This is a genomic window from Kosakonia sp. CCTCC M2018092, assembly GCF_003864115.1.
Classification (GTDB): Bacteria; Pseudomonadota; Gammaproteobacteria; order Enterobacterales; family Enterobacteriaceae; genus Kosakonia; species Kosakonia cowanii.
The window spans coordinates 2,233,964-2,347,174 of record NZ_CP034225.1; the positions used below are offsets into that span (position 1 = coordinate 2,233,964).

General features: G+C 55.8%; 120 protein-coding genes, 2 pseudogenes and 1 other annotated feature (2 of these 123 only partly in view). Of the genes and pseudogenes, 70 read left to right on the forward strand and 52 right to left on the reverse strand.

The window, feature by feature from the left end:
- A protein-coding gene (locus EH164_RS10660) for a LysE family translocator (RefSeq protein ID WP_124968194.1) crosses the window boundary here: on the forward strand, positions 1–253 show its final stretch. Its footprint begins 368 nt before the window's first position; the window shows 253 of its 621 coding nt (coding positions 369–621); its start codon lies beyond the left edge, outside the window; it ends in the stop codon at positions 251–253.
- A 39-nt stretch (positions 254–292) separates the two neighbouring features.
- On the opposite strand, the gene EH164_RS10665 is transcribed toward EH164_RS10660, so the two are convergent.
- Complete coding sequence (locus tag EH164_RS10665) at positions 293–589, reverse strand: YciI family protein (RefSeq protein ID WP_023478925.1); 297 nt, start codon at positions 587–589, stop codon at positions 293–295.
- Positions 590–809: 220 nt separating this feature from the next.
- Between EH164_RS10665 and tonB the strand changes: the two genes are divergently transcribed.
- Positions 810–1,541, forward strand: a complete 732-nt coding sequence (gene tonB, locus EH164_RS10670; RefSeq protein ID WP_023478823.1) for a TonB system transport protein TonB — start codon at positions 810–812, stop codon at positions 1,539–1,541.
- 28 nt (positions 1,542–1,569) lie between these two features.
- On the opposite strand, the gene yciA is transcribed toward tonB, so the two are convergent.
- The 4 genes from yciA to EH164_RS10690 all read right to left on the reverse strand — a co-directional run bounded on the left by yciA (position 1,570) and on the right by EH164_RS10690 (position 3,832).
- On the reverse strand, positions 1,570–1,971 hold the full coding sequence (gene yciA, locus EH164_RS10675; protein ID WP_023478754.1) for an acyl-CoA thioester hydrolase YciA: 402 nt from the start codon (positions 1,969–1,971) through the stop codon (positions 1,570–1,572).
- 99 nt (positions 1,972–2,070) lie between these two features.
- Positions 2,071–2,613 carry a septation protein A gene (locus tag EH164_RS10680; RefSeq protein WP_124968195.1) on the reverse strand — a complete coding sequence of 181 codons (543 nt, stop codon included), beginning with the start codon at positions 2,611–2,613 and terminating at the stop codon, positions 2,071–2,073.
- Between the two features lie 46 nt (positions 2,614–2,659).
- A complete protein-coding gene (locus EH164_RS10685; protein WP_094419777.1) occupies positions 2,660–3,403 on the reverse strand; it encodes a YciC family protein in 744 nt (247 codons plus the stop codon).
- A gap of 24 nt (positions 3,404–3,427) precedes the next feature.
- Complete coding sequence (locus EH164_RS10690; protein WP_124968196.1) at positions 3,428–3,832, reverse strand: YkgJ family cysteine cluster protein; 405 nt, start codon at positions 3,830–3,832, stop codon at positions 3,428–3,430.
- Positions 3,833–4,111: 279 nt separating this feature from the next.
- On the opposite strand from EH164_RS10690, the gene ompW reads away from it, so the two are divergent.
- Entirely contained in the window at positions 4,112–4,747 is a 636-nt protein-coding gene (gene ompW, locus EH164_RS10695; RefSeq protein ID WP_124968197.1) for an outer membrane protein OmpW, read from the forward strand.
- A 52-nt stretch (positions 4,748–4,799) separates the two neighbouring features.
- On the opposite strand, the gene trpA is transcribed toward ompW, so the two are convergent.
- Genes trpA through EH164_RS10720 form a run of 5 tightly spaced genes read right to left on the reverse strand, consistent with a single transcriptional unit; the run spans position 4,800 to position 11,331 of the window.
- Positions 4,800–5,609 (reverse strand): tryptophan synthase subunit alpha, encoded by an 810-nt coding sequence (gene trpA / locus EH164_RS10700; RefSeq protein ID WP_124968198.1) that lies wholly within the window; start codon positions 5,607–5,609, stop codon positions 4,800–4,802.
- Complete coding sequence (gene trpB, locus EH164_RS10705; protein ID WP_023478707.1) at positions 5,609–6,802, reverse strand: tryptophan synthase subunit beta; 1,194 nt, start codon at positions 6,800–6,802, stop codon at positions 5,609–5,611. The genes trpA and trpB overlap by 1 nt, the downstream gene beginning before the upstream one ends.
- Positions 6,803–6,811: 9 nt before the next feature.
- Positions 6,812–8,170, reverse strand: coding sequence for a bifunctional indole-3-glycerol-phosphate synthase TrpC/phosphoribosylanthranilate isomerase TrpF (gene trpCF / locus EH164_RS10710; protein ID WP_124968199.1), 1,359 nt, complete (start codon positions 8,168–8,170; stop codon positions 6,812–6,814).
- 3 nt (positions 8,171–8,173) lie between these two features.
- Positions 8,174–9,769, reverse strand: a complete 1,596-nt coding sequence (gene trpD / locus EH164_RS10715) for a bifunctional anthranilate synthase glutamate amidotransferase component TrpG/anthranilate phosphoribosyltransferase TrpD (RefSeq protein WP_124968200.1) — start codon at positions 9,767–9,769, stop codon at positions 8,174–8,176.
- Entirely contained in the window at positions 9,769–11,331 is a 1,563-nt protein-coding gene (locus EH164_RS10720; RefSeq protein ID WP_124968201.1) for an anthranilate synthase component 1, read from the reverse strand. The genes trpD and EH164_RS10720 overlap by 1 nt, the downstream gene beginning before the upstream one ends.
- Positions 11,332–11,350: 19 nt before the next feature.
- Positions 11,351–11,446 (reverse strand) — a sequence feature (Trp leader region).
- 160 nt (positions 11,447–11,606) lie between these two features.
- Between EH164_RS10720 and rnm the strand changes: the two genes are divergently transcribed.
- From rnm to rluB, 3 genes are all read left to right on the forward strand, one after another.
- A complete protein-coding gene (gene rnm / locus EH164_RS10725; RefSeq protein WP_124968202.1) occupies positions 11,607–12,488 on the forward strand; it encodes an RNase AM in 882 nt (293 codons plus the stop codon).
- Entirely contained in the window at positions 12,485–13,105 is a 621-nt protein-coding gene (locus EH164_RS10730; RefSeq protein ID WP_124968203.1) for an L-threonylcarbamoyladenylate synthase, read from the forward strand. Before rnm ends, EH164_RS10730 begins: the two co-directional genes overlap by 4 nt.
- 98 nt (positions 13,106–13,203) lie before the next feature.
- Positions 13,204–14,100: a 23S rRNA pseudouridine(2605) synthase RluB gene (rluB, locus tag EH164_RS10735; protein WP_124968204.1), complete on the forward strand. Its 897-nt coding sequence runs from the start codon at positions 13,204–13,206 to the stop codon at positions 14,098–14,100.
- Between the two features lie 32 nt (positions 14,101–14,132).
- On the opposite strand, the gene cobO is transcribed toward rluB, so the two are convergent.
- Entirely contained in the window at positions 14,133–14,723 is a 591-nt protein-coding gene (gene cobO / locus EH164_RS10740; RefSeq protein ID WP_124968205.1) for a cob(I)yrinic acid a,c-diamide adenosyltransferase, read from the reverse strand.
- A complete protein-coding gene (locus tag EH164_RS10745; RefSeq protein ID WP_124968206.1) occupies positions 14,720–15,475 on the reverse strand; it encodes a YciK family oxidoreductase in 756 nt (251 codons plus the stop codon). The genes cobO and EH164_RS10745 overlap by 4 nt, the downstream gene beginning before the upstream one ends.
- Before the next feature lie 226 nt (positions 15,476–15,701).
- On the opposite strand from EH164_RS10745, the gene sohB reads away from it, so the two are divergent.
- The gene (gene sohB, locus EH164_RS10750) at positions 15,702–16,748 is read left to right on the forward strand and encodes a protease SohB (RefSeq protein ID WP_124968207.1); all 1,047 of its coding nucleotides are present in this window, start codon (positions 15,702–15,704) and stop codon (positions 16,746–16,748) included.
- A 34-nt stretch (positions 16,749–16,782) separates the two neighbouring features.
- Here sohB and EH164_RS10755 read toward each other — a convergent pair whose 3' ends face one another.
- Positions 16,783–17,034, reverse strand: a complete 252-nt coding sequence (locus EH164_RS10755; RefSeq protein ID WP_124968208.1) for a YciN family protein — start codon at positions 17,032–17,034, stop codon at positions 16,783–16,785.
- A 393-nt stretch (positions 17,035–17,427) separates the two neighbouring features.
- Here EH164_RS10755 and topA point away from each other — a divergent pair, with 393 nt between their 5' ends.
- From topA to acnA, 5 genes are all read left to right on the forward strand, one after another.
- A complete protein-coding gene (topA, locus tag EH164_RS10760; RefSeq protein ID WP_124968209.1) occupies positions 17,428–20,025 on the forward strand; it encodes a type I DNA topoisomerase in 2,598 nt (865 codons plus the stop codon).
- Between the two features lie 180 nt (positions 20,026–20,205).
- Positions 20,206–21,180, forward strand: coding sequence for an HTH-type transcriptional regulator CysB (gene cysB, locus EH164_RS10765; protein WP_023478728.1), 975 nt, complete (start codon positions 20,206–20,208; stop codon positions 21,178–21,180).
- 315 nt (positions 21,181–21,495) lie between these two features.
- Entirely contained in the window at positions 21,496–21,657 is a 162-nt protein-coding gene (locus EH164_RS10770) for a YmiA family putative membrane protein (protein ID WP_076769923.1), read from the forward strand.
- A 309-nt stretch (positions 21,658–21,966) separates the two neighbouring features.
- Positions 21,967–22,065 carry a small membrane protein YmiC gene (gene ymiC, locus EH164_RS22765; RefSeq protein ID WP_241175026.1) on the forward strand — a complete coding sequence of 33 codons (99 nt, stop codon included), beginning with the start codon at positions 21,967–21,969 and terminating at the stop codon, positions 22,063–22,065.
- 183 nt (positions 22,066–22,248) lie between these two features.
- On the forward strand, positions 22,249–24,924 hold the full coding sequence (gene acnA / locus EH164_RS10775; protein WP_124968210.1) for an aconitate hydratase AcnA: 2,676 nt from the start codon (positions 22,249–22,251) through the stop codon (positions 24,922–24,924).
- 32 nt (positions 24,925–24,956) lie between these two features.
- On the opposite strand, the gene ribA is transcribed toward acnA, so the two are convergent.
- Entirely contained in the window at positions 24,957–25,544 is a 588-nt protein-coding gene (gene ribA, locus EH164_RS10780) for a GTP cyclohydrolase II (RefSeq protein ID WP_023478838.1), read from the reverse strand.
- Positions 25,545–25,738: 194 nt separating this feature from the next.
- Between ribA and pgpB the strand changes: the two genes are divergently transcribed.
- The 5 genes from pgpB (at position 25,739) to yciH (ending at position 29,379) form a co-directional block, all read left to right on the forward strand.
- Complete coding sequence (gene pgpB, locus EH164_RS10785; RefSeq protein WP_124968211.1) at positions 25,739–26,503, forward strand: phosphatidylglycerophosphatase B; 765 nt, start codon at positions 25,739–25,741, stop codon at positions 26,501–26,503.
- A gap of 140 nt (positions 26,504–26,643) precedes the next feature.
- Complete coding sequence (locus EH164_RS10790) at positions 26,644–26,952, forward strand: LapA family protein (protein WP_023478720.1); 309 nt, start codon at positions 26,644–26,646, stop codon at positions 26,950–26,952.
- A 6-nt stretch (positions 26,953–26,958) separates the two neighbouring features.
- A complete protein-coding gene (gene lapB, locus EH164_RS10795; RefSeq protein ID WP_124968212.1) occupies positions 26,959–28,128 on the forward strand; it encodes a lipopolysaccharide assembly protein LapB in 1,170 nt (389 codons plus the stop codon).
- A gap of 187 nt (positions 28,129–28,315) precedes the next feature.
- On the forward strand, positions 28,316–29,056 hold the full coding sequence (gene pyrF, locus EH164_RS10800; RefSeq protein WP_124968213.1) for an orotidine-5'-phosphate decarboxylase: 741 nt from the start codon (positions 28,316–28,318) through the stop codon (positions 29,054–29,056).
- Entirely contained in the window at positions 29,053–29,379 is a 327-nt protein-coding gene (yciH, locus tag EH164_RS10805) for a stress response translation initiation inhibitor YciH (RefSeq protein ID WP_124968214.1), read from the forward strand. The genes pyrF and yciH overlap by 4 nt, the downstream gene beginning before the upstream one ends.
- A 109-nt stretch (positions 29,380–29,488) precedes the next feature.
- On the opposite strand, the gene osmB is transcribed toward yciH, so the two are convergent.
- The 3 genes from osmB to EH164_RS10820 all read right to left on the reverse strand — a co-directional run bounded on the left by osmB (position 29,489) and on the right by EH164_RS10820 (position 30,993).
- Entirely contained in the window at positions 29,489–29,707 is a 219-nt protein-coding gene (gene osmB / locus EH164_RS10810; RefSeq protein WP_124971389.1) for an osmotically-inducible lipoprotein OsmB, read from the reverse strand.
- Positions 29,708–29,962: 255 nt separating this feature from the next.
- Positions 29,963–30,721: a DNA-binding transcriptional regulator YciT gene (locus EH164_RS10815; protein WP_034812171.1), complete on the reverse strand. Its 759-nt coding sequence runs from the start codon at positions 30,719–30,721 to the stop codon at positions 29,963–29,965.
- Positions 30,722–30,810: 89 nt separating this feature from the next.
- The gene (locus EH164_RS10820; protein WP_023478666.1) at positions 30,811–30,993 is read right to left on the reverse strand and encodes a hypothetical protein; all 183 of its coding nucleotides are present in this window, start codon (positions 30,991–30,993) and stop codon (positions 30,811–30,813) included.
- 189 nt (positions 30,994–31,182) lie between these two features.
- Here EH164_RS10820 and EH164_RS10825 point away from each other — a divergent pair, with 189 nt between their 5' ends.
- Positions 31,183–32,052 carry a crotonase/enoyl-CoA hydratase family protein gene (locus tag EH164_RS10825; RefSeq protein WP_023478610.1) on the forward strand — a complete coding sequence of 290 codons (870 nt, stop codon included), beginning with the start codon at positions 31,183–31,185 and terminating at the stop codon, positions 32,050–32,052.
- Here EH164_RS10825 and pdeR read toward each other — a convergent pair.
- From pdeR to pspF, 10 genes are all read right to left on the reverse strand, one after another.
- Positions 32,049–34,040 (reverse strand): cyclic di-GMP phosphodiesterase, encoded by a 1,992-nt coding sequence (gene pdeR / locus EH164_RS10830; RefSeq protein WP_124968215.1) that lies wholly within the window; start codon positions 34,038–34,040, stop codon positions 32,049–32,051. The genes EH164_RS10825 and pdeR overlap by 4 nt on opposite strands.
- 299 nt (positions 34,041–34,339) lie before the next feature.
- Entirely contained in the window at positions 34,340–36,274 is a 1,935-nt protein-coding gene (locus EH164_RS10835; protein ID WP_124971391.1) for an exoribonuclease II, read from the reverse strand.
- A gap of 111 nt (positions 36,275–36,385) precedes the next feature.
- On the reverse strand, positions 36,386–37,546 hold the full coding sequence (locus EH164_RS10840; protein WP_124968216.1) for a carboxymuconolactone decarboxylase family protein: 1,161 nt from the start codon (positions 37,544–37,546) through the stop codon (positions 36,386–36,388).
- Between the two features lie 177 nt (positions 37,547–37,723).
- Positions 37,724–38,512 (reverse strand): enoyl-ACP reductase FabI, encoded by a 789-nt coding sequence (gene fabI / locus EH164_RS10845; RefSeq protein ID WP_023478625.1) that lies wholly within the window; start codon positions 38,510–38,512, stop codon positions 37,724–37,726.
- Positions 38,513–38,634: 122 nt separating this feature from the next.
- Complete coding sequence (gene sapF, locus EH164_RS10850; RefSeq protein ID WP_023478701.1) at positions 38,635–39,441, reverse strand: peptide ABC transporter ATP-binding protein SapF; 807 nt, start codon at positions 39,439–39,441, stop codon at positions 38,635–38,637.
- A 1-nt stretch (position 39,442) separates the two neighbouring features.
- A complete protein-coding gene (gene sapD, locus EH164_RS10855) occupies positions 39,443–40,435 on the reverse strand; it encodes a putrescine export ABC transporter ATP-binding protein SapD (protein ID WP_023478893.1) in 993 nt (330 codons plus the stop codon).
- Entirely contained in the window at positions 40,435–41,325 is an 891-nt protein-coding gene (sapC, locus tag EH164_RS10860) for a putrescine export ABC transporter permease SapC (protein ID WP_023478710.1), read from the reverse strand. Before sapC ends, sapD begins: the two co-directional genes overlap by 1 nt.
- Complete coding sequence (sapB, locus tag EH164_RS10865) at positions 41,312–42,277, reverse strand: putrescine export ABC transporter permease SapB (protein WP_124968217.1); 966 nt, start codon at positions 42,275–42,277, stop codon at positions 41,312–41,314. The genes sapC and sapB overlap by 14 nt, the downstream gene beginning before the upstream one ends.
- Positions 42,274–43,911 (reverse strand): ABC transporter substrate-binding protein SapA, encoded by a 1,638-nt coding sequence (sapA, locus tag EH164_RS10870; RefSeq protein ID WP_124968218.1) that lies wholly within the window; start codon positions 43,909–43,911, stop codon positions 42,274–42,276. Before sapA ends, sapB begins: the two co-directional genes overlap by 4 nt.
- A 98-nt stretch (positions 43,912–44,009) precedes the next feature.
- Complete coding sequence (gene pspF, locus EH164_RS10875) at positions 44,010–45,014, reverse strand: phage shock protein operon transcriptional activator (RefSeq protein ID WP_164483615.1); 1,005 nt, start codon at positions 45,012–45,014, stop codon at positions 44,010–44,012.
- Between the two features lie 152 nt (positions 45,015–45,166).
- Here pspF and pspA point away from each other — a divergent pair, with 152 nt between their 5' ends.
- The 7 genes from pspA to tyrR all read left to right on the forward strand — a co-directional run bounded on the left by pspA (position 45,167) and on the right by tyrR (position 50,936).
- Positions 45,167–45,835 (forward strand): phage shock protein PspA, encoded by a 669-nt coding sequence (gene pspA / locus EH164_RS10880; protein WP_124968220.1) that lies wholly within the window; start codon positions 45,167–45,169, stop codon positions 45,833–45,835.
- A 52-nt stretch (positions 45,836–45,887) separates the two neighbouring features.
- The gene (gene pspB, locus EH164_RS10885; RefSeq protein WP_023478697.1) at positions 45,888–46,112 is read left to right on the forward strand and encodes an envelope stress response membrane protein PspB; all 225 of its coding nucleotides are present in this window, start codon (positions 45,888–45,890) and stop codon (positions 46,110–46,112) included.
- Positions 46,112–46,471 (forward strand): envelope stress response membrane protein PspC, encoded by a 360-nt coding sequence (gene pspC, locus EH164_RS10890; protein WP_094419804.1) that lies wholly within the window; start codon positions 46,112–46,114, stop codon positions 46,469–46,471. The genes pspB and pspC overlap by 1 nt, the downstream gene beginning before the upstream one ends.
- Positions 46,472–46,480: 9 nt before the next feature.
- Entirely contained in the window at positions 46,481–46,723 is a 243-nt protein-coding gene (pspD, locus tag EH164_RS10895) for a phage shock protein PspD (protein WP_023478580.1), read from the forward strand.
- Between the two features lie 70 nt (positions 46,724–46,793).
- Positions 46,794–48,191, forward strand: a complete 1,398-nt coding sequence (locus EH164_RS10900; protein ID WP_124968221.1) for a YcjX family protein — start codon at positions 46,794–46,796, stop codon at positions 48,189–48,191.
- A complete protein-coding gene (locus tag EH164_RS10905; RefSeq protein ID WP_124968222.1) occupies positions 48,188–49,249 on the forward strand; it encodes a TIGR01620 family protein in 1,062 nt (353 codons plus the stop codon). The genes EH164_RS10900 and EH164_RS10905 overlap by 4 nt, the downstream gene beginning before the upstream one ends.
- Positions 49,250–49,394: 145 nt before the next feature.
- Entirely contained in the window at positions 49,395–50,936 is a 1,542-nt protein-coding gene (gene tyrR / locus EH164_RS10910) for a transcriptional regulator TyrR (RefSeq protein ID WP_124968223.1), read from the forward strand.
- A gap of 68 nt (positions 50,937–51,004) precedes the next feature.
- Here tyrR and tpx read toward each other — a convergent pair whose 3' ends face one another.
- Positions 51,005–51,511, reverse strand: a complete 507-nt coding sequence (tpx, locus tag EH164_RS10915; protein WP_023478815.1) for a thiol peroxidase — start codon at positions 51,509–51,511, stop codon at positions 51,005–51,007.
- A gap of 115 nt (positions 51,512–51,626) precedes the next feature.
- On the opposite strand from tpx, the gene ycjG reads away from it, so the two are divergent.
- A complete protein-coding gene (gene ycjG, locus EH164_RS10920) occupies positions 51,627–52,631 on the forward strand; it encodes an L-Ala-D/L-Glu epimerase (RefSeq protein ID WP_124968224.1) in 1,005 nt (334 codons plus the stop codon).
- On the opposite strand, the gene mpaA is transcribed toward ycjG, so the two are convergent.
- Positions 52,583–53,296 (reverse strand): murein tripeptide amidase MpaA, encoded by a 714-nt coding sequence (gene mpaA, locus EH164_RS10925; RefSeq protein ID WP_124968225.1) that lies wholly within the window; start codon positions 53,294–53,296, stop codon positions 52,583–52,585. The two genes, ycjG and mpaA, sit on opposite strands and share 49 nt — an antisense overlap.
- A 156-nt stretch (positions 53,297–53,452) precedes the next feature.
- Here mpaA and EH164_RS10930 point away from each other — a divergent pair, with 156 nt between their 5' ends.
- Complete coding sequence (locus EH164_RS10930; protein ID WP_124968226.1) at positions 53,453–55,069, forward strand: ABC transporter substrate-binding protein; 1,617 nt, start codon at positions 53,453–53,455, stop codon at positions 55,067–55,069.
- 31 nt (positions 55,070–55,100) lie between these two features.
- Here EH164_RS10930 and EH164_RS10935 read toward each other — a convergent pair.
- The 6 genes and pseudogenes from EH164_RS10935 to EH164_RS10960 form a co-directional block, all read right to left on the reverse strand.
- A pseudogene (locus EH164_RS10935) lies at positions 55,101–56,300 on the reverse strand (tyrosine-type recombinase/integrase).
- A gap of 118 nt (positions 56,301–56,418) precedes the next feature.
- A complete protein-coding gene (locus tag EH164_RS10940) occupies positions 56,419–56,667 on the reverse strand; it encodes an excisionase family protein (RefSeq protein WP_124968227.1) in 249 nt (82 codons plus the stop codon).
- A gap of 61 nt (positions 56,668–56,728) precedes the next feature.
- Positions 56,729–57,226, reverse strand: a complete 498-nt coding sequence (locus EH164_RS10945; RefSeq protein WP_124968228.1) for a hypothetical protein — start codon at positions 57,224–57,226, stop codon at positions 56,729–56,731.
- A 67-nt stretch (positions 57,227–57,293) separates the two neighbouring features.
- A complete protein-coding gene (locus tag EH164_RS10950) occupies positions 57,294–57,512 on the reverse strand; it encodes a TraR/DksA family transcriptional regulator (RefSeq protein ID WP_124968229.1) in 219 nt (72 codons plus the stop codon).
- 91 nt (positions 57,513–57,603) lie between these two features.
- Positions 57,604–58,134 (reverse strand): hypothetical protein, encoded by a 531-nt coding sequence (locus tag EH164_RS10955; RefSeq protein WP_241175027.1) that lies wholly within the window; start codon positions 58,132–58,134, stop codon positions 57,604–57,606.
- 173 nt (positions 58,135–58,307) lie between these two features.
- Positions 58,308–58,526, reverse strand: coding sequence for a (2Fe-2S)-binding protein (locus tag EH164_RS10960; RefSeq protein WP_124968230.1), 219 nt, complete (start codon positions 58,524–58,526; stop codon positions 58,308–58,310).
- Positions 58,527–58,620: 94 nt separating this feature from the next.
- Here EH164_RS10960 and EH164_RS10965 point away from each other — a divergent pair, with 94 nt between their 5' ends.
- From EH164_RS10965 to EH164_RS10980, 4 genes are all read left to right on the forward strand, one after another.
- A complete protein-coding gene (locus EH164_RS10965) occupies positions 58,621–58,731 on the forward strand; it encodes a class II holin family protein (protein ID WP_241175028.1) in 111 nt (36 codons plus the stop codon).
- Entirely contained in the window at positions 58,731–59,234 is a 504-nt protein-coding gene (locus tag EH164_RS10970; RefSeq protein ID WP_124968232.1) for a lysozyme, read from the forward strand. The genes EH164_RS10965 and EH164_RS10970 overlap by 1 nt, the downstream gene beginning before the upstream one ends.
- Positions 59,224–59,688 (forward strand): lysis protein, encoded by a 465-nt coding sequence (locus EH164_RS10975; protein WP_124968233.1) that lies wholly within the window; start codon positions 59,224–59,226, stop codon positions 59,686–59,688. The genes EH164_RS10970 and EH164_RS10975 overlap by 11 nt, the downstream gene beginning before the upstream one ends.
- 75 nt (positions 59,689–59,763) lie before the next feature.
- Positions 59,764–59,973 carry a hypothetical protein gene (locus EH164_RS10980; RefSeq protein ID WP_124968234.1) on the forward strand — a complete coding sequence of 70 codons (210 nt, stop codon included), beginning with the start codon at positions 59,764–59,766 and terminating at the stop codon, positions 59,971–59,973.
- A 72-nt stretch (positions 59,974–60,045) separates the two neighbouring features.
- Here EH164_RS10980 and EH164_RS10985 read toward each other — a convergent pair whose 3' ends face one another.
- Entirely contained in the window at positions 60,046–60,351 is a 306-nt protein-coding gene (locus tag EH164_RS10985) for a hypothetical protein (RefSeq protein WP_124968235.1), read from the reverse strand.
- A 29-nt stretch (positions 60,352–60,380) separates the two neighbouring features.
- Here EH164_RS10985 and EH164_RS10990 point away from each other — a divergent pair, with 29 nt between their 5' ends.
- From EH164_RS10990 to EH164_RS11005, 5 genes are read left to right on the forward strand one after another with little or no spacing between them, the layout of a single operon-like run.
- The gene (locus EH164_RS10990; protein ID WP_124968236.1) at positions 60,381–60,944 is read left to right on the forward strand and encodes a terminase small subunit; all 564 of its coding nucleotides are present in this window, start codon (positions 60,381–60,383) and stop codon (positions 60,942–60,944) included.
- Positions 60,916–61,917, forward strand: coding sequence for a PBSX family phage terminase large subunit (locus tag EH164_RS10995; RefSeq protein ID WP_370277234.1), 1,002 nt, complete (start codon positions 60,916–60,918; stop codon positions 61,915–61,917). Before EH164_RS10990 ends, EH164_RS10995 begins: the two co-directional genes overlap by 29 nt.
- 24 nt (positions 61,918–61,941) lie before the next feature.
- Positions 61,942–62,136: a terminase large subunit gene (locus tag EH164_RS22925; protein WP_370277272.1), complete on the forward strand. Its 195-nt coding sequence runs from the start codon at positions 61,942–61,944 to the stop codon at positions 62,134–62,136.
- A gap of 2 nt (positions 62,137–62,138) precedes the next feature.
- Positions 62,139–63,611, forward strand: a complete 1,473-nt coding sequence (locus tag EH164_RS11000) for a DUF1073 domain-containing protein (protein WP_124968237.1) — start codon at positions 62,139–62,141, stop codon at positions 63,609–63,611.
- Positions 63,571–64,209, forward strand: coding sequence for a phage minor head protein (locus tag EH164_RS11005; RefSeq protein ID WP_124968238.1), 639 nt, complete (start codon positions 63,571–63,573; stop codon positions 64,207–64,209). Before EH164_RS11000 ends, EH164_RS11005 begins: the two co-directional genes overlap by 41 nt.
- Here the strand turns inward: EH164_RS11005 and EH164_RS11010 are convergent.
- On the reverse strand, positions 64,175–64,597 hold the full coding sequence (locus EH164_RS11010) for a hypothetical protein (RefSeq protein ID WP_124968239.1): 423 nt from the start codon (positions 64,595–64,597) through the stop codon (positions 64,175–64,177). The genes EH164_RS11005 and EH164_RS11010 overlap by 35 nt on opposite strands.
- A 57-nt stretch (positions 64,598–64,654) precedes the next feature.
- On the opposite strand from EH164_RS11010, the gene EH164_RS11015 reads away from it, so the two are divergent.
- The 17 genes and pseudogenes from EH164_RS11015 to EH164_RS11095 all read left to right on the forward strand — a co-directional run bounded on the left by EH164_RS11015 (position 64,655) and on the right by EH164_RS11095 (position 75,711).
- Entirely contained in the window at positions 64,655–65,890 is a 1,236-nt protein-coding gene (locus tag EH164_RS11015; protein WP_124968240.1) for a DUF2213 domain-containing protein, read from the forward strand.
- Between the two features lie 10 nt (positions 65,891–65,900).
- Positions 65,901–66,395 (forward strand): hypothetical protein, encoded by a 495-nt coding sequence (locus EH164_RS11020; RefSeq protein ID WP_124968241.1) that lies wholly within the window; start codon positions 65,901–65,903, stop codon positions 66,393–66,395.
- A 14-nt stretch (positions 66,396–66,409) separates the two neighbouring features.
- The gene (locus EH164_RS11025) at positions 66,410–67,348 is read left to right on the forward strand and encodes a DUF2184 domain-containing protein (RefSeq protein ID WP_124968242.1); all 939 of its coding nucleotides are present in this window, start codon (positions 66,410–66,412) and stop codon (positions 67,346–67,348) included.
- A 37-nt stretch (positions 67,349–67,385) separates the two neighbouring features.
- Complete coding sequence (locus EH164_RS11030) at positions 67,386–67,760, forward strand: hypothetical protein (protein WP_124968243.1); 375 nt, start codon at positions 67,386–67,388, stop codon at positions 67,758–67,760.
- Positions 67,726–68,130: a DUF4054 domain-containing protein gene (locus tag EH164_RS11035; protein WP_124968244.1), complete on the forward strand. Its 405-nt coding sequence runs from the start codon at positions 67,726–67,728 to the stop codon at positions 68,128–68,130. The genes EH164_RS11030 and EH164_RS11035 overlap by 35 nt, the downstream gene beginning before the upstream one ends.
- Positions 68,127–68,630: a hypothetical protein gene (locus EH164_RS11040; protein ID WP_124968245.1), complete on the forward strand. Its 504-nt coding sequence runs from the start codon at positions 68,127–68,129 to the stop codon at positions 68,628–68,630. Before EH164_RS11035 ends, EH164_RS11040 begins: the two co-directional genes overlap by 4 nt.
- On the forward strand, positions 68,617–69,000 hold the full coding sequence (locus EH164_RS11045) for a head-tail adaptor (protein WP_124968246.1): 384 nt from the start codon (positions 68,617–68,619) through the stop codon (positions 68,998–69,000). Before EH164_RS11040 ends, EH164_RS11045 begins: the two co-directional genes overlap by 14 nt.
- Entirely contained in the window at positions 68,936–69,535 is a 600-nt protein-coding gene (locus tag EH164_RS11050) for a hypothetical protein (protein ID WP_124968247.1), read from the forward strand. The genes EH164_RS11045 and EH164_RS11050 overlap by 65 nt, the downstream gene beginning before the upstream one ends.
- A 3-nt stretch (positions 69,536–69,538) precedes the next feature.
- Positions 69,539–70,684 carry a DUF3383 family protein gene (locus tag EH164_RS11055; protein ID WP_124968248.1) on the forward strand — a complete coding sequence of 382 codons (1,146 nt, stop codon included), beginning with the start codon at positions 69,539–69,541 and terminating at the stop codon, positions 70,682–70,684.
- Positions 70,685–70,696: 12 nt separating this feature from the next.
- Positions 70,697–71,140, forward strand: a complete 444-nt coding sequence (locus EH164_RS11060; protein ID WP_124968249.1) for a DUF3277 family protein — start codon at positions 70,697–70,699, stop codon at positions 71,138–71,140.
- Between the two features lie 3 nt (positions 71,141–71,143).
- Complete coding sequence (locus EH164_RS11065; protein WP_124968250.1) at positions 71,144–71,575, forward strand: phage tail assembly chaperone; 432 nt, start codon at positions 71,144–71,146, stop codon at positions 71,573–71,575.
- A 35-nt stretch (positions 71,576–71,610) separates the two neighbouring features.
- A complete protein-coding gene (locus EH164_RS11070) occupies positions 71,611–71,760 on the forward strand; it encodes an NTP pyrophosphohydrolase (RefSeq protein ID WP_124968251.1) in 150 nt (49 codons plus the stop codon).
- Positions 71,757–73,754, forward strand: a complete 1,998-nt coding sequence (locus EH164_RS11075) for a lytic transglycosylase domain-containing protein (RefSeq protein WP_124968252.1) — start codon at positions 71,757–71,759, stop codon at positions 73,752–73,754. Before EH164_RS11070 ends, EH164_RS11075 begins: the two co-directional genes overlap by 4 nt.
- Positions 73,754–74,329: pseudogene (locus EH164_RS11080) on the forward strand (phage baseplate protein); the annotation flags it as partial. The gene EH164_RS11075 and the pseudogene EH164_RS11080, both read left to right, overlap by 1 nt.
- A gap of 355 nt (positions 74,330–74,684) precedes the next feature.
- On the forward strand, positions 74,685–75,320 hold the full coding sequence (locus EH164_RS11085; protein WP_124968253.1) for a hypothetical protein: 636 nt from the start codon (positions 74,685–74,687) through the stop codon (positions 75,318–75,320).
- Positions 75,320–75,559, forward strand: a complete 240-nt coding sequence (locus EH164_RS11090; protein WP_124968254.1) for a hypothetical protein — start codon at positions 75,320–75,322, stop codon at positions 75,557–75,559. The genes EH164_RS11085 and EH164_RS11090 overlap by 1 nt, the downstream gene beginning before the upstream one ends.
- Complete coding sequence (locus tag EH164_RS11095; RefSeq protein ID WP_241175047.1) at positions 75,535–75,711, forward strand: tail fiber assembly protein; 177 nt, start codon at positions 75,535–75,537, stop codon at positions 75,709–75,711. The genes EH164_RS11090 and EH164_RS11095 overlap by 25 nt, the downstream gene beginning before the upstream one ends.
- 107 nt (positions 75,712–75,818) lie before the next feature.
- Here the strand turns inward: EH164_RS11095 and EH164_RS11100 are convergent, their stop codons facing one another.
- On the reverse strand, positions 75,819–76,799 hold the full coding sequence (locus tag EH164_RS11100; RefSeq protein WP_124968255.1) for an acyltransferase family protein: 981 nt from the start codon (positions 76,797–76,799) through the stop codon (positions 75,819–75,821).
- An 887-nt stretch (positions 76,800–77,686) separates the two neighbouring features.
- Between EH164_RS11100 and EH164_RS11105 the strand changes: the two genes are divergently transcribed.
- The 5 genes from EH164_RS11105 (at position 77,687) to dbpA (ending at position 82,478) form a co-directional block, all read left to right on the forward strand.
- Positions 77,687–77,875 carry a YdiH family protein gene (locus EH164_RS11105; RefSeq protein WP_023478583.1) on the forward strand — a complete coding sequence of 63 codons (189 nt, stop codon included), beginning with the start codon at positions 77,687–77,689 and terminating at the stop codon, positions 77,873–77,875.
- Positions 77,876–78,302: 427 nt separating this feature from the next.
- Positions 78,303–79,487, forward strand: coding sequence for a methyl-accepting chemotaxis protein (locus EH164_RS11110; RefSeq protein WP_124968256.1), 1,185 nt, complete (start codon positions 78,303–78,305; stop codon positions 79,485–79,487).
- Positions 79,488–79,631: 144 nt separating this feature from the next.
- The gene (gene zntB / locus EH164_RS11115) at positions 79,632–80,615 is read left to right on the forward strand and encodes a zinc transporter ZntB (RefSeq protein ID WP_124968257.1); all 984 of its coding nucleotides are present in this window, start codon (positions 79,632–79,634) and stop codon (positions 80,613–80,615) included.
- A 277-nt stretch (positions 80,616–80,892) separates the two neighbouring features.
- The gene (locus tag EH164_RS22585; RefSeq protein WP_023478653.1) at positions 80,893–81,042 is read left to right on the forward strand and encodes a hypothetical protein; all 150 of its coding nucleotides are present in this window, start codon (positions 80,893–80,895) and stop codon (positions 81,040–81,042) included.
- Between the two features lie 62 nt (positions 81,043–81,104).
- Complete coding sequence (gene dbpA, locus EH164_RS11120; RefSeq protein WP_124968258.1) at positions 81,105–82,478, forward strand: ATP-dependent RNA helicase DbpA; 1,374 nt, start codon at positions 81,105–81,107, stop codon at positions 82,476–82,478.
- A 51-nt stretch (positions 82,479–82,529) separates the two neighbouring features.
- Here dbpA and ttcA read toward each other — a convergent pair whose 3' ends face one another.
- From ttcA to EH164_RS11145, 5 genes are all read right to left on the reverse strand, one after another.
- Positions 82,530–83,465, reverse strand: a complete 936-nt coding sequence (gene ttcA, locus EH164_RS11125; protein ID WP_124968259.1) for a tRNA 2-thiocytidine(32) synthetase TtcA — start codon at positions 83,463–83,465, stop codon at positions 82,530–82,532.
- A 127-nt stretch (positions 83,466–83,592) separates the two neighbouring features.
- The gene (locus EH164_RS11130) at positions 83,593–83,805 is read right to left on the reverse strand and encodes a KTSC domain-containing protein (protein WP_124968260.1); all 213 of its coding nucleotides are present in this window, start codon (positions 83,803–83,805) and stop codon (positions 83,593–83,595) included.
- A gap of 123 nt (positions 83,806–83,928) precedes the next feature.
- A complete protein-coding gene (nifJ, locus tag EH164_RS11135) occupies positions 83,929–87,453 on the reverse strand; it encodes a pyruvate:ferredoxin (flavodoxin) oxidoreductase (RefSeq protein ID WP_124968261.1) in 3,525 nt (1,174 codons plus the stop codon).
- 175 nt (positions 87,454–87,628) lie between these two features.
- On the reverse strand, positions 87,629–88,141 hold the full coding sequence (locus tag EH164_RS11140) for a DUF5384 family protein (RefSeq protein WP_124968262.1): 513 nt from the start codon (positions 88,139–88,141) through the stop codon (positions 87,629–87,631).
- Between the two features lie 10 nt (positions 88,142–88,151).
- Positions 88,152–88,667, reverse strand: coding sequence for a glycine zipper 2TM domain-containing protein (locus EH164_RS11145; protein WP_124968263.1), 516 nt, complete (start codon positions 88,665–88,667; stop codon positions 88,152–88,154).
- A gap of 401 nt (positions 88,668–89,068) precedes the next feature.
- On the opposite strand from EH164_RS11145, the gene EH164_RS11150 reads away from it, so the two are divergent.
- A complete protein-coding gene (locus tag EH164_RS11150; RefSeq protein WP_023478601.1) occupies positions 89,069–89,335 on the forward strand; it encodes a DUF333 domain-containing protein in 267 nt (88 codons plus the stop codon).
- Here EH164_RS11150 and hslJ read toward each other — a convergent pair.
- Positions 89,329–89,751 carry a heat shock protein HslJ gene (gene hslJ / locus EH164_RS11155; protein WP_124968264.1) on the reverse strand — a complete coding sequence of 141 codons (423 nt, stop codon included), beginning with the start codon at positions 89,749–89,751 and terminating at the stop codon, positions 89,329–89,331. The two genes, EH164_RS11150 and hslJ, sit on opposite strands and share 7 nt — an antisense overlap.
- A 107-nt stretch (positions 89,752–89,858) precedes the next feature.
- Positions 89,859–90,848, reverse strand: coding sequence for a 2-hydroxyacid dehydrogenase (locus tag EH164_RS11160; RefSeq protein ID WP_124968265.1), 990 nt, complete (start codon positions 90,846–90,848; stop codon positions 89,859–89,861).
- A gap of 287 nt (positions 90,849–91,135) precedes the next feature.
- Here EH164_RS11160 and EH164_RS11165 point away from each other — a divergent pair, with 287 nt between their 5' ends.
- From EH164_RS11165 to EH164_RS11180, 4 genes are all read left to right on the forward strand, one after another.
- Complete coding sequence (locus EH164_RS11165) at positions 91,136–93,775, forward strand: YdbH family protein (RefSeq protein ID WP_124968266.1); 2,640 nt, start codon at positions 91,136–91,138, stop codon at positions 93,773–93,775.
- A complete protein-coding gene (locus EH164_RS11170; RefSeq protein ID WP_054803764.1) occupies positions 93,772–93,963 on the forward strand; it encodes a YnbE family lipoprotein in 192 nt (63 codons plus the stop codon). The genes EH164_RS11165 and EH164_RS11170 overlap by 4 nt, the downstream gene beginning before the upstream one ends.
- A gap of 7 nt (positions 93,964–93,970) precedes the next feature.
- Positions 93,971–94,312, forward strand: coding sequence for a YdbL family protein (locus EH164_RS11175; protein WP_124971397.1), 342 nt, complete (start codon positions 93,971–93,973; stop codon positions 94,310–94,312).
- Positions 94,313–94,387: 75 nt separating this feature from the next.
- Positions 94,388–95,164: a lipopolysaccharide kinase InaA family protein gene (locus tag EH164_RS11180; protein WP_164483616.1), complete on the forward strand. Its 777-nt coding sequence runs from the start codon at positions 94,388–94,390 to the stop codon at positions 95,162–95,164.
- 3 nt (positions 95,165–95,167) lie between these two features.
- On the opposite strand, the gene azoR is transcribed toward EH164_RS11180, so the two are convergent.
- Entirely contained in the window at positions 95,168–95,773 is a 606-nt protein-coding gene (gene azoR, locus EH164_RS11185; RefSeq protein WP_124968268.1) for an FMN-dependent NADH-azoreductase, read from the reverse strand.
- Between the two features lie 203 nt (positions 95,774–95,976).
- On the opposite strand from azoR, the gene hrpA reads away from it, so the two are divergent.
- Positions 95,977–99,879: an ATP-dependent RNA helicase HrpA gene (hrpA, locus tag EH164_RS11190; RefSeq protein ID WP_124968269.1), complete on the forward strand. Its 3,903-nt coding sequence runs from the start codon at positions 95,977–95,979 to the stop codon at positions 99,877–99,879.
- Positions 99,880–100,313: 434 nt separating this feature from the next.
- On the opposite strand, the gene EH164_RS11195 is transcribed toward hrpA, so the two are convergent.
- Genes EH164_RS11195 through EH164_RS11210 form a run of 4 tightly spaced genes read right to left on the reverse strand, consistent with a single transcriptional unit; the run spans position 100,314 to position 105,139 of the window.
- Complete coding sequence (locus EH164_RS11195; RefSeq protein WP_124968270.1) at positions 100,314–100,973, reverse strand: O-methyltransferase; 660 nt, start codon at positions 100,971–100,973, stop codon at positions 100,314–100,316.
- A gap of 26 nt (positions 100,974–100,999) precedes the next feature.
- Entirely contained in the window at positions 101,000–102,376 is a 1,377-nt protein-coding gene (locus EH164_RS11200; protein ID WP_124968271.1) for an efflux transporter outer membrane subunit, read from the reverse strand.
- Positions 102,373–103,458, reverse strand: coding sequence for an HlyD family secretion protein (locus EH164_RS11205; protein WP_124968272.1), 1,086 nt, complete (start codon positions 103,456–103,458; stop codon positions 102,373–102,375). The genes EH164_RS11200 and EH164_RS11205 overlap by 4 nt, the downstream gene beginning before the upstream one ends.
- Positions 103,459–103,486: 28 nt before the next feature.
- On the reverse strand, positions 103,487–105,139 hold the full coding sequence (locus EH164_RS11210) for an MFS transporter (RefSeq protein WP_124968273.1): 1,653 nt from the start codon (positions 105,137–105,139) through the stop codon (positions 103,487–103,489).
- A 333-nt stretch (positions 105,140–105,472) separates the two neighbouring features.
- Between EH164_RS11210 and EH164_RS11215 the strand changes: the two genes are divergently transcribed.
- Positions 105,473–106,273: a YdcF family protein gene (locus EH164_RS11215; RefSeq protein WP_124968274.1), complete on the forward strand. Its 801-nt coding sequence runs from the start codon at positions 105,473–105,475 to the stop codon at positions 106,271–106,273.
- A 200-nt stretch (positions 106,274–106,473) separates the two neighbouring features.
- Positions 106,474–107,913 carry an aldehyde dehydrogenase gene (gene aldA / locus EH164_RS11220; protein WP_124968275.1) on the forward strand — a complete coding sequence of 480 codons (1,440 nt, stop codon included), beginning with the start codon at positions 106,474–106,476 and terminating at the stop codon, positions 107,911–107,913.
- A gap of 32 nt (positions 107,914–107,945) precedes the next feature.
- Here aldA and EH164_RS11225 read toward each other — a convergent pair whose 3' ends face one another.
- Positions 107,946–108,872, reverse strand: coding sequence for an alpha/beta hydrolase (locus tag EH164_RS11225; protein ID WP_124968276.1), 927 nt, complete (start codon positions 108,870–108,872; stop codon positions 107,946–107,948).
- Positions 108,873–109,043: 171 nt separating this feature from the next.
- On the opposite strand from EH164_RS11225, the gene cybB reads away from it, so the two are divergent.
- Complete coding sequence (gene cybB, locus EH164_RS11230) at positions 109,044–109,577, forward strand: cytochrome b561 (protein WP_023478751.1); 534 nt, start codon at positions 109,044–109,046, stop codon at positions 109,575–109,577.
- A gap of 221 nt (positions 109,578–109,798) precedes the next feature.
- Positions 109,799–111,124, forward strand: coding sequence for an MFS transporter (locus tag EH164_RS11235; protein ID WP_076769880.1), 1,326 nt, complete (start codon positions 109,799–109,801; stop codon positions 111,122–111,124).
- 89 nt (positions 111,125–111,213) lie between these two features.
- Here the strand turns inward: EH164_RS11235 and EH164_RS11240 are convergent, their stop codons facing one another.
- On the reverse strand, positions 111,214–111,555 hold the full coding sequence (locus EH164_RS11240; protein ID WP_023478609.1) for a hypothetical protein: 342 nt from the start codon (positions 111,553–111,555) through the stop codon (positions 111,214–111,216).
- A gap of 427 nt (positions 111,556–111,982) precedes the next feature.
- On the opposite strand from EH164_RS11240, the gene EH164_RS11245 reads away from it, so the two are divergent.
- Positions 111,983–112,258 (forward strand): metal/formaldehyde-sensitive transcriptional repressor, encoded by a 276-nt coding sequence (locus EH164_RS11245; RefSeq protein WP_023478742.1) that lies wholly within the window; start codon positions 111,983–111,985, stop codon positions 112,256–112,258.
- A 31-nt stretch (positions 112,259–112,289) separates the two neighbouring features.
- On the forward strand, positions 112,290–113,211 hold the 5' portion of the coding sequence (locus EH164_RS11250) for an S-(hydroxymethyl)glutathione dehydrogenase/class III alcohol dehydrogenase (RefSeq protein WP_124968277.1). The gene runs 197 nt beyond the window's last position; the window shows 922 of its 1,119 coding nt (coding positions 1–922); it begins with the start codon at positions 112,290–112,292; its stop codon lies off the right edge, out of view.

The following is a 113,211-nucleotide window of genomic DNA, read 5'->3' on the forward strand; positions in this document are numbered from 1 at the left end:
TCCGAAGATAGGGATTTTTTACGTTTCGTTTCTGCCGCAGTTTATCCCTCACGGGCAACCGCTTATTGCCTGGACATTTGGCCTGGTGATGATTCATGTGCTGATTGGCACATGCTGGTCAACGGCACTGATTTCGGCGACCCGGCCGCTGGCAAATTTCCTGCGCAAGCCGCGTGTGATCCGCTGGATGGATCGCTGCACGGGTATCGTATTCCTGCTTTTTGCTACCCGTTTAGCATTAAGCAAGCGTTGATGCCATGCGGGGCAATGGAGTGCATTGCCCCGTACTGACTTAAAAAACTTTCTTGTACGGTTTAACCGTCACAGTCTGATAGACGCCCGCCGCCACGTAGGGATCGGCTTCCGCCCAGGATTTCGCCGCTTCCAGCGATTCAAACTCAGCAATCACCGTGGAGCCGCTAAAACCTGCAACACCGGGATCGTTACTGTCGACTGCCGGCAGGGGACCTGCGGTTAACAGACGGCCTTCATCGCGCAGCAGTTGCAGGCGTGCGAGGTGGGCCGGGCGTACGGAGAGGCGTTTTTCCAGAGAATCGGCAATATCTTCAGCAAAAATAACGTATAACACAGAGCAAGCTCCTGTCTTTTCAGAAAGGCATAACGTAAGTGAAAGGTGGATTGACTGCAATGCAAAGATTGCAACCGGCAGGAGATCCTGCCAATTAACGGGGCTTTTTTATCCGTAGCAGCGATAAATTTGATCTGCACCAGGCTGGCTTGTTGAATATGATTGCTATTTGCATTTAAAATCGAGCCCTGGTTTTTTAACTGACATGATTATGACTTCAATGACCCTGGATTTACCTCGCCGCTTTCCCTGGCCGACGCTGCTTTCCGTCGCCATTCACGGTGCTGTTGTGGCGGGTCTGCTTTATACCTCGGTACATCAGGTTGTTGAACTGCCCGCGCCCGCGCAGCCTATCTCTGTCACCATGGTGTCGCCTGCGGAGCTGGAGCCTGCTCCCGCCCCGGCACCGCCGCAGCCGGTTGTCGAGCCGGAACCAGAACCGGTTGTTGAGCCAGAGCCAATCCCCGAGCCGCCTAAAGAGGCACCGGTGGTGATTGAGAAGCCAAAACCAAAACCCAAGCCGAAGCCTAAACCGAAGCCGGTGAAAAAAGTGGAGCAGCCGAAGCGTGAAAGCAAACCGGTTGAGCCGCAGCAGGCGAATCCGTTTGAGAACAGCGCTCCGTCACGTCCGGCGGCAAGCACCACGACTTCGACCGCGACAAAACCGGCACCATCTGTTCCGGCAGGCCCGCGCGCACTGAGCCGCAACCAGCCGCAATATCCGCCGCGCGCGCAGGCGTTGCGTATAGAAGGCCGCGTAAGAGTGAAATTTGACGTTACGGCCGATGGCCGCGTTGAGAATGTGCAGATCCTCTCGGCGCAGCCAGCGAACATGTTTGAGCGTGAAGTAAAAGCCGCGATGCGCAAATGGCGCTATGAGGCCGGTAAGCCCGGCTCGGGGCTGATCGTCAACGTGGTCTTCCGCCTCGATGGCGGCACCTCGATGGAGTAAGAAAAAAGCCTCCCTGCGGAGGCTTTTTTTATGGCAGTTCGGGCAACGGGCGTGGTTTGCCCTCATTGTCCACCGCGACATAGATAAACAGCGCTTCGGTGGCTTTATAGCGCTGACCAATCGGTTCAGACATCACTTTTTTCACCCACACTTCGACGTTAATCGTGATCGAGGTATTGCCGCGTTTGACGCAGCGGGCGTAGCAGCAGACCACATCACCCACCGCGACCGGGCGCAGGAAGGTCATGCCGTCTACCCGCACGGTGACCACGCGCCCGTGGGCGATCTCTTTCGCCTGAATAGCGCCGCCCATATCCATTTGCGACATTAACCAGCCGCCAAAAATATCGCCGTTAGCGTTAGTATCGGCGGGCATTGCGAGTGTGCGTAGTACAAGTTCGCCCTGAGGCGCAGTTGAAGGCGTTGTCATTATTATCTCTTCTGTGATGAGGGATTTCTGGCGGGATGCTACTACGAATGCGGGAGGTTCGGAAAGAAAAAAGCCAGGCATTGCGCCTGGCTTTCTGCATCAGGATTTCTCATCCTGCGCCGGCATATGCCGGTAGATATAGACGCCGCTCAGCACGGTGAACAGCAGGGTGAGGATAGTCAGGCCAAAGACCTTGAAATTGACCCACACGTCGAACGGCAGCCAGAAAGCGATATAGATATTCGCCAGCCCGCAGACGATAAAGAAGAGCGCCCAGGCGATATTAAGCTTTGACCAGACGGCGTCCGGCAACTCCAACTCTTTGCCGAGCATGCGCTGGATCAGCGTCTTCTTCATTACCCACTGGCTGAAGAGCAGCGCCGTGGCAAACAGACCGTAGATCACCGTCACTTTCCACTTAATAAATTCCACATCATGGAATTTAATCGTCAGCCCGCCAAACACCGCCACCAGCACGAAGGTAATCAGCGCAACTTTTTCTACCTTGCGGTAGCGGATCCAGCAGTAGATCAGCACGATGGCCGAGGCGACAATCAGCACCTTGGTGGCAGTGAAAATGTCGTACATCTTGTAGACCACAAAAAAGAGCGCCAGCGGCAGAAAATCAAGAAACTGCTTCATTCTACGATTCCATCAAAAGGGCCACCCGGAAGGGTGACCGGGATAATTATTTGCGCATCAGCATATAGAGGCGGAAAAGATAAATCAGCAGTGCAGCCGAGAGCAGATTGCTCAGGGTGTTAGCAATCACCGCGCCCACTTCAGGTGTGAACACCGCAAGGTGGTGGGCATAAAGCAGCAGCACGGTTTTTGCCAGCAGCCAGCCGATCACCGCCGGTGCCACCAGACGCATATTTGCCCAGCCAAGACGCACACTGCTGCGCATGGCGGCGAAAACGCCTGTTTTCTCCTGCACCAGCATAATCGGCGCTAAGGCGAGCAGAATCGCCAGAATCACGCCGGGCACAATGATAAACATAATGCCGAATTGCACGATGAAGGTGGTAAGCATGATGAGCAGGAATAACTTCAGCAGCACCGGTGCGCTGGCACCAATCGCCCGTAACGCGCTGACCGGTAGACCGGCAGAAACCATCTGAATCAGCAGTAACATACCACCGGCCAGGATCGCATTGCCGATCAGACCCGAAAAGGTTGCCGCTCCGGACGCGCGTAGCAGCACCATCTGCTGTTCCTGAGTCATATTCTGTACCAGATCGAACAGACCCACGCTGCCCGCCAGGTTATCTCCCTCCGTCAGAATGGAGAGTTCCTCTTCACTGGGTGAAAAGGCATGCCCAATGACAGCGGTGATAAAGGCACACAACAGTGCGATCAGTAAAATCGTAATGAACTGATTACGAAAAAAATTCCCCGTGTCACGGTAAACGGATTTCGCCGTGATAGACATGCACTCTCCTTGAGTATGGCGATATTAATTGACGGGCGATTGTACCCCGAATAGGCCCTCAGTGGCAGCATCACGGCTTGTATGGAAAAGCATATCTTTGTAAAGGGGCGCTAAACCGTAGCGCGCCCGCGCCCGATCGCAGGCTTCATTCACTTCGCCCGCTTCGCCTGACATCTGAAATTCACGGCACGGCGAGGGGCGCTGCGCATAAATGCTGCAGCTGGCGTTTTCGCCCGGCGTACCGACCAGCGCCACACAGCGGCTCTGTTTTTGATTGGTTCCGCTCATACAGCGCAAAAATGGGGTGAGAGGCTCCGTTAACTGAACCGGAACCGGGCCGCCAGCATCATCAGCTTCAGCCCAGTAGAAAGAGACACGAAAATACGCACAACAGGCTCCGCACGACATGCACGGGTTGAGATCACTCATAGCGCACCTGCACTTAACGACGCATCAACAGGGAAAAGTCAGGCAGATAAATTATCGCTGCCGAATCGGGCGCACAAGAGGGGGGGAGAGGAATATTTTTATGCCTTCATAAGGCAAAAATTGATGCAACAACAAAAGTTAAGGAGTGTAACGAAACGCAAAAATTAACCCAGATCAATGAATGTTAAATTACAGGGTTAAGTGTGATCTGCATTGGATCACATCCTACCTAATACCAGGTATAGTGCGCGGCGATAAAATCTCAAACATGGAGTGGATATGAAGAAGTTAGCCGTGGCAGCACTGATCCTCAGCACCCTTTCCGGGGTAGCATACGCGCACGACGCAGGCGAGTTTTTCATCCGGGCCGGTTCGGCCACCGTCCGTCCAACGGAAGGTTCAGATAACGTTTTAGGCGCGCTGGGCAGTTTTAACGTCGATAACAATACGCAGCTTGGCCTGACCATGACATGGATGGCGACCGACAACGTCGGTATTGAACTGCTGGCCGCAACGCCGTTCCGCCACCACGTTGGCACCGCGCCGACCGGCGATCTGGCTACCGTAAGTCATCTGCCGCCTTCACTGATGGCCCAGTGGTACTTTTTTGACTCCCAGAGCAAAGTGCGCCCATACCTGGGTGCCGGTATCAACTACACCACCTTTTTCGATGAGAAATTTAATTCCACCGGCAAAGAGGCAGGCCTCTCTGATTTGAGTCTGAAAGATTCGTGGGGCGTAGCGGGACAGGCGGGCGTGGATTATCTGATTAACCGCGACTGGCTGATCAACATGTCGGTATGGTGGATGGATATCGATACCGATGTGCGCTTCAAACACAACGGCGTACAGCAGAACGTCCATACCCGTCTCGATCCGTGGGTGTTTATGTTCTCTGCTGGTTACCGCTTCTGATGGTAATAACGGAAACAGGCCTTTGCAGACCTGTTTCCGTTTTTTACGTCCTTTAACTCGCCAGCGTGGCGGCTTTCAGGCGCTGCACAAACCCTTTCAGTTCGGCCAGCATGGCGGTCGGGTTATCCAGATTGCTCTCGATAATCTTCACAATCGCCGATCCGGAAATCGCCCCCGCGGCACCGGCTTCAATCGCGGAAGTCACCTGATCCGGCGCCGAGATGCCAAAGCCCTGCAGCGCAGGCGCGGCATGATACTCCGTCAGTTTTTCCACCAGATGATGCAGCGGCAGCGCCGCGCGGTTCTCGGCACCTGTTACCCCTGCGCGCGACAGCAGGTAGGTGTACCCGCGACCGTAAGAGGCAATCTGGCGCAGCAGATCGTCATCAGCATTCGGCGGGCAGATAAAGATAGGCGCGATATTATGGCGCATCGCCGCCTGGCGGAACGGGGCGGACTCCTCAATCGGCACGTCGGCGATCAGCACCGAATCGACGCCGACGCTGGCGCACTGGGCGTAAAACTCATCAACGCCGCGGCTGAAGACCAGGTTGGCATACATCAGCAGGCCAATCGGGATGGTCGGATGCTTCTGGCGGATCGCCGCCAGCATTTCAAAACAGTGACCGACGGTAACGCCCGCAGCGAAGGCGCGCAGCGTGGCGCTCTGAATGGTTGGGCCGTCTGCCAGCGGATCGGAGAAGGGAATGCCCAGCTCCAGCGCATCCGCACCGCCTTCGATCAGTGCGTCGATAATTTGCAGCGACAGGCCCGGTTCCGGATCGCCGAGGGTGACAAACGGGACAAAGGCACCTTCCCGGCGCGCGTTGAGCTGCTTGAAGAGGTTGTCATAGCGTTCCATCAGATTTCGCCTCGCGCTTTCAGAATGTCATGGACGGTGAAGATATCTTTGTCGCCGCGCCCGGAGAGGTTAACCACCAGCAGCTGCTCCTTCTCAGGATTCTCGCGCATCATCTTCAGCGCATGGGCCAGCGCATGGGAGGACTCCAGCGCCGGAATAATTCCTTCATGACGGCAGAGCGTTTTAAATGCTTCCAGCGCTTCATCATCGGTAATCGAGACATACTCAGCGCGACCGGTGCTGTTGAGATGGGCGTGCTGCGGCCCCACTGACGGGAAATCAAGCCCGGCGGAGATGGAGTAGGACTCCTCAATCTGCCCATCTTCGGTCTGCATCATCGGCGATTTCATGCCGAAGTAGATGCCGACGCGGCCATGTTTCAGCGGCGCGCCGTGCTCGCCAGACTCAATGCCGTGACCCGCCGGTTCAACGCCAATCAGACCGACGGCACTCTCTTCGATAAAGTCGGCAAACATCCCGATGGCGTTAGATCCGCCGCCAACGCAGGCGATGACCGCATCCGGCAGACGTCCCTCTCTTTCGAGGATCTGCGCTTTGGTCTCTTCGCCGATCATTCGCTGGAACTCGCGCACAATGGTCGGGAAGGGGTGCGGACCTGCTGCCGTACCGAGCATATAGTGCGCGGTTTCGTAGCTGCCGGACCAGTCGCGCAGCGCTTCGTTACAGGCATCTTTCAGGGTGGCTGAGCCGCTGTGCACCGGGATCACTTCCGCGCCCATCAGTCGCATACGGAAGACGTTCGGCGACTGGCGCTCCACATCTTTTGCGCCCATATAGATGCGGCACTTCAGGCCGAGCAGGGCGCTGGCAAGCGCAGACGCCACGCCATGCTGTCCCGCGCCGGTTTCGGCGATGATTTCGGTTTTGCCCATCCGTTTCGCGAGCAGCGCCTGACCCAGCACCTGGTTAGTTTTGTGCGCGCCGCCGTGGAGCAGATCTTCACGCTTAAGGTAGAGCGTGGTGCGGGTACCGGCGGTCAGGTTCTGACATTTGGTCAGGGCCGTCGGGCGACCAGCATAGTTTTTCAGCAGGTCGTTAAATTGCTGCTGGAACGCCGCATCGCTCTGCGCGCTGACAAACGCCTCTTCCAGCTGGCGCAGCGCGGGCATCAGAATTTGCGGAACGTACATACCGCCAAATTCACCAAAGTAGGGGTTCAGTAGTGTGGTCATCTTGCTTCCTTAATATGCACGCAGCGTACGGAACACCGAGGCCAGTTTGCTGGCGTCTTTAATACCCGGCTCCGACTCTACGCCAGAATTGAAATCTAATCCGACACAGCCAGCTTTCGCCGCCTGTACGCAGTTATCCGCGCCCAGCCCGCCGGCCAGCAGCACATTGTCGAGCGTTTCGCCGGTCAGCAGTGACCAGTCAAAACTTTTGCCCGTGCCGCCCTGGCCGTTATCCAGCACATATTTATCGACGTGCTCAAGGTTGCGCGGTGGCAGTGTGGTACCGACGCTCAGGGCTTTCCAGATTTGCGTCTGCTCGCCAAGCTGCGCGCGCAGGGCGGAGATATAGGCCTGATCTTCATCGCCGTGCAGCTGAACGGCACTCAGCTTAAGTTTAGCCGCGGTTGCCACAACCTCGTCGGCTGGAGCATTACGGAACACGCCAACATAACTCAGGGGGGCGCCCTGCATCACTTTTTCTGCCTGCTCAACGCTTACCGCGCGCGGCGAGGCGGCCACAAAAATCAGCCCGCCGTAAATGGCTCCGGCGTCATACGCCGCCTGCGCATCTTCGGCGCGGGTCAGGCCGCACACTTTGTTTTCACCGAGCAGAACGCGTTTTACCGCCGCATCCAGATCGTCGTGAGACATCAGCGCAGAGCCAATCAGGAAACCGTTGGCAAAGTGGCTCAGTTCACGCACCTGCGCATAAGTGTTGATGCCAGACTCGCTAATTACCGTGACGCCAGCGCCAAGACGCGGGGCCAGTTCGCGGGTGCGGTTAAGATCGATTGAGAGATCGCGCAGATCGCGGTTATTAATGCCGACAACTTTAGCGCCCAGCGCCACCGCGCGCTCCAGCTCCTCTCCATTACTCACTTCTGTCAGCACGCCCATATCAAGGCTGTGCGCCACGGCGGAAAGCGTGCGGTACTGCTCATCATCCAGCACCGAGAGCATTAACAGGCAGGCATCGGCGTGGTAGTAGCGCGCCAGGTAAATCTGATACGCATCGATAATAAAGTCTTTGCACAGCACCGGCTGTGGCGCGATATCGCTGACGATACGCAGGAAGTCGAAGCTCCCCTGGAAATATTTCTCATCGGTCAGCACCGAAATTGCCGAGGCGTGATGCTGATAGATATCCGCAATGCGCGCCGGGTCGAAATCTGCGCGGATCACCCCTTTCGAGGGTGACGCTTTTTTGCACTCGAGGATAAACACGGTATGTGTTCCACGCAGTGCATCATAGAAGTGGCGTGTGCTCGGCTGCACCTCGTTCTGAAAAGAGGCCAGCGGTTGTTGCTCCTTGCGCGCCGCAACCCATACAGCTTTGTCGGCGACGATTTTCGCTAAAACGGTCTGCATTGTTTACCCTCTTGCCGCAAGTGCGGTGACTTTGTCGTAAGCGGCCCCGCTGTGCAGGACGTCCAGTACCTGTTGCGCGTTAGCCTTCAGATCTTCTTTGCCGTGCAGCCGCATCAACATGGCGACGTTAGCGGCGACGGCAGCCTCATGAGCAGGCTCGCCTTTACCTTGTAATAAGCGGGTCAGAATGTCACGGTTTTCTTCCGGCGTGCCGCCCGCCAGCGCCTCCTGATGGTAGGCGGTCAGGCCGAAGTCAGCTGCCGTTAACTGATAGCTCCTGATTTCGCCATCGTGCAGTTCGGCAACCACGGTTGGCGCATGCAGCGAGACCTCATCCATTCCGCCGCTGTGCACTACCGCCGCACGCTGATAACCGAGCACGCGCAGGGTTTCGGCAATTGGCAGCACCAGCTCCGCGCTGTAGACGCCAATCAGCGCCAGCGGTGGGTGCGCCGGGTTAATCAGCGGCCCGAGCACGTTAAACAGCGTGCGGGTTTTTAACTGCTGGCGAACCGGCATCGCGTGGCGAAACCCGGTGTGGTACTTCGGCGCGAAGAGGAAGCAGACGCCAAGCTCATCGAGCGCCGTGCGGGATTTGTCCGCATTCATATCCAGATTGATGCCAAAGGCCGCCAGCAGATCCGACGAACCAGAACGGCTTGAGACGCTGCGGTTACCGTGCTTTGCCACCTTCAGGCCGCAGGCGGCGGCGACAAAGGCGCTGGCAGTGGAAATATTGATACTGTTGCTGCCATCCCCGCCGGTGCCAACGATATCCGCAAAGGCGTACTCCGGGCGCGGGAAGGGCGCGGCATTCTCCAGCAGGGCAGTCGCCGCACCGGCAATCTCCTGCGGCTGTTCGCCGCGGATCTTCATACTGACCAGCGCCGCCGCCAGTTGCTCCGGCTTCAGCTCACCGCGCACCACCGCAGAGAAGAGCTGGTGGCTCTCCTGCTGGCTCAGCGTCTCAGCCTGGTAGAGCTTCTCCAGGATCGGCTGCAGCGTGTTTGCCTGCTCCAGCTTTTGCAACGCCCATGCCAGCGTCTGCTCCAGCAGGCGCGCGCCCTGGGTAGTGAGAATCGATTCCGGGTGGAACTGGAAGCCGCAAACGCGATCGGCGTCATGACGCACCGCCATCACCATGCCATCGAAATGGGCATTAATGGTGAGCCCGGCCGGAATATTACTGCCAACCAGCGAGTGGTAGCGGGCAACCGGCAGCGGGTTGCTGAGGCCCGCAAACATCGCCTGGCCGTCATGTTCAATGCTGGAGGCTTTACCATGCAGGATCTCACCCGCCTGGCCGACATAACCGCCATAGGCTTCGACAATCGCCTGGTGACCGAGGCAGATGCCGATGATCGGCAGTTTGCCGCGCATACGCGTCAGCAGTTCCGGCATGCAACCCGCTTCAGAAGGCGCGCCCGGGCCAGGTGAGAGCATCAGCACCGGGTTTTGCATGGTTGCCAGGCGGTCAATTAAGGTTTGAGCCGGAACATGGTTACGGTAAATCACCACGTTGTGTCCGCTTGCGCGCAGCTGATCCGCCAGGTTGTAAGTAAAGGAGTCGATATTATCGAGCAGCAGAATGTCAGCCATCAGAAAATCTCCTGTGCGTGGTGGGCGGTGGCAATAGCGCGCAGAACCGCGCGAGCTTTGTTACGGGTTTCATCGGCTTCAGACTGCGGAACGGAATCCAGCACCACGCCTGCACCGGCCTGAACGGTGGCAATACCATCCTCAACCCAGGCGGAGCGGATGACGATGCAGGTATCGAGATCGCCGTGGGCGGTGAAGTAACCCACCGCGCCACCGTAGCTGCCGCGACGGGTACCTTCGGCTTCGGCAATCAGCTGCATAGCGCGTACTTTCGGCGCGCCGCTGAGGGTGCCCATATTCATGCAGGCGCGATAGGCGTGCAGCACATCGAGATCGTGACGCAGCTCGCCCACCACGCGGGAGACCAGGTGCATCACATAGGAGTAACGGTCGACTTTCGTCAGATCCGCCACGTAACGGCTGCCCGGTGTACAGATACGTGCCAGGTCGTTACGTGCCAGGTCAACCAGCATCAAGTGTTCAGAGAGCTCTTTGTGGTCGGTACGCATTTCAAGTTCAATGCGGCTGTCGAGATCGCGATCCAGTGAACCATCGGCGCGACGCCCGCGCGGGCGCGTCCCGGCAATCGGGTAGATCTCAATCTGGCGGTTGCTGGCGTCATACTTCAGCGAACTCTCCGGCGAGGCACCGAACAGCGTGAAATCCGCATCCTGCATAAAGAACATGTAGGGGCTGGGGTTGCTCTTTTTCAGCACTTCATACGCGGCGAGCGGCGACGGGCAGGGCAAGGTGAAACGGCGCGACGGCACGACCTGGAAAATTTCACCGGCGCGAATCGCTTTTTGCATTTTGCGCACCACATCACCATACGCCTCATCGCTCTGGTTGCAGTCGCACTGCATATGTTCAACGGTTTCTACCGGCAGCGGCGTAACCGGAGCATCAAGCTGCTGGCGCAGCGTCTCGACGCGTTGCAGCAGGCGATCTTTTTCACTCGCAGACGGGGTGAAGAGGCTCGCCTGAATGCGCGTCTCTTTTTTCTGGTGGTCGATCACCAGTAAGGTTTCCGCGAGATAGAAGCAGTAGTCCGGGCAGTTGCGGTCGTGCTTCAGCTCCGGCAGATCTTCAAAACCCGCGACCAGGTCATAGGCAAACAGGCCACCGAAAAACATCGCTTCCCGCTCATCGACCGGCAGTTCAACCAGCCCCTGTAGCAGACGAAACGCATCAAACACCGAGAGCGAGCAGAGACGGGCATCTTCATCAAGCAGCTGGCTGACCGCCGGGAAGCGCAGTTCGCGGCCATTTTCCAGCACGTGGTTTTCAACGCCTGAAGGCAGCACATTATCAAGCAGTGTCAGCAGGGCGGCACCGTTAGCGGTCAGTGCGGTAAGCGTGACGGTGTCACCTAAGGCGGTAATGCGCAGTGCGCTGTCGACCAGCAGCAGGCTTTTGAGATCGTCTTTGCTGTCGATGTCGGCGGATTCAAGCAGCAGAGTTGCTGGACGGGCGTCGCACAGCTGGTGGAACAGCGCCGTCGGGTTGCTGTGGTAACGCGCCTGGGTGGTCAGAAGGTCGAGTGCTGGTTTTTGCATCTGCATCGCTCTCATTAATTTGTTCAAAAAAAAGCCCGCTGAAAAAAGCGGGCCTGGTATCGGTATGCTGAATGCGCACGTGATCACAAAGCCCTTAACAGGGAGTGCGCCACCAGCGATTGTTAAAGAGATGTGCATTCATTTTTGCGATACCGTTGTCGAGTGAACTTGCGTACTAGTTAACTGGTTCATGAAAAGAAAGTCAACCATGAATTCAGAAAATGTGTGCTACCCGTTATGATAGGTCACAAATTGCAGTTTGATGAATTAGCGGAGCCGCTTTGAGCGACACGAATTACGCCATTATTTATGATCTTCACAGCCACACGCTTGCCTCTGATGGCCTGCTTTCCCCCGAGGCGCTGGTGCACCGCGCGGTCGAGATGCGCATCGGTACGCTGGCGATCACCGATCACGACACCACCGACGCCATTCCTGCTGCCCGTGCTGAAATTGCCCGCGCCGGGCTGGATCTCAATTTAATCAGCGGGGTGGAGATCTCAACGCTTTGGGAAAACCACGAGATCCACATTGTTGGGCTGAATATTGATATCGACCACCCGGCGATGCGGGATTTTCTGGAACAGCAATCCCAGCGTCGCACTGAGCGCGCAAAGCTTATCGCTGAGCGGCTGGAGAAAGCCCATATTCCCGGCGCGCTGGAAGGGGCAATGCGTCTGGCGCAGGGCGCGAATGTGACGCGCGGCCATTTCGCCCGTTTCCTGGTTGAGCAGGGCAAAGCTAGTAATATGGCCGATGTTTTCAAAAAGTACCTTGCCCGTGGCAAAACGGGTTACGTTCCGCCTCAGTGGTGTACAATAGAACAAGCCATTGATGTGATTCATCATTCTGGCGGGACGGCGGTAATGGCCCATCCGGGGCGTTATAATCTTTCTGCCAAATGGCTTAAGAGACTGCTGGCGCATTTTGCTCAATGCGGCGGTGAGGCGATGGAAGTCGCCCAATGCCAGCAGGCTCCCAATGAGCGAACTCAGCTGGCGGAGTATGCCCGCCAGTTCGGTCTGTTAGGGTCGCAGGGGTCTGATTTTCATCAGCCCTGTCCCTGGATTGAACTGGGACGCAAACTTTGGCTTCCGGCGGGCGTCGACGGCGTCTGGTCGGCGTGGGAGCAGCCGCAGAACAACACAGAGAGGGTTGTATGAGTCAGTTTTTTTATATTCATCCAGATAATCCGCAGCCGCGTTTAATCAATCAGGCCGTCGATATCGTGCGCAAAGGCGGCGTTATCGTCTATCCCACCGACTCCGGCTACGCGCTGGGCTGCAAACTTGAAGATAAAGGGGCGATGGAGCGTATTTGCCGCATCCGTCACCTGCCGGACGGCCACAACTTTACGCTGATGTGCCGCGATCTCTCGGAACTCTCCACCTACGCGTTCGTCGATAATGTGGCGTTTCGCCTGATCAAAAACAACACGCCGGGTAACTACACCTTCATCCTGAAAGGGACCAAAGAGGTGCCGCGCCGCCTGTTGCAGGAGAAACGTAAAACCATCGGCCTGCGCGTGCCGTCGAACCCGATTGCGCTGGCGCTGCTGGAGACGCTCAATGAGCCGATGCTCTCGACGTCGCTGATGCTGCCGGGTAGCGAGTTTACCGAGTCGGATCCCGATGAAATTAAAGATCGTCTGGAGAAGCTGGTGGATCTGGTGATTCACGGCGGCTATCTCGGCCAGCAGCCGACGACGGTGGTTGATCTTACCGACGATGCGCCGGTGGTGATCCGTGAAGGCGTCGGTGACGTTAGGCCTTTCTTATAGCGGCGCAAGTCGCTATACTACGCGGCCATTTCAGACGCGGCTTAAGCCGGGCTGATGACCCTATTCGACGCCTGTGAAGGCGACATAAAGGATGCTCGATGAGCGAGAAACTACAGAAAGTGCTGGCGCGGGCCGGCCACGGCTCCCGCCGTGAAATCGAAACTATTATCCAGGCAGGCCGCGTCAGCGTTGATGGCAAAATCGCCACGCTGGGCGACCGCGTCGAGGTCACGCCGGGGCTGAAAATCCGTATCGATGGTCACCTCATTTCGGTGAAAGAGTCCGTCGAACAGATCTGCCGCGTACTGGCTTATTACAAACCGGAAGGCGAGCTCTGCACCCGTAACGATCCGGAAGGGCGCCCGACTGTGTTCGATCGTCTGCCGAAACTGCGCGGTGCGCGCTGGATTGCCGTCGGTCGTCTGGACGTCAACACCTGCGGTCTGCTGCTTTTCACTACCGACGGTGAGCTGGCGAACCGCCTGATGCACCCGAGCCGCGAAGTCGAGCGCGAATACGCCGTGCGCGTGTTTGGCGAAGTGGATGACGCGAAGCTGCGCGATCTGTCGCGCGGTGTGCAGCTGGAGGATGGTCCGGCAGCGTTTAAGACCATCAAGTTCAGCGGCGGTGAAGGCATTAACCAGTGGTACAACGTTACGCTGACCGAAGGGCGCAACCGCGAAGTGCGTCGCCTGTGGGAAGCGGTTGGTGTGCAGGTGAGCCGACTTATCCGCGTACGCTACGGCGATATTCCGTTGCCGAAAGGGCTGCCGCGCGGCGGCTGGACCGAGCTTGATCTGGCGCAGACTAACTACCTGCGTGAGCTGGTCGGTCTGGATGCTGAGACGCAATCAAAAGTCGCGGTGGAGAAAGATCGCCGTCGCATGAAAGCGAATCAGATCCGTCGTGCCGTGAAGCGTCACGCTCAGCCGACCGGCGGTAAGCCTGCCGGCGGCAATCGCCGCCCGGGTGGCGGACGCAATAAAAACGATTAATGAAAAAGGGGCTCAGGCCCCTTTTTTTATCGCTAATAATCGATGCCGATCTGCGCTTTTATTCCCGCCTCAAACGCATGCTTCACCGGCCTTAACTCGCTTACCGTATCCGCCGCCTCGAGAATATCACGATGGCAGCCACGTCCGGTAATGATCACCGTCTGCATCGGCGGCCGGTTTTGCAGGGCAGTTAACACCTTTTCCAGCGGCAAATAGTCATACGCCACCATATAGGTCAATTCATCCAGCAACACCATATCCAGCGCCGGATCGGTCAGCATCCGCTCAGCGTGCTGCCATGCTTCAAGGCAGGCGGCGGTATCGCTTTCGCGGTTTTGTGTGTCCCAGGTAAAGCCGGTGGCCATCACCTGAAATTCGACGCCCAATGGTTCAAGTAAGTTACGCTCACCGTTTGGCCAGGTGCCCTTGATAAACTGAATCACACCCACCTTTTTGCCATGCCCGACGGCGCGCGTGGCGGTGCCGAAAGCCGCCGTGGTTTTGCCTTTGCCGTTACCGGTGAAAACAATAACAATCCCGCGCTCATCCTGGGCGGCGGCAACCCGTGCATCGACGCGCTCTTTTACCTTCTGCTGGCGCTGCTGATAACGTTCATCACTCATTGGGCGATCCCCGGCTTGCGGCCCGGTTGCGCATCGAAGGTCATGCCAGTTTTGCGGCGGCTGTCATCGCCCATCAACCACAAGTAGAGCGGCATAATGTCGGCCGGGGTTTTAAGCTTCTGGGGATCTTCCGTCGGGAAGGCGCTGGCGCGCATGCTGGTGCGCGTTCCGCCGGGGTTGATGCAGTTGACGCGCAGCCGGTTTTGATACTCTTCCGCCAGCACCTGCATCATCCCTTCGGTGGCAAACTTCGAGGTCGCATACGCGCCCCAGTTGGCACGCCCCTGGCGACCGACGCTGGAGGAGGTAAAGACCAGCGAGCCGCAGTCTGATTTGAGTAATAAAGGAAGCAGTGCCTGGGTGAGGTAGAATGTGGCGTTAACGTTGACCTGCATCACTTCGTTCCAGACGGCCGGATCCTGCTCGCTCATCGGGCAGATATCGCCGAGCAGGCCGGCGTTATGCAGCACGCCATCCAGATGGGGTGTGGTGGTTGCGATTTCACTGGCGAGCTGTTGGCAATCTTCGGGGGTGCAGGTTGCCATATCGAGGATAAACCACTGCGCGGCTTGGCCTTCGTCGTTCACCTGCTGCGCGACGCGGCGCAGTTTCTCTTCATTACGACCCAGCAGAATCAGGCTGGCGCCGTGGCGGGCGTAGGTTAATGCCGCCTCTTTTCCAATACCGTCGCTGGCACCGGTGACAAGAATGATGCGACCGTTTAGCAGGTCGCGTTTGGGCTGATAGTGCACTCTGTCTCCTCAGGCCGCAGCCTGTAATCACCTTCACGTGTTGGCTTTATGCCTTAAACGTCCGGCTATTTCAATCGGTGAAGGGGAGAGTTACACACCCTTTACCTTAAGGAGTGCTAAAAAATTCAGCAACATGGCGAAGCGGCCGCACGCCTGGCGCGAGACGCGCCCGCACCGCTCATGTACACTGAGCCGATTATTGAGTGAAGTCACCGAGGTGGTATGCATGGAATTACTCTCTGAATATGGTCTGTTTTTAGCCAAAGTCGCCACCGTGGTGGTGGCAGTGGCGATCGTTATGACGCTTATCATCAATCTGCGCCAGCGCAAACGTCAGCGTGGCGAGCTGAAGATCACCCGACTCAACGAGCACTATAAAGAGATGCAGGAGGAGATGTCCGTCGGCCTGATGGATACTCACCAGCAGAAGCAGTGGCATAAAGCGCAGAAGAAAAAGCTGAAGGCGGATGCAAAAGCGGCAAAAGCCCAGGCGAAGGCGGGCGTGTCAAAAGAGCCGATCAAACCGCGCGTCTACGTACTCGACTTTAAAGGCAGCATGGATGCGGGTGAAGTACACGGTCTGCGCGAAGAGGTAACCGCCGTGCTGAGCGTCGCAACCCCGAACGATCAGGTGCTGCTGCGTCTTGAAAGCCCGGGCGGCGTGGTACACGGGTACGGTCTGGCGGCCTCGCAGCTGCAACGCCTGCGCGATAAGCAGATCCCGCTCACCGTTGCCGTGGATAAAGTCGCCGCCAGCGGCGGATACATGATGGCCTGCGTGGCAGATAAAATTGTCGCCGCACCGTTTTCCATCATTGGCTCGATTGGCGTGGTGGCGCAGGTGCCCAACTTCAACCGCTTCCTGAAAAGCAAAGATATTGATATTGAGCTGCATACCGCCGGGCAGTACAAGCGCACGCTGACGCTGCTGGGTGAGAATACGGAAGAGGGTCGGCAGAAGTTTCGTGAGAACCTTAACGAAACTCACGATCTCTTTAAAGGTTTTGTCAGCCAGATGCGGCCGCAGCTTGATATTGAGCAGGTGGCGACCGGCGAGCACTGGTACGGTAGCCAGGCGCTGGAAAAGGGGCTGGTGGATGAAGTCGGCACCAGCGATGAGCTGTTACTGGGCCTGATTCAGGAGCATGAAGCGATTGGCGTGCGTTACCAACAGCGTAAAAAGTTGCTGGAGCGCTTTACCGGTAGCGCAACAGAAAGCGTTGATCATCTGCTGATGCGCTGGTGGCAGCGCGGGCAAAAACCGATGATGTAAACAAAAACGCGAGGCTCAGGCCTCGCGTTCTTTTTTAATCGATCAGGTGGTACTTTTCAGAAAGTTCATGGGCTAAATATTTGAACATATTGAATACCGCCGTGCTTTTCCCCGTTGGCAACCCTTGCTCATCCAGGTAGTACTCTCCGCTAAACACCAGCACGCCGTTGCGCTGCGTCACACCGGTGGCCTCAATGCCCGCCAGCGTGTCGTCATGATCGCGAATTAGCTGATTCGCCAGCTCAAGCAACGCCTGACGATCGATAGGTTGAGATGTCTCGCTCATTTTCATCCTCCTCAATTTTTGTCGAAGTTTACCGCCAGCAAAGGTGAGGGGCAAATTTTCCCTTGTTTTGTGAGGGGCTTACGGGCTCGTTAACCTGGCGCGATGCGTTTTTGCATGCTAATAAAGTTGCTTAACAAATTTTATCAGGTACAGTGTGACCCTTTCGTCAATCTGGCAACAGAATTGCTTGACATTCGACCGGATTATCGTCTTGCTATACCACGCTGATATGAAAAAGCCTGAAATCTCAGTCACCTGAATGCCTCTGTTCGTGTGACCGGCAACGCCAAAGGGTTGATATCCCTTGACGCCGCCGCAATAGTGACTGTTTATCAGTGGATGTGACGCAATACGCGACGCATTTCCGGAAGAATACAATAGGTAAAGGTGAATATGGGTAAAGCTCTCGTTATCGTTGAGTCCCCGGCAAAAGCCAAAACGATCAATAAATATCTCGGTAATGACTACGTGGTGAAATCCAGCGTAGGGCATATCCGTGATTTGCCGACCAGCGGCTCAGCACCTAAAAAGAGCGCAGATTCCACCGCCACCAAGCCGGCTAAAAAGCCTAAAAAGGATGAGCGGGGCGCGCTTGTAAACCGCATGGGCATTGACCCGTGGCACAACTGGGACGCGCATTATGAAGTGCTGCCCGGTAAAGAGAAGGTGGTTTCCGAGCTGAAATCCCTCGCTGAAAAAGCTGACCACATCTATCTCGCAACCGACCTTGACCGCGAAGGGGAAGCCATTGCATGGCACCTGCGGGAAGTGATCGGTGGCGATGAGACACGCTACAGCCGTGTCGTGTTTAACGAAATTACCAAGAATGCGATTCGTCAGGCCTTTGAAACGCCTGGCGAGCTGAATATCGACCGTGTTAATGCCCAACAGGCGCGCCGCTTTATGGACCGCGTGGTGGGTTATATGGTCTCGCCGCTGCTGTGGAAGAAGATCGCGCGTGGTTTGTCCGCCGGTCGTGTGCAGTCCGTCGCCGTTCGCCTGGTGGTAGAGCGCGAGCGCGAGATCAAAGCGTTTGTTCCGGAAGAGTTCTGGGAAATTGACGCCGCAACGACAACGCCAGGCGGTGATACTCTGCCGTTGCAGGTGACCCACGAAGGGGACAAAGCCTTCCGTCCGGTTAACCGTGAGCAGACGATGGCGGCGGTCAGCCTGCTGGAAAAAGCGCGCTATACCGTTATTGATCGCGAAGATAAGCCAACCAGCAGCAAGCCTGGCGCGCCGTTTATCACTTCCACGCTGCAGCAGGCCGCCAGTACACGTCTCGGTTACGGCGTGAAGAAAACCATGATGATGGCCCAGCGCTTGTATGAAGCGGGTTACATCACCTATATGCGTACCGACTCCACCAACCTGAGCCAGGACGCGGTCAGCATGGTACGCAGCTATATCGGCGATAATTTTGGTAAGAAATACCTGCCAGAAAACGCCAACCAGTACGCCAGCAAAGAGAACTCGCAGGAAGCGCACGAAGCGATCCGTCCTTCCGATGTGAGTGTGCTGGCCGAATCGTTAAAAGATATGGAAGCGGACGCGCAGAAGCTTTATCAGCTGATCTGGCGCCAGTTCGTTGCCTGTCAGATGACACCGGCGAAATATGACTCCACCACGCTCACCGTTGGCGCGGGAGATTTCCGCCTGAAAGCGCGCGGACGTATCCTGCGTTTCGATGGCTGGACGAAAGTGATGCCTGCGCTGCGTAAGGGCGACGAAGATCGCACCCTGCCAGCGGTCAATAAAGGTGATGAGCTGACGCTGATTGAACTGACGCCTGCCCAGCACTTTACTAAACCGCCTGCGCGCTTCAGCGAAGCATCGCTGGTGAAAGAGCTGGAAAAACGCGGTATCGGCCGTCCGTCTACCTATGCCTCGATCATCTCGACTATTCAGGATCGTGGCTATGTGCGCGTGGAAAACCGCCGCTTCTACGCGGAAAAAATGGGTGAAATCGTTACCGATCGTCTGGAAGAGAACTTCCGCGAGCTGATGAACTACGACTTTACCGCGCAGATGGAAGATAGCCTCGACCGCGTCGCCAATCATGAAGCTGAATGGCGCAACGTGCTGGACAGCTTCTTTGGCGATTTCTCGCGTCAGCTGGAGCAGGCTGAGCAGGATCCGGAAGAGGGCGGCATGCGCCCGAACCAGATGGTGCTGACCAGCATCGACTGCCCAACCTGCGGCCGCAAGATGGGTATTCGTACTGCCAGCACCGGCGTCTTCCTGGGCTGTTCCGGTTATGCGCTGCCGCCGAAAGAGCGCTGCAAAACCACCATCAACCTGATCCCGGAAAATGAAGTGCTCAACGTGCTGGAAGGCGACGACGCCGAAACCAACGCGCTGCGTGCCAAACGTCGCTGCCAGAAGTGCGGCACGGCGATGGACAGCTACCTGATCGATCCGAAGCGCAAGCTGCATGTCTGCGGTAATAACCCGACCTGTGACGGCTACGAGATCGAAGAGGGCGAGTTCCGCATCAAGGGCTATGACGGTCCGATCGTTGAGTGTGAAAAGTGTGGTTCTGAAATGCACCTGAAGATGGGACGTTTCGGCAAATACATGGCCTGTACCAACGACGATTGCAAAAATACGCGTAAGATCCTGCGCAATGGCGAAGTCGCGCCGCCGAAAGAAGATCCGGTGCCGCTGCCTGAGCTGCCGTGCGAGAAATCAGACGCCTATTTCGTGCTGCGTGACGGTGCAGCGGGTGTCTTCCTCGCGGCCAACACCTTCCCGAAATCGCGTGAAACCCGTGCGCCGTTGGTGGAAGAGCTCTATCGCTTCCGCGATCGCCTGCCGGAGAAGCTGCGCTATCTGGCTGATGCGCCGCAGGAAGATCCGAACGGGAATAAAACCATCGTGCGTTTTAGCCGTAAAACTAAGCAGCAGTACGTCGCCTCTGAGAAAGAGGGGAAAGCTACCGGCTGGTCCGCTTTCTATATCGACAACAAATGGACTGAAGCGAAAAAGTAATCGCTATCAAGCACCTAGCGAGAAGGGCCGGATAATCCGGCCCTTTTTTATTATCTGTTATTATTCTTAGTTCCTCGCTATACACAGAAGCTATAAATGATATAGTGGTTATAGTTTTTCTCTTTTTTATTATCAAATCGTCTTAAGCGCTCGCCGCTTGCCTCATTCGGATGGTCTGTCATGAAACTACAGCAGCTTCGCTATATTGTTGAGGTGGTCAACCACAACCTCAACGTCTCCTCTACGGCCGAAGGCCTCTATACCTCCCAGCCAGGCATCAGCAAACAGGTGCGGATGCTTGAGGATGAACTCGGTATTCAAATCTTCGCCCGTAGCGGAAAGCATCTTACGCAGGTGACGCCAGCCGGGCAGGAGATTATCCGCATCGCACGGGAAGTGTTGTCCAAAGTGGAGGCCATTAAATCGGTAGCAGGGGAACACACCTGGCCGGACAAAGGCTCGCTCTACGTCGCGACAACGCATACTCAGGCGCGTTATGCGCTGCCTAACGTGATTAAAGGCTTTATTGAGCGTTATCCGCGCGTCTCGTTGCATATGCATCAGGGATCGCCGACACAAATCGCTGAAGCGGTCTCTAAAGGCAATGCTGACTTTGCCATTGCCACCGAAGCACTGCATCTCTATGACGACCTGGTGATGCTGCCTTGCTATCACTGGAACCGCTCGATTGTGGTGACGCCGGATCATCCGCTGGCGGCGAAGCAGTCCGTATCGATTGAGGAGCTGGCGCAGTATCCGCTGGTGACCTATACATTTGGTTTCACTGGCCGCTCAGAGCTCGACACCGCCTTTAATCGCGCCGGGTTAACGCCGCGTATCGTCTTTACCGCGACAGATGCCGACGTGATTAAAACCTATGTCCGCCTCGGTTTAGGGGTAGGGGTGATTGCCAGCATGGCGGTCGATCCCGTATCAGACCCGGATCTGGTGAAACTTGATGCTGATGGTGTTTTCAGCCACAGCACGACCAAGATAGGTTTTCGCCGCAGCACCTTCCTGCGCAGCTATATGTATGATTTTATTCAGCGCTTTGCGCCGCATTTAACGCGCGATGTGGTTGATGCCGCCGTGGCGTTGCGTTCTAACGACGATATCGAAGCGATGTTTAAAGATATTAAGCTGCCGCAGAAATAATACCGACGGGTATCTTATCGCCCGAAAAGATACCCATAATGCCGTCTAAACCTAAATTAGAATTATCATCAACTCTGATAAAATCCTTTCGCAGAGTGATTGACGTCACATTTCAAATCCGCACCGTCTCTATTTTGCGACAAACATAGAAACTAAATAGCAACTCTGCAAATTCATTACTTCAATTATTTCTTTGTTGTCAAAAGATTTAATATTTCTTTGGAAATGGTGAGTAAATTCACTGGATTTTCCGCTAAAGTTCTTTTAGGATTTGTCTCATCCCATGATTACTAATACCGATTGTTGGTGCACAGAATGATAAGCGATGTCGATTGTACGAGGTTAGCAATGCCAACAGGAAGTGAAGAGCCGCAAAGGGACCCTGAGCTGAAGCGTAAAGCCTGGCTGGCGGTATTTCTTGGCTCTGCCTTGTTCTGGGCAGTGGTTGCGTTACTGGTCTGGAAATTTTGGGGGTAAAATGGCGATAGCAGGTCGATACGAACCCGTTAAGCGAGTGTGTCAGCTTCATGACACGCCACCTAAAGTAAAAAGCAAAACAGTGACAGCTCTCCCGGCCTCCTGGAAGCTGACGCCGCAGCAGAAAGCGTTTATTGATGCCTTTGCTGAAGACGACATTAAAAAACAATAAATATACCAGCAAGATCAATGTGGGGAATTATCCCGCTATTCATTGACGTGCTCTTTTGTACTCATTAATTAATACGCAGCATAAATGAATTGAGTAAAAACTCAGTTTCGATGAATAGATTCAAGGGGTAAATTTTTATGATTAATAACCTTGGTATGAAATATTGGTCATGGCTCACAGCGTTCTCGGTTTCCGCCCTCATCTGGGGTGAACTGTTCTGGCTGGCCCTGCAGTAACGAATTGAAAAACCTCGCGTCAGCGGGGTTTTTTATTATCTCCGCCTTATCCCCGCCCGTAAGATTTTCCCTTTTGTAGCAATTTAGGGTGTTATCAAAACGTTACGATATGTTTGTGTTATCTTTAATACAGACCCTGATAAGCATCAGGGTAAAGCTATCCCTGTAATAAAGGAGGAGCACATGTCGTCGACCCTACGCGAAGCCAGTAAGGACACGTTGCAGGCAGAGAACAAAACGTACCACTACTACAGCTTGCCGCTGGCTGCGAAACAACTTGGGGATATTTCGCGCTTACCCAAGTCTCTGAAAGTGTTACTTGAGAACCTGCTGCGCTGGCAGGATGGTGAATCCGTCACCGAAGAGGATATCCAGGCGCTGGCCGGCTGGCTGAAAAATGCCCATGCCGACCGTGAGATCGCCTATCGTCCGGCCAGGGTATTGATGCAGGATTTTACCGGCGTACCGGCCGTTGTTGATCTCGCCGCCATGCGCGAAGCGGTTAAACGCCTCGGCGGCGATACCGCCAAAGTGAACCCGCTCTCACCGGTCGATCTGGTGATTGACCACTCCGTCACCGTGGACCACTTCGGTGATGACGACGCGTTTGAAGAGAACGTGCGTCTGGAGATGGAGCGCAACCACGAGCGTTACGCCTTCTTACGCTGGGGCCAGCAAGCCTTTAGCCGCTTCAGCGTCGTGCCACCGGGCACCGGTATTTGCCACCAGGTCAACCTCGAGTATCTGGGCAAAGCGGTATGGAGCGAGTTACAGGATAAAGAGTGGATCGCCTATCCGGATACGCTGGTAGGTACCGACTCGCACACCACCATGATCAATGGACTCGGCGTGCTGGGCTGGGGCGTCGGCGGGATTGAGGCCGAAGCCGCTATGCTCGGTCAACCTGTATCGATGCTGATCCCCGATGTGGTCGGTTTCAAACTGACCGGCAAACTGAGCGAAGGCATCACCGCGACGGATCTCGTCCTGACCGTAACGCAGATGCTGCGTAAACATGGCGTAGTCGGCAAGTTTGTCGAATTTTACGGCGACGGGCTGGACTCGCTGCCGCTGGCCGACCGCGCAACCATCGCCAACATGGCGCCAGAGTATGGCGCAACCTGCGGCTTCTTCCCGATTGACAGCGTTACGCTCGGCTATATGCAGTTGAGCGGACGTAGCGAAGAGCAGGTCGCGCTGGTTGAAGCCTACGCGAAAGCGCAGGGGATGTGGCGTAATCCGGGCGATGAACCGGTCTTCACCAGCACGCTGGCGCTCGATATGGGCGAGGTCGAGGCGAGCATCGCCGGGCCGAAACGCCCGCAGGATCGCGTTACCCTTAATGAGGTACCAAAAGCCTTTGCCGCCAGCAACGAGCTGGAACTTAACACCGTGCAGAAAGATCGCAAACCGGTGGGCTATGTTCACAAAGGCCATCAGTATGAGCTGCCGGATGGTGCGGTAGTTATTGCAGCGATCACCTCCTGTACCAACACCTCTAACCCGAGCGTATTGATGGCGGCCGGCCTGCTGGCGAAAAAAGCGGTAACCCTTGGGCTGAAACGCCAGCCGTGGGTGAAAGCGTCGCTGGCACCGGGATCGAAAGTGGTCTCCGATTACCTGGCGCAGGCGCGTTTAACGCCATATCTCGATGAGCTGGGCTTTAACCTTGTCGGTTACGGCTGCACAACCTGTATCGGTAACTCCGGCCCGCTGCCGGAACCTATCGAGCAGGCAATTCGCGAAGGCGATCTGACCGTGGGCGCAGTGCTGTCGGGTAACCGTAACTTCGAAGGGCGTATCCACCCGCTGGTGAAAACCAACTGGCTGGCCTCGCCGCCGCTGGTTGTCGCCTATGCGCTGGCCGGTAATATGAATATCAACCTTGCCACCGATCCGCTCGGGGTCGATCGCAAAGGCGACCCGGTCTACCTGAAAGATATCTGGCCATCGAGCGCCGAGATTGCGCGCGCTGTTGAGCAGGTATCAACGGATATGTTCCGCAAAGAGTATGCGGAGGTGTTTGAAGGCACCGACGAGTGGAAATCGATCGAGGTTGAGCGCTCCGATACCTACAGCTGGCAGGATGACTCCACCTATATCCGTCTGTCGCCCTTCTTTGACGAGATGCTGGCGGAGCCGAAACCGGTTGAGGATATCCACGGTGCGCGCATCCTTGCGATGCTGGGTGATTCAGTGACTACTGACCATATCTCTCCGGCGGGCAGTATCAAAGCGGACAGCCCGGCAGGACGTTATCTGCAAAGCCATGGCGTGGAGCGGGGCGATTTCAACTCCTACGGTTCCCGTCGCGGCAACCATGAAGTGATGATGCGCGGTACCTTTGCCAATATCCGTATTCGCAATGAGATGGTTCCGGGCGTGGAGGGCGGCATGACGCGCCATCTGCCGGGTAGTGAAGTGATCTCTATCTATGACGCAGCGATGCGTTATCAGCAAGAGGGCACGCCGCTGGCGGTGATCGCCGGGAAAGAGTATGGCTCCGGTTCAAGCCGCGACTGGGCAGCGAAAGGTCCGCGTCTGCTTGGCATTCGTGTGGTAATTGCCGAATCTTTCGAACGTATTCACCGCTCGAATCTGATTGGCATGGGGATCCTGCCGCTGGAGTTCCCGCAGGGCGTCACGCGTAAGACTCTGGGACTGACCGGGGAGGAGCGGCTGGATGTTGCCAATCTGCAAAATATCAAACCGGGTGGTGAACTGCCGGTGACCTTAACGCGCGCCGACGGCTCGCAAGAGGTGATTCCGTGCCGCTGCCGTATTGATACCTCGACAGAGCTTACGTACTACCGTAACGACGGTATCCTGCACTATGTGATCCGCAATATGCTCAACTAAACAAAAAGGCCTGCTTGTGCAGGCCTTTTTTATTACTTCAGCAGATGTCCCATCTTTTCCGCTTTCGTATCGAGATAGTGCTCGTTTTCCGGATTGCGCCCGACAATCAGCGGCACGCGCTCAACGATATTGATCCCGGCTTCGGTCAGGATCTCGACTTTCTTCGGGTTATTGGTCAGCAGACGCACTTCATCTACCGCCAGCAGTTTGAACATATCGGCGCAGAGGGTGAAGTCACGCTCGTCGGCGGCAAAACCAAGCTGATGGTTGGCTTCGACGGTGTCATAGCCCTGATCCTGCAGCGCATAGGCGCGGATCTTATTCAGCAAGCCAATGTTACGGCCCTCCTGGCGATGATAGAGCAGGACACCGCGGCCCTCTTCGGCAATGTGGTTGAGCGCCGCTTCAAGCTGGAAGCCGCAGTCGCAGCGCAGGCTGAACAACGCATCGCCGGTTAAACACTCGGAGTGTACACGTGCGAGAACGGGCAGCTGCCCGGAAATATCACCATAGACCAGGGCCACATGATCCTGTCCGGTCGCCAGTTCTTCAAAACCCACCATCAGGAAGTCGCCCCATGGGGTTGGCAGTTTGGCTTCTGCCACACGTTTAAGTTGCATGTGAATCTCCGGATTATTTGGGCGCAGCGCGCACCGTTAACCTGTAAGTTTTCTGAATCGCGCCATTTTGCCACAAGCTGCCTGACGACGCCTACATCTGCGCGGTGAATACCGCATAAACGCACAAATGCGCCGTTTCAGCGAAACTGTCATTTTTCGGTTATGATTGTGTCACTTACGCACAAGGAGATGAGATGCTGTCGATAGCTAAGCGAACAACCGCCGGCGCGGCGATTTTATTAATTATGCCGCTGGCTGTCTGGATCTCCGGCTGGCACTGGGAGCCCGGGCAAAACCACTGGTGGCTGCGCGTACTTTTCTGGATGACCGAAACGGTAACGCAACCCTGGGGCATTATTACGCACGTGGTGCTCTGCGCATGGTTCCTGTGGTGCTTACGTTTTCGCCTCAAAGCCGCATTGATGCTCTTTGTCATCCTCGGCTGCGCCATTGTTGCCGGGCAGGGGGTGAAATCCTTCGTCAAAGGGCAGGTGCAGGAGCCGCGTCCCTTCGTCTTATGGCTGGAAAAAGAGCACGCTATCCCAACCGATCAGTTCTATAGCCTGAAGCGCAAAGAGCGCGGTGCGCTGGTAAAAGAGCAGCTCGCCAGCCAGCATGATATTCCTGCTTTTTTACGCCACCACTGGCAAAAAGAGACCGGCTTTGCTTTCCCGTCCGGGCACACGATGTTTGCCGCTAGCTGGGCGTTGCTTGGCGTCGGGCTGCTGTGGCCGCGCAGAAGGACCTGGACTATCGTGATTTTGCTCGCCTGGGCGACGAGTGTGATGGGCAGCCGTTTATTACTCGGCATGCACTGGCCGCGGGATTTAGCGGTCGCGACGCTTATCTCCTGGATTCTGGTTACGCTGGCGACATGGCTGGCGCAGCGCATCTGCGGGCCGCTCACGCCGCCAGCGGAAGAGGTGCCGGAGATCGTCGAGCGTGACAGCGAGACTTGATTTCCATCATTTTGGCCGCAAATCAGAAATTAACATTATGCGTCCCCATTTCGCGGCGGGCGCTAAAATGGTAGTTTATAAGGCTTGTGGCAGTCAGTTGCACATAAATTCATCGCACGAACCACATAACGGGATGTAATGTGAAATATTTACTCATTTTTCTACTGGTGTTAGCGATTTTTGTCGTGTCGATTACGCTTGGTGCGCAAAACGATCAGCAAGTCACGTTTAATTATCTCCTCGCACAGGGTGAATATCGCATCTCTACGCTGCTGGCCGTGCTGTTTGCTACCGGCTTCGCGATCGGCTGGCTGATTTGCGGTCTCTTCTGGTTACGCGTTCGCGTCTCTCTCGCACGTGCAGAACGTAAAATCAAACGCCTCGAGCAGCAGATTGCTCCCGCCGCGGACGTTCCGGTTACGCCCGGCACGCCGGCGGTGAAGGAATAATATTTTATGCTGGAGTTGCTGTTTCTGTTGTTGCCTGTCGCAGCGGCCTATGGCTGGTATATGGGGCGCAGAAATGCTCAACAAACTAAACAGGATGAGGCTAACCGCTTGTCGCGTGAATACGTGGCCGGGGTTAACCTTTTACTGAGCAATCAGCAGGATAAAGCGGTCGATCTCTTTCTCGATATGTTGAAAGAGGATACCGGCACGGTTGAAGCGCACCTGACCCTCGGGAATCTGTTCCGTTCGCGCGGCGAAGTTGACCGCGCTATCCGCATCCATCAAACCCTGATGGAGAGCGCCTCCCTCTCTTACGATCAGCGCCTGTTAGCGGTGCAGCAGCTTGGCCGCGATTATATGGCAGCCGGGATGTACGATCGCGCCGAAGATATGTTTAACCAACTGGTGGATGAGACCGATTTTCGCGTCAGCGCGCTGCAACAGCTGCTGCAAATCTACCAGGCGACCAGCGAATGGCAGAAAGCGATCGACGTCGCCGAGCGGCTGGTGAAGCTCGGTAAAGATAAGCAGCGCGGTGAAATCGCCCACTTCTACTGTGAGCTCGCGCTACAGCAGATGGGCAATGAAGATATGGATCGCGCCATGGCGCTGCTGAAGAAGGGCGCAGCGGCCGATCGCGACAGCGCGCGCGTCTCTATTATGATGGGGCGCGTGTTTATGGCCAGCGGCGATTACGCGAAAGCGGTAGAGAGCCTGCTGAAGGTGATCGATCAGGATAAAGACCTGGTCAGCGAAACGCTGGAGATGCTGCAAACCTGCTATCTGCAATTGGGTAAAACCGATGAGTGGGCGGATTTCCTGCAGCGTTGCGTCGAGGAGAATACCGGTGCTGCCGCCGAGCTGATGCTGGCGGAAATTGTTGAGCGTCGCGAAGGGGTGGATGCCGCGCAAGGGTACGTCACGCGCCAGCTACAGCGTCATCCGACCATGCGTGTGTTCCATAAACTGATGGACTACCACCTCAACGAAGCGGAAGAGGGGCGCGCGAAAGAGAGCCTGATGGTGCTGCGCGAAATGGTTGGTGAGCAGGTACGCAGCAAGCCGCGTTATCGCTGCCATAAGTGCGGTTTTACGGCCTATACCATGTACTGGCACTGCCCATCCTGCCGCGCCTGGTCGACGGTTAAACCGATTCGCGGTCTCGACGGGCAGTGATTTTTTAAAAGCCCTTACTTTAGTTACAACATACTTATTAGGTTTTCTAACACGGTTTCATCAACTCCTGTGCAGTCAGCGCTTTGCAGGTAAGGGAAACTGTTATTTCGCTCGCCGCGCAGGTAGAATGCTGCCCGTTTACCCATTTTGCGCCTGAGCGGGTGCCCTCATTTCAGAAGGTCTGATCATGACGTCCACTACTTTATCGACTTCCCGCGCGGTTACCGACTTTCCGGTCGTTGTCGCCCTCGATTACGCCAACCGCGATAACGCCCTGGCTTTTGTAGACCGCATCGATCCGCGCGATTGCCGCCTGAAAGTGGGCAAAGAGATGTTCACGCTCTTCGGGCCGCAGTTTGTGCGCGAGTTGCAGCAACGCGGGTTCGATATCTTCCTCGATCTGAAATTCCACGATATTCCCAACACTGCTGCCCATGCGGTAAAAGCGGCGGCGGATCTTGGCGTCTGGATGGTCAACGTTCACGCCTCGGGCGGCGCACGGATGATGACCGCAGCCAAAGAGGCGCTGTTGCCATTTGGCGCAGATGCGCCGCTACTGATTGCGGTTACCGTGTTAACCAGCATGGAAGCGAGCGATTTACAGGATATCGGCATTACCGCCACGCCTGCGGAGCATGCCGAACGCCTGGCGCGTCTCACACAGCAGTGCGGGCTTGATGGCGTGGTCTGCTCGGCGCAGGAAGCGGTGCGTTTCAAAAGCGAGCTTGGGCAGGCATTTAAACTGGTCACGCCGGGTATCCGCCCGCAGGGCAGCGACGCAGGCGATCAACGCCGGATTATGACGCCCGAGCAGGCGCTGCAGGCCGGTGTCGATTACATGGTGATTGGTCGTCCGGTTACGCAATCTGCCGATCCGGCGCAAACGCTGAAAGCAATCAACGCCTCATTAGGCAAGGGGAGAGCATGAGCGATAACAACAGCCGTCTGGTCTACTCCACCGAAACCGGCCGCATTGATGAAGAGAAAGCGCCCGTTGAACGCCCAAAAGGCGACGGCGTTGTGCGCATCCAGCGCCAGACCAGCGGACGTAAAGGCAAAGGCGTCTGTTTAATCACCGGCATCGATCTTGATGACGAGGCGCTAAGCAAACTGGCGGCCGAGCTAAAGAAAAAATGCGGCTGCGGCGGGGCGGTGAAAGAGGGCGTTATTGAGATCCAGGGTGATAAACGCGACTTGCTTAAAACCCTGCTGGAAGCCAAAGGCATGAAAGTAAAACTGGCTGGTGGTTAATAAATAAGAAAGGCCGCGTTATTCACGCGGCCTTTTATTTACGTATTTTTTAAATCAGACCTGAAAGAAAGTAGATTTCTTGATATTTATTTGCCGTAGTACCGACTAATTATTTACCGACCTGATGGCCAATAATACCGCCGACTGCTGCGCCGCCCAGCGTGCCGAGCGTGCTGCCGTCTGTTAATACAGCACCGCCAAGCGCACCCGCACCCGCGCCAATCGCGGTGTTACGAGAACGTTTATCCCAGTGACCACAAGCGCTCAGAGACATTGCCAGGGTAACTGCCAGTACTGCTGCGGCCATTTTTTTACTTGTTAAAATCATCATACTTTCTCCTGAATAATCGATTCACGGAATCAGAGGCTCTCTAAGTATAGTCTTAGAAATAATCTGAAAGATCTTCCGTGAAACCTTGCTGCGCAGGGGTAATGCAATCACCTGAGTGATAATTACTCCCTGTTATATCGCTGATAATAATTTTACGCAGCGGCACGCAACAAACCAGGTAAAAACTCTTAATAAAATGCTCAGAATCGTCTCAGAAAAGAGAGAGATAGCCCGCCTTAGCGGGCGAGGGAATCAGGCGTTGGATGGGCTTTGAACAATATCAATAATCAGACCTGCCTCTTTAAGCTGGCGCTGTGCCTCGGCGGAAATAGCGTCATCTGTAATTACCCGCTGAAAGCGGTCAACCGGCCCCAGCGTATAAGGATGAACGACGCCAAATTTTGAGCTGTCGGTTAGCACAATCGCCTCGCTGCCTTTTTCCAGCACCGCGTTCACCACATCGGTGCGCATCATATCGCGCCCGGTAAAACCCGTTTCCGGCTGCCAGCCATCAATGCCGATAAAGGCCTTACTGAAATGCACCTGCGAAATGTACTGGCGCGTCAGCGGCCCCACCATGCTTTCACTCTTCTTCTGGTAAATGCCGCCGAGCAGAATTACTTCGCACTGCGCCGATTTAAGCAGATGCGCGATGTAGCTGCTGACCGTGATAATGGTGATATCCCGCTGCTCGCCAAGCTTGCGGGCGAGGAGGGCGTTGCTGCTGCCGTTCTCAATAAACACCGTTTCACCGGCGCTAACCAGCGAGGCGGCAAAATCAGCCAGTTCGCGCTTTACGGCATAGTTAGTCAGCATCCGCGTTTCGACATCTTCGCTGTCGAGCGGCACGGCAAACCCGTGAGTGCGACGTAGATAGCTCTGCTTCTCCAGCGTGTTCAGATCCTGGCGAATCGTCACTTCAGAAACGCCGGTCATACGGGCAAGATCGGCAACGCTCATCTGACCTTTGTCGATGACCGTTTGCAAAATAAGTTGTTGTCGGGAATTCATAGCCACACTTTTTTATCTTTCGCGCGAATGTAAATCGCCACGACTGCGGTGGCATTCCCGGCTGCCGCGTCATGGCGAAAAGAGATTACTTAAATTTCCCAGGGCGTCTTCTGCGTACCTGAGTGCGGGGGCTGGTCACTGTTATCGAGATCCCGTAACTCCGTCTTCAGAATTTCCAGATTACGGATAGCGGACTGATAATCTCCGGCCACCAGAATATCAAGCACGGTATCGATCCGGCCGGCCAGCTGTTTCACATCGATCTCTGCCATACCTTCACCTTCATATCGAAAAACGAATAAATTCAATGATGCAGAAAAGCGTTTAAAAAGAGAAGGGAAAAAACCACATCTCAGGCGCTTCTCTGCATGAAGTATATATTCATCTCTCCGCCCGTGGTCGGTCAGAGCGTGACGTAGTCTTTGCAGGCGCGCAACGCGCACTATCTGGAGGAATACGCAATGACGATAAGTAATCAACCAACCTGCAAACTCTTTACCGATGAACAACGTTTCACGCAACTCTCAGGTTTTTACGAAGAGGAGCGGCGCACCGTGTGGATGATGCTGCGCGCGAGGCCGCGCCCCTGCTTCAACCACCAACTTATTGAAGAGATCATGAACCTCTCCTGGCTGGTCAGGCAGAGCGGGTTTGCCGTCGACTTCTGGGTCACCGGATCGCTGGTCCCCGGTATGTTCAATACGGGCGGCGATCTGCACTTTTTTGTCGAGTGCATCAAAAACGGACGCCGTGAAGCGTTACGCGCCTATGCCCGTGCCTGCGTGGATTGTGTGCATGCGGCATCGCGCGGTTTTGACACCGGCGCAATTTCGCTGGCAATGATCGAAGGCAGCGCGCTCGGCGGTGGCTTTGAGGCCGCGCTGGCGCACCATTTTGTGCTGGCGCAGCGCGATGCGCGCCTCGGTTTCCCGGAGATCGCCTTTAACCTCTTTCCCGGCATGGGTGCCTATTCATTGGTTTCGCGCCGCTCGGGAATGAAACTGGCGGAAGAGCTTATCTATAAAGGGGAGTCCCATTCGGCGGAGTGGTATGCGTCAAAAGGGCTGGTCGATGTCGCGTTTGAAGAGGGGCAAGGCTTTATGGCCGTGCGTACCTTTATCGATACGCTGCAACCCCGTCTCAATGGCGTGCGTGCCATGCTCAGGGCGCGCCAGCGCGTGCTGCAACTGCCGCGCAGCGAGCTGATGGATATCACGGAGGATTGGGTGGATGCTGCCTTCTGCCTGCAAGCGAAAGATATCGCCTATATGGAGCGCCTGGTGCTGTTGCAAAACCGCCATACGGCGGTTGCGCTCAGTAAAGCCGGTTAACGCGCCTTGCGTTGCTGGTAGCGTGTAAACCAACGTTCAAACGCGGCAGCGGGCATCGGTCTGGCAAACAGAAACCCCTGCCGCTCATGGACGCCGTTGTCGGTCAAAAACGCATCCTCCTGCGCACTCTCCACCCCTTCAGCAATCACCTGCAGATTAAGTGCCGCCGCCACCGCGACAATGGCGCGCACCAGCGATTGCGAAATCGGCTGTTGATGAATATCGCGCACGAAACTCTGGTCGAGTTTGATGGCGTTAAGCGGAAAGCGCGCCAGTTGTGACAGTGAGGAGTAGCCGGTACCAAAGTCATCCAGATGCACCTGCGCCCCCAGCGCGCTGAACTGCTGGATGACGGAGAGCGCCAGCGCTTCGTTCTCAATAATGCAGCTTTCGGTCAGCTCAACGTCAATCGGGCAGTCAGTAAAATGAAGCTCCCTGAGCGCCCGTTTCAGATCGCTGAAGATGGTCTGATCGGCGAGCTGTCGCGCAGAGACATTCACCGCCACGCGCAGGTTAATTCCCTGGTCGCGCCATTTCGCCACTTGCCGTACCACATCAAGCATCACCCATCGGCCGAGCGGCACAATCAGGCCGGACTCTTCGGCGTAGGAGATAAAATCGAGCGGTGGGATCAGCCCGCGCTCGGGCGACTGCCAGCGCACCAGCGCTTCGAGGCTGCGCACTTCGCCATTCCGGTTCACTTTCGGCTGGTAGTGAATCACCAGTTGCTCTTTATCCAGCGCCTTGCGCAGGTTGGTATCGAGCCAAAGGTACTCAAATACCCGCTGGTTCATCTCGGCGCAAAACACGCAAAACTTGCCGCGACCGTTCTCTTTGGCGGTATACATCGCGGTATCGGCATTGCGGATCAGATTTTCGCGATCGTTGCCATGTTCAGGGGCGAGGGCGATACCAATCGAGCAGCCGGAGTAAATCTCAATCAGCCCGATGCGGAACGGCGCACGCAATCGACATAAAATGCGCGAGGCCATCGCCTCCAGCGCCACTTGCGAAGTGTCGGTCGCCAGCACGATAAACTCATCGCCGCCAAGCCGCGCCAGCACCTGGCCCTCATCAAGACAGCCCAATATAGCCAGCGCAACGGCCTGCAATAGCTGGTCGCCAAACATATGCCCATAGGCATCGTTCACTTTTTTAAAGTTATCGAGGTCGAGATAGACCACGCCGACCTGCGAGTCGCCGCGCGCGGCAATCGCATCGCTGATGCGATCCTGGATAGCGTTGCGATTGGGTAAACCGGTAACGGTATCGGTATTCGCCAGCACCCGGAGACGCTCCTGGGCGTGGCGCTCCTCGGTAATATCCGTACCGGAGCAGATGAGGTAAACCTCGTTTTTACCGCTACCGCTGTGCACAAACTTATTGCGGAAGATAAACAGCCGCTGGCCTTTGCGCGTCTTCACCCAGCGCTCCACTTCGTACGAGGAGCCATCGCGGAAAAATTGGGTGATGTTGCGCTTTGAGGCCGCCGCTTCGCTGCGGCTCATAAACAGCTTAAAGACGTTTTGCCCAATCACCTCGTGCTCTTTCAGGCCGGTGTACTCTTCGCTCAGGCGGTTAAAACGCTGAATATTGCCCAGCCGGTCAAGGATCACGATCACCGAATTGGCTTCTGACACCACCTGCTCTGCAAAGGAGAGGCCCTGCACCAGATCGCGTGCGACAGCCTGAGTATCGTCCCATGCCGATGCGCTACCCGCCCAGGCATTACGGGTAATTTTTCGCCCGACAAGGTGAACCGTCACCTCTTCGCCAAACAGGGTGAGGGGCATGGTCAGGCTGGAGGTGATCACCGTCATCGCGCGGATTTGCGCTGCCTGCTCATCCGTCAGCGCGACAACCTGCGTGGTATCGGCATGCTCTTCAGGGGCGAAATGCAGGGCGTTGCTGTCAGCCGTAAGCCGCCAGTAAGGACTGTGTGAACCCAGATAGCGAAACAGCACGCTCTGTTCCTGCGTCTCTCTCATGCGTTCTCCCAACCTACCCGCCACAGGACGGGCACCTGTTGATGACCGACAACCGCCGTTAATGACAAGGCGGTTCTCCGTTAACGTATTGTTTTTATAGGAGTGTTGAGTAAAGCGTTACCTGGTGTGGAAAAGCAGAGACGGCTGCCGCACGCAAATGTGGGCGGTAAACAAACCGCTGCCTGATGAGAAGTGTGGTCGGTTTTCGCTATTTGTGGGAGGGAAAGTGCTTAAAAATGCGCAATATATCGGCAGAAAAGCGCTCCCTCCCGGACGGGAAGGAGCGTATAGCAGAAGCGTTACATAACCGGACGGGCGATCACGCTGCGGGTTTCCATGCGGACTTCAGCGATGGTGACATCAATAACATCCGTCACTTTGAACACCACTTCGCCTTTGATCTGCACGGTACCGCTCTCCTGGCTGCACACCAGCTCATCACGCACGGCATGAATAAACGGGGCAGGGATAAAGGCGACCGCACCGTTATCCACCAGGCGAACGCGCATGCCGCCGCGGCTGACATCGATGATTTCCGCTGCGAAGCGGGTGTCGGTGCCGGCTTTGTTTTGCAGGAAACGGGCATAGAGCCAGTCGCCGACATCGCGCTCGGCCATACGGTTCAGGCGACGGCGCTCGGCCATCTGCAAGGTGGTCTCATCCTGCGGACGCACCGGCGTTTCACCTTTGATGATCGCTTTCAGCAGGCGGTGGTTGACCATATCGCCATACTTACGGATCGGCGAGGTCCAGGTTGCGTAGGCATCCAGCCCCAGACCGAAGTGCGGGCCTGGGTTGATGCTGATTTCGGCGAAGGACTGGAAGCGACGAATGCGGCTGTCGAGGAAGCCGGACGGCTGCGCGTCGAGTTCGCGGCGCAGTTTGCAGAAGCCTTCCAGCGTCAGCACCTCGTCAGCCTTCACTTCGACACCGTGGGTTTTCAGCATCGCCACCAGCTGCTCGCTGTTCGCCGGGTCGAAACCTAAATGGACGTTGTAAATACCAAAGCCCAGCTTGTCGCGCAGCACGCGCGCAGCGCAGATGTTGGCGGCAATCATCGACTCTTCAACGATGCGGTTGGCAATGCGGCGCGGCTCGGCAACGATATCCAGCACTTCGCCTTTTTCGCCGAGCACAAAGCGGTAATCCGGACGATCTTTAAACACCAGCGCATGGGTCTGACGCCACTGGCCGCGCAAATCGCAGGCGCGTTTCAGCAAACGGATCTGCGACGCGATGGCGTCGCTACCTGGCTGCCACTCGCCGCGGTTTTCCAGCCAGTCAGAGACATCGTCATAGGCCAGTTTGGCTTTTGATTGGATGGTGGCGGCGAAAAACTCAATGTTCTCTTCAATGGTGCCGTCGCTGTCCAGCGTCATGCGGCAGACCAGCGCCGGACGCACTTCGTTAGCGCGCAGGGAGCAGAGATCGTCAGAGAGTTCGCGCGGCAGCATCGGAATGTTGAAGCCCGGCAGGTAGTTGGTGAAGGCGCGGATTTTCGCCGCATCGTCAAGCTTGCTGCCTTCGGCGATCCACGCGGTAGGATCGGCAATCGCTACGGTCAGTTGCAGTTTGCCGTCGGCCAGCTCTTCGGCGTAAAGCGCATCATCCATATCTTCTGTGCTGGCGCTGTCGATGGTGACGAAATCAAGCGCGGTCAGATCGACACGCTGCAATCCGTCATCGAGCATCTCTGTCGCCACGCCGTTCGGCGCCTCTTTCTCGAGGTTGTGACGGGCAAGCGTTACCCACCACGGCACGAAGTGGTCGTCAGAGAAGGTGATGAATTGCGTGAGTTCCGCGTAGAAACCGCGATCGCCTTTCAGCGGGTGACGGCGCATCTCGGCGACCGCCCAGTCACCCTCTTTAAAATCATGCTCCACGCCACGCGCGGCGCGACAGGGGATGGAGTCTTTGAGTAAAGGATGATCCGGCACAATCGACAGACGGTCATCTTTTTTGTGCACTTTACCCACGAAACGGGTCAGAAAAGGCTCGACCAGCGTTTCCGGCTCCGCGCTTTCGCGCTCTTTTTCCGTGTGAATAACGGCAACAATCCGATCGCCGTGCATCACTTTTTTCATCTGCGGCGGCGGGATGAAATAGCTTTTTTGAGCATCGACTTCCAGAAATCCGAAGCCTTTCTCGGTGCCTTTAACAACACCTTCTGCACGCGGTGTCTGAGAGTGGAGCTGCTGTTTAAGCTGCGCGAGCAGCGGGTTATCCTGGAGCATAATCATCTATTTTCGTGGCTAAAAGAGCGGCTGACAGTTTTACGCGATTCCGCCTGTTGCAGCAAGCGCTGTTTCAGCAAAATCTCTATGCGCGCCGCCCCGTTTCTGCCTTCACGCCGCAGGCTCGCCGAGGGCGATCTTCAGCCGGTTGATCCAGCCGCACAGGGCGCAGCGCAGCAGCAGGCTGAATGCTGCCTGGGGGCTAAAACCCGCCTTCGAGAGCGCTGCAAGCTGAGCCGGGCTGAATCTGTCCGGCGCGCAGGTCAGCATTTGCACCGCCTGCACCAGCGCGCGCTCTTTATCGTTATCCGCCAGAAACGCACTGAGGGCAGGTTCGCCCTGGCGCAGCGCTTCCCGCAGCCCGGCAGCATGAACGCCACGTTGCAGACGTTCAGCAAAACAGCCGGTGCTGCCGTTGATGCGCGCGGTTGAGGCTCCGACCAGCCAGCCCAGAGTTTTATTCGGCGTAATGGCGTTCACCTGCTGGCAAATCTCGCCCAGCTCGTTGAGCAGCAGATGCTCATGCGCCAGCAGCGGCGCAAGCTGGCGCAGCTCGGGCAGCGGCTGCCAGTGGGCAAGGGAGCCCATCTGCGCGGCGTTTGATACACGCGGGTCAACCCCCTCAATCGCCGGTTGCCAGCCCGCGTTTTCATCGGCAAACAGGCTGGCGTCGGCGGGCGGTTGAGTCTCCATGCCGGGAATATAGCGCACCGATTGCCCCAGCAGCGCCTGCAAAATAGCGAGTACCCGCGCCTGGAAGGCGATAAACCCGACAATCTGATTGAAGAGCACAATATCGAACAGCGTCAGGCCCACCTCTTCAAGCTGCTGGCGGGCCCGGGTATCAATCACCGACGGCGAAGCGGCAAGCTGACGCGCATATTGCGTGATCTGCGCCAGCCTGCAGTTGCTCTCGCGCGATGAATCGGGGGCCGCCAGAGGAGCAAGCCGTGCGGCGTAGTGGTTGCACAAACGCTGGACGCCAAACACCTGCGCCACGGTGAGCGCGGTGCTGAGTCGATCGTAGGCGCTGAAGGTTCGCAGCCGCGTGGTCTGTATCCGCTGCGGAAAGAGCAGGGCGTAGAGTTTGCGCGCGGGCGCGGCAATGGCCTCGACATCGCCATGCAGATCATCCGGCACAGTGAGGTCGAGCAGAAAGGGGTCATTAACGGTAGCGGCTTCGGGAACCAACGGTAGCGCGTGTACCCGGCTGGCGCTTGACTGGGTCTCATGATACCAGTGGCTTTTGCCTGCAATCCGGCGTTGTTCCATGGTCGTTCCTTGGTCTCAAAGTGGCGATCCGGGGACGACGTCAGGTCTTAGCTTGCCGGATCGGTGGTGCTGCTTAATCCTGGCGTAAGGGGGAGGCGGGATAAAAGATTGTTAGGTGATAACAAATATCAGAAAGGCATAAAAAAACGCCCCTTCGGCAGAAGGGGCATTGAGGAATTATTTGATTTCCAGCTCGTTCATCGCAGCGATGTTGAAACCGCCGTCGACGTGAACCACTTCACCGGAGATACCGGCAGAGAGGTCAGAGCAGAGGAACGCCGCAGAGTTGCCGACGTCTTCGATGGTCACGGTGCGACGGATCGGGGTAACCGCTTCGCAGTGTGCCAGCATTTTACGGAAGTCTTTAATACCGGAAGCCGCCAGGGTGCGGATCGGACCCGCGGAGATGCCGTTGACGCGCACGCCTTCCGGACCCATCGCGTTCGCCATATAGCGCACGTTCGCTTCCAGAGACGCTTTCGCCAGGCCCATCACGTTGTAGTTCGGGATAGCACGCTCTGCGCCCAGGTAGGAGAGGGTCAGCAGCGCGGAGCCCGGGTTCAGCATTTCGCGGCAGGCTTTAGCCATCGCTACAAAGCTGTAGGAGCTGATGTCGTGGGCAATTTTGAAGCCTTCACGGGTTACGGCGTTAACATAGTCGCCGTCCAGCTGATCGCCCGGTGCGAAACCGATGGAGTGCACGAAGCCGTCAAATTTCGGCCAGACTTTCGCCAGGTCAGTAAACAGGGCGTCGATGCTCTCATCTTGCGCCACATCACACTCCAGCACGATGCTGGAACCCAGCTGGGCGGCAAACTCTTCAACACGGCCTTTCAGCTTGTCGTTCTGGTAGGTGAACGCCAGCTCCGCGCCTTCGCGATGCATAGCCTGCGCGATGCCGTATGCGATGGAGAGTTTGCTGGCTACGCCAGTCACCAGAATGCGCTTACCGGAAAGAAAACCCATAGCTTTAATCCTTATATTCATTGTTGTGGCGCTCGCGGCTCTGTTGGGGCGAGCGTCGTTAAAACGCGGCGATTCTATCATGAGTCGCCGTCTCCGTTAATCCGACCACTGAAAGGTTTGTTTCAGCGGTCTTTTCGCCAGGCGTCGGCGGTTAATGCTTCGCCAAAATGACCGGCAATTAAGCGTTTTGTGAGATCGTGCAGCGGCGAGGCGAGCACATCGGCGGTGCTGCCGCGCTCCACCACTTCCCCCTGATGCATCACCAGCACCTGATCGCTGATATGTTTCATCATGCCGATATGCTGGGTGACATAAATATAAGAGATACCCTGTTTCTCCTGTAATTCCAGCATCAGGTTGATTAACTGCGAACGCATCGACATATCGAGCGAGGCCAGCGCTTCATCGGCAATAATCACTTTCGGGCGCAGGATCAGCGCACGCGCCAGCCCAAGGCGCTGTTTCTGCCCCGGAGCCAGCATGTGCGGATAGTAGCTGACATGATCCGGCAGCAGGCCGACCATGCGCAGGGTTTCCAGGATGCGTTTACGCCGCGCTTCCGGCTCCAGATCGGTGTTGAGACGCAGAGGAAAATCAAGGATCTGCGACAGCCGCTGACGCGGGTTAAGCGAGGTGGTCGGATCCTGAAAAATCATACGGATATGCTGACTGCGGAAGGTGTAATCGCCGTAATGCAGCGGCTTATCGTCAATCACCAGTTCGCCGGCGGTGGGCGCGATCATCCCTGCCAGCATTTTCGCCAGCGTCGATTTTCCGGAGCCGTTCTCGCCAATAATCGCCAGCGTCTGCCGTTCGCGCAGGGTAAAGCTGAGCGGCTTCACCGCTTCAACGGTCTGGCGGCGGAACCAGCCGGTGCGGTAGCGGAAGGTTTTGCTCAGGTTGCGCACTTCAAGCAAGGTTTCAACCATCTCACTCACTCTCCATATTCAGCGGGAAATGGCAGGCAAACAGGTGATTACGCGGACCTGCAAGCCGCGGCGTTTCAATACATTTGCGCTGGGCATAGGGGCAGCGCGGCCCCAGGCGGCAGCCAATCGGCAGATGCTCAAGCAGCGGGATCGCGCCTGGCAGCGTATTCAGGCGGCTTTTATGCGGCATCGCGCTACCAAAATCGGGAATAGCGCGGATCAGTGCCTGGGTATAGGGGTGATGCGGCGTGGCGATCAGATCTTCGCTCGGCGCGGTCTCAACCGTCTGCCCGCAGTACATCACATTGATACGGTCGGCCCATTTGCTCAGCATCTGCAAATCGTGGCTGATCAAGATGATGGTCGTGTTGTTGTTCTGATTCAGCCGGTCGAGCAGGCGGAAAATCTGTGCCTGGGTGGTCGGCTCCATGGCGTTGGTTGGCTCATCGGCAATCAGCAGACGCGGCTGGTTGGCCAGCGCAATGGCGATCATCACTTTCTGACATTCGCCCTCCGTCAGCTCGTAAGGGAAACTGCGCATCGCATCTTTATGATCTTTAATGCCGACGCGGTGCAGTAGTTCAATCGCCCGGCGTTTGCGCCAGCCCATGCGCTGCCACCATTTGCCTTTAAAGGTCCAGCGCGGGATGTTTTGCATCAGCTGCTTGCCGACACGCTCGGAGGGATCGAGACAGGATTGCGGCTCCTGGAAAATCATCGACACGTTATGGCCCAGCAGCTTGCGCCGCTCGCGCGCCGAGAGACGCATCAGGTCGATATCATCAAAGCGCATCCGGTCCGCCGTGACGCGCCAGTTATCCTTGGTAACGCCACAGATCGCTTTCGCAATCAGGCTCTTACCGGAGCCGGATTCACCCACCAGCCCGCGAATCTCGCCCTCGGCGAGGGTCAGGCTGACGCGGTCGACCGCTTTCACCCATTCAGAGCCGGTTTTGACTTCAATGGTCAGGTTACGGATATCAAGAAGCGGCATTACTCCACCCCCGCAGTGATGGCGCGACGAATGCCGTCGCCCAGCACGTTAACCAGCAGTACGCTCACCATAATCGCCGCGCCCGGCAGCATCACCGTCCACGGCGCAACATAAATCAGCTCCAGCGCATCGCCCAGCATCGCGCCCCACTCCGGGGAGGGGAGCTGCGCGCCGAGATCGAGAAAGCCGAGCGCGGCAATATCAAGGATCGCCATCGACAGCGCGCGGGTAATCTCGGTCACCATACCGGCAGTGATATTCGGCAGAATGGCGTACCACAAAATATTCATCGTCGACGCGCCATCAAGACGGGCGGCAACAACATACTCTTTTTCCAGCTCGTCATGCACCAGGCTGTAGACCGAGCGCACCATGCGCGGCAGCAGCGCCAGCCAGACGGCAAACATCGCATGGGAGAGATGCGGGCCGACAAAGGCGACGACAATAATCGCCAGCAGCAGGGTTGGCAGCGAGAGCAGGGTATCGAGAATATGGTTCAGCACCGCCGAGCGCAGGCCGTGCGTCGCTCCGGCAAAAACGCCGAGCAGCAGCCCGCACACCGTGGCGGCAAGCGTAACCAGAAACGCGCCGCCAACGGTAGGCGCCGCGCCGCTCAGCAGGCGGCTTAACACATCGCGGCCGAGATCGTCGGTGCCGAGGAAAAACGACACATCGCCATAGCGCGACCACGACGGCGGCAGAAGCTGGTAGCCAAGAAATTGCTGGTCGATGCCGTAAGGGGCGAACCAGTGACCGAACAGGCAGAGCAGCGCCAGCGCGCCGCAGCCATAAAGGCCGATCATCGCGGTGGGATCGCCATAAAAGTGGCGCCACGCGGTACGCAGCGCGCCGGGCGCACGTTTTTCGCTGTAGACGCTATCGTAAGGCATACCATTCCTTATGTTTTAACGGGTTCGCCAGCGCGCCGAGAATATCGGAGAGCACATTGACGATAATCACTAATGAACCGATAACCATCACGCCAGCGGAGATCGCGGCATAATCCTGCTGGCGGATAGCGTTGATCAACCAGCGGCCCAGCCCCGGCCAGCTAAAGACCACTTCGGTGATCATCGCCAGCGTCAGCATGGTGGAGAATTGCAGCCCCAGACGCGGGATCACCGGCGGCAGGGCGTTGTGCAGCACATGGCGGCGCAGAATAGTAAAGCGGGACAAACCGCGCGTCGCCGCCGCTTTAATGTAATTTTTCTCAAACACGTCAATGGTGCTGATACGCATCAGGCGGATCACTTCGGTGGTCGGTGCCACCGCCAGCGTTACAACCGGCAGGATGACGTGGCGCAGGGCGCTCATCAGCATCTCATCGCGCCACGGCGAGTCGGAAATCCAGGCATCAATCAGCGAAAAACCGGTGACAGTTTTCACTTCATACAGCAGATCAAAACGCCCGGAGACCGGCAGCCAGCCGAGATTAAGAGAGAAGAAGAGGGTAAGCAGCAGCGCCAGCCAGAAGACCGGAATGGAGAAGCCGAGCAGCGCGACGGCGCTAATAGCTTTATCCTGCCAGCGGCCGCGCATCACGCCCGCCAGCATCCCTACCGGAATACCAACCAGTAACGCCGAGCCAAAGGCGAGGATACAGAGCTCCATGGTCGCCGGGAAAACTTCCTGCAACTGCTCGGAAATTAGCTGTCCGTTAATGCTCGAGACGCCAAAATCCCAGTGCAGCAGGCCGTTAAACCAGAAGATCCACGCATTCCACAGCGTCGCGCCCTGCAAGGGCGCATGGGGGGTAAAGTAACTCAGGCTGAAGCCGACAAAGGTCAGTAAAAAGAGGGTGACCAGCAGCAACAGCAAACGACGCAAAGTAAAAATAATCACGGCGACACCTCTTTTTTATCCCGCGACACGCCAGCGAAAGAGGCGCTGCCGAACGGGCTCAGCACCAGGCCTTTAATATCGTACCGGTACGCCTGCAAGCGCAGGGAGGAGGCGAGCGGCAGCACCGGCAGTTCGCGGGCGAGGATCTGCTGGGCCTCATCATACTCATCGATGCGCGACGCCAGCTGCTGCGAGGCGAGCGCTTTTTGCAGCACCTCATCAAACTCGCGCTGGCACCAGTGGGCAAAGTTGGTTTGCGAATCAATCGCCGCACAGCTCAACAGCGGGCGGAAGAAGCTATCCGGATCGTTACTGTCCGTGGCCCAGCCGGTGAGCGTCAAATCGTGATTCATGTCCATCAGGCGCGCCTCCTGGAAGCGCCCCTCAACCGGCACAATCACCACTTTCACGCCCACCTGCGCCATATCCGCCTGAATCAGTTCGGCGGTTTTCAGCGGGCTGGGGTTCCAGGGCTGCGAGCTGGTTGGCACCCATAATTGCAGGGTGAGGTTCTCCAGCCCCAGCGCTTTCAGGCGCTCGCGTGCCTGTTTCGGGTCATATTCGGTAATTTTGGCATCGTTATCGTACGCCCACGAAGCGCGAGGCAGGATCGACGCTGCGGTCTCTGCCGTGCCGTAGTAAATCGACTGCATCAGGCGCTGGTTATTGATCGACAGCGCCAGCGCGTGGCGCACTGCCGGATTGTTGAGCGGTGGTTTGTTGGTATTGAATGCCAGATAGGCGATGTTCATCCCCGGACGCAGGGTTAAACGCAGCCGCGGATCGTCACGCAAAATGGTCAGTTGGCTGGCAGCGGGCCACGCCAGCACATCGCACTCGCCGGTGAGCAGTTTTGATAAACGTCCGGTGCCACCAGAGCCAAGATCAACAACCACTTGTTGCATCAAAGGCTTGCCGAGCCAGAACTTTTCGTGACGTTGTAACCGAACGTACTGCCCGGCGCGATACTCATCCAGCTGGAACGGCCCGGTGCCGACCGGCTGGCGGTCAATCAGCTCCTGACGATCAATTTTTTGCAGTTGCGCGGCATACTCTGCCGACATCACCGAGGCGTAATGGGTGGCGAGGTGCCATAAGAAGGAGGCATCCGGTTTTTTCAGGCTAAACTCGACGGTGCGGTTATCCAGCTTACGCACGCTCTCCACCGAGTCGGCAAATTGCAGGCTGTCGAAATAGGGGAAGCTGTCGCCATTGACGTTATGCCACGGATGGTGGCGATCGAAAATGCGCTGGAAAGTAAAGACCACGTCGTCGGCATTCAGCGTGCGGGTGGGGGTGAACCACGCGGTATGCTGGAAATTGACGCCGCTGCGCAGGCGAAAACGGTAGGTCGCGCCGTTATCCAGCACCTCCCAACTCTCTGCCAGCTCCGGCACCAGACGATAAGTATAAGGATCAACATCCAGCAGGCGGCTATAGAGCTGCGCGGCGAGGGTGTCGACAATCAGCCCGCTGCTCGCTTTTTGCGGGTTAAAGGTATTAACCTGGCCATTCACGCAATAGACAAAGCCGCTGTCGCGGATATCCGGCGCGGCGGCGGGCAGAGGTGCAGCCTGAGCCGTACCGGTCGCCAGCAGTGCGGTGAAAAGCAGGGAAGAGAAAACCAGACGCATGATTTTTTCAACGGTTTTAAAGTAATGGGCAAAGTGTATCGCACTTACCTGGGCTACGTACAAATGTCTGCGGACAACTGCTGTTATTGTCGACGATTTCAGCGTATTTGATGCTTTTTCAGCAGGGCGCGCAGCTGGTGATAGGTTAAACCAAGCCGCTCTGCCGCCCGTTTCTGATTAAATTCTGCCTGTTGCAGGCTCTGCTCGAGCAGGCTTTTCTCCTGATCGAGCTGAAACTGACGCAGATCCAGCGGCAGTTCGGGCAGCGAAGTTGCGCTATTTTCTTGCCTCGGCACTGGCGCTTTCTCACTCACATCACGGCGGAAAGGATCGAGGATAATGGTGTCCAGCGGCGTGTCGCTACTGCCGTGACGGTAGACGGATCGCTCCACCACGTTTTTCAGCTCGCGGATGTTTCCCGGCCAGCCATAATTCATCAGCACGTCGCGGGCATGCCCGGTAAAACCCGGAAAAAGCGGCATATGCAATTCACGGCACATCTGGATGGCGAAATGGTCAGCCATCAGCATGATGTCACTCTGGCGCTGGCGCAGCGGCGGTAACAGCACCACATCAAAGGCCAGCCGGTCGAGCAGGTCGGCGCGAAAGGTTCCTTCCTGCACCATCTGCGGCAGATCGGCGTTGGTGGCGCACACCAGCCGCACATTAACCTGTAACGGCTGGCTGCCGCCGACGCGCTCCAGCTCGCCATACTCAATCACCCGCAGCAACTTCTCCTGCACCAGCATCGGCGCGGTTGCCAGCTCATCCAGAAACAGCGTACCGCCGTCGGCGCGCTCAAAACGGCCAGGGTGGCGCTTCTGCGCCCCGGTAAAGGCGCCCGCTTCATGACCAAACAGCTCGCTGTCGAGCAGGTTTTCATTCAGCGCCGCGCAGTTTAAGGAGATAAACGGCCCCTGCCAGCGGGAGGAGAGATAGTGCAGGCGGTTGGCAATCAGCTCTTTACCGGTGCCGCGCTCGCCGATAATCAGTACTGGTTTATCGATCGGCGCAAGGCGGGAAACCTGCTCCAGCACCTCAATAAAGCTGTTGGCTTCGCCAAGAAGGTTATCTTTCTGTTCTGCCATGATGAAATTCGCCACAAGTTGGTCTCTTTAACCACTCTAGTCTAAGTTATGGTTAACGTAAAATCATTCATTCCCTTTATAATCAAGCAGATGAAAAGTTGGCACGGAGATTGTATTAATCAGGCAGCAGGGCTCAGCCCGATAACAGAAATCAAGAGGATTAGATTATGGGTATTTTTTCTCGTTTTGCCGACATCGTGAACGCCAACATCAATTCGCTGCTGGAGAAAGCGGAAGATCCGCAAAAACTGGTCCGCCTGATGATCCAGGAGATGGAAGATACGCTGGTTGAAGTGCGCTCCACTTCTGCACGTGCGCTGGCTGAAAAGAAACAGTTAACGCGCCGTATTGAGCAGGCGAGCGCGCAGCAGGCTGAATGGCAGGAAAAAGCCGAACTGGCGCTGCGTAAAGAGAAAGAAGATCTGGCGCGTGCGGCGCTGATCGAAAAACAGAAAGTGACCACGCTTATCGAAACGCTGGAGCAGGAAGTGACGCTGGTTGACGAAAGCCTGGCGCGCATGAAGAAAGAGATTGGCGAGCTGGAGAACAAACTGAGCGAAACCCGCGCTCGCCAGCAGGCGCTGACGCTGCGTCACCAGGCTGCCAGCTCCTCGCGCGATGTGCGCCGTCAGCTCGACAGCGGCAAAATGGATGAAGCGATGGCGCGCTTTGAGTCCTTCGAGCGTCGTATCGACCAGATGGAAGCCGAAGCGGAAAGCCACGGTTTTGGTAAGCAAAAATCGCTGGATCAGCAGTTTGCCGATCTGCAGGCAGATGATGAAATCAGCGAGCAACTGGCGCAACTGAAAGCCAGAATGAAACAGGACAACCAATAATAACGAGCGGCGGCATCAGAAGATGCCGCTGGCATCCCTGTAAGGAGTACACATGAGCACGCTTTTTCTGGCTATACCCCTGACGTTATTCATTCTGTTTGTTTTACCGGTCTGGTTATGGCTGCACTACAACAACCGCGCTTCACGCGGCGCGCTTAACCAGAACGAGCAGCAACGTTTGCTGCAACTGACGGATGAAGCAACGCGGATGCGCGAACGCATTCAGGCGCTGGAAGATATTCTGGATGCAGAACATCCAAACTGGAGAGATCGCTGATGGCTACCCTCAATCTGAATAAAAAATTATGGCGTATTCCGCAGCGCGGTAAGCTCGGCGGCGTCTGCGCCGGTATCGCGGAATATCTCGATATCCAGGTCAGACTGGTGCGTATCGTCACCGTGCTGGCGATGCTGTTTGGCCTCTTTTTCTTTGTCGTCGTTGCCTATATCGCGCTCTATTTTGCGCTCGACCCGCTGCCGGATAACTACACTGAAGGTGAGGTGCCCGCCAGCAACAGCGAGTTGCTGGATGCGGTAGATGCGCAACTGGCCGCCGGTGAAAGCCGTTTGCGCCAGATGGAGCGTTATGTCACATCCGATACGTTCTCGTTGCGTAGCCGTTTTCGTCAGCTTTAAGAGGTGAATATGAATCGACACTGGCAACAGGTAAACCGCAATGTCAAACCCGGCCTCAAGCTGGTCGGCAAACTGATGTTGCTGACCGCTCTGCGCGTTGGACCTGCGGGCGTGGCGGGCTGGGCGGTGAAATCCGTTGCCCGTCGACCATTGAAAATGGTGCTGGCATTCGCACTGGAGCCGCTTCTCAAGCGCGCGGCGAATAAGCTCTCCCGCCGCTTTGATAACAAGCCTGTTACGCGTAAGCGTTGACAATTGCGTCGCCGCCCATATCTCATAGTGAGCAGGACTCTTCCGGATTTAAGGGCGCATACGCATGGCGATGGAACGAATACGAAACGAAATCAACTCGCTGGTCAACCGCGGCATGGACAAGCATCTCCGTCTCGCGGTGACCGGCCTTAGCCGCAGCGGTAAAACCGCATTTATCACCGCACTGGTTAACCAACTTCTCTCAATTCACACGGGCGCACGCCTGCCGCTGTTCAGCGCGGTGCGTGAAGAGCGCTTACTCGGCGTTAAACGCGTTCCCCAGCGTGATTTCGGTATTCCCCGTTTTACCTACGATGAAGGGCTGGCTCAGCTTTACGGCTCGCCCCCGGTGTGGCCAACCCCGACGCGCGGCGTGAGTGAAATCCGCCTCGCGCTGCGCTTTCGCTCCCGCGACTCGCTGTTACGTCACTTTAAAGAAACCTCCACTCTCTATCTGGAAATTGTCGACTACCCGGGCGAATGGCTGCTCGATCTGCCGATGCTGGCGCAGGATTACCTGAGCTGGTCGCGGCAGATGACCAGCCTGCTTACCGGGCAGCGCCAGGCGTGGTCTGAGAAGTGGCGCGCGCTCTGCGCCGGGCTCGATCCGCTTGCGCCCGCCGATGAGAACCGGCTGGCAGAGATTGCCGCCGCCTGGACTGAGTACCTGCACCAGTGCAAGCGCGAAGGGCTGCACTTTATCCAGCCGGGGCGATTTGTGCTGCCGGGCGATATGGCAGGCGCACCGGCATTGCAGTTCTTCCCGTGGCCGGATGTCGACGGCACCGGCGAGGCGAAGCTGGCGCAGGCCGACAGGCATACCAACGCCGGGATGCTACGCGAACGCTACCAGTACTATTGCGACCACGTAGTAAAAGGCTTTTATAAAAACCACTTCCTGAAATTTGACCGCCAGATCGTGCTGGTTGACTGCCTGCAACCGCTCAACAACGGCCCGCAGGCCTTTAACGATATGCGTCTCGCGCTTACTCAACTGATGCAGAGTTTCCACTATGGACAGCGGACGCTGTTTCGCCGCCTCTTTTCGCCGGTGATCGATAAGCTGCTCTTTGCCGCCACCAAGGCGGATCACATCACCGTTGATCAGCACGCCAATATGGTGTCGCTCCTGCAACAGCTGATTCAGGACGCGTGGCAAAACGCCGCCTTTGAAGGCATCAGCATGGATTGTATGGGGCTGGCTTCCATTCAGGCGACGCAGAGCGGCCTGATTGAGGTTAACGGCGAGACGATCCCGGCGTTACGCGGTCACCGATTAAGCGACGGTTCGCCGCTCACCTTCTATCCCGGCGAAGTGCCAGCGCGCTTGCCGGGGCAGGCGTTCTGGGAAAAGCAGGGCTTTAATTTTGAGGCGTTTCGCCCGCAGGTGATGGATGTCGATTCGCCGCTGCCGCACATCCGGCTGGATGCCGCGCTGGAGTTTTTACTGGGAGATAAATTGCGATGACCGAGCCGCTAAAACCGCGTATCGATTTCACCGGGCCGCTGGAGACGCCAGCGCAGGAGCAGTTTAAACAGGCGCAGCGCTTTGACGCTCTCGCCGCCGAGAAATTTGCGCCGGTCGCCGTTGAGGAACTGCCCGAAGAGGGCCAGGCGGAAGCGGTGGTTGAAGCCGCGCTGCGCCCGAAGCGCACGTTATGGCGCAAAATGGTCACCGCCGGGCTGGCGCTGGCCGGTATTACCGTGATTGGTCAGGGCGTGCAGTGGGCGATGAATGCCTGGCAGACTCATGACTGGGTAGCCCTTGGCGGCTGCGCGGCGGGGACGCTGATCGTTGGCGCAGGTGTCGGATCGATTGCCAGCGAGTGGCGGCGGCTTTGGCGTTTACGTCAGCGCGCGCACGAGCGCGATGAAGCCCGCGAACTGTTGCAGAGCCACGGCACCGGCAAAGGGCGTGCCTTTTGCGAAAAGCTGGCGCAGCAGGCGGGGCTGGATAAGTCTCATCCCGCTTTACAGCGCTGGTACGCGGCGATCCATGAAACCCAGAGCGATCGCGAAATCGTTACGCTCTACGCCCATCTGGTGCAGCCGGTGCTGGATGCGCAGGCGCGGCGTGAAATCAGCCGCTCGGCGGCGGAGTCGACGCTGATGATTGCCGTCAGCCCGCTGGCGATGGTCGATATGGCGTTTATCGCCTGGCGCAATCTGCGCTTAATTAACCGCATTGCCGCGCTCAATGGTATTGAGCTGGGTTATTACAGCCGCCTGCGTCTTTTCCGCCTGGTGCTGCTGAATATGGCTTTTGCCGGTGCCAGCGAACTGGTGCGCGAGGTGGGAATGGACTGGATGTCGCAGGATCTGGCAGCAAGGCTTTCAGCCCGCGCAGCGCAGGGGATCGGTGCCGGGCTGCTTACCGCACGCCTCGGTATTAAAGCAATGGAGCTTTGCCGCCCGCTGCCGTGGATCGATGGTGACAAACCCCGTCTGGGCGATTTCCGCCGTCAGCTGATAACCCAGGTCAAAGAGACGCTACAGAAAGGCAAATCCTCCGGCACAGCCGGTTAGAAAGCAGGCGCTGCGCGCTTATCTTTACGCCGCCGCGCCGCTTTTTTCCGCAGGCTGTCAATATTTGTTGACAGACATCTTCCTGCCGACCGTTAAGTGGCATATCATCCTTTCATTACGTGAATGAATAAGGGTGAAGGTTCCCATGCGTCTTGAAGTTTTTTGTGAGGACCGGCTTGGTCTGACACGCGAATTACTTGATCTGCTGGTGCTGCGCGGTATCGATCTGCGCGGCATTGAGATCGATCCCATCGGGCGTATCTACCTCAATTTCGCCGCGCTCGACTTTAACAGCTTCAGCAGCCTGATGGCGGAGATCCGCCGTATTCAGGGCGTCACCGACGTCCGCACCGTGCTATGGATGCCCTCCGAGCGCGAACACCGCGCGATGAGCGCGCTGCTTGAAGCGCTGCCGGAACCGGTGCTGTCGCTCGACATGAAGTGCAAAATCGAGCTGGCAAACGCCGCCAGCGCGCAGCTCTTTGGTCAACAGCCGGATAAGCTGCTCAACCATAATGCGGCTCAATTAATCACCGGTTTCAACTTCCAGCGCTGGCTGGAGGGCAATCCGCAGCATTCGCATAACGAACATGTGGTGATCGGCGGGCAGAACTTCCTGATGGAGATCACGCCAGTGCACCTGGAAGGGGAAACCGGCGAAGCGGTGCTGACCGGTGCAGTAGTGATGCTGCGCTCGACGGCGCGGATGGGCCGCCAGCTGCAAAATATCAGCCAGCAGGATGTCAGCGCGTTCAGCCAGATTGTCGCCGTCAGCCCGAAAATGCGTCAGGTTATTGAGCAGGCGCGCAAGCTGGCGATGCTCACCGCACCGCTGCTGATTACTGGCGATACCGGTACCGGGAAAGATCTGCTGGCGCACGCCTGCCACCTTTCCAGCCCGCGCGCGGCAAAACCTTATCTGGCGCTGAACTGCGCCTCGATTCCTGAAGAGTCTGTCGAAAGCGAGCTGTTTGGCCATGCGCCGGAAGGCAAAAAGGGCTTTTTCGAGCAGGCAAACGGCGGTTCAGTGCTGCTGGATGAGATTGGCGAGATGTCGCCGCGTATGCAGGTGAAACTGCTGCGTTTCCTCAATGACGGTACTTTCCGCCGCGTTGGCGAGGATCACGAAGTACACGTTGATGTGCGGGTCATCTGCGCGACGCAGCGTAACCTCGTGGAGCTGGTGCAGAAGGGGCTGTTCCGCGAAGATCTCTACTACCGCCTGAACGTGCTGACCCTCAATCTGCCGCCGCTGCGCGACCGCCCGCAGGATATCGTGCCGCTTACCGAACTGTTTGTTGCGCGCTTTGCCGATGAGCAGGGTTTGCCGCGGCCGAAACTTGCCCACGATTTGACGCAGCTGCTTAGCCGCTATAATTGGCCGGGCAACGTGCGCCAGTTGAAAAACGCCATCTATCGCGCCTTAACCCAGCTGGAGGGGTATGAACTGCGCGCGCAGGATATTCAGCTGCCGGATTACGATGCGGCTACCTTGCCGGTCGGGGATGATGCAATGGAGGGATCGCTGGATGATATCACCAGCCGCTTCGAGCGCTCGGTGTTAACCCAGCTCTATCGAAACTACCCCAGCACGCGCAAGCTGGCGAAGCGCCTCGGCGTTTCGCATACGGCGATTGCTAACAAGCTGCGGGAGTATGGCTTAAGCCAGAAGAAGAGCGACGAGTAACGTTGTAGCGATAAAAAAAGGCCGGATAGCGGTAAGCGCTTATCCGGCCTGTTTCATTCCAGACGCGATTAGCCTTTCAGCACGTCCAGTGCAGCGGTGTAATCCGGCTCGTTGGTGATCTCATTCACCAGCTCGCTGAAGATGACCGTATCGTTCTCATCAAGCACCACGACCGCACGTGCAGCCAGGCCTTTCAGCGCGCCGTCGGCGATACCGACGCCATAGTTGTCGAGGAAATCTGCACCGCGCAGGGTAGAGAGGGTGATCACGTTGCTCAGGCCTTCCGCACCGCAGAAGCGGGACTGGGCAAACGGCAGGTCGGCAGAGATGCATAGTACAACGGTGTTGTTCACCTCTGTCGCCAGCTGATTGAATTTGCGCACGGAAGCGGCGCAAACACCGGTATCGATGCTTGGGAAAATGTTCAGCACTTTGCGCTTACCGGCGAACTGGCTCAGCGCAACATCGGAAAGATCTTTAGCGACAAGCGTGAACGGCTGCGCTTTTGCGCCAACCTGCGGAATAGCGCCAGCAACGGGAACCGGGTTGCCCTGAAAATGAACGAGTTGCGACATAATAGCTTCCTGTTTACATATAGTTAACGTCGGCGCTAGTTTATGCCATCGTTCGAGACCACGGCAAACCAATTTTCGTATCTATACTGGTTTACATTCCGTCAAAGGAGCATGTATGAGAAATGTGAACGTTTATGAGGAAACCTGGCCGCTGCATTCGCCGTTTGTGATTTCGCGCGGCGCGCGCAGTGAAGCGAAAGTCGTGGTGGTCGAACTGGAAGAGGACGGGATCAAAGCGGTTGGCGAATGTACCCCTTACGCGCGCTACGGCGAGAGCGAGGCCTCGGTGATGGCGCAAATCATGACCATTGTGCCGCAGCTGCAAAACCGCCTTAGCCGTGAAGCGCTACAAACCCTGTTGCCGCCCGGTGCGGCGCGCAATGCCGTCGATTGCGCCCTGTGGGACCTGGCGGCGCGCAAAGCGGGGCGTTCGCTGGCGCACTATACCGGCGTAACCCTGCCGGAAACCGTCATCACCGCGCAAACGGTGGTGATCGGCACACCAGAACAGATGGCTGCCAGCGCGGCGGCACTGAGCGAAACCGGCGCCCGGTTGCTTAAAATCAAACTTGATGATCATCTTATTAGCGAGCGGCTGGTGGCGATCCGCGCCGCCGCGCCAGAGGCAACGCTGATTGTCGATGCTAACGAGTCGTGGCACAGCGAAGGACTCGCCGCGCGCTGCCAGCTGCTGGCTGATTTAGGTGTGGCGATGCTTGAGCAGCCACTGCCTGCTGGCGAAGACGCGGCGCTGATCAACTTTATCCACCCGTTACCGATCTGCGCTGATGAGAGCTGCCACACGCGCGAAAGCCTCGATGCGCTGCAGGGGCGCTATGAGATGGTCAACATCAAGCTGGATAAAACCGGCGGGCTGACCGAAGCGCTGGCACTGGCTCATGAAGCCGCCGAGCGCGGCTTCGGATTGATGCTCGGTTGCATGATCTGCACGTCACGCGCCATTTCGGCTGCGCTGCCGCTGGTTAATGGCGTGCGCTTCGCCGATCTTGATGGCCCCACCTGGCTGGCGGTGGATGTCGAGCCGTCGCTGCGCTTCTCCACTGGCGAGCTTCATCTTTCAGCATCCCAGCAAAGCAGCGAGGTCATTGCCGCAAGATAGTTTTCGCTGGCGGCATCGGCTGAGATCGGCGGCAGTTCCATGGTAATGCAGGGCAGGTTGATCTCCGCACACCAGCTGCCGAAGGAGCCGGGCGTTTCATACCCGACGCTTTTGACTAACGGCAGCGAAAAAGCCTGCGCCAGCCACTCGCCGAGCGGGCTTTCGCGCGGATCTTCGACGCAGGCCAGCGGATCGTGAAAGCTGACCACCCACGCCGGATGCAGGCGATGAATTAACTGACAGAGCGCACGGGTTTCCGGCTCGGAACCCGGAGCCGCCCCCGTATGCAACACCACATCCCGCTCGGGCGCCGCGCTGTTCCAGCGATAAACAGTCTCGCCCGCCTTCCAGTTTGCCGCCGGAAAGTTACGGTTGAGATCGACGCCGTTGGCGTTAGCGCGCAAACCAAGCTGACAACCATCCGGATTGACCGCCAGCACCACGTGATGATGGCGCAGATCGCTCTTGAGCGTGCGCATGGCGCAGGAGAGGGCGACCATGGCGGCGTTTTCGTCCCCGTGCGTACCGGCAATAATCAGCCCGCTTCTTGCCGTTGCCAGCGGTGCCGGAAACCAGAAAAGCGGGGCACCGAGCAGGGACTCGCCATACTGCTGACGGCTGTCGGCAAAGTTTCCCCGTAAAGAGCGCGGACGTGTCGCTGGCATAGGTTTACCTGTTTCTGCGTTGAATAAACCAAGTGTTGGATATAAAGCGGTGCGACGCAAATCATTTTCCTGATGTATGAGTTTGCATTCCTTAGAGCTAAAACAAATAATTACCGCATCTTTTTTGCGGGATGTGGCACATCACAAGGGGCTTTCATGACATACCGATTTTCAAAACTTTGCTGCGCGCTGGCGCTGTGCGGCTTATCTGTCAGCGTGTTTGCAGCGGATGTGCCGCCGGGAACCCCGCTTGCGGAAAAACAAGACGTGGTGCGCCACCTCAAAGATGAGCCGGCAACGCTCGATCCGGCAAAAGCCGTTGGCCTGCCGGAAATTCAGGTGATCCGTGACCTGTTTGAAGGTCTGGTCAATCAGAATGAGAAGGGTGAAATCATTCCCGGCGTGGCGAAAAGCTGGCAGAGCAGCGATAACCGCATCTGGACCTTTACGCTGCGTGATGATGCCCGCTGGTCCGACGGCACGCCGGTCACGGCGCAGGATTTTGTCTACAGCTGGCAGCGGCTGGTTAATCCGCAAACCACGTCCCCATTTGCTGGCTTCGCTGCGTTAGCGGGTATCAGCAATGCGAAAGCGATTACCGATGGCAAAATGGCAGTTGATAAACTGGGCGTCAGCGCGGTGGATGCAAAAACGCTGCGCGTGCAGCTTGATAAGCCGCTGCCGTGGTTCCCGAACCTGGCGGCCAGTTTTGCGCTCTATCCGGTGCAGAAAAAGAACGTCGAGAGCGGCGCAGAGTGGACGCGTCCCGGCAATCTGGTCGGTAACGGCGCATTTGTGCTGACTGACCGCGTGGTGAATGAAAAGCTGGAGCTGGCGCGTAATAAACAGTACTGGGACGATGGCAAAACGGTGATCAATAAGGTGACCTTTGTGCCGATCAATCAGGAATCTGCTGCCACCAAACGCTATCTGGCGAATGGCGTTGATATCACCGAATCTTTCCCGAAAAACCTCTACCAGAAGCTGCAAAAAGAGATCCCGGGTCAGGTCTATACGCCTCCGCAGCTGGGCACCTATTACTACGCGTTCAATACTCAGAAGGGGCCGACGGCAGATGCGCGCGTGCGCCTGGCGTTGAGCTTAACTATCGATCGCCGGGTGATTACCGAGAAAGTGTTGGGCAGCGGCGAGAAACCGGCCTGGCGCTTTACTCCGGATGTGACCGCCGGGTTTACACCAAAGCCGTCGCCGTTTGAACAGATGAGCCAGCCCGAGCTCAACGCGCAGGCGAAAACTCTGTTGCAGGCGGCAGGATACGGTCCGCAGCGCCCGTTGAAGCTGACGCTGCTCTATAACTCTTCTGAGAACCATCAAAAGATTGCTATTGCGGTGGCGTCGATGTGGAAGAAAAACCTTGGCGCAGAGGTGAAGCTGCAAAACCAGGAGTGGAAAACCTATATCGACAGCCGTAACAGCGGCAATTTCGATGTTATTCGCGCCTCGTGGGTTGGGGATTATAACGAGCCATCGACCTTTCTCTCGGTGTTGACCTCCAACAGCAGCAGCAATATTCCGCGTTTTAGCGATGCGGCTTATGACAAAGCGTTTAACCAGGCGACACAGGAAAATACGCCGGAAGCCCGCAATGCGGATTACAACGAAGCGGAGCAGATCATCGCCAGCAAAGCGCCGATTGCGCCGATTTACCAGTACACCAACGCGCGGTTGATCAAGCCGTGGCTGAAGGGCTATCCGATCACCAACCCGGAAGATGTGGCCTACAGCCGTACGCTCTACATCATTAAGCACTAACTTGGGTATACGTGGCTGAGATATATATTATTTATATTCCAGCCACTCTCTTGTGGGGCATGGGAGGGGCATTAAAGTCAAAATTTGTATTAAGCAAAGCGATCTGATCAACGTCATGTTCGGACATCCATTTTCCATACACAGTAAAAACCATTTGTGCATTTGTATGCCCCATCTGGTTTGCAATAAAGCTCGGGTTAGCTCCGGCGCTTAAAGCCAAGCATGCAAAAGTATGGCGTGACTCATATGCTTTGCGGTGACGGATTCCGGCACGCTTTAGAAGATTATTCCATGACGCAGCCAATGAACTCGGGATGTAACAGAAGCTCTTAGTCTGATGCCTTGCAGAAACAGACGGATGAAAAACAAAGGTGCAGAGCTCTTTTCGCTTTTTACCGTACTCGCGCAGGTTAACAATTACCTCACGCTGCGTCTGTATCCGCGTTAATTGCATCTGACTTTTGAGTGCCTTTATGGCTGGCGTGGTGAGATTTACGGTCCTGATGCCACTTTCTGTTTTGGGTGACGTAAAGTGATCAGAAATTGCCAGGTTGCAATTGATTCTTACCGTCCAGTTGACAGTATCGATGTCCTCCCACGCTAAAGCGCACAACTCACCATGTCTCATTCCCGTAATTACTGCCAGAGCCCAGAGGTTCCGGATTTGCTCATGAGTGGTTGCATCTAACAAACGAATGGATTCATCCTTAGTCAATGGATCCGGTTCTGCCTCCGATTTTCTCAGCGGCCTTAGGTCTGAGATGACTGACCCGCGGATATAGTTATTTCTCTCAGCAAACTTCATAATTTCAATCATGACCGACATGTAGGCATTCACCGTTCTCACGGAGCGGCCTTTTTTATGAGAGCGCTGAAGTGTTTTTCCAACGAGCTGATAGCCAGCCAGGAGCTCATGCCGCTAAGACAATAGATTCTCATGCGTGAGTGAAGAGACTGGCTTAGTATCATCAAGAATGAGCAGACACATCTTTATATAGGATGTGTAACGCATTAGGGTGTTACGGGATAACACCGTCTCCTTCAATGAAAGCCATTTAGCTGCGAGCTCTGCAATCGTCACCTTAAGTTTGTGATCATCATTAACTTCAGCTCGCGGAGAGTTTGGAAACTGCGCTGAGTAATCAAAGGTGCCGGTCCTGATCGCATAGCAGATCGACGTCCTTAACTCCCCAGCTAGTTTCCTGTTCTTGGGTGTGTCAGGTATGCCCAGGCTCTCACGTACCCGTTCACCCTAGTAGATAAACCACAGGCGCAGTGTGCCCCCGTGGTTCTCGACCCCGGTTGGATATTTAGACATGCTTCTTCCTCTGTTATGAAAGAGGGGCTATTTAAGCAGATTTTTGACGGGGGATCGCCGGGCGCTGACGTTCGACCCAGTTATCGACTTTGTGGCGGTTGTAGAGGATAGGGGAGTTGTCCTTCGGTTGGCAGTCGCCGGAGTAGTGCCGGTATTCTCGACCTTCCATCCAGGACTTCTCGCGCGCAGACTTGATAGCGTTTTTGGTCAGGCCAGTGATCGCCATCAGCACTTCTTCCGATACCCATTTATTGGGCACCAGTTGGATCGATTCACTCATGGTTAACTCCAGACAATAAAAAAGGCCGCCTTGGCGACCTTGCTATGATTCAATACGAAATCTACTTGATTTTAAGCTCTTTTTTTGCTTCAACCAATAAGCAATCCAACAATTTCTGCGACTCTTCAGCCATAATCGAAAATGCTGTTGGTGCATAGATAGCATCAACACCGACTTGATCGTATATTTCCCTTCGCTTGTTCAAATATACTTTCAGCAACTCTGAAGCTTTAGCAGTTATTGTTAAGGGGCCGATTAGAGATAATTTATCGAATTGGGTATGTAAATCATGAGATTTAGACCATTCTTCTTTGCTAATGAGCGTTCCTCCATCAGAGAAGGTGTAAAATTCTTCTAAAGCTCTCTTGTAGACGTCATTTATTACATACACGGAGTTGATTAAGTCATTGAAAGCTAATGCTCTTTTTTCCCACCACTTTTCTTTATAGAACCTACCTAATGATAATTTTGTTGCTATTAACGCTGCAATCGCGCCAGAAAATATACTGATGCCAACCTGAGATAAAGCCGAGTAAATATCAATAGTTGCTGTGGCCATAGTAATGTCCATAATTAATCATCAATAAACAATGGCATCATACAACTACAGTTACCAATACTTAAAGTTATATCCCAATTTGCCTGCGCTTCAGTTCGATAATACCCTGGCACTCGGCGCACATCTGGCAGCCGGGCATCGCCGCGCGCCGCAGATCAGGAATAGGATCACCGCACTCCTCGCAATGCTCAGCCGATACCGCATTGTGGTCGATGCGGTGAGCGGAAAGGGCAGCGTTACGCTGAAGCTCTTCAATCTCTGATGCGTTATCGATGATGTCAGCCATGGTCAATGCTCCCGGAACTTTCGGTTAATACGGTTGAAGGTGAATGCCAGCAATAAAAAAGGCCGCTTTAGCGACCTGGTTATTTTGACTTTCATGCTGATAAACCTTTCACTGCAAGGAAGGTCGCCATCGACCTATCGACCAGCTTTGTGTTGTGGTATTTGGCGATTGCCCATGTGATAGCGAACAGAATCCAGCGGAAGTGGCTGGTGTAGGTTTTGAACGTTAAGCCGTCGCAGATATCCCACGCACTCCAGCGCTCGGGCCAGTCAGCGTCATAGACCGCCTGATATGCCTCCCAGTCATTGCTGAACTCACCCCGGCATAATTCCCGCACCACCTCGCGTACCTTATCTTCATCAGTGTCGGGAGTGCCGTCTTCATCTTCGCAGTCTTCTTCCTCCGACAGATCATCTTCAGAATCTTCAAGATACTCGCTCATCGATTCCTTTAGGCTGCGGCAAAAAGCCTCATGGTTGTACTCCTTCGCCAGAAGTTCGCAGGCCGAGTGGCCGCCACCAGCTTCCAACTTTTCTGACCAGTAGGAGGTATTGATCCCCCCCTCCCACGGCCCGAAGAATTTGAACATGTCCGCGATACGTGAAAACGTCCATGTCCCCATATCCCCTGTTACCGTCAGATAACCCGGCTAGGTGATAATGTCGAAGTAATAACAGGACGTACCGGGCTGCTTCATGCGCAAGTGGCGGTATAGTCCTTCATCACGGATTATTTCCAGGCGATGAAAAGCAGTATCCAGAAGAAAGCGATTTGATGTGTCAAATTGACGGCGAATCATGACTCCACTCCATAGCGGCCTGTCATCCGCCCAATTCTGCTAACGAATGCCACAAGGCTGACGCCCATCGGCTCTATCTTTGAGTGATGCTTTTTGAGGATCGGCGGCACCACTGAATTCCATTTCGGCTTTGGCCGGGCTTTCATTGCCTGGCGGATTTCGTCCACGGATTTACGGCCCTGCGCGCGGATGGCGTTTTCGATTTCTGGTGTCATGCTGCCTCCGTCGTCTTTTTGAAGGAGTGCGCGATTCGTGCTGATGCGATGGTGACATGAATGGAGTGCCGTTGGCGTAATTGCCGGCATTGTTGTGGCGCTTCTGACTTTTGGCATCAACTGGTATTACAAACGCAAAACCACTCTGGCGCAGATTGAGTCTTACCGTCGCTGGCCGAACCCCGCAGCTTTTAAGGAGGAGTAATGCCTTTTTCAACTCCACTTCGCAGAAAGCTGGTCGGCGCTGCCGGTGCAGGCGCGCTTGCGATAGCAACTATCTTCATTGGCGGTAAAGATGGCGTCGAAGGCCGGAAGTATGAAGCTTATAAAGACGTCGCCGGGGTGTGGACTGTCTGTGATGGTCACACCGGCACTGACATCATCCGGGGCAAAACCTACACCGATCAGGAATGTGATCGCCTGCTGTGGAAAGACCTGCAGCCAGCGAAGCGCACTGTCGACAACCTGGTTAAAGTCCCTTTGGGCGAGTACCAGCGCGCCGCGCTTTATAGCTTCGTGTTTAACGTCGGTTCGGATGCATTTTCCAAATCAACGCTGCTGCGAAAACTGAACCGCGGGGATCAGGAAGGGGCATGCGAAGAAATGCGCCGCTGGGTTTACGCTGGCGGGATGAAGTGGAAGGGATTGCAGAACCGGCGGGAGATGGAGCGCTCTGTGTGCCTGGCGGAAAGCAAAGATGATCTCTAACTGGAAAGCAGCAGCGGCTTTGCTTCTACTCGCTGGTGTTCTGTCCCTCGCCTGGACAATTAACCATTACCGCAACAACGCTATCGACTACAAGCGTCAGCGCGATGAAGCCACCCACAACTTGAAGTTGGCAAGCGATACAATAGCCGACATGAAGGTGCGCCAGCGTAACATTGCTGCCCTTGATGCCAAATACACCGGAGAGCTGGCAGATGCTAAAGCCACTATCGATCAGCTGCATGATGATGTTGCTACTGGCAAGCGCCGGTTGCAGCTCAACGCCACCTGCGCGAAGCAATCCACCTCCGGCACCACCGGCTTGGATGATGCAGCCAGCGCCCGACTTACTGACGCTGCTCAGCGGGATTATTTCACCCTCAGAGAGCGAATCGAAGTCGCCGGAAAGCAAATAGCTGGACTACAGCAGTACATTAAAGAGCAGTGCCTGAATTGATTTTTATACATCTGAGCTAAAGTTTTTTCTAATCAATCCGATCATTGCCTTATCAATGCAATGGGACGATAGCAAATGGAAATTATACTTTACAAGGTAATCATTAGAGCTAGCGGTACAAAATCTTTGATGGTCCGGAACAAGAAGGTTGAGGACTGGACTGAAGCCCTGATTGGACATCCTTCAGAAGATGGTGATTATGAGGATTTTGAAGATCGTCTAACATTACTACTCGCTGGATATGAAGACCGAGGTTATCAGATTGTGGAAGTACCAAATATCTAACCGCTTTCGGGCGGTTTTATTGGCATCACAAGGCGCATTTGAAAGTGCGCCTGATGATGTTATTTGCCATTTTCAATAAGAGGTAAAGTGATGATACCAGCGAGTAACAAATCCTGAACCCTCCTGCATCTTAAAGGCCGCAGTGCCACTATCGTTTTCAATAAGAAGATAATCAGGTAGTTTATGTGTATTGCTATCTATCTCCTCTAGCTTTATTGAATATCCCCAATCATGCAAAAAACCCAAGGCTTCGTTTAATTTTTCTGTGATGTAAATTCTTTTATTTGTAGTTACCTGCTGCAAAGCTATGCCTGCAGCAATAATGCATCCAGCAATGTTATTCAATTCTTCGATCTCTCTTTCAGAATACTTTTCCATACCATTTCCCTCTATTTAGGCAAAAAAACATGGCGCTCACCGACAAACAAGAAATGTTTTGTCGCGAGTACCTCATCGATTTGAACGCCACGCAAGCGGCCATTCGGGCGGGGTACAGCGAAAAGACCGCCCGCGCATCAGGTTGTGAAAACCTAACGAAAGCTGACATCCAGAACAGAATCGCCGAACTTAAAGCTAAGCGCAACGAGCAGGTTAATGTTGATGCTGCTTATGTGTTGAGGCGGCTCATAGAAATCGACGAAATGGATGTGCTCGACATAATGACTGACGATATGAGCATTAAGCCAGTATCTCAGTGGCCCGCCTCGTGGCGTAGATACCTTAGCGGATTTGACCTCGCTGACATGTTTGAGGGTAGGGGTGAAGATCGGGAAATGGTCGGCATCCTGAAGAAAATCAAATGGCCAGACAAGGTCAAGAACCTCGAATTGCTTGGCAAACATGTCACCGTTCAGGCATTCAAAGACAACGTTAAAAACGAACTGGTCGGCCCCAACGGATTGCCCCTTGCTGCCCCGACGTTCGTTGTTAGCTTCGGAGCGGATGATGATGACAGCGGAGACGAAACTTAACTTCGCACCCAAGTTCAAACCGCTGTTCAAACCCAAGCGCTATAAAACCTTCCATGGTGGCCGTGGCGGTGCCAAGTCATGGGGTATAGCCCGCGCGCTGGTGGTCATGGCCGCATCAAAGAGACTCCGCATTCTCTGTACGCGTGAGGTGCAGAACTCGATCAAGGATTCGGTGCACAAACTGCTGAAAGACCAGATTGAGATGCTCGGCCTCAACCCGTGGTTCCGCATCACCAATGAGACAATAACCAGTGCCTGTGGTAGCGAGTTCCTTTTTAAAGGGCTGCGCTTTGATCCGCTCGGCATCAAGTCGACAGACGGCGTGGACATCTGCTGGGTAGAGGAGGCGCAGTCTGTTTCTACGGACTCTTGGGACATTCTGATCCCCACTATCCGTAAAGAGGGGTCGGAGATTTGGGTGTCATTCAACCCCGGCGAAGAGAAAGATCCGACCTACCAGCGCTTCGTATTAAATCCACCAGACGACAGCATCACGGTTGAGGTGAACTACTACGACAATCCGTATCTGCCTGAAACACTCCGCAAAGAGATGGAGTACTGCAAGCGGCTGGATTATGAAGCGTATGAACACATCTGGCTGGGCAAGCCCAAATCAATTTCCGAAGCGATCATATTCAAGCGGCGCTATAAGGTCGAAGCTTTTCCAGACGACCTCTGGCAGCAGGCCGATCGCCTGTTCTTTGGGGCTGACTTCGGTTTTGCTAACGACCCGAGCACGCTTATCCGCATGTTTATGCTCGGTACCCGGCTTTATATCGAATATGAAGCTTACGGAGTGGGCGTCGAGCTTGATGAAATGGCGCAGTTTTACGATTCAGTCCCCGAGGTGCGCCGCTGGCCCATTAAGGCAGATAACGCTCGCCCCGAGACAATCAGCCACATTGCGCGGCAGGGTTTCAGTATTGATGCTGCCGCTAAATGGAAGGGCAGCGTTGAGGACGGGGTCACTTAACTGAAAGGCTTCGAGGAAATCATTATCCACGAACGCTGCAAACACACCGCTGACGAGTTACGGCTCTATTCCTACAAAGTCGACAAGAAGACCAACGAGATTCTTCCCGTCATTGTCGACGCGCATAACCACTGTATTGATGCCATACGCTATGGGCTGGATGGTTACATCACCAGCTCTGACAGTCTTGGCACCTGGGCTCAACTTGGCAGAGGCTGAACATGTCCGAAACACAAAACGTGTCGCAGCCTTTACCGACGCGTGACAGCTACGAAAACTTTATTGCCCGCATGGGCGTTAACGAATCGAACCAGTCTGGCGCGGGCACTTACCGCAACAACTGGACATCGCGTAACCGGCTGCTTATCGAACAGGCTTACCGCTCATCCTGGTTGGTGGGTGCTGGCGTCGATGCCATACCCGACGACATGACCCGAAAGGGCGTGACCATCACTTCAAAGCTGGAAGACGGGCGTAAGAAGAAGCTCGATAACGCATGGGATGAGATGGGGCTGTGGGAGGCGCTTAACGACACGCTGAAGTGGGCGCGGCTGTATGGCGGCGCGGTCGGCGTTATCCTCATTGACGGGCAGAACTACTCAACTCCGCTGCGCACCGACACCATCGCGCCTGGCTCATTCAGGGGCGTGATGGTAATGGACCGGTGGATGCTTAATGCAATGACGGAGCGACGGGTGACGGAGCTGGGACCGGACTTCGGTATGCCGGAGTTTTACCGTGTGGTGACATCAGCCACCGGCATCCCTCCATGGCGAATTCACCACTCCAGGCTAATCCGCTTTGACGGCATCCCGCTGCCTTACCAGCAGCGCCTTACCGAAAACGACTGGGGAATGTCAGTGATCGAACGTTGCTTCGATCGCCTGCTGGCGTTCGACAGCACCACAACCGGCGTGGCTCAGCTGGTCTATAAAGCCCACCTGCGGACTTACAGCATCAAAGATCTGCGCAAAATGCTGGCATTCGGGAAAGACAATCCGGCTTTCAAGGGGCTTATGTCTCACATGGACATGATCCGCCAGTATCAGAGCAACGAAGGCATGACGATTATGGATGCTGAGGACAGCTTTGAGGCGCACACGTATTCCTACGCCGGGCTGAGCGACGTGCTCGCGCAGTTCGGGCAGCAGGTGTCCGGCGCTTTCGGTATCCCGCTGGTGCGCCTGTTCGGGCAGTCTCCTGCCGGGTTCTCGACCGGTGATACTGACCTTGCGAACTATTACGACAATGTGTCGACGCAGCAGGAGCGCAAATTACGCCGCCCGATCCGCAAGCTCTTCGAAGTGCTGTATATGAGCCTGTTTTCTCAGCCGCTGCCGGATGATTTCACGTTCGAGTTCAATGAACTCTGGCAGACACCTGACAGCGAACGCGCCGAAACCGCCAATAAGGTTGTCGACGCCACGGTGAAGGCCGTGGACGCAGGCCTGATGACTGAAAAGGCGGGGGCCATGCACCTTCAGGAAACTGCCAGGGTAACCGGCATCGGCTCAACCATCAGCGACGAGGATATTGATAATGCCAGCGACATCCCGCCGCCGACGGAGACCGACCTCGATAACGTCGAAACCACCGAACCTGAAGCGCGCCGAGAGGCAACTGCGAACACAGCTACGACAGATAGCGCGTACGGTGAGAGCAATCGTCGAGGGTTCTTACGATGGTTCAAATGACAGCGTCACCGACATCATGGACAGGCTGGAGCGATACGCCGACCTGATTGAACCATGGTCCGAAGCGGTATCGAAGCGCCTTATCAGCACGCTGGAGATTGCTGACGATGCGATGTGGCGTGAGCACTCTTATCAAATATCTGCCGGCCTGCGTGATCTGATGGCTGGCAGTCAGGGGCAGGTCACCCGCAGCATCATCGATGAGCAGGTGAAACTGTTTAAATCACTGCCGCTGCAGGCTGCCGACCGTGTTTACGACATCCACAATCAGGCGATTGAGGCCGTGGTGTCCGGTAAACGCTCCAGCACGCTGACGCAGGAAATCATGCGTACTGGGGAAGTTACTGAAGCGAGGGCACGTACCATCGCCCGTACTGAGGTTGGTCGGGCATCAACTGCAATCACCCAGGCGCGCTCAACCGCTATCGGCTCGCGTGGCTACATCTGGCGCACTGCTGACGATAGCGACGTGCGCCACTCTCACAAGCAGATGGAAGGACGGTACGTCGATTGGTCAAATCCCCCAACGCTTGACGGCATGACCGGACACGCTGGCCAGTTTCCTAACTGCCGGTGCTACTGTGAGGTCGTTTTTTAAGTTTCCGACTCTTTACTGGTATCGCAAAGCAAAGAACCATCTGGAAGGCAAGAAATACTCCAACAACCCCCACGAAATAAATTGCATGTGCCCATTCTGCGTCAAAATACTTGATTAGCAGACTTAAAAGCACATCGGCAATGTTTGTAGCAATTGGGGCAACTGCCGTGCCCAAAGTTACCAACTTAGAGTTTCGCGTTGTCTTAAACCGGCCCATTCGGTCCCAAATAACTGTGGCAAGCACGAAAATTGCGTAAATGCCATTTATGGTTAACAACCCACCATCCTGCTGATTAGCCTTGAGTGTCATAAAACCCAAAACATAAGCCAGTGATGATACAAAAGCTACTGCTACAGCCGGACATGTATAGCCCTTAGGTAATTTCATATGGTTCCTTCCTAATTATTTTTAGTGAATGGTTAATAAACCTTATAGAGAAGACGTATGCAATATTTCTTCACCACCCGCCTCGGCAACACTCGTTTTGAGATGGCTGACGGCTCGCTGCTTTGCAAAGACGTGCCGATCGCACGTACCGGCGCGCAGGTTTATGACGAAAGTGAACTGGTAGGCTTAACCGGCGATGAAGACGGTGAGATCGTCGTCATCCGCGACGCTGACGAGGTATTTCGCCCCGAAACACTCGCTTCCTTCGAAGGCATGGCCTTCACGCTGGGGCACCCTGAAGAAATGGTCAATCCGGGCAACTGGAAGGACTACGCCCACGGCCATATTCAGAACGTCCGGCGCGGCAGCGGCGACCAGTCGGATTTAATGCTGGGCGATATCCACATCAAAACATCTGAGGCCATCCGGCAGGTAATGGACGGTCTTGAGCAGATTTCAATGGGCTACGACGCCGACTACGAGCAGCAGGGACCGGGTCAGGCGCGGCAGCACACAATCATCGGTAACCACTGTGCGGGCGTCCCCAATGGTCGCGCAGGTATTCGCTGTTCAATCGGAGATAGCATATCAATGGCAAGTAAAAAACAGGGCAGGCTTACCCAGCTGAAACGGGCGATTAAAACCCGCGATTCCGCGACTGTGGAAGAGCTGGTGGCGAACGCACCTGAAGAACTGATTGAGCCGGAACTGGATCTGCCACGCGCGCTCAATATCACGATCAACCCGGCGCAACCATTGCCACCGGAAAAACCGCTTGGCGGCCTGACCACCGATGACGGTGAGGGCGGTGCGCAATCGAACATGGAGCTTGAGGCAAAAGTCGACGAGCTGACGATTCTGGTCCAGAAACTACTTAACCCGGCCTCTACCGAGACCACCGACAGCGATGATCCGGATGAGAAAGAAGAGAAAACCCGCGCGACGACCGACGCGGCTTACCATCAGGGCGTAGTGGCACGCGCAGAACTCATCCTGCCCGGCGTTCAGCTGCCTGAAGGTGGCAAGCTGGCGGCCTTCAAGCGCGCCACTATGGATGCGGCATTCAAAACACCGGAAGGCCAGTCACTGCTCATGCCGCTCGTTGGCAGCACGCCGGACTTTGCGAAAATGCCCAAGGCGACGCTGGATGCGGTCTTTGTCTCCGCCAGTGAAATTGCCAAAGCGCGCAACAACACTCCGGCACCTACTGGCCGTTCGAACTTCTACGACGCCTCTAACAAAAACTCTCCGGCTGCCCTGAACAAGGCATTCGCCGCCCACTGGAATAAATAAGGGATAACCCATGCCTTCATTACTCTACCGGATGCCTGTTGGCATCGCCGGGGCTATCTCACGCCCGCAGGATTTGACCACCGAACCGGTGATCCTTAACTCGGCCAATACTTTCAGCGCATATGGCCTGGCTGGTAAAGACAGCGTCGACGGGAAGTTTATCCCGCTGGCAGCCTCTGATGCCGCAACGGTGATTACCGGTCTGTATGTCCGACCTTACCCGACCACGTCGACGCCTGACATGGTGCGTCAGATCGGCACCGGCAAAAACTTCACCGGCGATGTGCTGAAGCGCGGTTACATGACCGTGAACATCGGCAGTACTGCCGCAACCCTGACCAAAGGCGCGCCCGTTTACGTGCGTAACGCTAATCCGACCGACGCCAGCCCGCTGGGCGCAATCCTCGGTGCTGCCATCACTGGCGAAACCGTGGTTCTGCCGAACGCCTCTTTCACTGGTGCAGGCGATGCCGATGGCAACGCTGAAATCGCCTACAACATCTAAGGGAATCGCTATATATGTTAACTTTTGACCAAGCCACCGTTGACGGTACTGGCGTATTCCTGGTCGGCGAGCTTGAGCGCCTCGATCAGGAACTGAATATGCCGCTGGTGGGTTATACGTGGTCGCGCGATGTACAGCTGCGCGAAGACGTTTCCATCGCGGATGACATCAGCTCATTCACCAACTCCACCTTTGCGGCAGCCGGTACGCCGAACCCGAACGGTAAAAACTGGATCGGCAAGGATTCGACCTCTATCGCTGGCCCGAATATTGATATCGCCAAGACCGGCTTCCCTCTGACCCTGTGGGGCATGGAGCTGGGCTGGACTGTTGTTGAGCTGGCCGCCGCCGCTAAAGTTGGTCGCCCGATCGACACACAGAAGTACGATGCGATGCAGCTCAAGTGGAACATGGACACCGACGAGCAGGTATATCGCGGTGATTCGCAACTCGGCGTGCGCGGCCTGACCAACTATCTCGGCGCAGCGCTTACCAACGCCGCGAAAGCCTGGGCAGTATCGACGCCTGACGAAATCCGCGCCTCAATCAACAAGGTGCTTTCTGATGCATGGGCAGCGACGGGCTATACGCTGGTACCGCGCGATCTGCTGCTGCCTCCTGAGCAGTTCGCACTGCTTTCGAGCATTATCGTATCGAGCGCGGGCAATCAGTCTCTGCTGAGCTATCTGCGTGAAAATACCATTGCCTACCACCAGAACGGCGTGCCGCTGAATATTCGTGCGGTGAAATGGCTGAAAGGTGCAGGCGTCGGCGGTACCGATCGCATGGTGGCATACACCAACGACAAGAAGTATGTGCGCTTCCCGATGGTGCCGCTGCTGAGTGTGCCGATCCAGTATCGCGGCATTTACCAGCTGACTACCTACTACGGCAAGCTGGGCGCCATTGAGTCCCCGTACCCGGAAACTATGGCATACGTTGACGGCATCTGACGAACCCGGCCCCGAAAGGGGCCATCAGGAGTGATACATGTCCAAGAAAACTATCCGGGTGCACACCCCCTTTACCTTCAGCCTTGAAGACGGCACCACCCAGCGCTTCGAAGCAGGCGAGCACACCGTTGATGAAAAGACTGCCGGTCACTGGTTTGTCACCGCGCACGCCGAGGTGACAGGTAATGCGAAAGGCAGCGCCGACACGAAAGAGTTTCAGGCACAGATCGACAGCCTGACCGCGCAGCTGGCTACCAAAGAAAAGGAATTTGGCGAACTGCAGCAGTCTGTGACTGAAAAGGATGAAACCATTGCCGACCTGTCCGCGCAGCTGGCTGCCCTGCAGGCACCGGCACCTGATGCAGGTGGTAATCCAGATGCCAAGAAACAAAAATCTGCCGACGATAAGTGATTTTCGCCGTGACTTTCCGCAGTTCACTGATGCCACCAGATATCCCGACCCCGTAATCCAGTTTCGCCTGAGCCTCGCCGACACGCTGATCGATGGTTCCGCTATGGGGGACATGTTCCCCTATCTGGTGGAGTTATTTGTCGCGCATTACATGGTGCTGCATGCGGCTGACTCGGCGGCTGGTGCGCTGGGTGGTGCCGGTGGTTCTACCAGCGGCGTGGTCGCATCAAAGTCCGTTGATAAAGTCAGTGTGAGCTACGACAACAGCTCAACGCTCAGTGCTGACGCGGGTTTCTGGAACTTCTTGCGCTACGGTGCTGAGTTCTGGCAGATGCTGATGCTGTTCGGGTATGGCGGGATTCAGCTATGAAATCAGGCGTGATAATCCGGGCTGACAACGCGCAACGCATTCTTGATGCGCTCAAAACCCTCACGAACAGGGATGTGCTGGTAGGCATCCCTGAAGGTAAGAACGAGCGGCAGGGTGATGATGAGGGCGACTTTGGCAATGCTGCAATCGGCTACATCAACGAAAACGGCTCACCAAAGCAGAACATTCCCGCTCGCCCGCATCTGAAGCCGGGCGTTAAGTCCGTTGAACCAGAGTACCTGCCTCACCTGAAAGCTGCCGCACAGAAAGCACTGGAAGGCCATGAAGAGGGCGCGCTGGTCTGGCTGGAGCGTGCCGGGATGGTAGCGGCCAACGGGGTAAAGCGTTACATCACCATTACCGGATTCACTCCACTGGCTGATGCCACCGTTGCCGCCCGGCGTCGCCGCGGACGAACAGGCAATAAGCCTCTTATCGACACCGGCGAATACCGGCGATCCATCACCCACATAGTGAGGAAAAAAGATGCCGACACTTGACGTCAGCGATGTCCTGATGTCGCCCGAGTTCCTTGATATGTCGCTGGTGGTAACGCGCAGCGCGCAGTCGGTGGATAAAGATGGCTTCCCGCAAAACACTCTCACACAAACCTCGTTCGGCGGCGTAGTGACGGTTGATCGCTCTCTTGAAGCCAGGCGCATGCAGGCCGGGCAGGTGATTGGCGGGGCCATCCTGATTATCACCACTTTCCGGCTGACCAACGGTAACACCGGCGTCGATGCCGATATTGTGACCTACCGTGGGCGTGATTACCGCGTGACGTTTGTCGATCCTTATACCGCTTATGGTGCCGGTTTCGTTCAGGCGCACTGTGAGCTTCAGCCATTTGACGGAGGCCAGGGTGAGTAACAGCAGCACATCGCCGGGGTACCTGACGCCTGTCAGTGCGCCGCAGGCTTATGATGAAGCGCTTGAGCGTGAACTCAGCCGGTGGGTGCGGGCGTTGTCAGGTTTGCCGGGTGAGATGGTTCGCCCCCGCTGGACGGCGGTTCAGGCATCCATACCAGCAGCGGACATGAGCTGGTGCGGGTTCGGCATCACTGACTTCTCGCATGATGATTCCCCGGCATTCATACAGGCCGGGGAGAGCGCACAGATGTGGCGGCATGAAGTTATTGAGTGCATGGCCTCTTTTTACGGTCCGGGAGGGCAGCAAATCGCCACGGTTTTTCGTGACGGGCTGCAGATTCCCCAGAACAACGACGAGCTTTCCCGGGTGGGGCTTTCTTTTCAGGATGCCAGCCCGCTCATCCCCTTTCCTGAGCTGATTAACAATCAGTGGGTCCGGCGCTACGACATCACTGTCCGTCTGCGCCGCAAAGTGATCCGCGAATACGGCGTTAAATCGCTGGTCGACGCGCCAGTATCATACATCGGAGATTAACCTATGCCGCAGGGCTTGCCTGTCTCAGATATCGTTAATGTCGATATCATCATGTCGCCGAAAGCCGCCTCCGGCCGCAATTTCGGGTCATTGCTTATTCTCGGCAGCGCGACCGTTATTCCCTTGACTGAGCGTATACGTCTCTATTCCTCTGCTGCTGATGTGGGCGCTGATTTTGGCGTGAGCAGCGAAGAATATAAAGCGGCCGTTACGTATTTTTCACAGTCCCCCACTCCCGCGCAGGTGTATATCGGACGCTGGGCGAAGACGCTGGCAACCGGCGAGACGGGCAAAACGGAGACGCTGCTGGAGGGGGTTAAAGCCTGCCTGGGCTTTACCACCTGGTACGGTCTCGGTATCACGTTCGATGCCGATCGCAAGGACGATGATCTACTGCCGGTTGCCGCAGCGATTGAGTCGTCCTCGCTGAGCCGCATTCTGGCTGTCACCACCGCGAACAGCGATGTGCTGGTGAGTTCTGTCAGTACGGATATCGCCTCAAAAGTGAAAACCGCGAAATACAGCCGCACGTTTGTGCAGTATTCCTCCTCCAGTAACTATGCCGCTATCTCCGCTTTTGGCCGTGCATTCACCGTTGATTTCAACGGCAATAACACCACCATCACCCTGAAATTCAAGCAGGAGCCAGGCGTAACGTACGAAACGCTGAACGCCGCCCAGGCGTCTGCGCTGGATACGAAGAACTGTAACGTATATGCGTACTACGCCAACGACACGGCGATTCTCCAGCAGGGCGTGATGGGCAACGGCGATTTCTTCGATGAGCGCCACGGCCTCGACTGGCTGCAGAACTACGTGCAGACCAACCTCTTCAATCTGCTGTATACCAGCGGAACGAAAGTCCCGCAGACCGATGCAGGCAACACCCGCATCATGGCAAGCGTCGAAGCATCGATGGATCAGGCCGTCAATAACGGACTGGTTGCACCCGGCGTGTGGAATGGCGGCGAGCTTGGGCAACTGTCACCGGGCGACACCCTGACCAAAGGGTATTACGTCTATATGGCCCCCATCTCTTCACAGGCGCAGTCCGATCGTGAGGCGCGCAAATCGGTACCGGTTCAGGTGGCCTGTAAGCTGGCAGGAGCAATCCACTATGCCAGCGTTCAGATTAACGTCATGCGCTGAGGAAAATAACCAATGAGTGGTGCATACAGTTTTATAGATATTTCGGCCTCCCTGACGGGGCCGACCGGTGTTATTGATCTCGGCTACGGCTCGGCTAACTCCGATGAGGGCATCGTGGTGACCATGACCGAAGCCAAAAACACCATGACGGTGGGGGCTGACGGTGAGGTGATGCACAGCCTGCACGCCGGTAAAAGCGGGACGATCACCGTCAACCTGCTGAAAACCTCCCCGGTGAATAAAAAACTTTCCCTGATGTACAACGCGCAGTCACTGTCTTCTGCGCTGTGGGGGAATAACGTCATCGTCATGCGCAACAAGGCATCCGGGGATATTGTCACCGCCCGCGCCTGCGCTTTCCAGAAACAGCCGGACTGGAACAACCCGAAAGTAGCCGGCACGGTCGCCTGGGTGTTTGATGCAGGCAAAATCGACGAAATGTTAGGGGAGTTCTAATCCATGGAATTTGAAATCAAGGGCATCCGCTACAGCGCCGCGAAGCTGAGCGTGTTTGATCAGCTGAAAGTTTCCCGAAAGGTACTGCCGGTTCTGGCGGGCATGCTGGGAGATTTTCAGGCGCTTCGCGAATCCTCACAGGGCGGTAACGTCTACAGCACTGTTGAAACGGTGTTGCCGAAGATCGCCAGTGCTGTGGCGGAACTGAGTGAAGAAGATACTAATGCGATCATCTTCCCGTACCTGGCTGTCGTATCCCGCCGCCATGGCAAAGACACCTGGGTACCGGTATTCCGGGATGGTGTACTGGCTTTTGACGATATCGACCTGATGTCGATGCTGCAGATTGTGGGCAGGGTGATTGGCGACAGTCTGGGAAATTTTTTGCCCGCGTCCCCCGCCAGCGTGACGGAGGGCCAGCAGCCAGTGGGCTGACGCTCGACACGCTTCCTGACGGTGAAGACTTCCTGATGCGCCCGGTTGACGCCGGGTATATCAGCTTTGTGGCGCTTAAGGATGGCACTGTTGACCTCGCAGATATCGCCATCATGAACGACTGGCTTGACCTGAAGGCAGATAACAATGCTCGTATTCGCCGCTGGGAGCAGGACAATCAATGAACGCTGAAACCATAAAAGACTTTCTGATCAGCCTCAGCTTTCAGGTGGATGATGCCGGGTCAAAGAAATTTGAGGCCACGATTGCCGGTGCCACAGCGCAGGCATTAAAGCTGGGTGTGGCTGTTGAGGCGGCGCTTTCCGTTGTGGCGTTCACCACGAAAATAGCACAGGGTCTGGACAACCTTTACTGGATGTCCCAGCGTACCGGCGCAACAGTCGCGGGCATCCAGCAGATAGGCTATGCCGTCTCTCAGCTGGGCGGGACCGTTGACGGTGCCCGCTCATCGCTGGAAGGTCTGGCCCATTTTGTGCGTAACAATCCCGGCGCGGAAGGGTTCCTCAACCGCCTGGGTGTGCAGACGCGGGATGCCAGCGGCAACATGCGTGATATGGCGTCCGTCTTTACGGGCGTGGGGCAGCGTCTCAGCAGCATGCCGTACTATCGCGCCAACCAGTATGCGCAGATGCTGGGCATTGATGAAAACACCCTGATGGCAATGCGCCGCGGTGTGGGTGAATTCAGTGCCCAGTATTCTCAGATGGCAAAAACGATCGGCTACAACGCCGATACCGCTGCTGTGAGCTCCAATCGCTTTATGACGGCGCTGGCGGCGTTTGGTCAGATGGCAGGCATGGCGCGCGACAAAATCGGCACAAGCCTGACTGATGGCCTGGCGGGGTCGATTGATAATTTCAGAAAGCTCATCCTCGATAACTTCCCGAAAATCGACAGGGCAATCACTGTTGTGCTGAAAGGGATTCTGTGGCTGGCTGATGTCGTGGGCCACACGGTGTTCAGGCTGGTGCAGGCTGCAGATGCAATTATTGACTGGTGGAACTCGCTCGACAGGTCAACGCAGACGGTCATCGCTTCAGTCGGCGGGCTGATTGTGGCGTGGCGGCTGTTGAACAGCGCTTTCCTGAAATCACCGATTGGACGCATCATTGCGCTGGCAGCTGCGCTTGCAATGCTGGTTGAGGATTACATTACCTGGAAGGAAGGCGGTCAGTCCCTGATTGACTGGAGTAAGTGGCAGCCCGGCATAGAGCATGCCATGAAAGGCATTAAGAGCCTTGGGCGGGACTTCGGCGGCCTGTACGACAAAATCAAGGATCTTGGTGGTGCAATTGCCGACGCTGTGAAATCCTTTCTCGAATTCATCAATATCGACACCTCCGGATTTTCCGGCAAGTGGCTGTTCGACCAGATCATCGAAAGTATCAGGAACACCATCCGGTATGTTGGCGCGCTGGTGGATGTGCTGAAAAAACTGGTTCAGGGTGATTTCTCTGGTGCCTGGGACTCAATGAAAGAAGCGGCCATTATCCTTTCCGAAAGTCCGGTGACGAAGGGTATCAGTGCTGTTGCTTCGGGGATATTCAACAAAGCCGGCGAAGCGATGGCCGGATATCTTCCTCAATGGATGGGCGGCGCACAGGTTAAGCCTCCGCAGCCGACTGCGTCGGGTGCTACGTTGCTGGGATGGATGCAGCCAGCCTTCCAGCAACTTGAACAGCTTTACCGCCTGCCTGAAGGGCTGCTGCGCAGTGTGGCTATAGCCGAGTCAGGGGGTAATCAGTACGCGCAGTCAGGAGCCGGGGCGCAGGGTATGTTCCAGTTTATGCCGGGAACAGCCAGAGATATGGGGCTGCTCGGTGGGGACGTGTTTGACCCGATGAAGTCCGCCCAGGCCGCAGCCAGATACCTCAGTCAGTTGTTGAAAGCTAACGACGGTGATCTGAATAAGGCGCTCGCCTCTTACAACTGGGGGCTGGGCAATGTGCAGAAGTACGGGATGCAGCTGATGCCCCAGGAGACACGAAACTACGTTCCCCGCGTGCTGAACAACATGCCTGAAAACAGCACAACAGTGAACCAGCAGAACACCTACAACATCTATGGTGGCAACGCCAGCGAGATCGGCCAGGAAGTCGGCCGATCTGTCAGCGAGAAAGCCATCAATATCGGAAACAGTAAGGTGGTACCCCACTAATGGATATCCTTTCGACACTTTTTCATCTCCAGTCACGCAAAATTGACATTCTCGTCCCCAGCATTGTCATCTCCGAAAAGCACAGCGACAGGCTGGAGATAACAGAACATCCTGTAGAAATGGGTGCGGCAGTGGCAGACCATGCTTACAGGCGTCCGTCTGAGGTCGTCATGCAGGTGGGGTTCGCAGGAGGCGGGGCGCTGCTGGATTTTGCAAGCAACCTGACGGGTACCTCTTTGCTGGGTATGAGTCCGCGTGAAACGTATGAAAAATTACTCACCCTTCAGTCTGAGCGAGTGTCTTTCGATGTGATAACCGGTAAGCGGCTGTACAAGAACATGCTGCTGCAGAATCTCGAAGTTTCTACCGATCGTTTCAGTGAAAATGTTCTTAATGCCACCCTGACGCTAAGGGAGGTGATTATCACCAGCACCCAGGCGGTAAAAGTGGCAGACAAAGACAACATGAAAACGGGCGTGTCGACTTCCGCAGTGACCAACACGGGCGCGAAAACACCGCAGCCGGTCAACGTGTCGATACTCAAATCTTCAGGTGCTCTGTCGGCGCTGAAGGGCACTTCGATCGGTAACATGATAGGGATTCCTCGCGTATCTTGGTCTGGTCCCGGCGATTGCCATTCCCAAGGGATTCAATATTCCTGCTCACATCCTCAACACGCCAGGTATTGTTTACAGTTGTCAGTTCCCGGGGACTTACACAAATGAACCCGCGTTCGGTGGGGAGTGGTTTGATGTCTACTCGGCGAAACATGTCAGCGACGCCTGCACATACATTGCCGTGAGCCGCACAGGCAAAATAGCCACGGCATCCTACAGCGCAAACACTTTCTCAGGCTGGAATTACTGCCTCAACTCGTCAAACACAACTCAGGCGGGACGGGATTTTGTCGCGAAGAATGATGCTACTGAAATGGCAAAGTACCTGGGGCTGGATGTCATTTCCGGACGTCTGCTGAACATTGTCAAAATGACGGCTTCCGGTACTTACACGCCATCGGCGGGAACAAAGTCGATCATCGTTGAGGCTATCGGTGGTGGCGGCGCGAGCGGTAACCTCACTGCAACGGCTTCTAACCAGAATGCGGTAAGCGCTGCCGGTTCAAATGGCGCATATGCAAAAGCCCGTTATACCAGCGGATTCTCATCTGTAGCGGTAACAATCGGTACGGGTGGCATTGTGAATGGTGGTTCAGGTGGCGGAAACGGTGGTAATGGTGGTGCAACAACATTTGGTTCATTGCTGACATGTCCGGGCGGGAACGGGTCAACGGTTGGCATCGCGAATGCACCACCTTTCAATGCCGGCGCAGCACAGCCATCAGGCAGCCCTTCAGGAAGCGGTATCATCTTTTCCAATAAAGGGCCTTTTTCTCCGTGGCCAACAGTCGTTGCGGTCGGCATGGCTTCTAACTTTGCAAACTTCATAGTTCCGGAGCTGGGCTCTTACGGCATGGGCGGTGATGGCGTTGCGATTGATGTGTCTTCAGCTGCAAAGAGCGGGAATGCGGGGACGAATGGGTGCGTGATTATTTGGGAGTATGCGTAATGACTGCTTATGCTGTGGTTGAGAATGGCGTGGTGATCAACACCGTTGTGTGGGATGGCGAAACGAAATGGCAGCCGGAGACAGGCGAGGCTGTACTCGCGCCCGAGGTCATCAATATAGGCTGGCTGTATGACGGGAAAACCTTCACCGCTCCGCCAGAGCCACCAAAACGAAAGAGGAGCTCATTAGTGAAGCTGAGCGCAAAAGGCGGTTTCTGCTTGCAGATGCTGACCAGATAACGTCAGACTGGAAAACTGAGCTGGCGCTGGGCATTCTTGAGGATGATGACAGGGAAACCCTCACGAAGTGGATGAAGTACATCAGAGCGGTTAAGGCAGTCGATGTATCTACCGCGCCGGATATCGAGTGGCCCGCGCAGCCGGAAAGTTAGAAAAAAGCCCCGGCGACGGGGCAGTTACATTGTAATTTTAGTTAATAAAATCAAAGGGTCATTGGGAGACCCCTTGATTAATTTACTTTGAAAGGAATAATATATATTTAACGACCAAATAGCACTATTCTTACGGCTGGTAAGCGGTTAATAAAATAAATGCTAATGGTGATAATAAATAGAGCAATAGATACGGCTATTGCCTCAATTGCATAATTATTTGAAAAGTATTCATGCAATTTACCTATCAGTACAGACAATATTAGTACTTGCATTGCGTAGTATGACAATGAGTTTTTTGATAAAAACACAATGGCATCCACTATTAGTGCTTTCCGAATGTTAATCTTTAGGCCGAATAACACAATGAAGGCACTGATTGCAGCAGTGTATCTGATGATGTTAAGAGTATCATATTGTCTCTCTATATCTAAAGGGCTTCCGAATAACTCGGTGATAGATAGTCTGTGCCATTGAGAGGCAGCCAAGATATAGGTCAGTAGAGCCATGCAAAAAATTATCTTATTTCTAAATATATTTATTAAGTTGTATTTCTTTATAATGAGTCCGATTAGGAAGAACGGGAATTGCCATGAAACAAGGTTCATGCCAAAGTACGCCATAGAAGGTATCGTACTCTGCAGTTGGTTTAATATTATAATAAATGCGAAGGCATAGAATTCTTTACCCTTCTCTGGCAGGATATAGAATATTAAAAAACATATGAACAACGCCCAAAGAAACCACAAACCCTGCCCTGGGTCAAATGTTATTTGTCGAATTGTATTAACAACGGCAGCGAGTGTCACCCCATCCCATGAATAGTATAACAGAGATATTATCCCCCATGCATAGAACGGGACGAGAAGTACCTTTGCTTTATTTAATATAGATTTAACCGAGCTTTCCTTTTTGCTGTATAAATAGCCAGAAATACACATAAAAAGCGGCATGTGGAAAGAGTAAATGATTTTAAAGATCCAATTATTATCGAAGTTTTTATCGGCAAATTGTACGGAGTGCCCAATAATGACAAGTAAAGTCGCAAGCGCTTTTAAAAAATCTATATGGATATCTCTGCTTTTCATAACGTAATGTTAACTTAACGGTGGTTGGTAATGGAATTTTGCATGAATTAAAGCGCAAGGTCGAGAAACAATGCATTTTAGGTGACTTTATGCGAGAAAATGATAGCTAAATCCTTATTGGTACGACTGGTACAGAATCAGGTTCTGCTCATTTTGTCGGGCGGGCGAACACGGTTTTCTCGGTTCATGGGTAGAGCACTGATATGAGATGATGGTGAAGCTGTTGGCAGCGACGCTTTTGATGAGGTTGAACTACCTGGAGTGGTTACGAACGTAATTCGCCCCGCGGAATTCGATGATAATCCGGTGATGTGAAGGATGGGGCATGGATGGGGCAAAAAATTAGCGCAAAACAACTCAAAACCTCTAAAGGTGTCGATTCGTCTTGCGCTAATGCATTGCTTTGAACCTGCTTTTAGCTTACTTCATCTCACATCATAAAAATGGTCCCGTATAACATCATTAAGCACTGATAAAAAAATCCCCCTTACATCACGGGAGGTAAGGGGGAAAGTCGTTGATTACTGAATGTTTCCTGTCTAGGCAGGTATGCCGAAAATTTTAGTTAGGCATTGTGGAGGCACAATGGAGGAAAAAAGGAGACGCAGCCGCAGATGAGCAAAGGGCAAAAAAAAGCCCGCTACAGAGAGCGGGCAAAAAATACTGGAAGCAATGTGAGCAATGTCGTACTGAATAGTTGAGTGGGTTACTCAACTATTCAGTAATGAGAAAGATAATCTTTATCATTTGAACATGCAACTCCTTTTTACATTTTTCCCGCAGGCCGCGTATAACGGGCGTTTCCGGCAGATTTTTCCGACTTTGGTCAAAAAACAGGCAGCCGTTTGTGCTATAGTGCTGATGTTTTAACCAACCAAGAGGATGTTATGTCGAACCCACTCAACCCTACCGAACTGGCCATCGAATACCTGCGTCGCGACAAAAGCGCGCTCACCCCGGCTGAATACTTGAAAAGACTGAATCTGCTGAAACTTGAGTTTGAAGATCTGCTTACGCTCTCCCATAGCGAACTGAAAGAGGAGATCGACTTTGCCTGGCGGCTTGGCATCCACTGATTGTCGCACCACGTTAAAAACGAAAGAGGCGTTATGCTGGCTTGTAAACAAGCAGCAGCGCCTGTTTGATTTCGCTATTAAATAAATAAACAGCTGGATTTAACATATTATTATCGGCATTAAGAACCAAATCTTTAGTTATTTAAACAGGCTTTATTCTGGCTAAATTAAATATGTAGCGCGCCAAAATTATCTCGCTAATTAAACTCTTTTTATATGATATATTGTTATGCTCGCGATCTGTTTTTGCGCCATTTATGGTCTTTTGTGCTACTTGCCTGGCTTCTGTTAGGTTATTTAATATCACTTAAGTAAAATCTAAGACACTTTAAGGCAAACCTCGCATTGCGCTAAATTAGCCGTGTCAAAGCGGATTGCGAGTGTTATAACGAGGCTACCGTTCTCCGGTGTTCTGGCGAGTCTCATTATGTTAAGAAATCTTAGTGTCCGTACCTTTATATTTTTTTACCTTCTGGTCTCTTTTGTTATCGTTGATGCGATAGTGATTGTGCTCTCAAAAAATATCCCATTAATTGCTGCGGTAAGTAGCGTATCCGTTATTTCGCTGGCGTTAATATGGATATATTTAACGCAATATCTGGTGACGCCAATTAATACGGTGAAAAGAAGTATTGAAGCGGTAACGGCAGGTAATCTGTCGATTGTTATTCCGGAATTTGGTAATAACTGTGCCGGCCGGTTAATCCCCGGTATCAATAGTTTATCTGCAAGTATCGCCGTGCTGGTCAAAGAGATACGCCTCTCCTCCGATAATGCGCTTGGGCTTTCCGCACAGCTCGCTTCCCGCAGTGCCGATCTGTCGGTGAAAACGGAAGAGCAATCCGCAGCCCTGGTGCAGACCGCTTCCAGCATGGAAGAGATGGCTTCCAGCACCAAAAACAATGCCGATAACACGCGGCTTGCCAGCACCCGCGCTAATGATGCTTCTTCCTGCGCTGAACGCGGTGGGGAGTTGATGGGGCAGGTGGCGAAGAATATGCAATCCATTACCGATTGCGCGGAGCAGATGCGCGAAATTATCTCCATTATTGATGGCATCGCCTTCCAGACCAATATTCTGGCGCTTAATGCCGCAGTGGAAGCGGCGCGCGCCGGCGATCACGGCAAAGGTTTCTCGGTGGTGGCGGGTGAAGTGCGCAGCCTTGCACATCGCAGCGCCGAAGCGGCGAAAAACATCAAATCGCTGATCGCGGTCACAACCGATAACGTCACTCAGGGCGCGACGGTGGTGAACGAAGCCGGGCAGAACATGCAGGAGATTGTCTCTGGCGCCAGCATTGTCAGTAAGCTGATGGATGAGATCGCTGTCTCCACGCTGCAACAGGAGAAGGGCATTGCGCAAATCACTCTTGCGCTGGCGGAGCTGGAGCAGGTTACCCAAAGCAACGTATCGGTGGTCGATGAACTGGCCGGCTCGTCGGATCTGCTGAAACATCGCGTTGAAGAGTTACAGCAACGCACCAGTAAATTCAGCCTGGCTGATGATAAACCCGCGCCTGCGCGTCAACGCGCTGCGCAACCGGAAAAACGGCAGGTGTCGCTTACGGCAGCGGTCGGCGGCGGCCAGGAGAATTACTGGCACTCGTTTTGATAGCCTCTTAGTGGATAAAAAGCCCGCACTGCGGGCTTTTTTTATGGCAATTCACCGTAATTTGTTAGCAAATTCAGCGCCATGATTGCTTAACGTTGGCGCATGGCTAGACTGTCATCAACTAAGACTGAATGTGGAGGCGCAGTGGAAGCCATTAAAGGAGCGGACCTGCAGGTGCCGGACGCGGTTTACGCGTGGCAGTTGGACGGCAAAGGCGGCGTCAAATCGCTGGCAGCGGATGATGAGATCACCGCCCAGACACCCTGCTGGGTGCACCTGAATTACACCAACCAGGAGAGCGCGCAGTGGCTGGAAACGACGCCCGTCTTACCGAACAGCGTGCGTAACGCGCTGGCGGGCGAGAGTTTGCGCCCCAGAGTAAGCCGCATGGGCGAAGGGACACTGATCACGCTGCGCTGCATTAATGGCAGCACCGATGAACGTCCCGATCAGCTGGTCGCCGTGCGCGTTTATATGGACGAGCGGATGATCGTCTCGACGCGCCAGCGAAAAGTGCTGGCACTGGATGATGTGGTCAGCGAGCTGGAAGAGGGCAGCGGGCCAACGGATTGCGGCGGCTGGCTGGTGGATGTCTGCGATTCGCTCACCGATCACGCCAGCGAGTTTATTGAATCACTCCATGACCGGATTATCGATCTCGAGGATGACCTGCTCGATCAGCAGGTTCCGCCACGCGGCATTCTGGCACTGCTGCGCAAGCAGTTAATCGTGATGCGTCGTTATATGGCACCGCAGCGCGATGTCTTTGCGCGGCTGTCCAGCGAACGTTTGCCGTGGATGAGTGACGATCAGCGCCGCCGCATGCAGGATATCGCCGATCGCCTCGGGCGCGGGCTGGACGAGATTGATGCCTGCATTGCGCGCACCGCCGTGATGACCGACGAGATCACCCAGGTGATGCAGGAGTCGCTGGCGCGACGCTCCTACACCATGTCGCTGATGGCGATGGTTTTTCTGCCCAGCACCTTTTTAACCGGGCTGTTTGGCGTCAACCTTGGCGGCATCCCCGGCGGCGGCTGGCACTTAGGTTTTGCCATCTTCTGCGCCGCCTTAGCGCTGCTGATCGGCGGTGTGACCTGGTGGCTGCATCGCAGTAAATGGCTGTAAAATTTAACTTTTTTAACATTAATTGAACATTAAAAAGCCACTTAAGTTGAGCGAGGTCAATAAACGCCGCCGCTATTCAGGGCAATATTCACGTCGCAGGTGAATGCAACGTCAAGCGATGGGCGTTGCGCTCCATATTGTCTTACTTCCTTTTTTTGAATTACTGCATAGCACAATTGATTCGTACGATGCCGACTTAATCAGTCGGCTTTTTTTTTGCCTCTGCGCCATGAGCTTCTACCTTTAAAGTAACGACAATGCTGAAGTGGAGATCACCATGGCTACTCTGACGTTACGTAACGCGCTCTATTCACTGCCACCCGATCCCGTGCCGAACGACCCGGTGCCGATCCCTGACCCAATCCCAAAACCGCAGCCGTTGCCGGATCCGCCGCCGGATGAAGAGCCGATTAAAATGTCGCGTTAAGGGGGCAGATCTGAGAGGATACGCGCCTGCTGAACCGAAGCCTTTTATCGCGAGACTCTATTTTGACCGCTTTTTCAACAATGAACATGCTGCCCGCCGCCCAGATCGATAACCTTAACGAACTGGGCTACCTCACCATGACGCCCGTGCAGGCTGCTGCGCTCCCCCTGATTCTGGCCGGAAAAGATGTCCGCGTGCAGGCAAAAACCGGCAGCGGTAAAACAGCGGCATTTGGTCTTGGTGTATTGCAGCACATCGATAGCAGCCGTTTTCAGACCCAGTCGCTGATTTTATGCCCGACGCGCGAGCTGGCGGATCAGGTTGCCAGCGAGCTGCGCCGTCTGGCTCGATCCATGCCGAACACCAAAATTTTGACGATTTGCGGCGGCCAGCCGTTTGGCGCGCAGCGCGATTCGTTGCAGCATGCGCCGCATATCATTGTCGCCACGCCGGGCCGCCTGCTGGACCATCTGCAAAAAAGCACGGTCTCGCTGGAGAACCTGCAAACGCTGGTGATGGATGAAGCCGATCGCATGCTGGATATGGGCTTTAGCGACGCCATTGATGAGGTGATCCGCTTCGCCCCGGCGCAGCGCCAGACCTTACTCTTCTCCGCCACCTGGCCTGAAGCGATTGCCGCGATCAGCGGGCGCGTACAGCGCAACCCGGAAACGGTGGAGATCGATACCGTCGACGATCTACCGGCTATCGAGCAGCAATTTTTTGAAGTCTCCCGTCACGGCAAAATCCCGCTGTTGCAAAAACTGCTGAGCGTTCACCGCCCGGCCTCCTGCGTGGTCTTCTGCAATACTAAAAAAGATTGCCAGGAAGTGTGCGATGCCCTGAACGCCGCAGGGCAGGAGGCGCTGGCACTGCATGGCGATCTGGAGCAGCGCGACCGCGACCAGACGCTGGTGCGTTTTGCTAACGGCAGCGCCCGTGTACTGGTGGCAACCGATGTCGCCGCGCGCGGTCTGGATATCAAATCTCTTGAGCTGGTTGTGAACTACGAGCTGGCATGGGATCCGGAAGTGCACGTTCACCGTATCGGGCGCACCGCGCGCGCCGGGAATCAGGGGCTGGCAATCAGCCTCTGCGCACCGGAAGAGGCGCAGCGGGCAAATATTCTCTCTGAAATGCTGCACCTGAAGCTGAACTGGCTGACTGCGCCAGCCAATGTCGCCATCGCGCCGCTGGCGGCAGAGATGACGACGCTCTGCATTGATGGCGGTAAGAAAGCCAAAATGCGTCCGGGCGATGTGCTGGGTGCGTTAACGGGTGAGATGGGGCTGGACGGGGCCGATATCGGCAAGATCACCGTCCATCCGGCGCATGTCTATGTCGCAGTACGACAGAGCGTGGCGCGCCAGGCGTGGAAGCAGCTGCAAAACGGTAAGATTAAAGGCAAAGCCTGCCGCGTGCGCTTGCTGAAATAACGCCAGCGCCATTAAAAAAGCCTCTCAGTAAGTGACCTGAGAGGCTTTTTTTTACTTCACTTCAATCACATTCAGCCGTAGCTCATCAAGCTGGGCATCATCCTCTTCCGGCTGCCAGCCAACTGGCTGCATCGGGATCTCTTCGCGATCGAATGCCAGATCGCCGCCGTTGACCACTTCCGAACCATGTTTGATCCCTTTGAAATCAAACAGGTTGATATCGCTCAGGTGCGACGGCACCACATTCTGCATCGCGCTGAACATGGTTTCGATACGGCCCGGGTAGCGTTTATCCCAGTCGCGCAGCATATCGGCGATTACCTGGCGCTGCAGGTTCGGCTGCGAGCCGCAGAGGTTGCACGGAATAATCGGGAAGCCTTTGGCTTCGGAGAAGCGCTCAATATCTTTCTCGCGGCAGTACGCCAGCGGGCGGATAACAATGTGTTTGCCGTCATCGCTCATCAGCTTCGGCGGCATGCCTTTCATCTTGCCGCCGTAGAACATATTGAGGAACAGCGTTTGCAGAATATCGTCGCGGTGGTGGCCGAGAGCAATTTTCGTCGCGCCCAGTTCGGTGGCGGTGCGGTAGAGAATGCCGCGGCGCAGGCGTGAGCAGAGCGAGCAGGTGGTTTTGCCTTCCGGGATCTTCTCTTTCACGATGCCGTAGGTGTTCTCTTCGACGATTTTGTACTCGACGCCCTGCGCTTCAAGGTACTCAGGCAGAATATGCTCCGGGAAACCGGGCTGTTTCTGATCGAGGTTGACCGCAATCAGCGAGAAGTTGACCGGCGCGCTCTGCTGCAGGTTGCGCAAGATCTCCAGCATGGTGTAGCTATCTTTGCCGCCGGAGAGACAAACCATAATCCGGTCGCCTTCTTCAATCATGTTGAAGTCGGCAATCGCCTCGCCAACGTTGCGGCGCAGACGCTTCTGCAACTTGTTGAGGTTGTACTGTTCTTTTTTGCTAATTTCTTGATTTTGCGACATGAAAAAGGCTCAATTCGGTTTTTTTGCGCCAGCGGTCCATAAACCACGGGCAGAGATACGCGATTAGGGCGGGATTGTACCAATGATTTACGCCTAAGGCAGGTATTTATCACCTGGCAAGGGCAGCTCAGGCGATGCGCTTTTCCTTATATTTGCCTTTCACCACGCCATCATAAAAGCGGCCTTTCGACACGACGGTAAGAAAAAGGGTAAAAATGCGCTCGGGCACCTCGTGATATTGAAAGGTGCGCTTATCGTGAAAGCGGATCTCCAGCGTGAGGCTTTGCGGGTCATACCCGACAGAGGCAATTCGTGATGATGTAACAGGGTGATGACGCATGAAGATGTCCTGGCCGCCGGGTTGAGTGGTGATTATTAGCCAGCTTGCCGCTCGTTGTCATGCAAAACAGTGACATAAAAAAGCCGCCGGGCGTCATTCGGCGGCTTTTATTTTGTCTGAGCGTTATTCGGCCGCGCTTTTTTCCGCTTTCCCGGCCAGCTGCGCGAGGAAGTCGTAGCGTTTTTGCAGATCCGCCGCCGCATCTTTCCACAGCTGCTCAGCCACCTCCGGCTGCTGCGCATTCAGGCGTTTAAAGCGCTGCTCATTAAGCAACGTTTCTGCCAGCGCATCCGACGGCGGGCGGGAGTCGAGCGCCAGCGGGATTTTGCCCTCGGCTTCACGACGTGGATCAAAGCGATAGAGTGGCCAGAAGCCGGTGGCGGTAAGCTGGCGCATCTGATCGTGGCTCAGCGCCAGATCGTAGCCATGCTCCTCGCAGGGGCTGTAGGCGATAATCAGCGACGGGCCGGGGTAAGCCTCCGCTTCCTGAATCGCTTTCACCGTCTGGTTAAGCTGTGCGCCGAGGGAGATCTGCGCAACGTAGACATGACCATACATCATCATGCTGACGCCGAGATCTTTGCGCGCTTTGCGCTTACCATGCTCGCCAAACTTGGTGACCGCACCGAGCGGCGTCGCCTTCGAAGCCTGTCCGCCGGTGTTGGAGTAACACTGGGTATCAAGCACGAGGATATTGACGTTCTCGGTCAGGCTCATCACATGATCGAGGCCGCCAAAGCCGATATCGTAGGCCCAGCCATCGCCGCCAATCAGCCAGATCGACTTCTCGACCAGCGCATCGGCGTCGGTCAGCAACTGCTGCGCGCCTTCCACATCGGCCAGCACACTGCGCAGGGCCGCGACCTGATCGCGGCGCACCTCTGGTGTGGCATCGGCACGCAGAGCCGCAAGCAGGTCGGCGGGCAGCGCGTCAGCAAACTGTTCCACCAGGCGCATAACGCGCTGGCGATGCTGGTCAACGCTCAGGCGGAAGCCAAGCCCGAACTCGGCGTTATCTTCAAACAGCGAGTTAGCCCACGCTGGCCCGCGCCCGTTCGCATCGGTGGTGTAGGGCGTCGAAGGCAGGTTGCCGCCATAAATCGAAGAGCAGCCGGTGGCGTTAGCAATCATCATGCGGTCGCCATAAAGCTGGGTCAGCAACTTAATATAGGGCGTTTCGCCGCAGCCGGAGCAGGCACCCGAGTACTCAAACAGCGGCGAAATAAGCTGCGAGGTACGAATATCAATGCGCTCCAGCTGGCTGCGGTCAATCTCCGGCAGGTCGAGGAAGAAGTCATAATTCGCTTTCTCCTCTTCGACATGCTCAAGGCGCGACATCATATTGATCGCTTTGATCTCCGGGTTCTGGCGATCTTTCGCCGGGCAGACTTCAACGCAGAGGTTACAGCCGGTGCAATCTTCCGGCGCCACCTGCAGAACATATTTCTGGCCGCGCATATCGCGCGCTTTCACGTCCAGCGAATGCAGGCTTGATGGCGCATCCTCCATCGCCTGTGGCGGTACCACTTTGGCGCGGATCGCCGAGTGCGGGCAGGCAGCCACGCAGTGGTTACACTGGGTGCACAGCTCCTCTTTCCAGATGGGGATCGCCTCGGCAATATTGCGTTTCTCCCAGCGCGTAGTGCCCACCGGCCATGTGCCGTCCGGCGGCAGCGCAGAGACGGGCAGGGCGTCGCCAAGACCTGCCAACATCGCCGCCGTCACCGTTTTAACAAAGTCCGGCGCGCTGTCTGAGACCACCGGCGGGCGATGCGCGCTTTGGCTATCAATCTCTTGCAGCGGCACTTCAGCCAGCGATTCGCGCGCCAGCGCCAGCGCCTGCCAGTTGCGTTCAACCAGCTCCTGGCCTTTGCTGCTGTAGCTTTTGGCAATCGCGCCCTGCAACGCCGTTAACGCGCTGTCGCCCGGCAGAATGGCGGTGAGGTGAAAAAAGGCCATCTGCATCACAGTGTTGATGCGCGCGCCAAGCCCACATTCGCGGGCAATTTTTGCCGCGTTAACCACATAAAAACGGGCGTTTTTCTGCCTGAGCACCGCCTGCACTTCCTGCGGCAGGCGCGACCACACCTCATCCGCGCTGTAAGGCGTGTTGAGCAGGAAAATACCGCCCGGTTTCAGGCGCTCTGCCATCTGATATTTGTCGATAAACTGCAACTGGTGACAGCCGACAAAATCGGCCTGCGATACCAGATAGGCCGAGTTGATCGGCCTTTCGCTGACGCGCAGGTGGGAAACCGTCAGCCCGCCCGCTTTTTTGGAGTCATAGACAAAGTAACCCTGGGCATACCACGGCGTCGCGTTGCCAATGATCTTGATATTGTTCTTGGTCGCCGAGACGCTGCCATCGCTGCCGAGCCCATAAAAGAGCGCTTCCAGTTTGGCGTGCGTCGGCAGGGTGTTTTCCGGCAGCGGCAGGGAGAGGTGAGTAACATCATCATAAATGCCGACGGTGAAGCGCGGCTTCGGTTTATCGGCGCGCAGCTCATTAAAGACGGCCAGCACACACTCCGGGCCGAACTCTTTCGACGACAATCCGTAGCGGCCGCCAATCACGCGCGGCAAGGTTTCGCGCTCACCGCGATTGAAGGCTTCCGCCAGCGCGGTCATCACATCGAGATAGAGCGGCTCCGCCTGCGCGCCCGGCTCTTTGGTGCGATCCAGCACCGCCACGCTGCGCACGCTTTGTGGCAGCACCGCCAGCAGATGCGCGGCGCTGAAGGGGCGATAGAGTCGCACTTTCAGCACGCCGACTCTCTCACCGCGCGTCAGCAACTCATCAATCACTTCTTCGCAGGTGCCAATCGCCGAGCCCATCAGCACGATCACCCGCTCCGCCTGCGGGTGGCCATAGTACTCAAAGGGTTTGTAGTGGCGACCCGTGGCGGCGGCAAAATCATCCATCGCCTGCTCAACATGGTCGTAAACGGCGTTGTACCACGGGTTTGTCGCTTCACGGGACTGGAAATAGGTGTCGGGGTTCGCCGAGGTGCCCCGGATCACCGGGTGTTCCGGGTTGAGAGCCCGCTCGCGATGCTGGTCAATCTCTTGCCCGGGCATCAGCGTGCGCAGGGTGTCGTCCGAAAGCGGCACGATCTTGTTAATCTCGTGCGAGGTGCGAAAACCATCAAAGAAGTGAATAAATGGCACGCGGCTCTTTAGCGTGGCGATATGGGAGATGAGCGCAAAATCCTGGGCTTCCTGCACGCTGCTGGCGCAGAGCAGGGCGCAGCCGGTCTGGCGCACCGCCATCACATCAGAGTGGTCGCCAAAAATCGACAGCGCATGAGTCGCGACGGTTCGCGCGGCAACGTGCAGCACGAAGGGGGTTAACTGCCCGGCCAGCTTGTAGAGGGTCGGGATCATCAGCAGCAAACCTTGCGACGAGGTGAACGACGTTGAGAGTGCGCCGGTCTGCAATGCCCCGTGAACGGCGGCAATCGCACCCGCTTCTGACTGCATCTCTACCACGCGCGGCGTGTCGCCCCAGATATTCTTCAGGCCGTTTCCTGCCCAGGCATCTGCCTGTTCAGCCATCGTTGAACTGGGGGTAATCGGGTAGATGGCGATAACTTCACTGGTGCGGTACGCAACGGATGCGACTGCGCCATTACCGTCAGTTGTGATCATAAAGCACCCTTACATTGCTCAAAAGAAGGGACACGTTTTACGGCGACGAGTCCTGTAATTGTTAAGCAAGTATAAGACTTTTCTCTAATCCCCTGAACTTACGTGGTCTTCGAGTGCACAAATTGATCCAGGCGGTGCAATAAAAAAGCGGAACATAATGTTCCGCCTTACGCTGTTACCACCAACTGCTGGCTTCTTTTTCTCTGGCTTTACCTTCGCTTTGCATTAACGCTTTCCCCCCTGATGAGAGGTTACGCCGGGCGTCAGCTTCAGATTGAATGACATCCGTTTGTGCCGCTCGCTGTTTAAGCTCTTGCTCAACGAAATCCTTCTCCCGCTGCACCCGAGCTGATTTTGCCTGCAGCTCCAGGCGCCGGTTTTCAATCTCAAGATCGCGGAGTTGATCCTCAAATTGCCGATCGCGTTTTTTATCTGCGGCTATTTCAGCTTCACGCTTCGCCTGCCTGGCATTTATAGCCGCACGCTGAGCTGCGGCCGCTGCTCTTTTTTTCTCCCGGTGCTGGCGTCTTTTTTCTCGCCAGTACTCTTTTTCCTGCTGTGCCTGCATTTCGCCTTCGCTTTCAGCAGTAGCCACTGCCTTTAATTGCTCCTGAAGCGTTGCGGCACAGAGATAATCAGGGGTAAAAGTTACGGCCGCAAAAAAAACAAATAAAGCTGCGCGTTTCATTTGTGACCTTTTATTTTTTCTCAGGGCAGGTGGCGTTGGGTTGAATACGCGTCTCGTCTTTGCCCATGGAGATAATTACCGCAAGGCCCGGTGTAAACATGCAGCTTTTTCCCACCTGGGTGGAGGAGAATACATGTTTACCCTCTTTGTAGCTTAAGGTAACGGCTTCAACCAGAACCTTATCTTTGACGAGAGAGCCTGCCGCCGCACCGATCGCGCCGCCGCCCACGCCGCCAGCTACGGTGTTCAGCGTAGAGCCACTCTCGATATTATGCCCGGCAACGCCACCGGCAACCGCGCCCAGTACGGCACCAAATGTCTGCGCGGCTTTTTTATTCTCACTATTATCCACCGCAACTTTGGCTGGCAGGACAGATAAAATCGTGACGGTTTTCGTTTTTTGTTTGGCATTAACCTGACCGGCGCTGTAAACATCTGCCGCCAAATAATCAGCATTTGTTTGACAACCCATTAACGAAAAGCAGGAGAGAAGCGTTGCTGCACAAAATGTTTTTTTAAATAACATAGCGGTAACCATTTTTTAATTAAGGAAAAAATCTGTGCGCGATATTACTGGAGCGTGTAATTATTTTTCAATTACTTTCGGAAATATTGAGATCTGTTTGGATAAAAAATGGCGTAAATATAATTCGTGTATATTCATTAAAACGGAAACATATAAAAAAGAAATAAAAGTGACCGCAGTGATTAAAAAAATGCTAAACAGTCTCGCGTGATTGAGGATGCAACCCCTTATCCTGTTCACCGCAGCGAACGACCCGTGTGATGGATGATTCCGCTTCATAATTAGAAAAATCGCAAAAAAGTGTTTCACCGCGCCACAAAGATGAGTTTCAGCCCTCGACGTATTGCGCCGGGCTGCCTATGATGCTTGGGTTTCGCTTTTTTGATGGGGGAGAGGAAGAGATGCGTTCAGCATTATGGATCGGGTGTGCCGCACTGTTATTGTCAGCCTGCAGCAGTGAACCTGTACAGCAGGCAACCGCCGCGCACGTTGCGCCAGGGTTAAAAGCGGCGATGTCCAACAGTGGGCAGGCCAACTGCGCGATGATCGGCGGTTCAATGTCCGTCGCACGCCAGCTTGATGGGTCAATGACAGGGATGTGTGCACTGCCAAATGGCAAACGCTGCAGCGAGCAGTCGCTTGCCACCGGCAGTTGCGGAAGTTACTGAGCGTTCGCGGCGCGGGTGTAAATCAGGGTCTGCGTCGCGGTGGTCAGCGTCAGCTGATTCCCGGTCAGATCAACCTGCGCGCCCTCGGCGAGCATTGCATTAATGGTGTGGTCCAGTTCGTTACGCTGCGCGTCCGGACACATCATCATCGTCATCGCCAGATGTTTCACGGTTAAGGCACCTTCAGAGAGTTTGCCCTGACCGGTAAAACCGTTACACATTTTGCCGGATACGCGCAGATCTTTATCAAAGCGGATCTCGGGTTTCGGCTCGTCTGGCGCAACGCTTTTGCCATTAAATGTAGTCAATACAAAGCGCTGATTTTCCAGTTGTTCTGGTTTCAGCTGTACGGCGCGGGAACTGACGCAGCCAGCAAGCACTGCGCTCAACGCGACCAAAGCGATCAATTTTTTCATCTTTTCCTCTGGGTTCGTTCCATCAAAACGGTGGGAATTGTACCCGGTCGAACAGCCGTGTCACCGGGGTTACTCTTAAAACGCTCCCCGGCGATGGGGAGCGCGTCTCAGGTCAGCGCGTTCGGGCAGCTTTCGCCCTCATGCAGCTGACGCAAGTTTTCCAGCGTCGTTTCCGAAATACTGGTCAATGCTTCGGCGGTCAGGAAGGCCTGATGGCCGGTAAACAGCACGTTGTGGCAGGCGGACAAGCGGCGGAAGACATCATCCTGAATCACATCATTGGATTTATCTTCAAAGAAGAGATCGCGCTCGTTCTCATACACATCCATCCCCAGCGCGCCAATCTTCTGCGTTTTTAATGCTTCGATCGCGGCCTGGGAATCCACCAGCCCGCCGCGGCTGGTGTTGATGATCATCACGCCGTTTTTCATCTGCTCAAACGCGGTCTGGTTGAGCAGGTGGAAGTTCTCCGGCGTCAGCGGACAGTGCAGTGAGATAACGTCCGACTGCGAAAAGAGCGTTTGCAGATCGACATACTCGACGCCCAGATCCAGCGCCGCTGCGCTCGGGTAGGGATCAAACGCCAGCAGGCGCATACCGAAACCTTTCAGAATACGCAGCGCGGCAACGCCGATTTTCCCGGTGCCAATGACGCCCGCCGTTTTACCGTACATGGTGAAACCGGTCAGGCCTTCAAGGGAGAAGTTGGCATCGCGGGTACGCTGATAAGCGCGGTGAATGCGGCGGTTCAGCGTCATCATCATACCGATAGCATGTTCGGCCACCGCTTCCGGCGAGTAGGCCGGTACACGCACCACGCTCAGCCCAAGCTCTTTTGCCGCGTCCAGGTCGACGTTGTTAAAGCCAGCGCAGCGCAGGGCGATAAACTTTACGCCGAGTTTTTTCAGCTCTTCCAGCACCGGGCGGCTGCCGTCATCATTGACGAAAATACAGACACCTTCGCAGCCATTAGCGGTTTTGGCGGTCTTTTCCGTTAACAAAAAGTCGAAAAATTCAAGATCGTAGCCATAACGCTCGTTTACCTGCTGCAAATACTTTTTATCGTATTGCTTTGTGCTGTATATCGCGAGTTTCATAAGACTTTTCTCCAATGATTTTCTGCCTCTATTATCACGCTTTAAAATTATTAAGTAAATGCTCAACTATTGTTTAGAGACAGAGGCGAGGTGAATGCTTCCAGATTGAGTATATGTCCATCCCGCGAAGAGAGATCAACGGCTCATCGTCTGAGCGCCCATTAGGGGTAAACGCAGCGGCCAGTCTATGATTAACGAGGCGTGTGCGTTCAATATCGCGCCGCGACGTGGCACAATAGACGCCATTTTCGCCTCAATTAGATGCAAAATCAGGATATTAGCCGCCCATGAAGGGTAAATACAAGGCCGCCATCGCACTGGTACTACTGTTTATACTGCTGCCGCTCACGCTGCTACTGACGCTGGCGCAGTGGGTGCCGACGCTGGTCGGCATCTGGTTGCCCGCCGGCACGCGCATCGCCATGAGCGATAGTCCGCGTCTCACGCTCCGCTCCCTCTATATACCCGATTTACGCTACATCACCGGTGACTGTACCCTCGCCGGGCTCAGCAACGCCCGGCTGACTCATCCCAGCCGCTGGCAGCTGCATATTGATGCGCTGGACATTAACACCGCCTGCCTGAATAAACTCGCCAAAAATGAGGAAGATAACAGCGCGCCGCGCTCGCTGGCGCAGTGGCAATCGCTGCTGCCTTACAGCTGGGTGACCGTCGATCGCCTGACGGTATCACCGTGGAAAACGTGGCAGGGCAAACTTTCGCTGGCGCTGACGCCGCAGGTTCAGGCACTCACTTATCAGGGCGATCGCGTTGAACTCAGCGCCCGCCTGCAAGGCCAGAAGCTGAACGTCAATCGTATGGCGCTAAAGCTGTTTAACGATCAGCCGCCGTTTACTCTTGGCGGTGAATTTACGCTGCCCAACGATCCGGCGGGTATCCCGGTGAACGGGCATATGGAGAGTACCCTGACGCTGCCGCAGCAGCCGCACACTCTTGATGTCGATCTCGACTGGCGCGATAACCAAGGGCAACTGATTGTGATGGCGCGCGGCGAAGGGGAACCGCTACTGGATCTCCCCTGGCAGATGAGCGAACAGCGCTTCGCCATCAGCGACGGGCGCTGGAACTGGCCTTATCAGGGCTTTCCGTTAAGCGGCCGCGTCGGCGTGAATATCGACAACTGGCAGGCCGGACTTGAAAATGCGCGCATCAGCGGCCGGTTAAATGTCTTAACTCAGGGCGATGCCGGCAAAGGCAATGCTGTGCTCAACTTCGGCCCGGGGCGTCTCAGCCCCGGCAACAGTGACATGCCGCTACAGCTGACCGGTGAGGCGAAGCAGGGCGATTTGATCTTCTACGCCGTGCTCCCCGGCCGTCTCAGCGGTAGCGTTGAGGATCCGCACCTTGCTTTCAGCCCCGGCGCGCTGCTGCGCTCACGAGGGCGCATTATTGATTCGCTCAATATTGATGAGGTGCGCTGGCCGCTGGCGGGTGTCAGCCTGACGCAGCGCGGTATCGACGGGCGCTTGCAGGCCATTCTGCGCGCCCATGAGAATGCGCTCGGTGACTTCACCCTCCATCTTGACGGTCGTGCCGAGGATTTCCTGCCGGATAATGGGCTGTGGCGCTGGCGCTACTGGGGCGATGGTCATTTCACGCCGATGCACGCCCGCTGGGATGTCGCCGGGCGGGGAGAGTGGCGCGACGAAGCCATCACCTTAACGGAACTCTCTACCGGCTTCGATCAGCTGCAATATGGTGCCATGCAGATGAGTAAGCCGAGGCTGGTACTGGATAAACCGGTACGCTGGCTGCGTGACACTGCAAAACCGCGCTTTACCGGCGCTCTGACGCTGGATGCGGGCAAAACGACCTTTAGCAGCGGCAGCGTTTTGCCGCCGTCAACTCTGCATTTCAGCGTTGACGGCACGGAGCCGACGCGCTTCCAGTTCAAAGGCGCGCTGAATGCCGAAGCGATTGGCCCGGTGCAGGTGAATGGTCGCTGGGACGGCGAGCGCCTGCGCGGCCAGGCGTGGTGGCCACAGCAATCCCTGACGGTGTTCCAGCCGCTGGTGCCGCCGGAGTGGAAAATGAATCTGCTCGACGGCTCGCTCTATGCGCAGGTCGCCTTTTCCGCCGCAGCCGATCAGGGCTTTGAAGCGGGCGGTCACGGCGTGCTGAAAAATGGCAGTGTCTGGACGCCGGATAACGAGATCCACGGCGTCGATTTTGTGCTGCCGTTCCGCTACCGCGATGCTACCTGGCAACTGGGTACGCGCCATCCGGTGTCGCTGCGCATCGGTGAAGTAGTCAATCAGGTGACGGCAAAAAATATCACCGCCGATTTACAGGGTGCGTGGCCCTACAGCGAGCAAGATCCGCTGACCCTCAGCGATGTCAGCGTCGATGTGCTCGGCGGCAAAGTGACGCTGCAACAGCTCCGTCTGCCGCAGCACGATGCGGCACTACTGCGCCTGAAGCATATTGAAGCGAGTGAAGTGATAAGCGCGGTCAATCCGAAGCAGTTTGCGCTCTCCGGCCCCGTTGACGGCGCGCTGCCGCTGTGGCTCGATAACCCACGCTGGATTATTAAAGATGGCTGGCTGCATAACCCGGGGCCGATGACGCTGCGACTCGATAAAAACACCGCAGATGCCATCGTCAATGACCATATGGCGGCGGGCGCGGCGATTAACTGGCTGCGCTATATGGAAATTTCGCGCTCGTGGACGAAGATCGATGTCGATAATCTGGGTCAGTTAACCCTGCGCGCGAAACTCTCCGGCACCAGTTATGCCGAAGGAAAAAGCGGGCGTGTTAATCTCAACTACACCCATCAGGAAAATCTGTTCACGCTATGGCGCAGTCTGCGTTTTGCTGACAATTTACAGTCATGGCTGGAGCAACATGCGGCGCTGCCCGATACGCGCTGCAAAAAGGGCACGTCGTGCGAGGAAAAGAGATGAGAACCCTGAAAATCGTGCCAGGCCTGCTGGCAGTAACGCTGCTGGCTGGCTGTACGCCGCGAATTGAAGTGGCGGCGCCAAAAGAGCCGATCACCATCAACATGAATGTCAAAATTGAGCATGAGATCCATATCAAGGTCGATAAAGATGTGGAGAGCCTGCTGAAATCCCGTAGCGATCTCTTCTGAGGCGATGATGAAAAAACGAGTCATAGGAGCACTGCTCGCGCTAAGCCTGGTAAGCGGCATCGCCCAGGCGCTCACGCTGGATGAGGCCCGCAGCCAGAGCCGCGTCGGCGAAACGCTGAACGGCTATATCGCACCGCTGCGTCAGGATCGCGAGACGCTGGCGCTGGTTGAACGCATCAATAAAGCGCGTACCGAGAGCTATCAGCAGCTGGCAGACCGCAACAATATTCCGGTGGATGATGTCGCCAATATGGCGGGGCAGAAGCTGGTTGAGCGGGCAAAGCCGGGTGAGTATGTGCGCGGCATTAACGGTAAGTGGCTACGTAAACCGGGCGACCAGGGCCAGTGAAACCTCTGAAAAGCGCGCAGGTGAATAGCGCTTTTCACTATCATCAAAAGGTGCTCTTACCCGGAGATGATGCCCATGTACGCTTATAAAAAACCGGCACAGCCGATGCCTTCCGCTCGGCAAGAGCCGGAAGAGGAGGCGCCCGTCAGAAAGCACGCTGCGCTACGCTACCCCTTGCAAAAAATCTCCTCCCTCTTTAAAGGTCGGCCATCTCAGGCAGAGAGCGGAGCAGGATCTGACGCAGATGAACGCTATCGTAAAGCGGAAAACCTGATCGCCACCGGCTCCATTGGCAGCGTTTATCACTATGACAATGAGTATGTGATGAAGGATTACAGCGCAGTTATCGATCCCGCGCACAAGGGACGGTTGCACAGCGCGATGAACAATGCGGCGGCGTTTAATCGCCTTTATGGCGCAGGCAGTGCAAACATAGTGATGAGAAAGACGGCAAATCCTTTGCAGAAAGCGGTCTCGGTGAAGCTAAGAAGAATCAGCGGCGAGTCGCTGGCGGCTATTCTGGCGAAGGGGGAGGTCGGACTTGCAGAAAAAGCCGCGGCCAGATATGCAAAAGGCGACGTCGCCACGCAGTTAGCGAAAAAACTCGAACTCGCCGGGGTCGATCATAACGACATTAATCTCGGCAATATTCTCTACGATCCGCAAACCGACAGCTTTAGCCTAATCGATTTTGATGACTCACACATTAACCCGCCTGGCATGCCGCTCAATGAGTTTATGGTGGAGGATCTGGTGCGCAAAATTAACTACTACTTCAGAACCTTTGTGCGCGAAGTCAATGCACTAAAACTGGCTAAATACCTCTCTCCCACAGAGGGAAGAGAGGGGTAATGCTTACGCGGCAACGATGCTGTCGATAGCCGCTTTCGCGTCGTCCTGCGCTTTTGCCGCCACTTCCGGGCCGTAGGCGATGCCTTCAGCGAAGACAAAGTCAACGTCGGTGATGCCGATAAAGCCGAGGAACAGTTTCACATACGGGGCAACGACGTCTGACGGGGTATCTTTATGAATACCGCCACGGCTGGAGACGATTACCGCACGTTTACCGGTAACCAGACCTTCCGGCCCTTTTTCGGTGTAACGGAACGTCACGCCTGCACGCGCCACCAGGTCAAAGTAGTTTTTCAGCTGCGTCGGGATGTTGAAGTTGTACATCGGCGCGTTGATAACAATCACATCATGCGCCTGCAGTTCAGCAATCAGCTCGTCAGAGAGCGACAGCGCTTCCTGCTGACGCGGTGTCAGCGGGGCATCGCTCGGGCGCAGCGCGCCAACTAACTCACCGTCCAGCACCGGAATCGGATTTTCCGCCAGATCGCGCACGGTGATCTCATCATCAGCGTGCTTTGCGCGCCACTGTTCAACGAAGTAGTCAGAGAGCTGCGAAGATTGAGAATACCCTGCCAGAATGCTGGATTTAAGAACTAATACTTTACCCATTGGGTTGTTTCCTTTGTTGTATTTACGCTGGGTTGCCCCCGTGAATTCGTCACACTCTATTCACAATCCGTAATCATGAATAGCGCAATATATCGAAGCCCATGTTCGAATTTCTTGAACAAGAAAAGGGATGTTGCGATGTGCTATTCTACGCACATTGCAAACTGATCCAGTTTCCCGGCAGTGCTCTGCCCGATAAATCTATGACTGAACAACAAAAATTGACTATTAACGATCTCTACGCGCAGCTCGACACGCTGATGCTGCGCGATAAACAGCGCTTCGCCCGCCGTCTGCAGGGCAGCAAGAAAGTTAAAAATCCTGAATCTCACCAGGCCTTGTTACAACAGATCGCAGAAGAAGCCGCACAGGCGGCGGCGAAAGTGGCGCAGCGCGAAGCGTCTCGTCCGGTAATTGACTACCCGGAAAATCTACCGGTCAGCCAGAAGAAGCAGGCGATCCTCGAAGCGGTACGCGATAACCAGGTGGTAATTGTCGCCGGTGAAACCGGCTCCGGTAAAACCACGCAGCTGCCGAAAATCTGTATGGAGCTGGGGCGCGGAATCAAAGGGCTGATTGGCCATACCCAGCCGCGTCGTCTTGCTGCACGTACCGTGGCGAACCGTATTGCTGAAGAGCTGAAAACCGAGCCGGGCGGCTGCGTTGGTTATAAAGTCCGCTTTAACGATCACGTCAGCGACAACACCCTCGTTAAGCTGATGACGGACGGCATCCTGCTGGCAGAGATTCAGCAGGATCGGCTGCTGATGCAGTACGACACTATCATTATCGATGAAGCGCACGAACGCAGCCTCAATATCGATTTTCTGCTCGGCTATCTGCGCGAGCTGCTGCCGCGCCGCCCGGATCTGAAAATCATCATCACCTCGGCGACCATCGATCCTGAGCGCTTCTCGCGCCACTTTAATAATGCGCCGATTATTGAAGTCTCCGGGCGCACCTATCCGGTGGAAGTGCGCTATCGCCCGATTGTTGAAGAGGCGGATGACACCGAGCGTGACCAGCTCCAGGCGATTTTCGACGCCGTGGATGAGCTTGGCCGTGAAAGCGCCGGCGACATTCTGATCTTTATGAGCGGCGAGCGCGAAATCCGCGATACGGCAGATGCGTTAAATAAACGCGATCTGCGCCATACGGAAATTTTGCCGCTCTATGCGCGCCTCTCCAACAGCGAGCAGAACCGCGTCTTTCAGCCGCACAGCGGGCGGCGCATTGTTCTGGCAACCAACGTAGCGGAAACCTCGCTCACCGTGCCCGGCATTAAATATGTGATCGACCCCGGTACTGCGCGCATCAGCCGCTACAGCTACCGCACCAAAGTGCAGCGTCTGCCGATTGAGCCGGTGTCGCAGGCCTCTGCCAACCAGCGTAAAGGGCGCTGCGGCCGTGTCTCGGAAGGGATCTGTATCCGTCTCTATTCGGAGGATGATTTCCTCTCGCGCCCGGAGTTTACCGACCCGGAGATCCTGCGTACCAACCTGGCGTCGGTCATTTTGCAGATGACCGCGCTGGGGCTGGGCGATATCGCCGCTTTCCCGTTTGTCGAAGCGCCGGATAAACGCAATATTCAGGATGGTGTGCGCCTGCTGGAAGAGCTTGGCGCAATTGCCACCGACGAACAGCAGACCACCTATAAACTGACGCCGCTCGGTCGCCAGCTGTCGCAACTGCCGGTCGACCCGCGTCTGGCGCGCATGGTGCTGGAAGCGCAGAAACATGGCTGCGTGCGTGAAGCGATGATCATCACCTCGGCGCTGTCGATTCAGGATCCGCGCGAGCGGCCGCTGGATAAGAAACAGGCCTCGGATGAAAAACATCAGCGCTTCCACGACAAAGAGTCCGATTTCCTCGCCTTTGTGAACCTGTGGAACTACCTCGGCGAGCAGCAGAAAGCGCTCTCCTCAAACCAGTTCCGCCGTCAGTGCCGCGTCGATTACCTCAACTATCTGCGCGTGCGCGAATGGCAGGATATCTACACCCAGCTGCGCCAGGTGGTGAAAGAGTTGGGGATCCCGGTGAACAGCGAACCGGCAGAGTGCCGCGAAATTCATATTGCGCTGCTTACCGGGCTGCTGTCGCATATCGGTATGAAAGATGCCGATAAGCAGGAGTTTACCGGCGCGCGTAACGCCCGTTTCTCCATCTTCCCTGGCTCAGGTTTGTTCAAAAAGCCGCCGAAGTGGACGATGGTCGCCGAACTGGTAGAAACCAGCCGTCTGTGGGGGCGCATTGCTGCGCGCATCGATCCCGAGTGGGTTGAGCCGGTCGCGCAGCATCTGATTAAACGCTCCTGGAGCGAGCCGCACTGGGAGCGCTCGCAGGGCGCGGTGATGGCGACGGAGAAAGTGACGCTTTACGGTCTGCCGATTGTCGCCGCGCGTAAGGTCAACTACAGCCAGATCGATCCGGCGCTGTGCCGCGAACTCTTTATTCGCCACGCGCTGGTGGAAGGGGACTGGCAAACCCGCCACGCCTTCTTCCGCGACAACCTGAAGCTGCGCGCCGAAGTGGAGGAGCTGGAGCATAAATCCCGCCGCCGCGACATTCTGGTGGATGATGAGACGCTGTTTGAGTTTTACGATCAGCGCATCAGCCATGAGGTCATTTCAGCACGCCATTTCGACAGCTGGTGGAAGAAGGCGAGCCGTGAAACGCCGGATCTGCTCAACTTTGAAAAGAGCATGCTGATCAAAGAGGGCGCGGACAATGTCAGCAAGCTCGATTACCCGAACTTCTGGCATCAGGGCAATCTCAAGCTGCGTCTGAGCTATCAGTTTGAACCGGGCGCGGATGCCGACGGCGTGACGGTACACATTCCGCTGCCGCTGCTCAATCAGGTGGAAGAGAGCGGTTTTGAGTGGCAGATCCCCGGCCTGCGCCGCGAACTGGTGATTGCGCTGATCAAATCGTTGCCGAAACCGACGCGCCGCAACTTCGTCCCCGCGCCCAACTATGCCGAAGCGTTTTTAGGCCGCGTGACGCCGCTGGAGATGCCGCTGCTCGACGCGCTGGAGCGCGAACTGCGCCGCATGACCGGCGTAACCGTCGACCGCGACGACTGGCACTGGGATCAGGTGCCCGATCACCTGAAAATCACCTTCCGCGTGGTGGATGATAAAAATAAGAAGCTGCTTGAAGGGCGCTCCCTGAGCGAATTGAAAGAGCAGCTGAAGGGCAAAGTGCAGGAGACGCTCTCGGCGGTGGCCGATGACGGCATTGAGCAGAGCGGGCTGCATATCTGGAGCTTTGGTCAGTTACCGGAAAGCTACGAGCAGAAGCGCGGCAGCTACAAAGTGAAGGCGTGGCCAGCGCTGGTTGATGAGCGTGACAGCGTGGCGATCAAGCTGTTCGATAACCCGCAGGAGCAGCAAAATGCGATGTGGGCCGGTATTCGCCGCCTGCTGCTGCTGAATATTCCGTCGCCGATTAAATATCTGCACGAGAAGCTGCCGAACAAAGCCAAGCTGGGGCTCTACTTCAACCCGTACGGTAAAGTACTGGAGCTGATTGACGACTGCATCGCCTGCGGTGTCGATAAACTGATTGATGAAGCGGGCGGCCTGGTGTGGACGGAGGAGGGCTTTGCCGCGCTGCATGAGAAAGTGCGCGCCGAGCTCAACGACACGGTGGTGGAGATCGCTAAACAGGTCGAACAGATCCTGACGGCGGTGTTCAATATCAACAAGCGTCTGAAAGGACGCGTGGATATGACCATGGCGCTGGGGTTATCGGATATCAAAGCGCAGATGAATGGGCTGGTCTATCGCGGTTTCGTCACCGGCAACGGCTTCCGCCGCCTCGGCGATACGCTGCGTTACCTTCAGGCGATTGAAAAACGGCTGGAGAAGCTGGCAGTCGATCCGCACCGCGATCGGGCGCAGATGCTGAAAGTGGAGCAGGTGCAGCAGGCGTGGCAGCAGTGGCTCAACAAGCTGCCGCCGGCACGTCGTGACGATGAAGAGGTGAAGGCGGTTCGCTGGATGATCGAGGAGCTGCGCGTCAGCTTCTTCGCCCAACAGCTCGGCACGCCGTACCCCATCTCCGATAAACGCATTTTGCAGGCAATGGAGCAGATTAGCGCGTAATGCCTTTGTAGGCCGGATACGCGATGGGTTTGTAGGCCGGATAAGGCGTCAGCCGCCATCCGGCAGTTAACCTTGGCTTAGTAAACGGAACAGTTCGCCATCCGTGCAGGATCGCCGGATGGCGCTACGCTTATCCGGCCTACGGTATCAAATTTACCTGCACGCGATGGTTTTGTAGGCCGGATAAGGCGTCAGCCGCCATCCGGCAGTTAACCACGTTTTAGCAAACGGAACAGCTCGCCCTCTGCGCAGGATCGCCGGATGGCGCTACGCTTATCCGGCCTACGGTATCGAATTTACCCGCACGCAATGGGTTTGTAGGCCGGATAAGGCGTCAGCCGCCATCCGGCAGTTAACCACGTTTTAGCAAACGGAATAGTTCGCCATCTGCGCAGGATCGCCGGATGGCGCTACGCTTATCCGGGCGAAGGTTTTTACGAATTCACCCACGCCAGCGTAAAGCCATCCCATCCTTTGGTGCCGACGGTCTGCATTGCCGTCGCCGTCAGGTGCGGGTTGTCGCCAATCATCTCAATAAATTTACGCACGCCCTGCACACGGTCATCGGTGGAGGCAGGGTTGGTCACTTCGCCATCGCGCACCACGTTATCACCAATAATCAGCGTGCCGGGACGCGAATAGTGCAGCGCCCACTTCAGGTAGTTCGGGTTATTGGGTTTATCGGCATCGATAAAGATCAGATCGAACGGCGGGCGCTCGCCGAGGGATTCCAGCGTTTCCAGCGCCGGGCCCTCTTTGACTTTCACCTGGCGGGTCAAACCTGCAAATTCAATGTTCTCACGGGCAATTGCGGCATGTAACGCATCGAACTCCAGCGTCAATAATTCGCCATCGGAGGGCAACTCTCGCGCCATCCACACCGTGCTGTAAGCGCCCAGCGTGCCGATCTCAAGAATGCGTTTAGCGTGCGTCATGCGCACCAGCAGCGCCAGCAACTGGCCCTGCATCGGCGAGACATCAATTTCAGGTAATCCGGCGCGCCGGTTATTAGCGAGGATCTGCGTCAGAACCTCATCTTCAGGAAGAAGCTGTTGTGCTAAGTACTCATCTACCGCGGACCATTTCTGCTGCATAGTATAACTCCTGGTGGTGTTGAGAATTACTGCATACCGGACCAGCCTCCACCCAGCGCGCGATAGAGGTCCACCTGCGCCAGTAACAGATTATTTTTCACCTGCACGGCGTTGAGCTGCGCGCTAAAGAGCGTGCGCTGCGCATCAAGTACCGTCAGATAGGAGGAGTAGCCGTTCTGGTAACGATTTTGTGCAATGCGTAGCGTCTCTTCCGCCACCTGTTGCTGGCCTTCCAGCTCGCTCAACTGCTCGCCAAGCCGGGTGATGGCATCGAGGCTATCGTTCACCTCTCTGAACGCATTGCGCACGGTACTTTCATAGCTATAGAGCGCCTGATTGCGCTGTGACATGGAGACATCCACCTGCGCATTCAGCGCCTGGCGGTTCAGCAGCGGCGCCAGAATGCTGCCGCCGATATTCCACAGCCGCAGCGGGTTATCGAGCAGGCCGGGCAGGGTATTGTCCTGCATACTGCCGCTGGCGGTGAGGTTGAGCGACGGCAGGAGTTTCGCCTGCGATACCGCAAGCCCGGCATCAGCGGCAACCAGCTGGCGCTGAGCCTGCACGATATCCGGCCGTCGGTTAAGCAGCGTTGACGGAAGCTGCGCAGGCAGCGACAGCGGGGTAAGCGTTGAAAAATCGCCGCGCTGGATTGCCCCCGGGTTGCTGCCAAGCAGCACGCTAAGCGCATTCTCTTGCTGGCTAATCTGGTGCTCCAGTTGCGGGATTTGCGCCCGCGTTGCGCGTAGTTCCGAATCCGACTGCATCAGCTCCAGCCGCGAGGTATAGCCGGTTTCATACTGACGCCGGGCGAGCCGCCAGGCATCTTCCCGCGCATTTAACGTCGAGCGCGTCACGCGCAGCTGTTCATCCAGCGATAACAGGGTGAGATAACCGGAGGCGACATTGGTGGCGACGGTTAAATCCGCAGCGGCGGCGGCAGCTTTTTGCGCCTCCAGCGACGCTTCTGCCGCTCGCGATGCGCTGCGGCTGGCTCCCCAGATATCGACATCGTAACTGGCAGTTAAATTGCCCTTATAGAGCGTGCTGTGCACCGGCTGACCGGTGGCGGCGGATTGCGAACGGGCGCGGGTGCCGGATAAACCGATATCCACTTCAGGGAACAGCGCGCCGTTGGCGGCATAGACCCGCGCCTGGTACTCATTAACCCGCTCGCGAGCGACCAGCACGTCGCTGTTATAACGCAGAGCCTGATCGACATAGCGGTTGAGCTGGCTGTCGTGAAAGTTGCGCCACCAGATGCTGTCGACTTTACTCAGCGGACCGCTTTCGCTGCGCCACGCAGCCGGGATCTGTAACGAAGGCTGTGCGCGTTCCACATCCACCGACTGGCAGCCCGCCAGCAGCAGGCTGAGCGCGATAAGTGTCGGATAGCGCCTCATTGCTTCGCCTCCCGCGTATCAATATGTACCTGCACGGACATCCCCGGACGCAGACGGGCGATCTCTTCGGCTTTGCCCTCCACCTGAATGCGCACCGGAATACGCTGGGCGATTTTGACAAAGTTACCGGTGGCGTTGTCCGGGCTGATGGCGCTGAACTCCACGCCGGTGGCGGGCGAAATGCTCTCAACCCGGCCATTAAAGCTGCGGCCATCAAGGGCATCAACACTAAAGGTCACCGGCTGACCGACAACGACATCGGCCAGCTGCGTCTCTTTCAGGTTGGCAATCACCCAGCGCTGAGCAGGAACCAGCGAGGTGAGATGCGTTCCGGCAGTAACATACGCGCCGAGGCGCACGCTAATCTGCCCAAGCTGTCCGTCGCGCGGGGCGACGATGCGCGTGTTTTGCAGATCGATCTGCGCCAGTTCCAGCGCCGCCTGGGCGTTTTCCACATCTGCCTGTAGCGAAGCGCGATTGACGATCGTGGTTTGCAGATCCTGGCGCGACATCTCAAGGGTTGCCTGCGCCTGGGCGATATTGGCGCTGTTTTGCGCGGCGGTTGCCAGCGCGGCATCGCGCTCGCGAACCGAGAGGGAACCGTCCGCCGTCAGCGCTTTGACGCGTTTTAAATCCGCCTGCGCCTGCAAGTTCTGCGCTTTGGCGCTGGCGAGCGCTGCTTCATTACGCGCGATCACCGCCTGCGCGCTTTTGCGCTGTTGCAGGTTGTTTTCCAGCGCGGCGCGCTTCATCGCCAGCGTCGCTTTCGCCTGATCGACGCGCTGACGATAGATGCGGTCGTCAATCTGCATAATCAGGTCGCCTTTTTTCACATTGACGAAATCCTGCACCGGCACTTCGGTGATATAGCCATTGACCTGCGGGCTGATAAAGGTCGTCTGCCCGCGCACATAGGCGTTATCCGTCGACTGCGTATGGCGCGTAAACGGCGGCAGCTGCCATGCGTAAAGGATCACCAGCACGCCGACAATCACGATCGCCGCGGCGGTAAAAAGGGACACCACGCGCACATTGCTGCGGGTACTTGCCTGCTCTTTAGCTGCTGCGTCCTGCTGGCTCATAGTAAGAACTCCAGTAATGTCATCATTATTATTTGCTACCCGTGGCCCGTTTCAGGGCCAGACGAGCGGTAATACGCAGGCGCAGCAAACGCCATGCAATCCATAACAGCGTGGCGGCAGCGACGCTCGCCGTCAGCATATAAGTGTCGTTATAAGCCAGTATCGTCGCCTGTAACGTCGAGGCGGTCTGCAACTGGGTTACCGCCTGCACGCTGAGCAGGCTGCTGTCGCCGATCATGCTCTGGTACATCTGGCTATAAAGTTGCAGGCGCTCATTGACCAGCGGGTTAAGGGTGGTGAGCTGATCCGCCAGCAGGCTTGAATGATACTTCTCACGCCACGTCTGAAAGGTGCCGAGGATCGCCGAGCCCATCAGCCCGCCGATATTCTGGCTCATGCCAAACAGTACCGAGAAGCTGACCAGGTTGCGCGGTTCGGCGATGACACCGCCAATCCCGGCCAGCATCGCGGGGGCGATAAAAAAGGCGCTGGCAAAGCCGAAGAGGAACTGGCTTATCATCAGCTGATCCGGGCGCGTCAGGCTGGTCGACTGGCTATCCATCAGCGAGGCGATAATCATCAGCGCCAGCGCGGTGAGGATCGGCCAGCCGAGGCGCTGCGGCTTGATGGTCAGGCAACTGGCGACAATCCCGCAAATAATCCCGGCGAGAATCGACCACGCCAGCCGGGTCATCTGCTCGTTTTGCAGGCCGACATACTGCAACCAGCCAAAAACCCCGGTGTTCTGTTCGGCAAGCACAATGCGGATCAGCAGCATAATCAGACCGAGGCGCACAATACTGCCGCTGGAGAGCCAGCGGGTGTTAAGCAGCGGGTTTTTGCGGTTGTGCTCAAATACAATCGCCGAGACGATTAACACCAGCGCACCTGCCAGCGCCCAGCCGAGCCACGGTGTTTCAAACCACCAGTCGAGACGCCCGAGGGACAGCACCGCGCAGAGCAGCGCCATGCCGGGTGCCAGCAGAAAGAAGGTGATGAAATCCTTCTTCTCAAACACCTTTTTACGATCGCCCGGCGGCAGCTTCAGTGCAATCACGCAGCCCAGCGAGATAAGCGCCAGCCCCAGCTCGAAGAGATAGAGCCCACGCCACTCGTCGAGTTGTAGCAGTTCGGTAGAGAAGAGGCGGGCAATCGGGATCGCCAGCGTCGAACCGGTAATGCCGATGGTCAACGCTTTTAATCGATGCTTCGCCGGCCAGGCCTGAATTTGGTAGTAGATCCCAAGCGAGCTGAGTGCGGCGGCCACCATGCCGTGTGCACCTCGTACAAGCAGCGCGGAACTGAGGTCATTAATAAAGAGGTGGAAAAAGGTGACCAGCACATAGAGCACCAGGAACCCTTCGGTAAATGCCCGCAGACCATACTGCTGGCGAAACTTTACCAGCAGCAGGTTGATGGAGACGTTGGTCATCACGTACACCGCCGGGAGCCAGGCGATCTCCGTTGACCAGGCGGCAAAGGTGCCCTGCAAATTTTGCAGGTTCGCCGTCACCATCGCGTTCCCCAGCGCGCCGGTCATGGAGACCAGCAAACCGACAATGCCATAGGCGATGCGCCGCGGCGTGCTGTGCCAGGGCGTTGAAGGGGAGCCGAGCAGCATCGGCTTTTCATGAGCGGCCCATTCACGCGGCGCGTAAGGGTCGCGTTTGGGTTCAGACATTACTTTTTGACCTCATGAGTAACGATAGACGGCAGAGAAAAACATCGAGTGTGGTTATGCATGAAGACCTAAAGATTATCTTACTGAATAGTTAGGGGGCTAACGATTCTACGTGCGCCCATAAATACAATGCAAGTGCATAAGAAAAATATAGATTACGCGCTACACCGTAGCAGGGGAAGCTAACAAAAATAGTCGCTCGTTGCGTGACGTTGTCACGAAAAGTGTTCTTTTTGTGCGGTGCTCAGTGGTGAAAACCGCGATTAGGAGAGATCCGCTTTTCAGTATTCGGCGTGCGGTTAGGCTGGAGACAGCAATGTGAAGGAGGTTTCCATGCTTAAAACAACATTTCCCGCTCTGCCTGAGTCGACGCTCGCCGCCGTAAACAGGCTCGGTGAATGGCTGGCGCAAAATGACTTCACCGGCAAACCGTCGCCGGTGCGGGCAGATGTGGTGATCCTGGCGGGTAATGCCGTCATTCCGACCATTGAAGCTGCCTGCGGACTGGCGGCGGCGCAAAAAACACCGCTGCTGATTAGCGGCGGTCTTGGTCATTCAACCACCTTCCTCTATTCAGCGATTGCCCGCCATCCACGCTATAACGTGATTCGTACCACCGGGCGCGGCGAAGCGGGCATCCTCGCCGACATCGCCCGTCAGTTCTGGAAGATTGATGAGAGCCAGCTGCTGATTGAAGACCGCTCAACCAACAGCGGTGAAAATGCCCGCTTGAGTCTTGAACTGCTGATGAGCCGACAGATTGCGCCGAAAACGGCGGTGATTGTTCAGGACCCGACCATGCAGCGGCGCACGATGGCGACCTTCGCCCGCGCCAGCCAGCAGTGCACTAACGCACCGCACTGGTTCAGCTGGCCCGGCTTTACCCCACGGTTGATCAACACGCCGGATGGGCTGGCTTTCCAGCCCCGCGTTCGCGGGTTATGGCCCGTTGAACGTTATCTTTCCCTGATGATGGGGGAAGTGCCGCGCCTGCGGGATGACGCAAACGGTTATGGCCCAAACGGGCGCGATTACCTGGCGCATGTTGAGTTTCCCCCGGAGATCGAGCAGGCCTGGCAAACCCTGCAGGCGGATCCTCAACTCACCGACGCCTTATCCCAGCGCGCGCTGTAAGGCCAATGCCCGTTTGCGTCAGCTGTGGCGCAAACGGGCAGCGCCATCCCCTAAACGCATAATTTTTTGTTCGCTTTTCCCGCCGCTTTTTTGCGTTCCCTCACAAAAGTTGCTCCTGAGCCTCGGCATCGCCCACCGCGGCGATAGATTTTTAACAACACGTTAGCTTTTTAAAAACAATGCTATTACAGGAGCAGATCATGACAGCACCCGTACAACACCCGATGTTTATTGATGGGCAATTTGTCAGCTGGCAGGGCGAAGGCTGGCTTGATGTGGTCAATCCGGCAACGGAAGAGGTTCTCGCACGTATTCCCGACGGACGCGCAGAGGATGCTCGCCAGGCCATCGAGGCCGCCGAGCGGGCACAGCCCGGCTGGGAAGCGCTGCCCGCCATTGAGCGTGCCGGCTGGCTGCGTAAAATCGCTGCTGGCATTCGTGACAACGCCAGCGAAATTAGCGCGCTGATTGTCGCCGAAGGGGGCAAAATCCAGCAACTCGCCGATGTCGAAGTCTCCTTTACCGCCGATTACATCGACTATATGGCCGAGTGGGCGCGCCGTTACGAAGGGGAGATCCTGCAAAGCGACCGCCCGAACGAGAATATCTTTGTCTTCAAACGCGCGCTGGGCGTGACCACAGGCATTCTGCCGTGGAACTTCCCGTTCTTTCTTATCGCCCGCAAAATGGCGCCCGCGCTGATTACCGGCAACACCATTGTGATCAAACCCAGCGAGTTTACCCCGAGTAACGCCATCGCATTCGCCAAAATCGTTGAGCAGGTTGGCTTACCGAAAGGGGTCTTCAACCTGGTGCTCGGGCTCGGCGAAACCGTCGGCCAGGAGCTGGCGGGTAACCCGAAAGTGGCGATGGTGAGCATGACCGGCAGCGTCGGCGCGGGGGAGAAGATCATGGCGGCGGCGGCAAAAAACATTACCAAAGTGTGCCTCGAACTGGGCGGTAAAGCACCAGCGATTGTGCTCGACGATGCCGACCTTGAGCTGGCGGTGAAAGCGATTGTTGACTCCAGGGTGATCAATACCGGGCAGGTATGTAACTGCGCCGAGCGCGTCTATGTGCAGAAGGGAATTTACGACCGCTTCGTCAACCGCCTCGGCGAAGCGATGAAAGCGGTGCAGTTTGGCGATCCGGCGCAGCGCAACGACATTGCGATGGGGCCGCTTATCAATGCTGCGGCCTTGCAGCGAGTGGAAGAGAAAGTGGCGCACGCCGTCGCCGAAGGGGCGCGAGTTGTCCTCGGCGGCGAAAAGGTTGCAGGAAAAGGGTACTTCTATCCGCCGACGCTGCTGCTGGATGTAAAGCAGGAGATGGCGATTATGCACGAGGAGACCTTTGGCCCGGTGCTGCCGGTAGTCGCGTTCGACACGCTTGATGAAGCGCTGGCGATGGCCAATGACAGTGACTATGGCCTCACTTCTTCGATCTACACCCGCGATCTCAACCAGGCGATGAAAGCGGTGCGCGGGCTGAAGTTTGGTGAAACCTACATTAACCGCGAGAACTTCGAAGCGATGCAGGGTTTTCACGCGGGCTGGCGCAAATCGGGCATTGGCGGCGCGGATGGCCGCCACGGCCTGAATGAATACCTGCAAACCCAGGTGGTTTATCTGCAATCGTGATAGGCCTGCCCCCGCAGCACGCGGGGGCGTTTTCACACCTTAGTTTCGATCCACGCCATCATCAACTCCGGCCAGACGGCAACCGGCAAGCCCAGCGCATCGCGAATACCAAACCCATGTTTTCCCTGCTCAAACAGATGCATCTCCACCGGCACGCCCATGCGGCGCAGCGCGGAGAACATCACCACGCTGTTTTCCACTTTTACCGCCGGGTCGTCGACCGCATGCAGCAAAAAAGTCGGCGGCGTCTGGCTGCTGACCTGCTCTTCGGCAGAGTAGCGGCGGATCTGCGCCTCATCGGGCGTATCGCCAATCAGCTGCTGGCGCGACATCGGGTGATCGATATCGGCATGCATAGTGATCACCGGGTAGACCAGCGCCATAAACGCCGGGCGCGCGCTCTGCTCATCGATAGCATCCAGCGGTGTATAGACCGAATCGTTGTAACGTGTGCCGAGACTCGCCGCCGCGTGGCCGCCAGCGGAAAAACCCATCACGCCAAGTTTGTCCGCATCAAGCTGCCAGCGCTCCGCCTGGGCGCGGATAAGGCGCATTGCCCGCTGCACATCCGCCAGCGGCGCGTCTGCTCCCTCGGCATGACCATCGCCGGGGAAGCGGTAAGTCATCACAAACAGGGTATAACCGCGTTCATTAAAGAAGGGGGCGAGGGCGCTGCCCTCTTTATCCAGCACCACACGGCGGTAAGAGCCGCCGGGCGTCACCAGAATGCCGACACCGTTGGGATGCTGTGGCGCATAAACGGTGATTTCAGGTTCCCGCACGCCGGTCACCGAGCGATCGAACGGCGAGGGGCCGGTATGTTCTTTTTCCAACTGAAACTGTACCGGGCTGACCTTCGCTCCTGGCGCTTCGCCCTGCGGCCAGACGGGAAACGTGATGGCGCGCGCGACGGCGTCCTCCATTAAACTCAGTAGTGTTTGCGGCGTCAGCTTATCCACACAGGCTCCTTTTGTTTTGTGCTTATTCAGTATTGCGTTGTCGGGTTTTATTGCGCAAACCACGCGCGCCGCGTAAGCGCTAAGTGGCTGAAAAGTGATACAGAAAAGTTAATGAATTTTTAAGGAAACCCCGTTATGTTGAAAGCCGGTTCGTTCTTTCAGGGGTTTCATATGCGTAGCAACTATTCCGGCCCGCAGATCGCCATCCACTGGTTGGTGGTGCTGCTGGTCGTCGGCGCATACTGCGCCATGGAGTTTCGCGGGTTTGCGCCGCGCAGTTACCGGCCATATTTCAATATTGTCCACGTCTCATGCGGTATCTCTGTTCTCGTGCTGATGGTTGCGCGGTTACTGGTGCGGCTAAAACATCCGGCACCGCCTATTGCGCCTAAACCCTCCGCGATGATGACCGGGCTGGCGCACCTCGGGCATCTGGCGATTTATCTGCTGTTTATCGCCTTGCCGCTGCTTGGCCTGCTGATGATGTATAACCGCGGCGGCCCGTGGATCGCCTTTGGCCTGCCGATGCCCCACGCTGCCGAGGCTAATTTCGATCTGGTCGACACGCTTAAGGAGTACCATGAGCTTCTCGCCACGCTCGGTTACTTTATTGTTGGCCTGCATGCCGCTGCCGCCCTGCTGCACCATTACATTTTCAAAGACAATACGCTGCTGCGCATGATGCCGAAAAAGCGCGAACGATAACGCCTTCTGCCCGGTGACATCCGTGACCGGGCTGCATATCCTGCGAAATTCCTTAACCGTTTTTGCGTAACTTGCCCCAGAATGCTGTGATCCCGCCTGATTTTTGTAAGAAAAAGCTGGGGAGAAATCACATTTTCTATCATCGCCTGTGGGCGAAATTCGAACAAGCAGTGTAGATAGTATATCTATAATAGAAACACTATCGAAAGCGGGAGAGGCAAATGACACAGCCAGTACAGGAATCACTCGACCGGGTGGCTGCCGATGCGCAGGCCGGCGGATCGCGCAAATTACGTAAAGTTCTGCTCGCCACCGGCATCGGTCACTTTGTGGAGTGGTTCGACTTCGGCCTCTACGGCACGCTGGCGGCGATTATCGGTCTGCAATTTTTTCAATCCTCCAGCCCCAGCGTTGCACTGCTCTCCTCGTTCGCGGTATTTGGCGCCGGGTTTATCATGCGCCCGCTCGGTGGGCTGTTCTTCGGCTCGTTGGGCGATCGTAAAGGTCGACAGAAGGTGCTGGCGACGGTGATTTTGCTCACCTCGGGCGCAACGTTTGTCATGGGGCTGCTGCCGACCTATCACCAGATTGGCATTACCGCCACGGTACTGCTGGTGATCACCCGCCTGGTGCAGGGCTTTGCCGCAGGCGGTGAAAGCTCGGGCGCAACAACGTATCTGGCAGAATACGCACCGACCGCCAGACGCGGTTATTTCACCTGCTGGATCGACAACTTTGGTTTTATGGCCTTCGTTGTCGGCTCCGGGCTGGTATTTCTGCTGACCGCCGCGCTGGGCGAGAGCACCATGAACGACTGGGGCTGGCGCATTCCTTTCCTTATCGCCGGGCCGCTCGGCTGGGTGGGGCTCTATCTGCGCAGACATCTGGAAGATTCGCCAGAGTTTCTTGAGGCGATGAAAAGCGGGCAGATTGAAACCGCACCGCTGCGCAAAGCGGTAACCACCGCCTGGCGCGCGCTGCTCTTCTGTGTCGGGTTTGTGGTGATCAAAGCGGTAGGGCACTGGACGCTCCAGACGTTTATGCCGAGCTACCTCGCCACCGAGCTGCATTTCAGCAAACTTAATGCCTACGCCATCACCACTATCGGCCTCTTCTCCGTTGCGGTATTGGTGCCATTTATGGGTTATCTCTCTGACAAGTACGGTCGTAAGCCGCTGATGCTGGCGGGTTGTGCGGGGTTTATTCTGCTGAGTTACCCGGCGATGATGATCATGGCGAACGGTGATGTGCTCTCAGCGGTGCTGGCAATGGTAATGCTCGGCGCGTTTATCGCTGCGTTTGATGGCGCATGCACGGCAGCGATGGCGGAGCTCTTTCCTACCAACGTGCGCTACGGCGGCCTGTCGATTGCCTATAACTTTGCCGTGGCCTTCTTTGGCGGCATCACGCCCTGGTTCTCCGCGTGGCTTATCACGTCGACAGGCGATAAGTTTTCACCCGCCTTCTATGTCATGGGGGCTGCGTTAATCACCTTCATCACCGTGATGCGCGCCCGTGAAACGGCCGGACAACCTTTAAAACGTTAAAATAATGCCCGGTGGGAATTATCTCGCCGGGTTATAAAATGATCGATATATTCTTATAGTGAAATATAATATATCCACTGCGAAAGCGCCTAGGTTGAAAGTTTTATCCCATAGGGGCACAGCGGAAATAAGCATTCGTTTTGTTTATCACATTCGCGCAAAGAAATATTATCATTCCCTGGACATGAGCAACTATTTTTTAAAGTTTTCCAGATGGTTGGGAAATAGGGCATGGTATGGATAACTTTGAATTCATGCATTCTGCCATCCATGATAATTCCTTTTGAATCAGTAACTAATATATTTCCCGGGCGCAGGAAATAGTGGCCCCGGTACCAGACGATCACCGCTTTGTCCTGCTGTGTCCTGGCTAGAGCAAATGCCGTACCCGTGGCAGGGGAAACTAACATATCCGTAATATTCCAGCGCATACATCTTCCTTACATAATATCTACTCATTCGCCAGGAAGAATCTTAGCAAACAATATAGAAAGAACCTAAGCGAAACGTTAATTTAAGTTCAATATGCTAAACGATAATAATATTTAAAAATTTTTACGCTAAGTTGTGCGCTGAAACATGCTAACGGGAAGAGTGTCATGCGAAATTAATAACCTGAGTTAATATATGGTTATTTGATTGACAGGCGAAAAGTCCCCTTTAACTATTATCTTTTGTGATGCTACCGAGAGATCAATTCATAATTAATCCCACAGTGGGTCAACCGACGAGCAGGATAATTAACGCATTTACCGCGCCAGCGCTTTTACAGCCATACTCTTTTTTTCCTACAAACGTTCGTTTGCATGACCATCGCCGCTAAGTTACCATACCCCCCTATAGTATCCAGGAGGTTGTATGCCCCATTCACCTGAAGATAAAAAACGCGTGCTGACGCGGGTGCGGCGTATTCGCGGCCAGGTTGACGCGCTGGAGCGGGCGCTGGAAAACGGCGAACCTTGCATCGCAATTTTGCAACAAATCGCTGCCGTGCGCGGCGCAGCCAACGGCCTGATGGGCGAAATGGTTGAAATTCACCTGAAAGACGAGCTGGTCGCCGGAGAAACTACCGCCGACCAGCGCGCAGTGCGGATGGCAGAAGTCGGCCATCTGCTACGCTCTTATCTAAAATAAGCAACACCGTATACATAAAAAGGAAAGCGAGATGAAATCACGTGCAGCTGTAGCCTTCGGGCCAGGCCAACCCCTCAAGATTGTCGAAATCGACGTTGCGCCACCGAAAAAAGGGGAAGTACTGGTACGCATTACGCACACCGGTGTTTGCCATACCGATGCCTTTACCCTTTCCGGTAACGATCCGGAAGGCGTTTTCCCGGCGGTGCTCGGCCATGAAGGCGGCGGTATCGTTGTGGAAGTGGGCGAGGGCGTCACCAGCCTGAAGCCGGGCGACCACGTTATTCCGCTGTACACCGCCGAGTGCGGCGAGTGCAAATTCTGTAAATCGGGCAAAACCAACCTCTGCCAGGCCGTGCGCGCCACGCAGGGTAAAGGTCTGATGCCGGACGGTACCACCCGTTTCTCCTATAACGGCGAGCCGATCTATCACTACATGGGCACCAGCACCTTCAGTGAATACACCGTTTGCGCTGAGATCTCGCTGGCGAAAGTCAACGAGGCAGCGCCGCTGGATAAGGTCTGCCTGCTGGGTTGCGGCGTTACCACTGGTATTGGCGCGGTGCACAACACGGCGAAAGTGAAAGAGGGCGATACGGTTGCCATCTTCGGTCTCGGCGGTATTGGGCTTGCGGCCATTCAGGGCGCGGTACAGGCAAAAGCGGGCCGCATCCTGGCTATCGATACCAACCCGGACAAATTCGCGCTGGCGAAAGAGATGGGCGCGACCGACTTTATCAACCCGAAAGATCACGATCGCCCGATTCAGGAAGTGATTGTGGAAATGACCGATGGCGGCGTTGACTACAGCTTTGAGTGTATCGGCAACGTGAATGTCATGCGCGCGGCGCTTGAGTGCTGCCATAAAGGCTGGGGCGAAAGCGTCATTATCGGCGTTGCGGGCGCAGGCCAGGAGATCAGCACCCGTCCGTTCCAGCTGGTTACCGGTCGCG

Coding starts and splice junctions, on each gene's coding strand:
- tonB (WP_023478823.1), top strand. CDS start 810: ATGACCCTGGATTTACCTCGCCGCTTTCCCTGGCCGACGCTGCTTTCC.
- yciA (WP_023478754.1), bottom strand. CDS start 1,971: ATGACAACGCCTTCAACTGCGCCTCAGGGCGAACTTGTACTACGCACA.
- EH164_RS10680 (WP_124968195.1), bottom strand. CDS start 2,613: ATGAAGCAGTTTCTTGATTTTCTGCCGCTGGCGCTCTTTTTTGTGGTC.
- EH164_RS10685 (WP_094419777.1), bottom strand. CDS start 3,403: ATGTCTATCACGGCGAAATCCGTTTACCGTGACACGGGGAATTTTTTT.
- EH164_RS10690 (WP_124968196.1), bottom strand. CDS start 3,832: ATGAGTGATCTCAACCCGTGCATGTCGTGCGGAGCCTGTTGTGCGTAT.
- ompW (WP_124968197.1), top strand. CDS start 4,112: ATGAAGAAGTTAGCCGTGGCAGCACTGATCCTCAGCACCCTTTCCGGG.
- trpA (WP_124968198.1), bottom strand. CDS start 5,609: ATGGAACGCTATGACAACCTCTTCAAGCAGCTCAACGCGCGCCGGGAA.
- trpB (WP_023478707.1), bottom strand. CDS start 6,802: ATGACCACACTACTGAACCCCTACTTTGGTGAATTTGGCGGTATGTAC.
- trpCF (WP_124968199.1), bottom strand. CDS start 8,170: ATGCAGACCGTTTTAGCGAAAATCGTCGCCGACAAAGCTGTATGGGTT.
- trpD (WP_124968200.1), bottom strand. CDS start 9,769: ATGGCTGACATTCTGCTGCTCGATAATATCGACTCCTTTACTTACAAC.
- EH164_RS10720 (WP_124968201.1), bottom strand. CDS start 11,331: ATGCAGATGCAAAAACCAGCACTCGACCTTCTGACCACCCAGGCGCGT.
- EH164_RS10730 (WP_124968203.1), top strand. CDS start 12,485: ATGAGTCAGTTTTTTTATATTCATCCAGATAATCCGCAGCCGCGTTTA.
- rluB (WP_124968204.1), top strand. CDS start 13,204: ATGAGCGAGAAACTACAGAAAGTGCTGGCGCGGGCCGGCCACGGCTCC.
- cobO (WP_124968205.1), bottom strand. CDS start 14,723: ATGAGTGATGAACGTTATCAGCAGCGCCAGCAGAAGGTAAAAGAGCGC.
- sohB (WP_124968207.1), top strand. CDS start 15,702: ATGGAATTACTCTCTGAATATGGTCTGTTTTTAGCCAAAGTCGCCACC.
- EH164_RS10755 (WP_124968208.1), bottom strand. CDS start 17,034: ATGAGCGAGACATCTCAACCTATCGATCGTCAGGCGTTGCTTGAGCTG.
- topA (WP_124968209.1), top strand. CDS start 17,428: ATGGGTAAAGCTCTCGTTATCGTTGAGTCCCCGGCAAAAGCCAAAACG.
- cysB (WP_023478728.1), top strand. CDS start 20,206: ATGAAACTACAGCAGCTTCGCTATATTGTTGAGGTGGTCAACCACAAC.
- EH164_RS10770 (WP_076769923.1), top strand. CDS start 21,496: ATGATAAGCGATGTCGATTGTACGAGGTTAGCAATGCCAACAGGAAGT.
- ymiC (WP_241175026.1), top strand. CDS start 21,967: ATGATTAATAACCTTGGTATGAAATATTGGTCATGGCTCACAGCGTTC.
- acnA (WP_124968210.1), top strand. CDS start 22,249: ATGTCGTCGACCCTACGCGAAGCCAGTAAGGACACGTTGCAGGCAGAG.
- ribA (WP_023478838.1), bottom strand. CDS start 25,544: ATGCAACTTAAACGTGTGGCAGAAGCCAAACTGCCAACCCCATGGGGC.
- pgpB (WP_124968211.1), top strand. CDS start 25,739: ATGCTGTCGATAGCTAAGCGAACAACCGCCGGCGCGGCGATTTTATTA.
- lapB (WP_124968212.1), top strand. CDS start 26,959: ATGCTGGAGTTGCTGTTTCTGTTGTTGCCTGTCGCAGCGGCCTATGGC.
- pyrF (WP_124968213.1), top strand. CDS start 28,316: ATGACGTCCACTACTTTATCGACTTCCCGCGCGGTTACCGACTTTCCG.
- yciH (WP_124968214.1), top strand. CDS start 29,053: ATGAGCGATAACAACAGCCGTCTGGTCTACTCCACCGAAACCGGCCGC.
- osmB (WP_124971389.1), bottom strand. CDS start 29,707: ATGATTTTAACAAGTAAAAAAATGGCCGCAGCAGTACTGGCAGTTACC.
- EH164_RS10815 (WP_034812171.1), bottom strand. CDS start 30,721: ATGAATTCCCGACAACAACTTATTTTGCAAACGGTCATCGACAAAGGT.
- EH164_RS10820 (WP_023478666.1), bottom strand. CDS start 30,993: ATGGCAGAGATCGATGTGAAACAGCTGGCCGGCCGGATCGATACCGTG.
- EH164_RS10825 (WP_023478610.1), top strand. CDS start 31,183: ATGACGATAAGTAATCAACCAACCTGCAAACTCTTTACCGATGAACAA.
- pdeR (WP_124968215.1), bottom strand. CDS start 34,040: ATGAGAGAGACGCAGGAACAGAGCGTGCTGTTTCGCTATCTGGGTTCA.
- EH164_RS10835 (WP_124971391.1), bottom strand. CDS start 36,274: ATGCTCCAGGATAACCCGCTGCTCGCGCAGCTTAAACAGCAGCTCCAC.
- EH164_RS10840 (WP_124968216.1), bottom strand. CDS start 37,546: ATGGAACAACGCCGGATTGCAGGCAAAAGCCACTGGTATCATGAGACC.
- fabI (WP_023478625.1), bottom strand. CDS start 38,512: ATGGGTTTTCTTTCCGGTAAGCGCATTCTGGTGACTGGCGTAGCCAGC.
- sapF (WP_023478701.1), bottom strand. CDS start 39,441: ATGGTTGAAACCTTGCTTGAAGTGCGCAACCTGAGCAAAACCTTCCGC.
- sapD (WP_023478893.1), bottom strand. CDS start 40,435: ATGCCGCTTCTTGATATCCGTAACCTGACCATTGAAGTCAAAACCGGC.
- sapC (WP_023478710.1), bottom strand. CDS start 41,325: ATGCCTTACGATAGCGTCTACAGCGAAAAACGTGCGCCCGGCGCGCTG.
- sapA (WP_124968218.1), bottom strand. CDS start 43,911: ATGCGTCTGGTTTTCTCTTCCCTGCTTTTCACCGCACTGCTGGCGACC.
- pspA (WP_124968220.1), top strand. CDS start 45,167: ATGGGTATTTTTTCTCGTTTTGCCGACATCGTGAACGCCAACATCAAT.
- pspB (WP_023478697.1), top strand. CDS start 45,888: ATGAGCACGCTTTTTCTGGCTATACCCCTGACGTTATTCATTCTGTTT.
- pspC (WP_094419804.1), top strand. CDS start 46,112: ATGGCTACCCTCAATCTGAATAAAAAATTATGGCGTATTCCGCAGCGC.
- pspD (WP_023478580.1), top strand. CDS start 46,481: ATGAATCGACACTGGCAACAGGTAAACCGCAATGTCAAACCCGGCCTC.
- EH164_RS10900 (WP_124968221.1), top strand. CDS start 46,794: ATGGAACGAATACGAAACGAAATCAACTCGCTGGTCAACCGCGGCATG.
- EH164_RS10905 (WP_124968222.1), top strand. CDS start 48,188: ATGACCGAGCCGCTAAAACCGCGTATCGATTTCACCGGGCCGCTGGAG.
- tyrR (WP_124968223.1), top strand. CDS start 49,395: ATGCGTCTTGAAGTTTTTTGTGAGGACCGGCTTGGTCTGACACGCGAA.
- tpx (WP_023478815.1), bottom strand. CDS start 51,511: ATGTCGCAACTCGTTCATTTTCAGGGCAACCCGGTTCCCGTTGCTGGC.
- ycjG (WP_124968224.1), top strand. CDS start 51,627: ATGAGAAATGTGAACGTTTATGAGGAAACCTGGCCGCTGCATTCGCCG.
- mpaA (WP_124968225.1), bottom strand. CDS start 53,296: ATGCCAGCGACACGTCCGCGCTCTTTACGGGGAAACTTTGCCGACAGC.
- EH164_RS10930 (WP_124968226.1), top strand. CDS start 53,453: ATGACATACCGATTTTCAAAACTTTGCTGCGCGCTGGCGCTGTGCGGC.
- EH164_RS10940 (WP_124968227.1), bottom strand. CDS start 56,667: ATGAGTGAATCGATCCAACTGGTGCCCAATAAATGGGTATCGGAAGAA.
- EH164_RS10945 (WP_124968228.1), bottom strand. CDS start 57,226: ATGGCCACAGCAACTATTGATATTTACTCGGCTTTATCTCAGGTTGGC.
- EH164_RS10950 (WP_124968229.1), bottom strand. CDS start 57,512: ATGGCTGACATCATCGATAACGCATCAGAGATTGAAGAGCTTCAGCGT.
- EH164_RS10955 (WP_241175027.1), bottom strand. CDS start 58,134: ATGGGGACATGGACGTTTTCACGTATCGCGGACATGTTCAAATTCTTC.
- EH164_RS10960 (WP_124968230.1), bottom strand. CDS start 58,526: ATGACACCAGAAATCGAAAACGCCATCCGCGCGCAGGGCCGTAAATCC.
- EH164_RS10970 (WP_124968232.1), top strand. CDS start 58,731: ATGCCTTTTTCAACTCCACTTCGCAGAAAGCTGGTCGGCGCTGCCGGT.
- EH164_RS10975 (WP_124968233.1), top strand. CDS start 59,224: ATGATCTCTAACTGGAAAGCAGCAGCGGCTTTGCTTCTACTCGCTGGT.
- EH164_RS10980 (WP_124968234.1), top strand. CDS start 59,764: ATGGAAATTATACTTTACAAGGTAATCATTAGAGCTAGCGGTACAAAA.
- EH164_RS10985 (WP_124968235.1), bottom strand. CDS start 60,351: ATGGAAAAGTATTCTGAAAGAGAGATCGAAGAATTGAATAACATTGCT.
- EH164_RS10990 (WP_124968236.1), top strand. CDS start 60,381: ATGGCGCTCACCGACAAACAAGAAATGTTTTGTCGCGAGTACCTCATC.
- EH164_RS10995 (WP_370277234.1), top strand. CDS start 60,916: ATGATGATGACAGCGGAGACGAAACTTAACTTCGCACCCAAGTTCAAA.
- EH164_RS11000 (WP_124968237.1), top strand. CDS start 62,139: ATGTCCGAAACACAAAACGTGTCGCAGCCTTTACCGACGCGTGACAGC.
- EH164_RS11010 (WP_124968239.1), bottom strand. CDS start 64,597: ATGAAATTACCTAAGGGCTATACATGTCCGGCTGTAGCAGTAGCTTTT.
- EH164_RS11015 (WP_124968240.1), top strand. CDS start 64,655: ATGCAATATTTCTTCACCACCCGCCTCGGCAACACTCGTTTTGAGATG.
- EH164_RS11020 (WP_124968241.1), top strand. CDS start 65,901: ATGCCTTCATTACTCTACCGGATGCCTGTTGGCATCGCCGGGGCTATC.
- EH164_RS11025 (WP_124968242.1), top strand. CDS start 66,410: ATGTTAACTTTTGACCAAGCCACCGTTGACGGTACTGGCGTATTCCTG.
- EH164_RS11030 (WP_124968243.1), top strand. CDS start 67,386: ATGTCCAAGAAAACTATCCGGGTGCACACCCCCTTTACCTTCAGCCTT.
- EH164_RS11035 (WP_124968244.1), top strand. CDS start 67,726: ATGCCAAGAAACAAAAATCTGCCGACGATAAGTGATTTTCGCCGTGAC.
- EH164_RS11040 (WP_124968245.1), top strand. CDS start 68,127: ATGAAATCAGGCGTGATAATCCGGGCTGACAACGCGCAACGCATTCTT.
- EH164_RS11045 (WP_124968246.1), top strand. CDS start 68,617: ATGCCGACACTTGACGTCAGCGATGTCCTGATGTCGCCCGAGTTCCTT.
- EH164_RS11050 (WP_124968247.1), top strand. CDS start 68,936: ATGGTGCCGGTTTCGTTCAGGCGCACTGTGAGCTTCAGCCATTTGACG.
- EH164_RS11055 (WP_124968248.1), top strand. CDS start 69,539: ATGCCGCAGGGCTTGCCTGTCTCAGATATCGTTAATGTCGATATCATC.
- EH164_RS11060 (WP_124968249.1), top strand. CDS start 70,697: ATGAGTGGTGCATACAGTTTTATAGATATTTCGGCCTCCCTGACGGGG.
- EH164_RS11065 (WP_124968250.1), top strand. CDS start 71,144: ATGGAATTTGAAATCAAGGGCATCCGCTACAGCGCCGCGAAGCTGAGC.
- EH164_RS11070 (WP_124968251.1), top strand. CDS start 71,611: ATGCGCCCGGTTGACGCCGGGTATATCAGCTTTGTGGCGCTTAAGGAT.
- EH164_RS11075 (WP_124968252.1), top strand. CDS start 71,757: ATGAACGCTGAAACCATAAAAGACTTTCTGATCAGCCTCAGCTTTCAG.
- EH164_RS11085 (WP_124968253.1), top strand. CDS start 74,685: ATGGCAAAGTACCTGGGGCTGGATGTCATTTCCGGACGTCTGCTGAAC.
- EH164_RS11090 (WP_124968254.1), top strand. CDS start 75,320: ATGACTGCTTATGCTGTGGTTGAGAATGGCGTGGTGATCAACACCGTT.
- EH164_RS11100 (WP_124968255.1), bottom strand. CDS start 76,799: ATGAAAAGCAGAGATATCCATATAGATTTTTTAAAAGCGCTTGCGACT.
- EH164_RS11105 (WP_023478583.1), top strand. CDS start 77,687: ATGTCGAACCCACTCAACCCTACCGAACTGGCCATCGAATACCTGCGT.
- EH164_RS11110 (WP_124968256.1), top strand. CDS start 78,303: ATGTTAAGAAATCTTAGTGTCCGTACCTTTATATTTTTTTACCTTCTG.
- EH164_RS22585 (WP_023478653.1), top strand. CDS start 80,893: ATGGCTACTCTGACGTTACGTAACGCGCTCTATTCACTGCCACCCGAT.
- ttcA (WP_124968259.1), bottom strand. CDS start 83,465: ATGTCGCAAAATCAAGAAATTAGCAAAAAAGAACAGTACAACCTCAAC.
- EH164_RS11130 (WP_124968260.1), bottom strand. CDS start 83,805: ATGCGTCATCACCCTGTTACATCATCACGAATTGCCTCTGTCGGGTAT.
- nifJ (WP_124968261.1), bottom strand. CDS start 87,453: ATGATCACAACTGACGGTAATGGCGCAGTCGCATCCGTTGCGTACCGC.
- EH164_RS11140 (WP_124968262.1), bottom strand. CDS start 88,141: ATGAAACGCGCAGCTTTATTTGTTTTTTTTGCGGCCGTAACTTTTACC.
- EH164_RS11145 (WP_124968263.1), bottom strand. CDS start 88,667: ATGTTATTTAAAAAAACATTTTGTGCAGCAACGCTTCTCTCCTGCTTT.
- EH164_RS11150 (WP_023478601.1), top strand. CDS start 89,069: ATGCGTTCAGCATTATGGATCGGGTGTGCCGCACTGTTATTGTCAGCC.
- hslJ (WP_124968264.1), bottom strand. CDS start 89,751: ATGAAAAAATTGATCGCTTTGGTCGCGTTGAGCGCAGTGCTTGCTGGC.
- EH164_RS11160 (WP_124968265.1), bottom strand. CDS start 90,848: ATGAAACTCGCGATATACAGCACAAAGCAATACGATAAAAAGTATTTG.
- EH164_RS11165 (WP_124968266.1), top strand. CDS start 91,136: ATGAAGGGTAAATACAAGGCCGCCATCGCACTGGTACTACTGTTTATA.
- EH164_RS11170 (WP_054803764.1), top strand. CDS start 93,772: ATGAGAACCCTGAAAATCGTGCCAGGCCTGCTGGCAGTAACGCTGCTG.
- EH164_RS11175 (WP_124971397.1), top strand. CDS start 93,971: ATGAAAAAACGAGTCATAGGAGCACTGCTCGCGCTAAGCCTGGTAAGC.
- EH164_RS11180 (WP_164483616.1), top strand. CDS start 94,388: ATGTACGCTTATAAAAAACCGGCACAGCCGATGCCTTCCGCTCGGCAA.
- azoR (WP_124968268.1), bottom strand. CDS start 95,773: ATGGGTAAAGTATTAGTTCTTAAATCCAGCATTCTGGCAGGGTATTCT.
- hrpA (WP_124968269.1), top strand. CDS start 95,977: ATGACTGAACAACAAAAATTGACTATTAACGATCTCTACGCGCAGCTC.
- EH164_RS11195 (WP_124968270.1), bottom strand. CDS start 100,973: ATGCAGCAGAAATGGTCCGCGGTAGATGAGTACTTAGCACAACAGCTT.
- EH164_RS11200 (WP_124968271.1), bottom strand. CDS start 102,376: ATGAGGCGCTATCCGACACTTATCGCGCTCAGCCTGCTGCTGGCGGGC.
- EH164_RS11205 (WP_124968272.1), bottom strand. CDS start 103,458: ATGAGCCAGCAGGACGCAGCAGCTAAAGAGCAGGCAAGTACCCGCAGC.
- EH164_RS11210 (WP_124968273.1), bottom strand. CDS start 105,139: ATGTCTGAACCCAAACGCGACCCTTACGCGCCGCGTGAATGGGCCGCT.
- EH164_RS11215 (WP_124968274.1), top strand. CDS start 105,473: ATGCTTAAAACAACATTTCCCGCTCTGCCTGAGTCGACGCTCGCCGCC.
- aldA (WP_124968275.1), top strand. CDS start 106,474: ATGACAGCACCCGTACAACACCCGATGTTTATTGATGGGCAATTTGTC.
- cybB (WP_023478751.1), top strand. CDS start 109,044: ATGCGTAGCAACTATTCCGGCCCGCAGATCGCCATCCACTGGTTGGTG.
- EH164_RS11235 (WP_076769880.1), top strand. CDS start 109,799: ATGACACAGCCAGTACAGGAATCACTCGACCGGGTGGCTGCCGATGCG.
- EH164_RS11240 (WP_023478609.1), bottom strand. CDS start 111,555: ATGCGCTGGAATATTACGGATATGTTAGTTTCCCCTGCCACGGGTACG.
- EH164_RS11245 (WP_023478742.1), top strand. CDS start 111,983: ATGCCCCATTCACCTGAAGATAAAAAACGCGTGCTGACGCGGGTGCGG.